Here is a 115343-nt window from a genome sequence, read left to right as displayed (position 1 = left end):
TCACGTTGGCGGCCATACCGGCCATGAACGAGGCGATCAGACCGGTGACCGCGACCCCGAGCACGCCGTTGGGCAGCAGGTCGCGCATGAGCAACGGGATGGCGTTGTTGTAGACCAGGTCGCCCTCGTCGGCGCCGAGCCCCTTGACCGTGACGATGGCGATCAGGCCGGGGATGACCGTGACCACCGGGATCAGCAGCTTCGGGAAGGCGCCGATGATCGGGGTGCGCCGGGCGGCGCTCATGTCCTTGGCCGAGAGCGCCCGCTGCACCTCGGCGAAGTTGGTCGTCCAGTAGCCGAACGAGAGCACGAAGCCCAGGCCGAAGACGATGCCGATCCAGTTCGCGCCCAGCGGGTTGTCCGAGCCGGCCGTGCCCTGCCAGGTGTGCAGGGCGGCGTCGCCGAGCTTGCTGTCCCGGACCGCGTCGAAGAGGCCGTTGATGCCGCCGACCTTGACCAGGCCGACGATGGTGATCGGGATGAGGCCGGCCAGGATGACGAAGAACTGCAGCACCTCGTTGTAGATCGCCGAGGAGAGCCCGCCGATGCCGATGTAGAGCAGCACGATCGCCGCGCCGATCACGATCGACAGCCAGAGCGGCCAGCCGAGCAGGGCGTCCAGGACCAGGGCGAGGGCGTAGAGGTTGACGCCGGCGATCAGCACCTGGGCGAGCGCGAAGCTCAGCGCGTTGAACAGGTGGGTCGGACGGTTGAAGCGCAGCCGGAGGAACTCGGGGACGCTGCGGACCTTGGACCCGTAGTAGAACGGCATCATCACGATGCCCAGGAAGACCATCGCCGGTACGGCGCCGATCCAGTAGTAGTGCAGGGTCATCAGGCCGTACTGGGCGCCGTTGGCGGCCATGCCGATGATCTCGAGGGCGCCGAGGTTGGCCGAGACGAACGCCAGGCCGGTGACCCAGGCGGGCATCGAGCGGCCGGACAGGAAGAAGTCGGCGCTGGTCTTGATCGCTCTTCGGGCGGCGAAACCCACGCCCAGGACGGTCGCGAAATAGATCGCGAGGATCAGGTAGTCGAATACGTCGAGATCGAGCCGTAGCCCTTCAGCCGCGAGCGTCTCCACGGGCACCTCCTGTGCAGTCCAGGCGGCGATACCCGTCATGAAGATCCTTCACACCTGGTTGTGTCATCCAGGTAAATTGCGCGATCTTCCTTCACCCGGGGGCCGTCATACGATCGAATGGCATGGATGTCCATAGTTGGAGGAAGGACCGCCATGCCCGTTGCCGTACCCCGAGCTCTGCTTGTCGCTCTTGTGGTGCTCGCCGGTCTGCTCAGCGTGCCCGCGCCCGCCTCGGCCGCCCCGCCCTTCATCCGCGGCGGCGAGACCGTGCCCGTCTACGACTACGCCGACGCCATCCGCGAGAGCGTGTGGGTCCAGACCCCCACCGACGCCGACCGGGACGGCGTGCCCGACCGGGTCGCGGTCGACCTGGTCCGCCCGCGCACGGCCGCCGGCGTCAAGGTGCCGATCATCATGGACGCCTCGCCCTACTACGCCTGCTGCGGCCGCGGCAACGAGGGCGAGCTCAAGCAGTACGACGCCCAGGGCGTGATCAGCAAGGCGCCGCTGTTCTACGACAACTACTTCGTGCCCCGCGGGTACGCCTTCGCCGCCGTCGACCTCAGCGGCACCAGCCGCTCGACGGGCTGCGAGGACGTCGGCGGCCCGGCCGAGGTGGCCGGGGCCCGCGCGGCGATCGACTGGCTCAACGGGCGGGCCCGGGGCTTCACCGCCGACGGCACCCCGGTCTCGGCCCGCTCCTGGAGCACCGGCAAGGTCGGCATGATCGGCAAGTCCTGGGACGGCTCGGTGGCCAACGGCGTCGCCGCCACCGGGGTCCGGGGCCTGGAGACCATCGTGCCGATCTCGGCCATCTCCAGCTGGTACGACTACATGCGCTACAACGGCTCCCTGCGCTCCTCGGGCTACCCGAACTACCTGCAGTCCGTGGTCAGCGACCGGCTCACCGAGTGCGCGGCGGTGACCTCCTCGCTGGCCACCGACAGCGCCGACGACACCGGTGACTACAACGCGTTCTGGCGCGCCCGCGACTACCGCCCCGCCGCCGGCCGGGTCCGGGCGAGTGTCTTCGTGGTGCACGGCCTCAACGACCTGAACGTCGCCACGCCGCAGTTCGCCGCCTGGTGGCAGGAGCTGGCCGAGCAGGGCGTACCGCGCAAGATCTGGCTGCACCGCACCGGGCACGTGGACCCGTTCGACGTCCGCCGCGCGGAGTGGGTCGACACGCTGCACCAGTGGTTCGACTACTGGCTGCAGGGCCTGCACAACGGCGTCATGGCCCAGCCGCGGGCGACGATCGAGACCGCACCCGGCGTCTTCACCGCGGCCCGGGACTGGCCGCTGCCCGGCACCCGCGAGGTCAGTGTGCCACTGGGGTCGGCGGTGGCCTCGTACACCGACGAGTCGCTGACCGAGGACGCGGCCGTGGCCTCGCCGTCGGAAGACGTCGCGGGGCGGCTCGCCGTGCTCTACGGGCCGCTGCGCGCGCCGCTGCGCATCTCCGGCTCCCCGTCCCTTCGGTTGCGGATCCGCGTCGACCGGCCGACGACCCAGCTCACCGCCAGGCTGGTCGACTACGGCAGCGCCACCCGGGTGGACTACGGCAGTGGTGAAGGTGTGCGGACCCTGGCCACGGAGTCGTGCTGGGGAGCGTCGACGGCGGCTGACGACGCCTGCTACCGCGACGTCGCCGAGCGGGTGGTGACCACCGACCACGAGGTGCTGACCCGCGGCTGGCTGGACGCGGCTCACCACGTGTCGCTGCGCTTCACCACCCCGCTGCGGGCGGACCGCTGGTACACCGTGACGGTTCCGCTCAGCGCCTACGACGTGACGGTCGCGGCCGGGCACACCCTGGGCCTGGTCCTGACCCAGAGCGACCCGGAATTCACCGAGGCACCGAACACCGGCGCCACCGTACGGGTCGACCTGGCCGCCAGCCGCCTGATCGTGCCGGTCACCGGCCGTGCCGCGCTCACCCCGGCCCCGGGCCACGCGACGGTCAGCACCGCGCCGGTCAACCCGGCGGAACGCCGCGCTCCGGCCGACCGCCGGCAGCTGCCGCAGTAGCCGCGTCCGGGCCTGGCGTCCCGGCCGGGGACGCCAGGCCCGATCGGCAGTAATAATTATTATTCTGGATCTCCGTAATGCGCGTGAAATATGGTCATCCTTCGATGCGAAGGAGATCTGATGCGCCTACGGCGACTGTCCTCCACTGTGCTCGGTGCGGCCCTGGCCGCCACCACATCGGCCGCTCCGGCGGCCGCCGCGGAGCCGCTGTCCTGGTCCGTGAGCGGCCCGGGGGCCGCGGTCAACGCGCGGCTCGCCCTCGACGAGGCCGGCCGGCTCAGCTTCGGGGTCGACCGGGCCGGCACGGCCGTGCTGTCCCCGGCACCGATCGGCCTCGTCACCACCGCCGCCGACCTCAGCGCGGGGCTGAGCTTCGTGAAGCGCGGCAACCGGACGGTCCGCGAGCGGTACACCAGGACCACCGGCAAACAGCTGGCCCGCGACGTCACGCTCACCGAGTCGACGTTCGCCTTCACCGGCGCCGGCGGGGCCCGGCTGGACGTCGTGGTGCGGGTCTCGGCCGAGGGCGCCGCCTACCGGTACGTGCTGCCGACCGGCGGCACGATCACCGGCGAGACGTCGTCGTTCTCGCTGCCGGCCGACGCACCCGCGTGGCTGCTGCCGTACTCCCCCAACTACGAGAACGAACGGGTGCAGACCACCGCGGGCGCCGCCGCCGCCGGTGACTACGGCTTCCCGTCGCTGTTCCGGGTCGGCGGCAACTACGCCCTCATCACCGAGTCCGACGTGGACGGTCGATACTCCGGGGCCCGGCTGGCCCACAGCGCCGGCTCGGGCGCGTACGCGATCAAGCTCGCCGACCCCCGGATCGAGGCGACCGCCCGGCTGGCCACCCCGTGGCGTACGGCGATCGTCGGCGACCTGGCCACCGTCACCGGCTCGATGCTGGTCGACGACCTGGCCCCGCCGGCGAAGCTCACCGACACCTCCTGGGTGCGGCCCGGCACCACCGCCTGGTCCTGGCTCTCCGAGCACAGCAGCCCGGGCGACCCGGCCCGGCAACGGCAGTACGTCGACTTCGCCGCCCGCAACGGCTGGCCCTACGTGCTCATCGACGAGGGCTGGAGCGCCGACTGGGTGCCCGGCGTGGTCCGCTACGCCCGGACCCGCGGCGTCGACGTGCTGCTCTGGTTCCACTGGACCGCGCTGGACACCGCGCAGGAGCGGGACACCATGCTGCCGCTGCTCAAGTCGTGGGGAGTGGCCGGGGTCAAGGTGGACTTCATGGACTCCGACAGCCAGGCCCGCTTCCGCTGGTACGACGACATCCTGGCCGCCACCGCCACCCACAGGCTGATGGTCAACTTCCACGGCGCCACCATCCCGCGCGGGGTGCAGCGCACCTGGCCGCACGTCATGACGCTGGAGGCGATCCGCGGCGCCGAGCAGTTCCGGACCCGGGCCGCCACCAATACGATGTTCCCGTTCACCCGCAACGTGGTCGGCGGCATGGACTACACGCCGGTGACCTGGGTGGTGGCCGACCGGGACACCACCGACGCGCACGAGGTGGCCCTCGCGGTGGTCTACGAGTCCGGCTGGCAGCACCCGGCCGACAAGCCCGAGACGTACGAGTCGCATCCCGAGGCGCTGCGGACACTGAGCCAGCTGCCGACCGTCTGGGACGAGACCAGGCTGCTCGCCGGGGCGCCCGGTCAGGAGGCTGTCATCGCCCGGCGGCACGACGACCGCTGGTACGTCGGCGGCATCTCCGCGGTGGCCGCCAAGACGTTCAGCACTCCGCTCGGATTCCTCGGCAGCGGGCGCTACCTGGCCGAGACACTGCGCGACGGTGACGGCGGGCTGGTGCGGGAGAGCCGGATCGTGCGCCGCGGTGACACGCTCACCGTGCCGGAGCGCACCAACGGCGGGTTCGTCACCGTGCTGTGCGCGTACGCCGGGTCGGCGACCTGCGACCGGCCCGTACGGCGGGTGCCCGCCACCACGCTGACCGTCGACCCGGCGAGCGCGGATGTCCGTCCGGAGGGGACGGTGTCGGTGTCGGCGACGTTCACGCTGCCCGCCGGCGGGCCGATCACGGGGGTGACGCTGGCACCCGTACCGCCGGCGGGCTGGACCGTCTCCGGCGCGGAAGTGCGCGACGCCACCATGCGCGGCGGCGACACCCTGCGCGGCACCTGGCGGCTCACCGCACCGGCCGGCCTCGCCACCGGCTTCACCGATCTGCCGGTCGCGGCCGACTTCACCTTCCCGGCCGATCCGGGCTCGCCCGACGCCCCGGGAAGCCGCCGGCCGGTGCACGTCGAGCAGGCGGTCCGGGTCCTGGTGCCGCCGGCCGACCCGGCCGGCACCCCGGCGGTCAGCGACCTGCCGTTCCTGAGCGAGAGCAACGGGTACGGGCCGGTCGAGCGCGACCGGTCCAACGGGGAGGCCGACCGTGGTGACGGCCGCCCGCTGACCATCCGCGGCACCGTGTACGCCAAGGGGCTCGGCATGCACGCTCCCGGCGAGATCACGGTCTGGCTGGGTGGCGCCTGCACCGGCTTCACCGCGGTGGCCGGCATCGACGACGAGGTGACCCAGTCCGGCTCGGTGGACTTCCAGGTGCTCGGCGACGCGCGGCCGCTGGCCGCGACCGGGATCCGGCGCAGCACCGACCCGGCTGCCGCGCTCAGCGTCGACGTCACCGGCGTGCGGATCCTGACCCTGCGGGCGACCGACGGCGGCGACGGCCGCAACTTCGACCACGCGGACTGGGCCGACGCCCGGCTCAGCTGCGCACCGAGCGCCGGTCGATAAGGGCGGCGAGGCCGTCGAGGATGCGGTCCAGGCCGAAGGTGAACGCCTGGTTCTGGCCGCCCTCGACGGCCGTCTCGCGCATGGCCGCGGTCAGCTGCGGGAAGCGCGCGCCGTGCCGGGTCACGACCTCGCTCATCGCCGCGTTCATCCCGTCCTCGTCGAGCCGGGCGGCGGCCTGCTGGGCCAGCATCCGGGCGTGCCCGGCCAGCACCGCGACGGCGTCCAGCCGTTCCGCCCCGGTGAGCCCGGACCCGCTGCCCAGGGCGGCCAGGGCGCACTCCATCCAGCCGAGCTCACGCGGGCCGAGCGGACGCCGCCCGACCGTGGCGTCGACCGACCACGGGTGCCGCAGGTAGGCGGCGAAGAGCCGCTCCGACCACTGGGTGAGCGCCGCGCGCCAGGAGCCGGCCGACAACTCCGGCGGCTCCCCGATCGCCCGCTCGATCATCAGGGCCACCAGCTCCGCCTTGCCCGGCAGGTAGCGGTAGAGCGACATCTTGGTCTTGCCCAGCTCGGCGGCGACGCGCTGCATGGAGACGGCGGCCAGGCCCTCGGCGTCGGCGACCGCGATGGCGACGTCCGTGATGCCCTCCAGGGTCAGCGCCGGCTTGGGCCCGCGCGTGGGCTGGGCCCGCCCGTCCCACAGGAATTCCACCGACATCGGACAACCCCCTTGCGCTCCGCCGACAACTGTATCTACCGTACACAGAAATAACTGATACCGACGGACACAGTTTGGAGCCACCATGACCCGCACGGTTCTGATCTCGGGCGCGAGCATCGCCGGGCCCGCCCTGGCCTACTGGCTGGGCCGCCACGGCTTCCGGCCGACAATCGTCGAGATCGCCCCGGCCCTGCGTACGGGCGGCAACGCCGTCGACTTCCGCGGCCCGGTCCACCTCGGCCTGCTGGAACGCATGGGTGTGCTGGACGCCCTGCGCGAGGTGCGGACCGGGGGCACCGCGATGCGCTTCGTGGACGCGGACGGGCGGCGCACCATGGAGATGCCGGCCGACTTCGCCGGCGGCGACGTCGAGATCCTGCGCGGTGACCTGTCCCGGATCCTCTGCGCGGCCGGCGAGCACACCGAGTACCTCTTCGGCGACAGCATCACGGCCCTGCACGAGACCCCGGACGGCGTCGAGGTCACCTTCTCATCCGGCCGGCAGCGCACGTTCGACCTGGTCGTCGGGGCCGACGGGGTGCACTCCAACGTCCGCCGGCTGACCTTCGGCCCGGAACGGCAGCACGTCACCCACCTCGGCTACTACGTGGCCGGCTGGCCGATGCCCAACCACCTCGGCCTGGGCCGCGACACCCTGAACTACAACACCCCGGGGCGGCTGGCCTCGATCGGCGGCGACCACCGGGACCCGGACCGGGCCGGCGCGTTCGTCGCGTTCGCGTCGCCCGAGCTGAGCTACGACCGGTACGACCTCGACGCGCAGAAACAGCTGGTGCGCGAGCGCTTCGCCGGCCTCGGCTGGGAGGTGCCACGCATGCTGGCCGCCCTGGACTCCGCCGACGACCTCTACTTCGACCAGATCTGCCGGGTGGACATCGAGCCCTGGTCACGGGGGCGGATCGCCCTGGTCGGCGACGCGGCGTGCGGGGCCACCATCGGCGGCATGGGCAACGGTACGGCGCTGGTGGCGGCGTACACGCTGGCCGGCGAACTGGCCGCGGCGGGCGGCGACCACACGGTGGCCTTCCCGCGTTACGAGGCCCGGATCAGCCGCTTCGCCAAGCGGGCGCAGAAGGGCGGTGCGGGCGCGGGCCGGTTCCTGGCCCCCAGGACGGCGCACGGCCTGGCCATCCGCAACTGGCTGCACAACCGGGCGTGGTTCATGACCCTCACGTACAAGATCGCCGGCGACCGCAGCAGCGGCATCGACCTGCCCGCCTACCCGGAGGCGGAGTCCCGGGCCGGCCGCACGGGCCGGCCCGGAGAACCGCTCAGCGGAGCTTCTCGACCGCCTCGACCGTGAGCTCGTCCAGACCGTCGACGACCAGGCTCGCCAGCGCCAGAGCATCGGCCGCGGGCGGATAGACCCCGTGCGGCACCGCGACGACCGCGAGCCCCGCCGCGGCCGCCGACCGCAGGCCGTTGCTGGAGTCCTCGACCGCCGCGCAGACCTCCGGCGTCAGGCCGAGGCGCTCGACCGCGGCCAGATAGACGTCCGGCGCCGGCTTGCCGCGCGGCACCTCCTCGGTGGACAGCGTCACCTGGAACGTGCCGGTCAGCCCGGCCGTCTCGAGGACCTGGTCGATGAGGATCCGGGCGGACGAGCTGGCCAGGGCGACGGGGAAGCTCGCCGCGAGCCGCCGGACGGCGTCGACCGAACCGGGGATCAGCGGCAGCGCCGACCTGTACCGCTCGGCCATCCGGGCGAGCACGTCCGCCGCGACCTGCTCCGGAGTGCGAGGCACGCCCACCTCGGCGCTCAGGTGCGTGGACCACTCGCCGGTGCTCATCCCCATCATCCGGGTCTGGGTGTCGGCGAGGAACTCCCGCCCGTGCTCGGCGACGTAACCGCGGCGTACCTCCTCCCAGACCTCCTCGGTGTCGATGATGACGCCGTCGAGGTCGAAGACCACCGCCCGCACTGTCACAGCGCCTCGATCGCGGGCATGACCTCGGTGCGCAGCGTCTCGATCTTGCGCAGATCGGAGACGCCGGCGATCATGCCGTGCCCGACCGAGAAACCGAGCCCGGCGTAGCGGGTCAGATCGGCGATGACCTCCCCGACACGTTCGCCCTTCTCGCCCGGGTCGAGGTTGAGCAACACCGTCTTCTCGATGGTGTCGTAGTCGCGGCCCTCGTTGGCGCAGTGCTGCCGCAGCACGTCGAGCTTGTGCTCGATCTCCGGGACGCCGAAGAGATTGCACGAGTCGGCGTACTTGGCGACGAAGCGCAGCGTCTTCTTCTCGCCGCTTCCACCGATCAGGATCGGCGGGTGCGGCTTCGACAGCGGGAGCGGGGAGTTGAGCAGGCGACCGAGCTGGTAGTGCTTGCCGTCGTACGGCGCCTCGTCACCGTGGAACATCCGCAGGCAGATCTGCAGGGCCTCCTCGAGGCGCTCGAAGCGTTCCGCGGTGGGCGGGAAGAACAGGCCCAGGCCGCGGGACTCCTCCTCGTTCCAGGCGGCGCCGATGCCGAGCATGGCCCGGCCCCCGGAGAGCACGTCGAGGGTGGTGACCGCCTTGGCCAGCAGGCCGGGATCGCGGTAGACGACGCCGGTCACCAGGGTGAGCAGCTTGGCGCGGCGGGTGTGCGCGGCCAGGAAGCCGAGCGCGGTGTACGCCTCCAGCATCTCGTGCTCGGGAGTGCCGAAGATCTGCCACAGGTGATCCATGACGCTGATCCGGTCGAAGCCGGCCTCGTCGGCCGCGGTGGCCACGTCGGCCAGCACCGGCCCCAGCCGCGGCGCGCCGTCGGGCCAGGTGAAATCGGCGATGTGCAGACCCAGTCTCACTGAGAAGTTTCCTCTCCACGCTCGGGGTGGCCGGCCGGCCCGGGAGACGGCGGCCCGCCCCGAACCCTATCCCCGCAGCCATCACCGTACGGATTCCCATCGTCCGGAATGCCGGTTATGAGCGGACCGAAATCCCCCCTTTGGTCACTCAGAGCAATGGGTGATCTGTCACGATTCTCCGATACTTAACCGGTAAAGGGGCACCCGAGCTGCACATTCATGACCGTCCGCCGCCGGCCCTCCCGTCACCCCCACGACCAGTTGACGCACGGTAATCGATTGGTAAGTTGTTGCCCGGTCCCCCGATGACCTCCGTACCGCACCCGCCGAGGAGCCACCGCCATGCCTCCCGCGCCGCGACAGCCGGCGAACCACGCCTCGTGGTCGTCGCCAACCGTGACCGTCGTGATCCCCGCCCTCAACGAAGAGCACAACCTGCCGCTGATCCTGGAGAACCTGCCGCCGGTGGACGAGGTCGTCGTCGTCGACGGCCGGTCCCGCGACGACACCGTGGCGGTCGCCCGCGAGGTACGCCCCGACGTGGTCGTGGTCCGCCAGACCCGCTCGGGCAAGGGCAACGCGCTGGTCTGCGGCTTCGCCGCGAGCACCGGCGACATCGTGGTCACGCTCAACGCGGACGGCTCGGCCGACCCGCAGGAGATCCCCCGCTTCGTGGACGCCCTGCTCTCGGGCGCCGAGGCGGCCCACGGCTCGCGGCTGCGCCCGGGCGGCGACCACCGTGACGCCGGCGCCGCCGAACGCTTCGGGCACGCGGTGCTGTGCCGGGTCGTCAACCTCTTCTTCGGCACCCGGTTCACCGACCTCAGTTGCGCCTACAACGCCTACTGGCGCGAGCTGCTGCCGTCCCTGGAGCTGCCGCCCCCCGACGCGCGCGGGCCCAAACGGGGCCGGCCGGCCTGGGGCGAGGGACCGGAGATCGACACCCTGACCACGCTGCGGATGGCGACCCAGGGCCTGCGGGTGGTGGAGGTCGCCACGGTCGGCTATCCGCGCATCCACGGCGACGACCGGCCCCGCCGGGTCCTGCCGGCGGCGCTGCGCGCCCTGCGGACCGCGTGGAGCGAATACGTCCGGCGGTGGCGGATCGGCCGCCGCCCGGCCCCGCAGCGCTACGAGGCTCCCCAGCAGGCACGCCGGGAGGCTCGCTACGAAGCACCTCGGGAGGCTGCGTTCGAGGTGCCGACGGCCCGGCCGGGCCCCTACGCGGATGAGCCGACCGGACGGCACGCAGCCCGGCACTCGGTGCCCCCGCCCGGCCGCGACCGCGACGTTCAGGAACGCGACATCCGGGACCTGCGCGACAGCCGGGAGGGCCGGGGACGCGACAGCCGGCGGCCGGTACGGCGGCGCGGCGGCGAGCCCGGCCGCCCGGACCTCACCGTGATCCAGGGTGAGGGCCGGGACGAGCGCTGGGACGGCCCGGCCCATCTGCGGGCGGTGCCGGGCGAGAACTACCGCGGCTACTGAGCGACGCGGTCGCGCAGCCGGGGCAGGATCTGCTCGCCGTACACCCGCAGGAAGCGGTCCTGGTCCGGGCCCGGCGCGTGGAAGACCAGGTGCTTGAAACCCATGTCCAGGTACTCGGTGACCTTGGCGGCGTGCTCGTCCGGATCCGAGGAGCAGATCCAGCGGCTCACCGTACGGTCCACCGACAGGGCGTCCGCGCGCCGCTGCATCTCGATCGGGTCCTCGACGCCGGTCTTCTCCTCCGGCGACAGCGCCAGCGCGCCCCAGTACTGGGTGTCGTTGCGCGCCCGCTCCAGGTCCGGGTCGAAGGAGACCTTGACCTCGATCATCAGGTCGACGTCGTCGAGTGACCTGTTCGCCTTCTCGGCGCCCTCGCGGACGGCCGGCAGCAGCGTGTCGGTGTAGAGCTCACTGCCCTTGCCGCTGGTGGTGATGAACCCGTCGGCGATGCGCCCGGCCAGCCGGGTCGCGGCCGGGCCGGAGGCGCCGATGTAGATCGGCACCGGCTGCTCCGGCTTGTCGTAGATGGTGGCCAGCTCGGTGCGGTAGAAGGTGCCCTCGAAGGTCACCCGGTCCTCGGTCCAGAGCTGCCGGATCAGGGTGACCGCCTCCTTGAGGCGGGCGAAGCGCTCCTTGCCGTCCGGCCACTGCAGGCCGAGCGGCACCTCGTTGAGCGACTCCCCCGAGCCCACACCGAGGATGACCCGGCCGGGCGCCAGGCAGCCGAGGGTGGCGAACGCCTGGGCGACCACCGCCGGGTGGTAGCGGAACGTCGGGGTGAGCACGCTGGTGCCGAGCAGGACCCGCTCGGTGCTGGTGGCCAGCGCGCCGAGCCAGGGCAGCGCGGCGGGGGCGTGCCCGCCGTCGTGCCGCCACGGCTGCAGGTGGTCGCTGACGAACACCGAGTCGAAACCCTGCTGCTCGGCCTGGATGCCGTAGCGGAGCAGCTCGCGCGGGGCGAACTGCTCCGCCGATGCCTTGTAGCCGAACCGAATCATGATCCGACCCTATCCCGCGGTGCTACCCGGCGGCCTTGTACGCCTTGCCCGCCTCGGTCGGGGTGGAGGCGTCCTTGTAGAGACCGAAGTCGACGCTGTCGCCCACCGCGGGCAGCCCGAACCACGCGTACCGCTCGACGAAGGAACGCTTCTCCATGCCGGTCGTGGTGCCCTTGATGAAGGCCGCCTCCTGGGCGCCCGTGGGGTACTTCGGGGAGCCGGTGAAGTTCATCAGGCCGTACTCGGTGACCCAGACCGGCAGGTCGTAGCGGGCGTGGACCGCGTCGACGTAACCGAGGAACTGCCCGACCGCGGCGTCGCTGAAGTCCGAGCCGTACCAGTGCACCGTGATGAAGTCTACGCGCAGATTTTTTTCCTTCGCGCCCTTCATGAACCGGTCCAGCCAGCCGCCGGCGGTGTCGCCGCCGTAGGCCACGGCCGGGCTGCCCAGCCGCAGGCCGGTCTCCTGGAGCTTCGGCCAGGCGGCGAGAGCGTCCTCGACGCTCATGTTCGCCTGCCCGCCCATGTCCGGCTCGTTGAAGCCGAGCAGCACGTCACCCTCGCGCTTCGCCTTGGCCAGGGTCCCGGCCGTCACGTTGGCCTTGCCCCAGATCATCGGCACGAACTCGACGTCGGCCGGCCCCGGCATGGAGTCGTTGTCGGGTGACCAGTTGTAGTACCAGCCCGCGCCGACATCGTCGAGCGCGCCCTTGATCCCGTCGAACTGCCAGGTGCCGACGCCCTTCTTGGCCGAGGTCGCGGTGGCCGGCACCGGCGCGACGGGCGCCTTGGTCTTCTTCTTCGTCGGCGACGGCCGGGCCGACGGCGACACCGAGGTGGCGCTGGGCGTGGGCGCGGCCGGCAGGGACAGCCGCGGCGTGGGCGCTGCGGTGGAGATCACAGCCGCGTTCGCGACCGGCTTGTCAGCGTTGGAGTACACCACCACAGCCGCACCGCCACCGGCCACCGTGCCGGTCGCCAGCATCGCGGTGAGCACCCGCCGGCCGACGCCGACGCTGCCCTTCACGGCGATCTTGGCGGCCAGCGCCTTGCCCGAGACCACGTGCGCGACGTGCGAACCGGCCTGCGCGCCACCGAAGGCGGACAGGGCGCCGCCGCTGAGCGTGTGCGGCAGCGGCACCAGGGCCATGCCGACCAGCAGCCGTTCCGCCGCCACCAGACCCGACCAGGCCGGTGAGCACTGCCGGCAGTCACGGGTGTGCCGGGCGATGCGCTTGCGCCACAGGGCTCCGGGCCGGCCGTCCCACTCGGCGGTGACCAGCGCCAGATCGGCGCACGGCGGATTGGCGGCCAGCGCGCGCACGACGACGCGGGCCGTCTCCAGCTGGCCCTTCATCCGCTGGATCCGTACCGCCGCGTGCTGGCGGGTCACCTCGGTCGCGGCGACGATCTCGTCCCGGGTCAGCTCGCCGGAGGCCTCCAGCCACCACAGCGAGAGCAGCTCCCGGTTGTCCTCGTCGAGCCAGCGGGTGGCCTCGGCGGTCTCCCGGCGCTGACCGGCCAGCTCCAGCCGGGTGATCGCCAGGTCGGTGAAATCGGCTCCCGGGTCGCGGACGTCGTCGGGCAGCAGGGTGTCCGGCGCCGACCGGCGCACCCGGTAGCGCTCCCGCACCTGACGCACCGTGATGGCCACCAGCCAGGACCGGAACGCCTCGGGTTCGCGCAGGTCACCGAGGTTGCGCAGGACGCGCAGCATGGTGTCCTGCACGACGTCGTCGACGTCCGCGTGCCCGTCCAGGGCCCGGCCGACGATCGTGTAGACCAGCGGCAGGTACCCGGCGACGAGGCGGTCGACCGCGGCCGGGTCGCCGGCGCGGGCGGCGACCACCGTCGCGGTGTCCGGTTGAAACGCCATCAGAGTCCTGACCTCTCCCGTGGAGCCTCGATCATTGCGCGCGGCGGCCGTTTCGCCGACCACGGGAAGGGAGACCGCCCGAACGGCCTGCGATAACAAGAACTTCGGACGGCCGGTTCCGGACCGGCGGGAAGCCGGATCGCCGGTACCGGGATTAGCCCGGCCGTCCGGCGGGAACATCACTGTCAGCGGACCGGGCAGGTGCCGGGTCGACAACGGGGGGAGGAGTCGCATGCGTATCTCGGTACGGCTCAACCTGCCGCGCGAGGTCGACAGCGTGCCCGCGGTGCGCCGGCTGCTGCGGTGTGCCCTGTCGGCGTTCCAGGTCGACCGCCAGGACGGCGACGACCTGGAGCTGGCCCTGACCGAGGCGTGCGCCAACGTGGTCAAGCACGCCACCGGCGCGGACGGCATCGAGGTCCGCCTGGACGTGGCCGAGGACCGCTGCGCGATCGACGTCGCCGACAACGGCGCCGGCTTCGACGCGAACGCGGTCGATGAACCCGGTCCGAACAGCGAGCGCGGCCGGGGACTGTTCCTCATCAAGGCCCTGAGCGACAACGTCCGGATGCAGTCGACCCCGCGCCGCGGCAGCCTCATCCACTTCGAGAAGTCCTTCGCGCTGGCCGGCGGTGCGGGCGCGCACTGAGCGACCCGCCGTTCCGCCGTACCTTCCCGCCGTACCCCTTGATCCGCCGTACCCCTTGATCCGCCGTACCCGCTGATGGGCCGGGCCCACTGCCCGCCGCCGGGCCGCTTCGCCGTGCCCCTATCATCCTTGCCGTACAGCAAATATTGCTGTCCGATGCGTTCCCGCGCCCCGAGGAGAAGAGGTCAACCCTTGTCCGACCGTCCGACGCTGGTCGGAGCGCTGCTGCGCGCGGCGCCGCCCGACCGGCTTCCCGAGGTCGTGGCGGACCACCTGCGCCGGCACTACGCGGCCGGCCGGGTCGAGGTGCTGCTCGGCGACCTGACCCTGACCGGCCTGTGGCCGCTGCTCGAGGTCGGCGGACCGCCCGGCAACGCCCTGGCCGTGCGCTGTTTCGGCAGCCAGCGGCCGCTGGTCGACATCGCCACGGACGGCAACCGCGCCTACCTGCCGCTGACCGTGTGGGGCGAACGCCTCGGCGTACTCGCCGTGCAGACCACCCTGCCCTCGGGCGCCGGGCTGACCAGCGACCTGTCGGCGGTCGCCGACGAGCTCGCCGTCGCCCTGCGGGCCGCCGACGCGGTCACCGACCGCTACCGCCGGGTGATCCGCCGGGAACGCCTCACCATGGCGGCCGAGCTGCAATGGGAACTGCTGCCGGGACGCTCGCTGGGCGACGAGCGCTTCCTGGTCGCCGGGCAGCTGGAACCCGCGTACGCGGTCTTCGGCGACCACTTCGACTGGACCCTGGCCGACGACCGGCTCACCATCACCGTGCTCAACGGCGCCGGCGACGGCCTCGACGCCGCGGTGCTCACCACCGTCGCGGTCAACGCCATGCGCAACGCCCGCCGCTCCGGCGCCGACATCGTCGAGCAGGCCGAACTGGCCGGCGACGCCATCCACGCCCGGTACGGCGGCGCCGCCCACGCCGCCACTCTGCTCCTGGAGATCGACCTGATCGGCGGCCACGTGGCCGCGGTCGACGCGGGCTCCCCCCGGGCCGTCGTCGCCCGCGAGCGGGACATCCAGCCGGTGATCCTGGAGCAGCAGCTGCCCCTGGGCATGTTCGGCGAGACCCGGTACGAGATCCAGCGGTTCCGGCTCGAACCGGCCGACCGGCTGCTCGTGGTCAGCGACGGGGTGCACGCCGCCACGCCGGGCGGGCGGGCCCCGTACGGGGAGAGCGCCCTGCTGACCGCGCTGCGCCGGACGCGCCTGCAGCCCGCCACCGAGGCAGTGGGTACGGTTATGCGGGGCCTGCGCGAATATCACGCGGGCGCCGATCCGGACGACGACGCGGTCACCGTCTGCCTCGACTGGCGGCGATGACCGACGTGGTCCAGGCTGGGAGAGGCCATGACCTGGTAGGCCCCGATGCCCCGACTTTGAGCAAACAGAGGACCGGCATGGATCGCGTCACGGACGTCGCAGCGGCGATGGAGTCGACGGTGGAGTCGCTGCTGGGTGTCCTGGAGAGCGCCCGGCTCGCGCAGTCGCCCGCCGTACCCCCGGCGCAGCTGCGCGTACTCACGATCATCTCGCGGGGGCCGCACACGAACATGAGCCGCCTCGCCGAGGCCCTCGACGTGGTGCCGTCCTCGGCCAGCCGGCTGTGCGACCGGCTGGAGGCCACCGGCCTGCTGCGCCGGGTGCCGGATCCCCGCGACCGCCGCGAGGTCCGGCTGCTGCTCACCCCGACAGCCCAGCGCCTGTTGGAGGACCTGCGCGAACGCCGCCGGTCCGCGCTGGCCGAGGTGCTCGAACGGATGAGCCCGACCAGCCGGCAGGAGCTGGTCCGGGCGATGGCGGCGTTCGACGCGGCCGCCGGCCCGGCCACGGCGACGGGCGACGAGGACGGCCTGCGCTCGGCGTGAGGTAGCGTCCTCGCGTGCGTATCGGCATCGTGATCCTTCCCGACGAACGCTGGTCCGTGGCCGGGCGGCGCTGGCGCCTGGCCGAGGAGTACGGCTTCGACCACGCCTGGACCTACGACCACCTGGGCTGGCGCGACCTCGTCGACGGCCCCTGGTTCGACGCCGTGCCGACCCTGACGGCGGCGGCGATGGTGACCCGCCGGATCCGCCTCGGCACCTTCGTGGCGTCGCCGAACTTCCGCCACCCGGTGCACTTCACCCGCGAGATCACCGCCCTGGACGACATCTCCCAGGGCCGGCTGCTGCTCGGCGTGGGCGCGGGCGGCACCGGCTTCGACTCGGCGGTGCTGGGCGCGGCCGAGCTGAGCCCGAAGGAACGGGTGGACCGCTTCGCCGAGTTCCTCGAGCTGCTCACCCGGCTGCTGGACAACGACAAGGCCGACTTCACGGGTACGTACTACCGCGCGGTGGACGCCCGCAGCACCCCCGGCCCCGTCCAGCAGCCGCGCCCGCCGCTCGTGGTGGCGGCGAACGGCCCCCGCGCCCTGCGCCTGGCCGCCCGGTACGGCGACGGCTGGGTGACGACCGGAGCGCAGGCGGTGGATGACGAGGCGGCGTGGTGGCGGTCGGTGGCCGAGGTCAGCGCCAAGTTCACCGACGCGGCAGGCGACCGGAAGCTGGACAGGTATCTCAACCTCGATTCGTCGCCGGTGCTGTCGCTGAGCAGCGTCGAAGCGTTCACGGACGCGGTGGGGCGGGCGGCGGAGCTGGGCTTCACCGATGTGCTCACGCACTGGCCCCGCAAGTCGAGCTGGTACGCCGGCGACGAACGCATCCTGGAAGCGGTGGCGCCGATGCTGCCGAAACTCCGTACCGCCTGAACCGGACCCACCGCAATCTTTCCGGCCCCGGCTGTCCCGGGGCGGCTATTCGCCTTACTGTCACCAGTCGCGTACGCAATGCCACCGTTAGGGATCACTCGCCGGGCGGCCATTGGGCAGTGATGCCTATGACTTTAAGGCCAGTACTCGTGGGTGGGCCCGCTCTTTGACCGCGCCCGCCTTTAGCGAGGCGGGACAGGCCCGCACCCTTGCCTTGCGGCAAACGTGCCGTCCGGACCAGACGATTCCCGATGCGCGCGTCGATAGCCGGCGGGCAGTTTCGACGATGTCGCGGCCGGGATCACGGCACCGCCGTTACCGGAGACGCGGCGGCCCGTTACCGGATGGTCGACCGGCCGGTCGGCATCGGTCGGCATCGCTGCGGCGGCGGCCGCGAGGCCCATTCCGCGCGCCGGCCGGCCGGGATCCACCGGAGTCGGGTCCGGCTCAGGTGAACGCCGTTTCCGCGCGGACGGGCCATTCCGGAGGTGGTAGCTGCCGGTGATCGCGACGACCGTGAGGCCATTGACCGGCGCCTTTGCTGGTGCGACCAGGCTATCCACCTGGCCGGGAGCAGAGCTTTTCACCGGGCCGCGGACTCAGGTTCCATCGGGTCATGGGCCGGGCTTTTCGCAGGGCCTCGTGCCGGGCTGCCGGAGCGGGCTCTCCACGAGGCCGCCGACCGGGCTTCCCGGCGGGCCGGAGTTCCGATCGGGCAGCCCATCGAGACTTCCGGCCAGTCCGCGGGCGGGTCCCCAGGCCATCGGGCTGCGGCTCCCCACCAGACCAGCCACAGGACCCTCCCACCAGGCCTCGGCCGGCCTCCTCACCAGACCACCGGAGTTCCGATCGGGCAGCCCGTCAAGACTTCCGGCCAGTCCGCGGCGGGTCCCCGAAGTCCGCCGGCTGCGGCTTCCCACCGGACCCGCCGCAAGACTCTCCACCAGGCCGCGGCCTGGCTCCCCACCAGACCACCGGAGTTCCGATCGGGCAGCCCGTCAACACTTCCGACCAGTCCGCGGGCGGCTCCCCGCAGGCCATCGGCTGCGGCTTCCCACCGGACCCGCCGCAAGACTCTCCACCAGGCCGCGGCCTGGCTCCCAACCAGGCCACCAGCCGGCCTCCCAACCAGGCCCCAGCCGGGCTCTTAACCAGGCCCCAGCCGGGCTCTCAACCAGGCCATCAGCCGGTCTCCCCGCCAGACCACCGACCGGCCTCTCAGCCGGGCCACCGGCCCGGCCACCGGGCCTTCGATCAGGCGGCGTCCTGGCTCTCGAGCAGACCACCGGCCGGACTTTCCCACCGGGCCGACGGCCAGGAACTGCCGTCAGGTCACTGAGCCTGGCCTTCCGCCGAACCGCAGCCCGGTGGCATCAGGCCGCCCAGCACAGTTCCTGACGGCCGCGTGCCTCGGCGCGATGCCGGTCGGCCGTCGCGCAACGCTGAATGCATCCGTGCGGCTGCCGGCGCTACCGGACGCGGCCGCTCATTGCCGTACCTGGACATGCGCCGGGGCCGGACGCAGACGCGTCCGGCCCCGGCAACCACAAGGGATCAGCGGCCGTGGGCCGCCCGATAGGCATTGCTGACACTCTGCGGGATGCGGCCCCGCTCGGAGATCTGGTGGCCGTTCTCGGCCGCCCACTCGCGAATCAGCCTGTTCTCGTCGCGGCTGCCCGCCGTGCGGCCCGTGCCACTCGACGGCCGTCCCGCGGCGCGGCCGGAACCGCCCCGGCCGATGCGCGTGCCCGCCTCGATGAACGGGTCCAGCGCCTTGCGCAACTTGCCGGCATTGGCCTCGGAAAGGTCGATGGTGTAGCTCGTGCCGTCGAGGCTGAACTCCACCGTCCGATCGGCCGGCTTTCCGTCCAGGTCGTCGATGAGGGTCGTGATTACCTGCCGCGCCATAACGACTCCTGACGTAATCCGAAGAACGCGCCCAGTCTCGCCTGTGACGCACTCCGCGCGCAACTGTTCGCCTGAATTTCACAGAATAACGGAGACCTCGGGCAATTATCGCCCCGGTCGCCTTCACTAATGCGACCGCGCTATTCCGTGGAATCGTGGCGGGCGGCGCGGTTAGCTGTGCCCGGGTGGAAAACCCGGGTGGCTGGGGCCGCACGGATGCCGTTAGGGTCGTCGCCATGGACGCCGACGACCGTGCCGCCTGGGAAGAGCAGCGCCGGCAGGCGGTCGCCGGGCACGGCGCCGCGCTGGAGGCCGGCCGGGCCGCCGAGGCGGAGCAGGCCGGCAAGCTGCTGGCCGACTTCGTGCGCCGGGCCACCGAACGCGGCGTGCCGCCCGTCGTGCTGCGGGCCCGCGCCTTCGACGGCCACGCGACCTACCGCACCCGCCTGCGCGGCTGGTACCTGAAGGCGAACCGCTCGGTGGCCGTCGGCGAGGACGGCCAGTACTACGTCCTGTCCGTCCCCTCCTCACTGCGCGCCCACTTCACCGGCGCCGACGTGTCCCCCAGCCCGGCCCGGCTGATCGTCGGCGCGGGCGGCGGCGACGGTGAGACCATGCCGCTGGAGCGTCTGCTCCAGCGCCGACTCGACGCGGGAGCCGTGTGGCCGTGAGGCTCATCCCCACCCCTGCCCCGGCCCGGCGACGGATCATGGCGGCTCTGACCGCGGCCCTCGCCACCGCGGCCCTGACCGGCCCGGCCCACGCGGCACAGCCCCCGACCCGAGCCGGCGCGGGCATCGCCCAAGCCGGCGCGTCCCAAACCGGCACCGCCCAAGCCAGCACCGCCCAAGCCAGCACCGTCCAAGCCGGCGCGGCAGGGGCAGGGGCAGGGCACGCGGCGGAGGCCCGGGCCGCCCAAACCGAAGCCCAAGCCCAGACCCAGACCCGGGCCCGGGCCCAGGCAGCGCCCGTGCCGTGCCCGCGTCCCAAGGTCAAGCCGCCCAAGGGCCGCCCGGCCCGCCCCATCCCGCCCAAGGACGACCCCGTCCTGCGCGCGGTCGGCGGCGACGCCCTGGCCACCGACGGCCTGATCATCCCGCGCGGCGCCCCGAGTCCGCCCGCCCTCACCGCGACCAGCTGGCTGGTCGCGGATCTGGATACCGGCGAGGTTCTCGGCGGCTGCGGCCCCCACGTGTACGGCACCCCCGCCAGCGTCCAGAAGTTGCTGCTCGTGGCCACCGTCATCGACAAGCTCGACCCCGAGCAGGTCGCCACCATCACCGACGGGGATCTGGCCATCGAGCCGTACAGCTCGGCTGTCGGGTTGCTCAAGGGCGGCAAGTATCCGGTCAGCACGTTGTGGCTCGGGCTGCTGCTCAACTCCGGCAATGACGCGGCGAACACGCTGGCCCGGCTCGGTGGTGGCCGGGGTGGCCTGCCCGCCACCGTCGCCGCCATGAACGCCGAGGCGAAGCGGCTCGGCGCCTATCAGACGCATGCCGTCACGCCGTCCGGGCTGGACGGGCCGGGGCAGTTCACCAGCGCGTACGACCTGGCGCTGATCGCCCGGCAGTGTTTCGCCAAGCCGGACTTCCGCAAGTACGCGCTGACCGAGCGGGCGCAGATCCCGGCGCAGAAGAAGCTGAAGAAGGGCGGCTTCCAGATCCAGAACGAGAACAAGCTGATCTACAACTATCCGGGGGCGCTCGGCGGCAAGACCGGCTTCACCAAGCTGGCCCGGCACAGCTATGTCGGCGGCGCCGAGCGGAACGGCCGTCGGCTGGTCGCCACCGTGCTGGGGGCCGAGGCGGCTCCGCTGCGCGGCTGGCAGCAGGGGGCCGCGCTGCTGGACTGGGGCTTTTCGCTGCCCAAGGACGCGTCGGTGGGCAAGCTGGTCGAGCCGGACAGCCCGGATGCCCACGGTACGGCCACCGACGCGAGCGCCGCCCCGGCCCCGGCGGCGAAGGACGAGCGGCCCGCCGCCACCGCGGTGCGCGCCTCCACGAACAGGGGCTTGTCGCTCGGGCTGGCCGCCGCGATCGCCGTCGTGCTGGCCGGCGCGCCGCTGCTCCTGCTGCTCACCCAGCGTCGCCGCCGGCGGCTGCGACGTCGCACCGCGGTGCCCCGCTAACCGGAGCCCGGGGCCCGGCCGCAACCGCGGGCGCCCCGCCAGCCCGAGCCGAGGGCACCGCCGGCCGCAACCGCGAGCGCCCCGCCAGCCGGGGCTCAAGGTGCCCCGCCGGCCGGGGCTCAAGGTGCCCCGCCGGCCGGGGCTCAGGTAGCCAGCAGGCCGAAGACCCAGATCACCGCGATGCCCAGCGCCGCGGCGAACTCCACCAGCAGCGACAGGCCGACCGCGCCCAGCGCCTGCCGGGTCGACGGCCACGCCTGGCCCGCGCCCAGCCGCAGGCGCTCGGCCACCCACAGACCGCCGACGAAGCCGAGCACCAGGCCCACCACCGGCACCACGAAGAAGCCGACGATCCCCAGCACGCCGGCGATCAGCAGCGACGACGTGGGTACGCCGGTGCTCTTGAGCCGCTTGCCGGGCCACAGGTATTTCACCACCGTGCCGCCCACCGCCACCACCGTGGCCAGGGCGAACACCACCCAGCGGCCGCCGTCCGCGTCGCCCAGGATCGCCCAGAGCAGCACCGCCGCCCAGCACAGCAGCAGGCCGGGCAGGACCGGGATCACCACGCCCAGCACGCCGGCCAGCATGGCCACGCCGGCGATCAGGTTGACGGTCGTGCCGGAGTCGGTGAGATCCATGCCGACCAGCGTGCCGTAGTCACGCCACAACCCTCAAGCCGTGCCGCCCGTGGCCGATGGACACTCAGCGCCGCCGAACCCCCGCGATGGTGCACCGAGAACCACGGAGGCCGGAATGACCCGCAGCGTGCTGGCGGTCGGTACGCACCCCGGCGACATCGAGTTCGGGTGTGCCGGAACCCTCGCCGCCCACCGCGCCGCCGGTGACTCGGTCACCATGCTCGTGCTCACCTGCGACGGGCCCGACACCGTACGCAGCCGGCAGGCCGAAGCCGCCGCCCGCGAGCTCGACTGTCTGCTGGTCTGGGGCCCGCAGGCCGCCGAGCGCCGTTCCGGGGACCGCCGGGGGCACACCCGCGGGAGCAACGACCGCCGGTCGCGCCACCAGCGGCCCGGCGAGACGTGGCCCGGGCTGATCTCGTCCGCCGCGATGACGGTGGCCGCCATCGAGAACGTGCTGACCGGTGTCGACGCCGACGTGGTCTACGTGCACGCCCCCGAGGACGCCAACGCCGAGCACCGCGCCGCCGCCGTGGCCACGCTGTCCGCCGCCCGGCACAGCAGCCGGATCCTGCACTACGCCGGCGAGTCGACCCTGCGGTTCGCCCCCGCGCTGTTCGTCGACATCTCGCCGTTCCTGGACCGCAAGCTCGCCGCGCTGGCCGAGGCCCCGGTGCCGGTGGATCCGGAGCTGCCGACCGGCACCGCCCGGCACTTCGGCGCGCAGGCCCGCGTCCGGTACGCCGAAGCGTTCGCCCCGGCCCGCTTCGTCTGGGATCTCGCGACCGTACGAGTGCCCGCCCGGGCCGCCTGAGAGCCGGATCCGAAGCAACCGGTCGGCAACTGAGCGCAACCAGAACATGTACCCGGCGTCACTCAAAGTTTCTCCTTGTCAGCCGGTGCCCACCGCCGCGGGCCACCGACAACACACGGGGGATTCACATGACCAGCACCATGACGACCGCTGCCGACCTCGCCGCCGACACCGCGACCGCCGTGCCGGCCCTGTCCGCCGCCGAGCAGGAGGAACTGATCCGCACCAACATGCCGCTGGTCGGCCACCTGGTGCGCGACATGCTCAGCCGGATCCCGAACCACATCCACCGTGACGATCTCACCAGTGCCGGCCTGCACGCCCTGGTGACCGCCGCCCGCGGCTGGGACCCGACCCGCGGCATCCCGTTCAACCGCTTCGCCACCACCCGCATCCGCGGCGCCATCCTCGACGAGCTGCGCTCGCTGGACTGGGCGACCCGCTCGGTGCGGACCAAGGCGCGGGCGACCGACACCACGCGGCAGAGCCTGACCACCACGCTGGGCCGGACGCCGACGACCGAGGAGCTGGCGCAGGCGCTCGGCACCACCACCACGGACCTGCACCAGACGGACAACGACGTGCAGCGCGCCACCGTGCTGTCGCTGCAGGGCTTCACCACCAGCAGCCCCGACGACCTGGTCACCGAGCGCACCCCGGGCCCGGAGGACATGCTGATCCGCCGCGAGCAGATCGGTTACCTGCACCACGCGATCGAGTCGCTGCCGGAGCGCCTGCAGACCGTCATCACCGAGTACTTCCTCAAGGAGCGGCCGATGGCCGACATCGCCGCCGACCTGGGAGTCACCGAGAGCCGGATCAGCCAGCTGCGCGCCGAGGCGCTGTCGCTGCTCAAGGACGGCCTCAACACCCACCTCGACCCGGAGCTGGCGCCGGCGGTGGAGAACCCGGACAGCATCATCGCCCGCCGCCGGGCCGGCTACTACGCCACCATCGCCGGCAACACCAGCCTGCACTCGCGTCTCGCGCTGACCAACGCCCACGGCTTCACGCCGCTGGCCCACGGCGCGGCCGCCTGATCCACGACGACGAGCGGGGCCGGTGCGTACGCGCACCGGCCCCGCCCCGCGTTCCCGCTCAGCTCAGCGCGTCGAGCACCTTGGGCAGCTCGGCCGTGTGCAGCACCCCGAGCCGCCGGGTCGCCCGCGTCACCGCGACGTAGAGGTCGCTGAGGCCGCGCGGGCTCTCCGCGATGATCTCGTCCGGCTGGACCACGATCACGCTGTCGAACTCGAGACCCTTGGCCTGCCGGACCGTCATCAGCACGATGTGGTTGAGCAGGTCGGGCTGCTCCCCCACGGCCGCCTCCGGGATGGCGGCGGTGAGCTCGCGACCCAGCGACTCCTCCAGCCCGGCCGGCACCAGGACACCCACGCGCCCCTCGGCGGCGGCGGCGGCTTCCCGGCGTACCGCTGTGATCAGCTCGGTCGCCAGCTCGGCGGGCCGCACCCGGGCCGCCCACGGCTCCTCGCCGGCGGTCCGCACCGAGCGCGGCGGCTGCAGCGACGGGTCGACCGCGGCGAGCACGTCCGCGGCGACCGTCATCACCTCGGCCGGGGTGCGGTAGTTGACGGTCAGCTCGGCCAGCCGCCAGCGCTGGGCCACGTACGGCTCGAAGACCTGCTCCCAGGTCGTCGTCCCGGCCAGCTCGCCGGTCTGCGCGACGTCGCCGACCACGGTCATCGACCGGCTCGGGCAGCGGCGCATGAGCAGCCGCCAGGCCATCGGCGACAACTCCTGCGCCTCGTCGACGATCACATGCCCGAACACCCAGGTGCGGTCCGCAGCCGCCCGCTCGGCGGCGGTACGCGTGTCGATCACCTCGTGCCGCTCGACGAAGGCGCTGGCGTCGACGACGTCGATGGCGGACAGGATCTCCTCCTCCTGGTCCTCGAAGTCCAGCGACCGCGAGCCCTCGACGATCTCCAGCACGCCCTCCGCGTACTCGATCGCCTGCTCGCGCTCGCGGGCCACCGCCCGGGCCCGCAGGGTGTCGTCCACCCCCAGCAGCTCGGCCAGCTCGTCCAGCAGCGGCACGTCGGCCGGCGCCCAGCCGGCCCGGCGCTCGCGCAGCAGCAGCGCCCGCTCCTCGTCGCTGAGCTCCGGCGTGGCCGAGGCGAGCCGGTCCGGATCGCTGAGCAGGTCGCGCAGCACCTGCCGCGGGGTCAGGATCGGCCACAGCTCGAAGAGCGCGGCCTGGACGTCCTCGTCCTCGCGCAGCTCGCGCCGGGTCTCGGCCAGGTCGGCCTCCTCCAGCAGGTTGTCGCCGCCGAGCGGGTCGGCGCCGATCCGCTCGGCGATCTGCAGCGACAGGGTGTGGATGACCGCGGTCACGAAGATCGACCGGGCGAGGTTGTGCGGACGCCCGGAACGCCGGGCCTCGGCCCGCGCGTCCTCGCAGACGGCCCGCTCGATGCGCAGCGGGAAGCCGTCGTGGTCGACCTCCACGTAGTCGTCCGGCACGGTCTGCCGGTCGGCCACCGCGGCGGCGAGCACGTCGAGCATGTCGACCCGGCCCTTGAGCGCGGCGGCGGCCGGCGCCTCGGTGGCCCGGGCGGTCACGCCGGGGAACATGTCGCCGAGGGTGGCGAGCAGCACGCCGGTCTCGGCCAGCGAGGGCAGCACCTGCGAGATGTAGCGCAGGAAGGTCGCGTTCGGACCGAGGATCAGCACGCCCTGCCTGGTCAGCTGGGCGCGGTGGGTGTAAAGCAGATACGCCGCGCGGTGCAGCGCCACAGCGGTCTTGCCGGTGCCGGGACCGCCCTGGACCACCAGGACACCGGGCAGCCCGGCCCGGATCACCTCGTCCTGTTCGGACTGGATGGTCTCGACGATGTCACGCATCCGGCCGGTGCGGTTGGCGGTCAGCGCGGACAGCAGCGCGGCCTCACCGGTCACGTCCTCGCGGCCGTCCGTGGCACCGGCCTCGATGTCGAGCACCTCGTCGTCGATCCCGGTCAGCTCGCGGCCCCGGGTGCGCAGATGCCGGCGGCGGGTCACCCCCTCGGGGGACACCGCGGTGGCGAGATAGAAGGGGCGCGCCGCGGGCGCCCGCCAGTCGATCAGCAACGGATCCTGATCACGGTCCTCGGCGAACAGTCCGATCCGGCCGATGTAGCGGGGGTTGTCGGCGGCGAAATCCAGCCGGCCGAAGCACAGGCCGTTCTCGACGGAATTCATCTGGGCGAGCTGCTCGGCCCAATGGCTGCGGGTCGCCTCGCGCTGGGAGCGGCCCTGCGGGGTGCCGCCGGCCTCGAGCAGAATCGCGCGCAGCCGCTCGTCGGCCTGCTCGCGCAGCAGGTCGAGGCGGTCGTAGAGCACGGCCAGGTAGGCCTTTTCGGACTCGATGTCGTCGTTCCGCAGTGTTTCCGTGCCGCCGGCGGAGCTTGACAAAGCTACTCCCTGTTGTGGTAGCATTCCGAGGTCAGCCACCTTTTCAGGTGGCTTTTTTCGTTTCCGTGGAAACGCTCAGAATAGCCGATGCACCGGCGTCCTGGGCAGAGCGTGACCGGGGTTACGGCCGCATCGGCAAGTGTAAGGAATCCGTCACCGCGGGGCCTTGCCCGTTACGCCGGACGGTCCATCGACATTAAGCGGTGCATGAACCACAGCCACCCGTTCCGACGCCTCGGCGCGCTGGCGCTCATCGCCGTCGCCGCCCTCTCCCTCACCACCGCCTGCACCGACGACAAGGAAGCCGCTCCGGCCGGTAACGCCGCCGCCGCGGCCGCCGGTGGACCCCAGCCCAAGACGATCGAGGGCGCCAAGGCCGCCGCGCAGACCGTCTTCGACCGTTTCAGCGGCGGTGACTTCGCCGGCGCCTGGGACATGTACACCGATGCCGGTAAGAAGGCCATCACCAAGGCCGACTACGTCAAGCTCAACACCGCGTGCTCGCGCAAGGGCCTGGCCATCACGCTCAGCAGCGCCCGGATGGAGGGCGCCGACCGGGCGGTCGTGATCGCCAAGCAGCTGGTCGCGGCCCAGTCCTACACGATGGTCTACGAGCAGGACTCGTGGAAGCTCGAGCCCGCCAAGGAGGGCCTGGCCCTCTACGCCAAGGGCGCCGACAAGGCCATCGCCGCCCAGAAGAAGGCCGGCACCTGCGCCAACGCGTGATCCTCGCTTGCGGCCGGCTCCGTGCGGAGCCGGCCTCAGGCCGCTACCGGCAGACCGTCGGGGCTGGTCAGCGCGAGCCGGTCGCGCAGCCCGCCGCGGGTCGCGATCTGGTCGTAGTACGCCGCCCGGCGCCGCGCCACGCAACCGTCCTTGACCGGGGTCTGAGCCGCCAGCGCCGGATCGAGGTGCGTGTTCAGACCGTCCTTGAGCAGAGCCAACGCCTCGGCCCGCAGTTGTGACACCCGCGACTCGGTGACGCCCAGCTCCTCGGCGATCCGCGCCATCGGGCGCTCCTCGAAGAAGTAGCCGGTGATCACCGCGCGCAGCCGCTCCGGCAGCACATCGATGGCGTGCCGCAGGTAACCCAGCCGCTCCCGCCGGATCAGCAGCTCCTCCGGGCCCGCGCTGGGCTCGGTCACCATGTCGTCGGCCCCCACGGTGGCGAAGCCCTGCAGGCTGAACACCACGGCGCGGGCCACGTCGTCGTCCGCGGACTCGATGTCCTCCACCGTGCAGCCCAGGTGCGCGGCGACCTCGGCCGCCGTCGGGGTCCGGCCCAGCTCGGCGGTCAGCTCCTGGCGGGCGGTGTCCGTACGCCGGGCCCGCTGCCGCACCGACCGGCTGGCCCAGTCCAGCCCGCGCAGCTCGTCCAGCAGGGCCCCGCGTACCCGGGCCGCCGCGAACCGGGCGAACGGCACACCACGCTCCTCGTCGAAGCCGCGGGCGGCGGCCACCAGGGCCGCGTACCCGGCGGAGAGCAGGTCGTCGCGGTTGACGTGGGCGGGCACCCGGGCCAGCATCTCGCGGACCAGATGACCGACGAGCGGCATATGCGCCCGTACGACGTCCTCGCGACGGCGGTCGAAGACAACAACACCGCTCATGGGGGGTCTCTCCTCGGATACCGGCCGGCGGGGGGAGTCCGGCACTGAGGAGAAACGGTGCGGGTCGCGGGGTGCAGGGAGGGTCACAGTCGGGTGCGGCGGGGTTGCGGTGCACCGGCGCGTACACTTGATCTCGCGGCCCGCCCAGTTCTGCCTCGGGCCGCCTTTGGATCGACCACCACGCGCCGCGACCCGTGAGGTCTGCGCCGGGCAGGACGACCCCTTCAGACTTACGGAGTTCACACCTACATGTCCTCGTTCACCGACCTCGGCGTGCCCACGAAGCTCGCCGCGGCGCTCGCCGACCTCGGCATCACCACCCCCTTCCCGATCCAGGCCGCCACCCTGCCCGACTCGCTCGCCGGCCGCGACGTGCTCGGCCGGGGCCGCACCGGCTCCGGCAAGACGTACGCGTTCGTCCTGCCCGTGCTCGCCCGGCTGGCCGAGAGCAAGTCCCCGCGGCGGCCGACCCGGCCCCGCGCGCTGATCCTGGCGCCGACCCGCGAGCTCGCCACCCAGATCGAGGCGACCATCGCCCCGCTGGCCGCGACCCTGGGCCTGCGCACCCTCACCGTCTTCGGCGGCGTCGGCGCGAACCCGCAGATCAAGGGCCTGAAGGCCGGCGTCGACATCCTGGTCGCCTGCCCGGGCCGGCTGGCCGACCACATCCAGCAGGGCTACGCCAGCCTGGACGCGGTCGAGATCACCGTGCTCGACGAGGCCGACCACATGGCCGACCTGGGCTTCCTGCCGGTGGTCCGGCGCCTGATGGACGGCACCCCGACCAACGGTCAGCGGATGCTGTTCTCGGCCACCCTCGACAACGGCGTCGACGTGCTGGTCAAGCGGTTCATGCACAAGCCGGTCACGCACCACGTCGACTCGGCGGCCGAGGCCCCGATCGAGATGACCCACCACGTGCTGCACGTCCGCCACGACGACCGGTTCCCGGTGCTGGTCGACCTGACCGCCGCCCCCGGCCGCACGGTGGTGTTCACCCGCACCAAGCGCCGCGCCAAGACGCTGACCCGCCAGCTCGTGCAGGCCGGCGTGCCCGCGGTGGAGCTGCACGGCAACCTGGCGCAGAACGCCCGCAACCGCAACATGGCGGCGTTCTCCGACGGCAGCGCGCAGACGCTGGTGGCCACGGACATCGCGGCCCGCGGCATCCACGTCGACGACGTCGCGATCGTGATCCACGCGGACCCGCCGGTCGAGCACAAGGCGTACCTGCACCGCTCCGGGCGGACGGCCCGGGCCGGCGCGCAGGGCACGGTCATCACGCTGATGACCGACGACCAGCAGAGTGAGGTCCGCGACCTCACCCGCAAGGCCGGCATCCGGCCGACCACCAGCAAGGCCCGTCCGGGCGACGCGCTGCTCGCGCAGCTCGCCCCGGGTGAGCGCACCTACAGCGCGCCGGTGTCCCCGGTGCCCGAGCCGGCCGAGGAGCAGGGCGGCGGCCAGGCCCGGCGCGGCCGGTCGGGCGGCGGCCGGGGTGCGGCCACGGGCGGCACCCGGGCAGCGGGCGGTCGCGGCACGGGCGGAGGCGGTCGCAGCGGTGGCGGCGCGCGTGGCGCGGGCGGCGACCAGCCGGCCGGCTCCGGCGCTCGCGGCCAGGGCGGCCATACCCAGGGGGCACGTTCCGCCGGTGGCCGTTCCCAGGCGCCCCGCACCCAGGGTGGCGCTCGCGGCGGACGGCGCGGCGGCACGGGCTCGACGGCCGTGCACACCAGCCAGTCGTCCAGCGGCGGCGCGGCGGCCTTCTCGGCTCGCAGCCGGGCCGCGCGCTGACCAGACACAGGCGAAGGGCGCTGAGGGTTCCTCAGCGCCCTTTCTGCTGTCACCGGCCGGCCAGGGCCGGATCGCGCCAGGCGGTCAGCACGCAGAACTCGTTGCCTTCCGGGTCGGCCAGCACCACGTACGGCTCGTCCCCCCGCTGCCCCACGTCCGCGTGCCGCGCGCCCAGGCCGATCAGGCGTTCCACCTCGGCCCGCGGGTCGGTGGCGGTCAGGTCCGGGTGGGCGCGGTTCTTCCCCGACTTCGGGCCGGCCGACGCCTGCAGCCACATGTGCTGGGCGCCGGGCGGAGCGTCGTCCGGTGGGAGCAGGTTGGCGTTGCCGTCGTCACCCTTCTCCACGCGGTAGCCCAGGGCCGCCGACCAGAAGGCCGTCATCACGTCGATGTCCTGCACATCCAGGGTCAACTGTGCGATTCGCAGCATGTCGTGCTGCATACCCGGTTCAGCCGGCTGAAACGCGGCATTCCACGGTCACCCGGACGTGCCGGCCGATCAGGGCCCGGCCCGCGCCGACTCCGGCGGCCACCCGGTCGACCGTCGTCGCGGCCCGTACGTGGTAGCCGTCGGTGACCGGCTGGACGTCCACGATGGACAACGTCAGCGGGGCCGAGCCGCCCCGGATGCTCAGCACGCCGGTGAGCTGCCAGCCGTCGGCTGTACGGTTCAGCCCGGTACTGCGGAAACCGATCGCCGGGTAGGTGTCGGCGGCCAGGAAGCGCTTGCCGCGTACGTCCTTGTCGCGGCGCGGGTCGTCGGTGGTGAAGCTGGCCGCGTCCAGGTCGGCCGAGACCGTGGACTGCTCGGGTCTGGCCCCCACCATCACGGTGCCGGACCGTACGGCGAAGGTCGCGTCCACGGGTTTGAGGCCGAAGGTGTGGGCCGCCGTCAGCTTGACGCTGGAGCGGGCGGAGTCGATCACGTACGTGCCGGGCCGGATGTCGCCTTCGAGGCGCTGGTGCTGTGTCATACCAGCAGCCTCGCCACGGCGGCGCCCGGAGACCTCAGTACTGCCGCTGAGATCCGGTACGTAGCCAGGACGCGACCTGCGTGCGGTTGCTGAGCCCCAGCTTGGCCAGCAGGTTGCGGACGTGCGTCTCCACGGTGCGCTCGGAGAGCACCAGCCGCTCGGCGATCGCACGGTTGGCCAGCCCGTCGGCCACCAGCGCGGCGATCTCGCTCTCCCGCGCCGTCAGTGCGCCCGCTCCCCCGCGTACCCCCGTGGTCTCCTCGACCAGGACCTGGGCGCCCGCCGCGACCCGGATCATGCCCAGCCGCCGGCCGGTCGCGGCCGCGGCGGTCGCGAGGTCGCGCGCGCGTCGGCGGTCCCCCGGCGCGGCCCGGGCGATCAGCGCCCGCGCCTGGGCCAGCTGGGCCTGCGCCAGGAACGGCGGCGAACCGGCTTCCATGGTGATCGCGGCGTCGAGGTGCCCGACCGCGGTGTCGTGCTCGCCGAGCCGGGAGGCGATCACGCCGAGCGCGCGGGCGGCGGCCCCGTGGCAGTTCGTGGTGCTGTTCAGATAGACACCGGCGTGGCGCGCGGTGCGGTCGTAGCAGGTCCGGGCCGTGTCGAGGTCGCCGAGCCCGGCCGCGAGCTCGCCGCCGAGGACCAGGACGTAGACGCGCAGGCCGCCCGCGGGCACGTCGTCCAGCTTCGGCCGCAGGTGCTGCCAGCACAGCCGGGCCATGTCGCCGGCCCCCGCGTCCAGGGCCGTGCGACCGAGCTGGGCGGCCGCGATCGGCAGGGACAGGGCCGTCGACATCCGCCCGGCCGCGGCGACGTATTCCGCGGCCTGCCCGGTCTGCAGGGACAGACCGGCCAGGAACGCGTAGTAGAGCCCGACCGCGGTCGGGTCCTGCATCCGGTGCGCGACCTCCCGGGCCTCGGCGGCGAGCTGCTCCGCCTCGGTGAGCCGGCCGGCCAGCAGGGCCCCCGTGGCCCGGGCCCGCAGCAGGTGCCAGCGGGCGAGCGGCCAGCCCAGCCGCTGCGCCAGCGTGTCCAGCCGCAGCGTCTCCGCGTCGGCGGCGGCTCTGTCGCCGGCCATCAGGTACGCGTCGATGCGCCAGGTGCGCCCCCACAGCTCGGCGTCGGGGCGGCCCAGGGCGCAGCTGCGCTCGGCCAGGGCGACCACCTCGTCCGGCTGCTCGAACGGGTCGGTCACCTGGTGCCGGGCGTGCACCGCCGCCGCCATGTCGTCGGGGCTGCCGGTCAGCTCGGCCAGCGCCATCGCCTCGGCGCTGATCTCCCGCGCCCGCCGCACGTCCCCGGAGTCCGCCAGCAGGTACGCGTACTGGGCGAGCACCCGCGGATGCCGGCCGGCGACGGCGAGCGCGCGTTCGCACAGCAGCAACAGGGCCGGTCCCAGCTCGCCGGCGACGCCGCGGACGACCAACGCCGCCTCGACGGCCAGGTCGGCCCGGTGGTCGCGTTCGGCGCTGTCCAGCACGGCCGCGCAGTCGCTGCGGGCCAGGTCGAGCCGGCCCTCCGCGTACGCGGCCGTCGCGCGGGCGAGCCGGTCGGCGGGGTCGTCGGCCAGCTCGACGGCGTGGCCCTGCCAGCGGATCGTCTCGGCGTAGTCGAGGGCCCGGGTGGCCGCTGTGGCAGCAGCGCGGCAGGCGTCGACCGCGCTCTGCCGGGAGCGGGCGTCCACGGCCGCGCGTACCCGGTGCCGGGCGATGTCGGCGGGCGCCGCACCGGCCGTGGCCAGCGCGTCGGCGAGCCGCTGATGCCAGGCGATCCGCTCCCCGCGGGACAGCTCGTCGTAGCGGGCCCGCCGGACCAGGTCGTGCGCGAAGGCCAGCAGCGCGGGCCGCCACGGGTCCTCGGTCAGCACCCCGGCGTCCAGGGCCTCGGCGAGCAGGCCGTCGACCGCGTCGGGGTCGCTCGCCGCCGTACGCAGCACCGCCACGTCGATCTCCGCACCCAGCGCGGCCGCCCCGCCCAGCAGCTCCCGGCAGTCCGCGCTGAGCTGGGCCGTACGCCGGCCGACCAGCCGCCGCAGCTCGGCGGGCACCTCCAACCGTCCGGCCGGGCGGCGCAGCCGGTCCTCCCGCGACAGTTGCCGGGTCAGCTCCCGGACATAGAGCGGGTTGCCGCCGCTGAGCCGGTGCACCACGGCCGGCCAGGAGCCGTGGACGCCGGGACCGGCCTCCTGGGTCAGATAAGCACCCACTGCCGGCGCCTCCCACGGCTCCAGGCGCAGCACCTCGACGGCGGGTAGATCGTCGAGCGGCACCGGCGGGCGGAGCGTGCCGATCACCAGCAGGCGCGAGCCGGGCAACTCCCGGCAGAGCATGCGCAGCAACGCGATCGACGCGGCGTCGGCCCAGTGCAGGTCCTCCAGCACGAGCACCAGATGACCGGCCTCCCGCAACGCGCGCACCGTACGCTGGGCCACCCGGAACCGCACGGCGGCCTGGGACTCGCCCTCGGCGGCGGTCGCGGTCAGCAGCTGCGGCGACAGCCCGGGCACGTCCTCCAGCAACCGCAGCCACGGCCAGTACGCGGGCGCGCCCTCGTCCGGCACCGCCCGCGCGACCCGGACCGTGGCACCGGCCGCCACCGCGCGGGCCACCGCCTCCTCGACCAGCGTGGACTTGCCGATGCCGGCCTCACCGACGATCAGGGCCGCGCCACCCTCGCCGGCTGCCGCGGCGGCGCGCAGCCGGTCCAGGGCGACGACCTCGGGCACCCGGCCGACCAGAACCACGGGCCCAGAGTAACTACGGTGTGACCGCGATCTCCGCGCCGAGCCGGTAGCCGTCGCACAGTTCCAGGTCGTCGCCGCTCCAGAAACGGCCCGGGTCGTACCAGCTCGGCTGCTTGCCGTGCGGCAGCAGGCCCATGTCCTCGTAGGTCACCGCGACCACCTCGGCGCAGTACGCCGTCTCGAGGTCGGCCTCCTCGGACCCGGGCTCCTGCCACGGCAGGCGGATGCGGGGCACCCGGCCACGGGCCCAGCGCCAGGCGAGCTGGGCGCTGGACGGGAACGGCGTGCCGTCGAGGCGGGCGACCGTCTTGAGAGCGCGGTCCTCCATCTCGGTGGTCACCGGCTGCTCCAGCTGCCGCAGCCAGCCGCGCTGGCCGTACCGCCGGGCCCAGACGGTGACCGCGTCGCGCAGGTCGTGCAACTGCACCCCGCGCTGGAAGGTGCCCGACCACATGTCCGGCAGCGACTTGCCCAGCTCGGCGTGCCACATCAGCGGTGGCATGTCCTCGATCACCAACGACATGCCGACATGGTTCACCGGGCTGTTGGTCATCGCCTGGATGGCCCGGTCCGGGCCGGAGCGGCCACGGAACAGCCAGATGTCACCCGTACGCGTCAGATCTATGGCCTCGTCGAGGCTGATGTCGGCGACCACGTGTCTATCCTCAGCAGATGCGTTGGTGGAAGGTAGCGGGACTGGCCGGGCTTGCGGGAATCACAGCCACGGGGGTGGTGCTGGCTCGCTCCGAGCGGCGGCGCCGGGCGTACACCCCGGACGAGATCCGGGAACGGCTGCACGCGCGGGTCGCCGAGGGCACGGCCGACAAGACGCCGGAGCCGGCCGACAGCGAGCGGGACTGACCTCAGACAACGTCGGTGTCCCGCAGCAGGGACCACAGGCCGGCGCCGTCCGGGGCCGCGAACCACGTCTTGCCGCCCGAGCCGACCGCCTCGGGTGTGCCCGACGGCCCGGGAACCGCGCCGGCCAGCACGGCCTGGGTCGGCGAGAGCCGGCGGATGGCCACGGCCGCGACGTTGTCCGGGTGCTCGCGCGCGAACTCGGAGTAGATCTCCTGGTCGTGCTGGCCGTCGTCGCCGATCAGCAGCCACTTGATGTCCGGGAACTCCGCCGACAGCCGGCGCAGGGTGTTGCGCTTGTGCTCCTGGCCGCTGCGGAACCACCGGTCCGGGGTCGGGCCCCAGTCGGTGAGCAGCAGCGGGCCGGCCGGGTACAGGTGGCGGGACAGGAAGCGGGCCAGCGTCGGCCCCACGTTCCAGGCGCCGGTCGACAGGTAGAACACCGGCGCGCCCGGGTGGGCCGTGACGAGCCGTTCGTAGAGCACCGCCATGCCCGGGACCGCGGCGCGGGCGTGCTCGTCGAGAACGAACGTGTTCCACGCCGCGAGCAACGGACGGGGCAGGGCGGTGACCATCACCGTGTCGTCGATGTCGGAGACGACCCCGAACTTGATGCTCGGGTCCACCACCCGGATCGGCGCCTCGACCGGATCGGCACCCTCGGTGCTCAGCCGGACGCTGCCCCAGCCGGGCACGAGGTCGCCCTTGACCCGGGTGTCGACGTAGCCACTGCGGTCGGTGCGGGTCTCGTGGACCTGGTCGCCGATCTGGATCCGCACCGGCGCGTTGTTGACCGGTGAGGTGGTGAAGCTGCGCCAGCCGCGCACCTTGTCGAGCGGCCGGGCCGAGCGGGTGCGCCGGGTCAGCACGACCCGGGCCATCACCCGGGCCCAGCCCGGCGCGCCGTAACCGGTGTACGCCGTGATCACCGGCGCCCAGCCGCGCTGCCGCAGCCGGCGTTCGACGATCTCGTGCACGGCGTCCTCGATGCGCGCGGCCCGGTGCAGCCGTACGGCAGGCGGGCGGCCCGCCGGGGTCAACGACACTTCGGCCTCCTGCCGTCCGTCATCAGCGACCCCGACGGTACCTGGCCTGCCTGAGTCCCGCCTCGTAAGTCCGGGCACGGGCAGTCCGACGGGTGACCACATTCCACTCTGGACGTTCGCTGGCGGCTCAGTGCACGGCCAGCCGGGCCTTGGCCGGGCGCGCCGGCGTCCACTGCTGCTCGTAGTGCACGTCACTGCCGGCCGGAACCCGGACTGTGCGGGCCTCGGCGCGCAGACCGCGCAGCGTGGCGGCGGCCCGTTCGGACTCCTGCCACGCCAGCCGCTCCTGCTCGGCCGCAGCCTGGTAGGCGGCGAACCGGTGCTCCCGCACGGCGGCCCGCAGCGCGGCCTCCTGGGCGACCGGGTGCCGCCGCGGGTTCCAGCTGCCGCGGTGCGCGAGCACCTCGTTGAGCTGCGCGATCGACAGCTCCCGGTGCCGGCAGGCCGCGGTGGCCATCCGGTGCAGGTTGCGCTCACGGTCGGCGAGCTCGGTGCGGGTGCGGCGCTGCTTGAAGATCGGGAAGGCGGCCGCGGCGGCGACCCGGCGCGCGTCCCGGTCGGCCGCGTCGAAGGCCGCCCAGGCCGCGTCGACCTGCCCCTGGGCGCGTTCCCATTCGGCCCGGCGGCGACGGGACACCTCGGCGGCGCGGTCGGCGGCCGCGGCGCGCTCGGCGGCGCGCGGATCAGGAGGCAGCGCGGCCGGGCGGGCCGGGCGGCGGGGCACAGCGAAGAGGGCCGTCGCGGCGGCGACGGCGATGAGCAGGACCATCCAGATGGTTGCGGCGGTTTCCACGATGAACATCCGCTTCTCTAGGGGTTCGTCACTGATTTCGGGCCGCTCACGGTCGCGGCGCTGCCGGCTTCCGCGTTTCCCGTACGCGCACAGGAGTCGCTCATGAAAGCCGAGGGGCCGGCGCCGTCAGGGAACGGGACGCCGGGCGGGGTGCGGGGTGGTGGACCCGGCTCAGGCGCGCGGGGGGCCGCGCTGGCCGTGGGGCCGCGGGGTGGCCCCGGCGGCGGCCGCGCGGGCCTCGACGCAGATCCCCCGGCCGTCGTGCCGCGGCTGGACCGGCAGCCCGGCCACGCCCTGCACCGCGCCCGCGTCGACCGGCCCGGAAGCCGGAGCGTCACTCGGCCCGGTCGCCGCGGCCTCGGCCGCCTCGGCCGTCCGGACGATCTCAGCGGCCAGGGCGGTCTCAGCGGCCAGGGCGACCTGGGCGGTCCCGGTCGCGTCGCTCGCCGCCTCCGGCGCGCTCAGGGCCAGACCGGCCCGGCTGCCGCCCAGGCGCGGCGCGGGGACCTCGACCAGCGGCACGGCCGGACCCGCCGGGGTGTCGACCGTAGTGATGATCGTGACCGGGGACTCGGCGGGCGCCTCGGCCGGGCTCAGCACCGACGGGAGCGCGAAAGCCAGGGCGATCAGCGCCAGGCCGGCCAGGAACTGCAGCAGGCGTCGACCGTCCCAGTAACGGGGCAGCAGGCGCGCGACAGTGGCCACCCTGACAACTTACCGTTCTCGGCCCCTGCGTGCACAGATAGTCGTGAGTGCGTCCTTCGTCCCACTCCGGCGAGTGAGGGACCATGGACGGGTGACACAGATCGAACAGCTCGCCGAGTGGGTCGGCGACGGCGGCGTGGTCGTGCTCAGCGGGGCCGGCCTGTCCACCGATTCCGGCATCCCGGACTACCGCGGACCCTCCGGCGCGGCCCGCCGCACCACCCCCATGACCTACCAGGCGTTCACCCGGGATCCGGTCGCCCGGCGGCGTTACTGGGCGCGCAGCCACCTGGGCTGGCGCACCATCGGCGACGCCCGGCCCAACATCGGGCACCGGGCCGTGGCCCGGCTGCAGGAGCTGGGCCGCCTCGACGGGATCATCACCCAGAACGTGGACGGGCTGCACCAGGCGGGCGGCGCGCACGGCGTGGTCGAGCTGCACGGCAACCTGTCCCGGATCACGTGCCTGGACTGCGGTGAGCTGTCCGACCGGCCGGCCCACTCGGACCGCCTCGACGCGGCCAATCCGGGCTTCGCGGCGGCCGTCAGCGCGGTCAACCCGGACGGCGACGTGGAGATCGACGACGCCGAGCTGGACGGCTTCACGGTGGTCGACTGCGGGTCCTGCGGCGGCATGCTCAAGCCCGACGTCGTGTACTTCGGCGAGACCGTGCCGGCCGAGCGGGTCAGCCGCAGCTTCGAGCTCGTCGCGGGCGCGCGGACCTTGCTGGTGCTCGGATCCTCGCTGACGGTGATGTCCGGGCGGCGGTTCGTGCTGCGCGCCGCCAAGGACGGCATCCGGGTCGCCATCGTCAACCAGGGCGTCACCCGCGGCGAGCCGTACGCGAACCTGATCGTGGACGCCGCCCTCGGTGCCGTGCTGCCCGACGTGGTCCGCCGGGTGGAGGGTGTCGCCGTACCCGGATGATCTGGGTACGCGGGCTCATCCCGTGACCCGGGGCACCGCCCTAGGTTTCGTGCCATGCCCGCAATCAAGCTCCGCGCCCTGTCCGGCCTGCTCGCGCTGGCCGCCGCGACCGTGTTCACCTGGTGGGCCTGGCTGGGCCGGGACACCACCAGAACGCTCGACCCCGAGACCGGGACCTCCTCGGGCCCGTACACCACCGCCCAGGTCGCCGGCGCCGTGCTGACGCTCGCCGCCCTGCTGATCGCCGCCGTGCTGCTGCGGGTGCCGGCGCTTCCGGCGGCCGCCGTGATGACCGTCGCGTTCACCGCGGCGTGGACCGCGCAGGCCGCCGGCGAGGACGAGACGGGGCTCTATCTGGTGGGAACTTTCCTCGTGCTGGCCGGCATGACCGCCGGCACCACGGTGGTCGCTCTGATCACCGCGCGCCTGCGCCGGCCGGCGACCTGATCTCATCCGGCCACCCTGTCCGTTTCGCCCCGTACCGAGAACCTTGCGAAGCACGTAAACGAGTAAGGCGCAACCTAGTTACCGTCTCGAAACCTAAATAAAGCTACCGACGCGTTGACGTGACCCGGCTCACCGGAGTTAACTTCCCGGAACCGCTCCCGAAACCGGTTCCGAAACTGCGGTGCAACCGCCTGGACACAAGTCGGAGGACACGTGCCAATCACCATCGCCGATGTGGCGGCCCGGGCCAAGGTCAGCAAGACCACGGTCTCCCGGGTGCTCAACGGCAAGGGTGAGCTGGACGAGTCGACCGCCGCCCGGGTCCGCAAGGTCATCGAGGAGCTGGGCTACGTGCCCAGCTCACGGGCCGTGGGCCTGGCCCGCGGCCGGACCCGGGTGGTCGGCATGCTGGTCCCCTCGCTGACCTGGCCGTGGATCGGCGAGGTGCTGCAGGGCGCCGTGGACGTGCTCGAGACCGAGCGTTACGGCCTGCTGCTGTTCACCTGCAACCGCGGCGAGGAGTCGATGCGTCAGTTCGGCGCCCAGGTCTCCGCCAAGAGCTTCGACGGGCTGCTGGTCATCGAGCCCGAAGGCACCCTCGACTACATCGCCATGCTGCACGCCCGCGGCCTGCCGGTGGTGCTGATCGACGACCGGGACGTGCAGCCCGGCCAGATCCCCAGCGTGGGCACCACCAACCACACCGGCGCCGGCGCCGCCGCCCGGCACCTGCTGGAGATCGGCCGGCGCAAGCCGCTGGTCGTCGCCGGTCCCGCGCGCTTCGGCTGCACGGTGCAGCGGCTCGACGGCTTCGCGAGCGTCTTCGCCGAGGCCGGCCACCCGGTCAGCCCGGACCGCGTGCTCCAGGGCGACTTCACGATCGCGCGCGGCTTCGAGCTCGTACAGGCGGCGCTGGAGTCCGGTGTGGAGTTCGACGCGATCTTCGCCCACAACGACCTCTCCGCCACCGGCGCGATGCAGGCCGTGCTCGACAGCGGCCGGCGCATCCCGCAGGACGTCGCGGTGGTCGGCTTCGACGACATCCCGATGGCGGCCCACACCCAGCCGCCGCTGACCACCGTGCACCAACCGCTGCGCGAGATGGGCGAGGCGGCGGCGCGCACGCTGCTCGCCCACTTCGAGGGCTCACCCCTGCCCAACCGCCCGACCGTCATCCCCGCCACGTTCACCGTCCGGGGCTCCACCGGCGTGAGCCCGGAGCCCGACTCCGCATAAGCCGCACTCCCCCGTCACACCCCCATAGATCCGCAAAACGGCCGGCGTTCCGACGTCCGGCGCACTCGCCCTGCCTCGGGGCACCCCCTCTCACCCGATTCGCACCACCTGAGGAGAAATCAGAGATGCAGCGCAGGAAATTGTTCGCGGTCGCCCTGGCGGGCGTGCTGGCCTCGGGCGGTCTCGCCGCCTGTGGCGATTCCCCCAACGAGGGCAACAAGAAGGCCGGCAGCGGGGCCACGTTCCTGACCGTCGGCATGCCCAACGGCCCGCAGACCGAGAACCACAACCCGTTCCTCACCACGTCGGCGGGCGCCTCGCTCGGCTATCGCTGGATGATCTACGAGCCGCTGCTGATGTGGAACCCGGTGAAGCCGGCCGAGCCGTCCCGCCCGTGGCTGGCCACCGGCGCCGAGTGGACGCCGGACTTCAAGAAGGCGACCATCACGGTCCGCGACAACGCGAAGTGGTCCGACGGCAAGCCGGTCACCGGTGACGACGTCGCCTACACGTTCAACCTGATCAAGAAGAACGAGGCGCTGAACCTGGCCGCCACCCCGTACGGCGACATCAGCGCCAGCGGGAACACCGTGACGGTGACGTTCACCAGCTCGATGTTCGTCTACAAGGACAAGTGGCTGGGCCAGACCCCGATCGTGCCCAAGCACATCTGGGAAGGCATCAAGGACCCCACCACCGACCCGAACAAGACGCCGGTCGGCTCGGGCCCGTACACGCTGAAGTCCTTCACCCCGCAGACCACCACGCTGACCGTGCGCGCCGACGGTTACTGGCAGGACCTGCCGCAGGTCAAGGAGCTGCGCTACACGTCGTACACCGACAACAACGCGCAGACGACCGCGCTGTCCGACGGCTCGAACGAGTGGAGCTTCGTCTTCATCCCGAACTACAAGACGGTCTTCATCGACAAGGACCCGGCGCACTACAAGGTGTGGGCCCCGCCGGTGCTCGGCATCCACGGCCTCTACATCAACACCACCAAGGCGCCGTTCGACAACGTGGCCCTGCGCAAGGCGATGAGCATGGTCGTCAACCGCGAGGACATCTTCAACCAGGCCGAGGCCGGCTACTTCCACCCGCTGGTCACCAGCGTGACCGGTCTGCCGTCGCCGGCCGGTGACGCCTACGTCGCGCCGGAGTACAAGGGCAAGACCCAGGCCGTCGACGTCGAGGGCGCCAAGAAGGTCCTCACCGAGGCCGGCTTCAAGCTCGAGGGCACCACGCTGAAGGACCCGAGCGGCAAGCCGGTGAAGATCACCCTGACCGACCCGAGCGGCTGGTCCGACTACCAGACCTCGCTCGAGATCGTGAAGGACAACTTCGCGCAGATCGGCATCGCGGCCACGGTCGACAAGGCCAACCAGGACGCCTGGTTCCGCAACGTGGAAGAGGGCAAGTTCGACGCCACCTTCCGCTGGACCAACGGTGGCGCGACGCCGTACGACATCTACCAGACCATCATGGACGGCAAGCTGCTGAAGAAGATCGGCACTGCCTCCCCGGGTGGCAACTTCGGCCGCTTCAACAGCCCCGAGGCGACCGCGGCGCTGGCCGCGTACGCCAACGCCGCCGACGACGCCGCCCGCACCACCGCGCTCAACACGATCCAGAAGATCTTCGTGGAGCAGGTGCCGATGATCCCCGTCGGCGCGGACAACATCGGCATGGCCTACAGCACCAAGAACTGGGTCGGCTGGCCCGACGACACCAACCCCTACAGCGCCGGCCAGCCCACGCAGGCCAACGCCCTGGACGTCGTCCTGCACCTCAAGCCCGCCAACTCCTGATCCGCAACGCCGTGCCCCGGACGGGCTCGACCCGTCCGGGGCACGGCACCGCGGCAGTTCACCCCTGCGAAGGAACTCGGCATGACGTTGAGCCCTGAGGCCGAGGCGCCGGCCAACGAGGTGGTGCTTGAGGCGATCGGCCTGACCAAGCACTTCCCCGTCCGCCGGAAGCTGCGCGACCTTTTCAACCGCACGCACGACGCCGTCCACGCGGTTGATGACGTACATCTCACGCTGCGACGCGGCCGCGTGACCGCCCTGGTCGGCGAGTCCGGCTCCGGCAAGTCCACCGTGGCCCGCCTGCTCGCGCAGCTCTACCCCCGGACCGCCGGGGACATCCAGCTGCACGGCGAGAGCACGAAGGTGAAGGGCGGACGGCAGTTCCGCCAGTACGCCGCCCGGGTCCAGATGATCTTCCAGGACCCGTTCGCGTCGCTGAACCCGGTGCACACCATCCGGTACCACCTCACCCGGTCGCTGAAGATCCACCACAACGCCGGCAACTCCGCCGAGGAGCTCGAGGCGGCGCTGAACAACCTGCTCACCCGGGTCAGCCTGACGCCGCCGGAGCGCTACCTGGACAAGTTCCCGCACGAGCTGTCGGGTGGCCAGCGCCAGCGCGTGGCCATCGCCCGGGCGCTGGGCGCGGACCCGGAGGCGCTGCTGGCCGACGAACCCGTGTCCATGCTGGACGTCTCGATCCGGCTCGGCGTGCTCAACCTCCTGCGCGACCTCAAGGAACGGCTCAACCTGGCCATCCTCTACATCACCCACGACATCGCCTCGGCGCGCTACTTCGCCGACGACACGATGGTGATGTACGCCGGCCGGATGGTCGAGGGCGGCGACAGCGAGTCGGTGACCCAGTCGCCGGCGCACCCGTACACCCGGCTGTTGATCGACTCCGCACCCGACCCGGACCGGATCGCCAACATGCTCGGTGACGCCGCGGACCGCGGCAACGGCGAGCCGCCCAGCCTGATCAAGCCGCCCAGCGGCTGCCGCTTCCACCCGCGCTGCCCGATGGCGATGCCGCGCTGCCTCACCGACCTGCCGGTCCGCCTGGAGATCGGCGACAAGCCCGGTCACTGGGCCGCCTGCTGGCTCTACGACGAGGCCACCGTCGCCGCCCAGCCGCCCGGCTCGGCCGCGACCGGCCACTCCCCCGAGGCCGTGACGGTCGCGGCGGACGCGCACCCGGAGGAGGTCCGATGAAGTTCCTGATCCAGCGGATCCTGTTCTACCTCTTCACGGCCTGGGCCGCGATCACCATCAACTTCTTCATCCCCCGGCTCATCCCCGGCGACCCGGTCAAGTCACTGCTGGCCCGGTTCCAGGGGCAGATGAGCAGCGACGCGATCGACTCGCTCTACGTGCTGTTCGGCCTGGACAAGAACGCCAGCATCTGGAGCCAGTACGTCGACTACTGGAAGCAGCTCTTCCAGGGCGACCTGGGCCTGTCGTTCACCGCGTTCCCGTCGCCGGTGTCCGAGGTCATCAGCGACGCGCTGCCGTGGACCGTGGCGCTGGTCGGCATCACGACCATCATCAGCTTCTTCATCGGCACCAGCCTCGGCGTGCTGGCCGGCTGGCGGCGCGGCTCGTGGATCGACGGGCTGCTGCCGGCCACCACGTTCCTGTCCTCGGTGCCGTACTTTTGGCTGGGCCTGCTGGCCATCTACCTGCTCGCCGGACCGGACAGCTTCTTCCCGTCCTCGGGTGGCTACGGCACCGACGTGGTGCCGTACCCGGACTGGCCGTTCATCTCCAGCGCCCTGCAGCACAGCCTGCTGCCGGCCCTGACCATCCTCATCTCCTCGGTGAGCGGCTGGATCCTGAGCATGCGCAACATGATGGTCACCGTCGCGGCGGAGGACTACATCACGGTCGCGCACGCCAAGGGCCTGTCGGACCGGCGGGTGGCGCTGAGCTACGCGGCCCGCAACGCGTTGCTGCCCAACATCTCCGGCTTCGCGCTGTCGCTGGGCTTCATCGTCGGCGGCACCCTGCTGGTGGAGATCGTCTTCTCCTATCCGGGGCTGGGCTTCCTGCTGTTCCGGGCGGTCGGGGCCAAGGACTACCCGCTGATGCAGGGCATCTTCCTGGTCATCACCATCTCGGTACTGGTGGCCAACCTGATCGCGGACATCGCCTACCTGATGCTCGACCCGCGTACCCGCAAGGAGGGCTGACAGGTGACCATCCCCACCTCCAGCATCGACCAGGTCATCCCCGGCCAGGGCGCGATGGCGCAGCCCGAGGCGGCCAAGCCGGGCAAGGCCAAGCGCCGCAAGTTCCGGTTCATCTCCAACAAGAAGGCCATGACCGGGATCATCGTCCTGGGCATCTACCTGCTGTTCGCGATCATCGGGCCGTGGGTCGCGCCGTACGACCCGGACGCCCGCGGCAAGCAGTTCGTCGCGCCGCCGTCGGCCGACCACTGGTTCGGCACCACCCACCTGGGCCAGGACGTGTTCAGCCAGATCCTGGTCGGCACCCGGGCCGTCATGCTGGTCGGCCTGGCCGCCGGCGTCATCGCCACCATCCTGGCGGTGCTGATCGGTGTCACGGCCGGCTACCTCGGCGGCGGCTGGGACGACAGCCTGTCGGCGCTGTCCAACGTGTTCCTGGTGATCCCGGCCCTGCCGCTGATCATCATCGTCACCGCGGCGGTGCCCAGCGGCGGTGACACCCTGGTCGCCCTGATCATCGGTCTCACCTCGTGGGCCTGGGGGGCACGGATCCTGAGAGCCCAGACGCTGTCGCTGCGCAGGCGCGACTACGTCGAGGCGTCCCGGGCCACCGGCGAGTCCACCTGGCGCATCATCATCTTCGAGATCCTGCCCAACCTGACCGCGATCATCGCGTCCGGCTTCGTCGGCACGGTCATCTTCGCGGTCACCTCGGAGATCACCCTGGCCTTCATCGGCATCGGCTCGGCCACCTCGTGGAACTGGGGCACGATCCTGTTCTGGGCGCAGAGCCAGCAGGCCCTGGCCCAGGGCGCGTGGTGGTGGTTCGTCCCGGCCGGTCTGGCGATCGCGTTCCTGGGCACCGCCCTCTCGCTGATCAACTTCGGCATCGACGAGTTCGTCAGCCCGCGGCTGCGCAGCGCCGGCAAGACGAAGATCAAGACCACGTCGGGGCGCACCGTACGGATGCGGGTCGGCTTCACGCCGGTGCTGGACAACTCGGCCGCGCCGCACACCCACGCCAGCCCGATCCCGGTCATCGGCGGCAAGCCGACCCCGGTCACCCGCAGCAAGGAGGCGACTCGATGAACGAGCCCGTTCTCGAGATCAAGAACCTCAACGTGGACTACGGCCTGGGCGACCAGGCGGTGCACGCCGTCCGCGACGTCAACCTCACCCTGCACCGCGGCGAGGTCCTCGGGCTGGCCGGCGAGTCCGGCAGCGGCAAGTCCACCCTGGCCTACGGGCTGACCCGGCTGCTCGCCCCGCCCGGCGTGGTCAGCGGCGGCGAGGTCATCTACCACCCCGAGCAGGGCGAGCCGTACGACGTCCTGGGCCTGACCGACAAGCAGCTGCAGGCGTTCCGCTGGGCCGAGACGGCGATCGTGTTCCAGGGCGCGATGAACTCGCTCAACCCGGTGCACAAGATCTCCACCCAGCTGACCGACGTGCTGGCCGCGCACGAGCCGCAGATGTCGGCGCACAGCCGCAACGCCCGCGCCCGGGAGATGCTCAAGCTCGTCGGCATCTCGGCAGACCGGATGGACGCCTATCCGCACCAGCTCTCCGGCGGCATGCGGCAGCGCGTGATGATCGGCATGGCGCTGATCCTGCAGCCGCAGGTGGTCATCATGGACGAGCCGACCACGGCGCTCGACGTGGTCATGCAACGGCAGATCCTGGGTCAGCTCATCGAACTGCGCGAGCGGCTCGGCTTCTCGGTCATCTTCATCACCCACGACCTGTCGCTGCTGGTGGAGTTCTCGAACCGGATCGCCATCATGTACGGCGGCCGGATCGTCGAGGAGGCGCAGGCGACCTCGCTGTACCGGGACTCGCTGCACCCGTACAGCAAGGGTCTGTTGTCCTCGTTCCCGGCGCTGCGCGGCCCGCGCCGCGAGCTGGCCGGGATCCCCGGCTCACCGCCCGATCTCAAGGGCATGCCGACCGGTTGCTCCTTCCACCCGCGCTGCCCGAAGGCCTTCGACCCCTGCGCGGACAACATCCCGGTGCTCGGCAACCCGGACACCCCCGACGGGGCCGGCCGCACCGTCGCCTGCTGGCTGCACCCGGTCAAGCAGCCGGTCGGGTAGCACCTGCACCGCCGACGGCCCCGGCCCCACCAGCCGGGGCCGTCACCATATCCATCCCCCTTCAGGAGAACCATGAACCCCACAGTCACGCCCGCTCCCGGGCTGCTCCTGCCCACCGCCGACCTGCCGCCGTCGTTCAGGTGGGGCGTCGCCACGTCCTCGTACCAGATCGAGGGCGCCGTCGCCGAGGACGGCCGAACACCGTCCATCTGGGACACGTTCTGCCGCGTGCCCGGCGCCGTGGTGGGCGGCGACAACGGCGACGTCGCGTGCGACCACTACCACCGGATGCCGCAGGACGTGGCGCTGATCAAGAGCCTGGGCGTGGACACGTACCGGTTCTCGGTGGCGTGGCCGCGGGTGCAGCCCGGCGGCCGGGGCCCGGCGAACCAGGCCGGCCTGGCGTTCTACGACCGGCTGACCGACCAGCTGCTGGCCGACGGCATCGACCCGTGGGTCACCCTCTACCACTGGGACCTGCCGCAGGAGCTCGAGGACGCGGGCGGCTGGCCCAACCGGGACACCGCGTACCGCTTCGCCGACTACGCGATGCTGGTCTTCGACAAGCTCAGCGACCGGGTGGACAACTGGACCACGCTGAACGAGCCGTGGTGCTCGGCCTGGCTGGGCTACTACGTGGGCGTGCACGCACCGGGCCGCAAGAACTTCGGCGACGCCATCTCGGCGGTGCACCACCTGCTGCTCGGCCACGGCCTCGCGACCCAGCGGATGCGGGCCGCGGCGACGCGCGAGATGAAGTTCGGCATCACCCTCAACATGGGTACGGCGGACCCGGCCACCGACACGCAGGCGGACCGTGACGCGGCGCGCCGGGCGGACGGCATGGGCCTGCGCATCTACCTGGACCCGCTGCGCAAGGGCGAATACCCGGCGGACATGGTCGAGGACCTGGCGGCGCGCGGCACGGCGTTCCCGGTCCAGGACGGCGACCTGGCGGTCATCTCGACGCCGTTCGAGGTGCTCGGGGTCAACTTCTACTTCGGGCAGGACTTCAGCGGCACCGACGAGCAGGGCAACACCCACGACGCCGACGGGCACCCGGTGGTGCGGGCGGTCCTGCCGGGCGGTCCGCGTACGGCGATGAACTGGCCGATCACCGCGGACCGGTTCACCCAGCTGCTGGTCCGGCTGCACCGTGACTACCCCGGCCTGCCGATGGTGATCACGGAGAACGGCGCGGCCTTCGACGACAGCGCCGACGCCGACGGCAACGTGGCCGACGAGGACCGGACCGCGTACCTGGCCGAGCACATCGCGGCGGTGGCGGCGGCCCGGGAGCAGGGCGCGGACGTGCAGGGCTACTTCGCGTGGTCGCTGATGGACAACTTCGAGTGGGCCGAGGGGTACGCGAAGCGGTTCGGCATCGTGCACGTGGACTACGACACGCAGGTGCGTACGCCGAAGCAGTCGGCCCTCTGGTACCGCGACACGATCAGCCGGGTCCGCGGCAGCTGAGACGGTTCATGGCGCGGCCGCTCCGGACGGCCGCGCCATCGTCATTGCTGAGCCGGCCCGCACCGCCAGGGCGAACGGCTGCTCGTCGTCGTCGCCGGGCATCCGCAGGAAGGTCGCGACGGCGGTCCCGCGGTCCGGCGCTGCTCCGGGCGGTTGGGCGACGGCGTCGAGGCAGGCGCGGAAGGTGGCCCGTGCCGCGTAGGTCTCCGCGCCGGCGAAACCCCATCGTGGGCTTCTGCCGCGGCGCCCCCGCGCTGTCAGCCCTGCCCTTTTCGTGCTCAGCTGCGGCCGCGGCTCAGGGAGCGGCGGTGGGCGGCGCGGGACGGCGGAGTCGTCGGGCCCGGGGTCGCCGGGAGGCCGCCGTCGGCGAGCAGGCGGGCGATCGGCAGGGTGGCCGCGCCCATCGCGACCGCGTCCGGGCCCAGCTGGCACAGGTCGATCCGGGTTCGCGAGTACGGATGCCGCAGGGCGTTTCGGGAGGCTGCGTCACGAATGTCGGGAAGAAAGCGCTCTCCGAGAGCCAAGCCGGCCGGTCCGCCGAGCACGATGCGCTCCGGCGAGAACAAGTTGACCAGCCCCGCGATGCCGGCGCCCAGGTAGCCCACGGTCTGCGTGATGACCGCCTGGGCCGGCTCGTCCAGCGCACCGTCGGCCGCGAGCATCCGGGTGAGCAACTTCGGGTCCGGCTGCTGACCGGTCGCCGCGGCGAGGCGGGCGATCACCGTCTCCGACCCGATGTACGCCTCCAGACAACCCCGCGCCCCGCACCGGCAGACGTCGCCGTCGTACACCAGAGTGGTGTGGCCCCACTCCCCGGCGTTGCTGAACGCGCCGCGATAGCCGCGCCCGTCCATCACGACCGCCGCGCCGACGCCGGTGCCGACCATGACTATCACCGCGTGCCGCGCGCCCCGGCCGGCGCCGAACCACATCTCGGCCTGGCCCAGGGTCTTCGCCCCGTTCTCCACGAACACCGGCACGTCGGTGCCGGCCCGCAACATCTCGCCCAGCGGTACGGCGTCCCAGCCCGTGGTCTGCGAGTGCACGACCGCCGAACCGGTCGAGTGGTCCACGACGCCCGGGACGCCGACGCCGAAGCCGAGCACCTCGGAACGCTCGACGCCGGCCTCGGCGATGACCGCCGCCAGCCCCTCCAGCAGCTTGGCCGCGGTCACCTGGGGGTCGGGACCGTCGTCGCCGAGCGAGAACTGGGCCACGCCGAGGCGGGACATCGCCAGGTCGTACAGCTCCACCAGCAGGCGGGTCTCGCCCACGTCGGCGCCGGCGACGTAGCCGTACCCGGGAGCCACCCGCAGCAGCGCGCGGGGCCGCCCGCCGTCCGAACCGACCAGGCCGGCCTCTTCGACCAGGCCCTCGTCGATCATCTCGCCGATCAGGTTGCTCACGCTGGCCTGGCTCAGCGCGGTCGTGTCACCGAGCTCCTGGCGGCTCTGCCGGCCGCCGTGGAACAGGTCCGTGAGCAGGCTGGCCCGGTTCGCGCGGCGGACGTCCCGCACCGTCGTACGCCTGGTCTCCAACCCCTACCGCCTTCGCATTCAGCCCCGTCGACCTGCCATCTAACGCTATGCCACTGACATCATGTGGCACGGGCGACCCGGAAACCACCTCGTGACCTGGCCGGGGCTGGGATACGGTCGGCGCCGTGAACGAATATCAGGTCCTGAACCGCGCCAACTGGGACGAACGCGCGGCAGCCCACGCGGCGTCCAAGGACTACGACGTGGCCGCCTTCGCCGACGATCCGGCGCACCTGAGCAGCGTGGTCCGCTTCGACCTGCCCCGGCTGGGCGACATCCGCGGCCTGCGCGGCGTGCACCTGCAATGCCACATCGGTACGGACACCGTGTCGCTCGCCCGCCTCGGCGCCACGATGACCGGCGTGGACTTCTCCCCGGCGTCACTGGCCGAGGCCCGGCGCATCGCGGAGCAGGCCGGCACCCCGGTGGAGTACGTGGAATCGGACGTCTACAGCGCGCCGGAGAAGCTGGAACGCGGCAGCTTCGACCTGGTGTACACGGGCATCGGCGCACTGTGCTGGCTGCCCGACATCCGCCGCTGGGCCCAGGTCGTGGCCGAGCTGCTGCGCCCGGGCGGCCGGCTGTTCATCCGTGAGGGCCACCCGGTGCTGTGGGCGCTGGCCGACCCCCGGCCGGACGGCCTGCTCACGCTGGAGCACCCGTACTTCGAGCAGCCAGAGCCGACGGTCTGGAACGAGGGCGGCACGTACGTCGAGACGGACGCCGAGTTCGTGCACAACACCACCCACGAGTGGAACCACGGCCTCGGCGAGACCGCCTCCGCGCTGATCGAGGCGGGGCTGGCGGTGACCGGGCTGACCGAGCACCTCTCCGTGCCGTGGGAGGCGATGCCCGGTCAGATGCGGCAGCTGGAGAACGGAGAATGGCAGCTCACCGACCGTCCCCAGCGGCTGCCGCACAGCTACACGTTGCAGGCGGTCCGGGCCTCCGTTTAAAGATCGACGCATTCGGGGTATCTCGCGGCCAGTCCCCACGACCTAGGAGCCCCCGATGCGCGCAGGATCAATCGGCGGAGTCATTCTCGTCATCTGGCTCGTCCTCGGCGCCGTCGCCGCGTTCGAGCGTGGTTACTTCAAGGACACCGGCGACGCCAGCTGTGCCGAGGCCGGCACGGTCGTCGTCACGGTGGTCGCCGGTCCGCTCAACTGGCTGGGTGTGAACCCGAAGATCACCTGCGACATCCCGGAGCCCTCGAAGTAGACCGCCCTTACCACTGCGGACGCCGCCGTCACCCTGCCCGGGGTGCCGGCGGCGTCCTGCTGTCCGTCGCGGTCAGCGCACCCAGGGCGGCCTGATCGACGAGCCGTCGGCCAGCGTCGCCTCGAGCCCCACCGTGGTCGTCACCCACGCGGTCGCCGGGGCACCCGAGGTGTTGTCCAGCGCGAAGCTCGCCCCGGCCGGCACGAAAACCACATCGCCGGAGCGCACCTCGGTGCCGGCGCCGTCGACGGTCGCCGTCAGCTCACCGCTCAGGACGAGAACGACCTCCTCGCGACTCACCCGGTGCGGCACGCCGGTCGTGCCCGCCCCGATCTCCAGCCGCCAGGCGCAGAGCTCGGTGCTGCCCGACGCCGGCGCGACGAAGGAATTGAAGGTGGCGCCGTGCAACCGATGTGCGACGGCGTCCTGCTCACGAATGACGGCCATGGTGAAGCCTCCCCAAGTAGTCAAGCTGCTTGACTAAATAGTCAAGCAGCTTGACCGATCTGTCAAACTCGTTCCGTGGACCGTGATCTCCTCGACCTGCCGGTGCTGCTGCTCAACGCGGCCGCCGCCCTGGTGGACGCCATCGACGCGGGCGTGCGCGCCCGCGGCTTCACCGACCTGCGCCCGGCGCACGGCTTCGCCTTCGCCCGCCTGTCCCACGACGGCGCGACGGTCGGCCAGCTCGCCGAGCACCTGAGCATGACCAAACAGGCGGCCAGCCAGCTGGTCGAAGAGCTCGTGACCAAGGGGTACGTGGAACGCCGCCCGCACCCGGCCGACGCCCGCGCCCGGCTGATCGTGCTGAGCCCGAAAGGCTGGGCGTGCACCCGGGCCGCCGACGAGGCCGCCATCGAGGTGCTGCGCCCGTGGGCGGACGCGCTCGGCCCGCACCGCCTGACCGCCCTGCGCGCCGACCTGTCCCGCATCGCCACCCCGGGCCGCCTGCGACCCATCTGGTGACCGCGCACCGATTACTTCGGGCGGCTGTCGCGGTCGGCCTCGGTCTGGACCGCCGCGCCGCGACGCCCGGACCAACGCCCAGACGCCCAGGCCGAGGGCAACCGGCCCGAGCGGCCAGATCACGATGGGGGTGCCCGGCGCGTCGAGGGCCGACCTGAACCCTTCGTGGCTTTGCTGAAGTTCGCTACCGTGAACGACGGATGACGCCTATCCGCTGGGCGGTGAGCGATGCGGCAGGAACTCCGGACACGAGCATCGAAGATGGCCGGTGGAGCCTTCACCGGGGCTGTCATGCTGACGATCGTGGCCTTCTCGGCTGCGGTGGCCGTCTTCATCTGGCAGGCGCTGAAACCGTACCGGTTACTGGTGGTGGACCTGTGGGAGCTCATCCCGCCCGGCGCTCGCGGCGAGGTCGGGCTGGGGCTCGCCATCATGGGCGGGATCCTGCTGATCCTCTTCGTCGTCCTGGCCGTCGTCAGCAAGGACACGCCCGCCGAGCCCGGCGGCGGCAGCAGCAGCCGCCGGAGCACGTCCGTCGGTGTCGACTTCGACGGGGCGGACATCGACGTCTCCGGCATGTAGCAAATATCGCTGGACTTCGATTTATTCGGCTGCGCCCTGGCGTGTCCGGACAGGACCGTTCTACCGTCGCCACATGGTGTCGCGTCGATCTGTCCTGCGGGCTCTGCCGCTCGCCACGGCCGCGTTGGTCGCCCCGAAACTTCCCGGCCGGTCGGCTGCGACGCCCGATCCGGCGCGCGTACCGCCCGATCCGGCTGCCGCTGACGGCGCCGCGATCGCCGTACGGGGCTTCACCGCCGACCTCTACCGTTCGCTGAGCTCGGCCGCGGGCGACAGCAACGTGGTGTGCTCGCCGTATTCGGTCGCGTTCGCCCTGGCCATGACCAGAGCGGGCGCCGGCTCCACCACCGCGGACGAGATGGACGCCGTGCTGCACGCGCCGCAGCCGCGTCCCGGCGCGCTGGACAGCGGTCTCAACACCGTCGATCAACTGCTGACGGGGCGGTACCAGGACGGGGACGGCATCAAACAGCCCAAGCTGGCCACGGCGAACGCCCTGTGGACGCGGCTCGGTCTCGACCTGAAGCCGGCTTTCCGGGACACGCTGACCGGCTACTACGGCGCGGCGGCCCACCCGGTCGACTTCCGGGGCGCGACGGACATGTCGCGTCAGGAGATCAACACCTGGGTGTCGGACCGGACCGACGCGAAGATCCCGGAGCTGTTGCCGTCCGGCTCGGTGAGCCCCGACACCACCCTGATCCTGACGAACACGACGTACCTGCGCGCGGCCTGGACGTACCCGTTCAGCGTCCCGGCGACCGTGGCGGCGCCGTTCACCCGTGATGACGGCCGGGTCGTCGAGGTGCCGATGATGCGCGGGCCGTTCGACACGATGGGATACCTCGAAGGGGACGGCTGGCGGGCGGTCGACGTGCCGTACGCCGGTGGCGGGCTGGCCATGGCCGTCGTCGTGCCGACCCGGGACGATCTCGCCGCGGTCGAAGCGCACCTGAGCGAGGAGTGGCTCGGGGCGCTGCTGCACGGGTTCCGGTTCGAGACGGTCCAGCTGCGGCTGCCGAAGTGGACGTTCCGGCTGCCGGCGCAGCTCGGCGGCGTACTGAGCGAGCTGGGTATGCCGACCGCGTTCTCGTCGCGGGCGGACTTCACCGGTATCAGCACCGAGCCGTCCCTGCGGATCGACGACGTGGCCCACGAGACCTTCATCGCCGTGGACGAGAAGGGCACCGAGGCGGCAGCGGCGTCGGCGGTCATCGTCCGGCCGCCGTCGATACCCCAGGGGCCGAGCTTCTTCGTCGACCGCCCGTTCCTCTACGTCATCCACGACCGGTCCAGCGGCGTGCCGCTGTTCATCGGCCGGGTCCACGACCCGCTGGTCACCGCCCCGGCCTGAGCGTCGGCCGGTTCGCGTATGGTCGGGCGGTGAATCCGGCTGACCTGCAGGGCCTGCGCGCGGGTGACCTCGAGACCCGCGAGGCACATGTGCACCGTCTGCTCGACCGGGCCAGGACGCAGGGTGACGAATCAGCCATCGCGGCGCTGCACGCGCTCGTCCGCGACTACCGGGATTTCCACCGGTCGTTGTATTCGCGGGCGATGAACCAGGCGGCCGTCTTCGCGGACAGCGCCCTGGCGGAGCCGTTGCTGGCCGCGCTCGCCGACACCCGCTACAACTGCCAGGCGTGGGCCGCCATGGGCTGCGCGGCGATGGACATCCGGGCCGCCGTACCGCAGCTGGTCACGCTCCTCGACCACTCGCAGTGGATCGTCCGGGGCGAAACGGTGACCGCACTCGGCCGGCTGGGCGACGCGTCGGTCGTACCGTCGCTGCGGCCGCTGCTCGGCGATGAGGCCGACTGGCTCCGCCAGCGAACCGCCGACGCCCTGGCCCGCATCGGCGGCGACGCGGCGCTGGAGGCCCTCTGGCAGGAGTTCGAGCACCGCCGCTTCCCCCGGATCGGCTACGTGGCCAGCACGCTGGCGTTGTTCGCGCCCGAGGTGGTGCCCCGGCTGCTGGCCGCGACCGAAAGTCCGGACCCGAATCAACGCTACTGGGCTGCCGTCGCGCTGGGCTCAACCGGCGACGACCGGGCGGCCCCTACCCTGGAACGACTGATGGCCACCGACCGCGGTGCAACCGTCTTCGACGGCGAAGTACGCGCTGCCGCCAAGAAGGCCCTGCGCACCCTGCGTCGCATCCAGACAGCCATCGCAGAACGAGAAAGCGCTGAAGCTTGAGCCGGCAACCGACGCTGTTTCTTACCGTGGGACTCCCTTGCGCGGGGAAAACGACTGCCGCCCGCCGCATCGAAAGCGAACAGCAAGCCCTGCGACTCACCAAGGACGAGTGGATCAAGGCCCTGTACGGGGAGGAGAATCCACCGGCGGCCGGCGACGTGATCGAGGGCCGGCTGATCCAGATCGGGCTGCGCGCCCTGGAACTGGGCAACAACGTCGTGATCGACTACGGCCTGTGGAGCCGGGACGAGCGCTCCGCGCTGCGCCAGGCAGCGGCGGACCGGGGCGCCACCGTGCAGATGTTGTACTTCGAAGTCTCGCCGGCCGAGCAGCGGCGACGGGCTGATCAGCGCCAGGCTGAAGCAGCCCACACGACCTGGCCCATGTCCGACGAGGAACTCACCGAGTGGGCCGCCAAGATCGAGATCCCCACCCGAGGCGAACTCGACGGCACCGAGCCCATCGGCCACCCCCCACCCGGCTTCCCGACCTGGGACGCCTGGCGCGCGCACCGCTGGCCCCCCGCAGTGCATTGATCCACCAACGCCGCGTTCCTGGGGCAGCACTGCGCTGATCGCACTGAACGCGCTGGATCCGAGCGCCGCCGCGTTGCCGGGCGGTTGGCGCGATCAGGTCAGCTCGCGGTAGGCCCGCAGCACGGCCTCGGTGCGTTCGGCGAGCTCAGAGCCGGCATCCGCCGAGATGTCCGGCCCCGCCGAGGTCAGCCGGGCCAGCGCCTCGTCGGCCTCCCGGGCCAGCGCTTCGATCTCCTGATCGCGGATCAGTTCCGCACCGGCCACCACAACCGCACGCAACGCCGCCAGCCGCTGGGCCACCTCGTCATCCAGCTCTGCCAACGTCGAGGTCGCCTTCGCCATCCGCGGCGCCAGCTCGAACGCACCGTCATGCCGGGCCAGCTCGGCGTGCAGCTCCCGGATCTCCTGCCGCCGCTCCAGCGCTCCGGCGAGATCGAACAACGCCTGCGCGAGCTGCCGCTCCGCCATGGGCACGTCGATGAGCGCCCCGAGCGCGGGCCACGTCTCCGACGTCCGCTGACACAGATCGATGGCGTCCGAGAACACTTGCCGTTCGCGGTCGTCGACGAGCACGTGATGCTGCGCGCGGTCACTCTCGAACCGGGGCGCCGAAATCACGCCGGGCCGGCGCCGCAAGCGGTACAGCACCGCCCCGCCACCGGCCGCGATCCCCGCCAGGACGAGAAGGCCGCCGACCAGGGCACCACCCAGCAGCATCAATCCGCCGACGATGCCGAAGAAGAGCGCGAACCCATACAGGAGGCCCTCGAAAGGCCCTCGATCGGCGGGTTCATCCGCGGGGGTGATCTCGACGACGCCGCCCCAGCCGAACGAAAGCCCTCGCCCACCGGCCACCTCGAGAGCAAGCCTGGACACGATGACCAGCTCATCGTCATGGGCCACATACAGGGACGGCATCGCCCTCGCTCCGCTCTCCAGTCAGCGGCCCACATCATCCCATGCCGGAGAACACCGGCCGAAGGCTGTCGTGCGCACACCGCTCACGGCTGGACCATCCGCGCCGGCCCGCACGGCGATATCCCCACCAGAACCGCAGCGCGACATTGGCGGCTCCAGGAGCACAACCTCCCCCTGAACCATCGCGCCGACCGGGTGGCCGACCACGAGCCACCGTTCCGGGGTGGCTTCCTCCGGTAGGTCGGCGGCCGGGAACGGCTCGTGGACGCGGTCACCGGCGCCGGAACGCCGACGCTGCGTCAGGTGCCGGTCGGTGGTGCGCTCATCGCCGCCGCCAGAAACGTGATCGCCCAGTCCCGGGCCGCCTCGCCCGACCCGGAGGTCGACGGGCGCTGGTTGTAGAGATTGACGCGGTCCACGGCGGTCACCGCGAGGATCCCGCGCAACCGGAACCACAGCTCCTCCGCGGGCAGGTCAGGCAGCGCGTGCCGGAAAGCGGCCACGAAACGGTCGCGAACCGTGTCCTCGGCCGGGCCGGTCCAGGCCCGGGTCTCCTCGGCCGGGTCGCTGAGGATGGTCACGATCAGCCGGGACGTCCGGGCGCCACTCTCGGCGCCGGCCGGCATCTCGTCGAACAGCGGCCCCACGAAGGCCGCGACCAGGTCGGCGACCGCCGGATCAGCCGTCCGGGCGAGCAACCGGTCGAGTCCGGCGGCCTGCGCCGCGTTGATCGGCTCGATCACCCGGCGGGCCACCGCGGCCAACAGCTCAGCCTTCGAGCCGAAGTGGTAGGCGACGGCGGCCAGATTCGCCCCGGCGCGGTCGGTGATCGCGCGGACCGAGGTCCCGCGGTAGCCGCGCTCGGCGAACAGGTGCTCGGCCGCATCGAGGAGCTGGGTGCGGGTGTCGATCGTAGCCACGTGTGCCACCATACAAACGTTTGATTAAAACGAGCGTTTGAAAGAGGCCGAGATGAAGATCCTCGTGTACGGCGCCGGTGTCCTCGGCACTCTGTATGCCGCCCGCCTGCACGAGGCCGGGCACGACGTTGCCCTGCTCGCCCGCGGCCGGCGCCTGGCCGCCCTGCGCGAGCACGGCGTGCTGATCGCCGAGGGCGACAACCCAGCGGTACGGCGGGTGCCGGTGCCGATCGTCGACAAGCCGTCCAACGGGTACGACCTGATCACCGTCTTCGTCCGCACCCACCAGGTCGACGCGGTGCTGGAGTCGCTGGCCGCCGTCGACGGCGACGTGCTGTTCCTGCTCAACTGGGCGGCCGGAGCAGAACCGCTGGCCGCGATACTGGGCCCCGAGCGCGTACTGCTCGGCTTCCCCAATGCCGGCGGAACAATGGACGGCGACGTGGTCCGCTACCGCGCGACCAGCCTGCTGAACCGACTGGTCCCGATGACGATCGGCGGCACCCACCCGCGCTCGGAACGCATCATGCAGGCGTTCCGCACGGCCGGGATCCGAGCCAGGGCCGAGCCGCACATGGACGCCTGGCTCACCACGCACGCCGCATTCGAAATACCCCTCAGCCGAGCCGCGCACGCAGCCGGCGGCCCAACCGCACTGGCCGCCGACCCGGAAGCGGTCCGCATCATGCTCCACCAGATCCGAGAGAACCTGTCCACCCTGCCAACTCCGCCGGTCCCACGCGCCTTCACCGCACTGAAAGCACTGCCGGAAGCCCTCCTCGTGCCCCTGCTACGAAGCTTCCTACGCAGCCGAACGGCTGTCCAAAGCGGCCTGAGCGACACCACCGCAACCGCAACCGCCGAACACAACCGCCTGACCAACCAACTACAAAGCCGCGCCAAGCGATAACCCGAACACCGAAGGAAAGCCAAACCCCGCACCCGCCTCAACTCGCCCATCGAACATGCAGCTGAAGCACGCCCGGAAACACGGACCAAACGCGACTGGCCATGGATCGCGAGACAAGCCGAAGCGAGCCAAGCCGCGCCAGAGGGCGCGTCGCAGAAGAGGCGGCATAGCTGACGAAACAAGGCAACACGAGACGCCTCAAGCATCAAGGCGCACCTGAAAAAGTCAGCGCCACAAGACAAAGCCGGAACGACCGCGGAACGAGACAAGACAAGGCGAATCACGCATCCAGGCACCCCAAGGCAAGGCCAGGACCGACCGCGAGACGAGGCAAGGCAGGACGGATTACGCGTCGAGGTAAGGCGAAGCGGGTTACGCGTCGAGGCGCGCCTAGAAGTCAGCAGCCCCTCGAGGCGAAGCCGGGATGGACTGCGGATCAACGCGCGCCCGAAGATGCGTTGCGCATCAAAGTGCGGTCGGGGTAGACCCCCACCCTCCCGCACCGCAACCGGCGAGGTGCGTACGCAAGACCCACCACTCAGGCCGGCCTGCCCGACAAAATCCCCGCCAAGAACCACAGCGCGGCAGCCAGACCCCTCACCGCAAGGGGATCACCCAGAAAGCGCGGCAACCAGCGACGAGCAACCAAATCCCGGCCGGACCAGGAAACCATGCAAGGTTGGGGGCCGGGGTGACCAAGAACGGCATAAATGCTCCTCAAGCCGATCTTGGTCACCCCGGCCCCCAACCGTCCAACCGCAAGAAAAAATCAACCCCGCTCGATCAAATGCCCAACAATCTGAGGCCCCATGAGCACAGCCTCCCCAGACCCATCCCGCCGACCATCAACCGAAGGAAGCTCAACAGGATCCCCGGTAGCACTGGCCCCAACCGGCCGAGGCCCGACCCAGGCAACCACCAGAGCGGTCTCCCCCTTGAGGAACCGCTGAACCCGAACCCCACCGGTAGCCCGCCCCTTGGCCGGATACAACCCGAACGGCGTGACCTTCACCTGAGTGCCGGTCGAGGTGACCACCATCGGCTCACCATGCTGCGGATCCGTCGTGTTCACCACGTTGAACGACACAGCCTCGGCCCCGGACGACAGGTTCATCCCGGCCATGCCACCGCCCTTGAGCCCCTGCGGCCGCACCAGTTTGGCCGGGAAGCGGAGCAGCGACGCGTCCGAGGACACGAAGGCCAGCGACTCCGCGCCGTCGGTCAGCCACGTCGCCCCCAGCAGCTCGTCGCCGTCCTTGAGGGTGATGACTTCGAACTCGTCCGAGCGGACCGGCCATTCCGGCGCGCAGACCTTGACCACGCCCTGCCGGGTGCCCATGGCCAGGCCGGGTGAGCCGGACGCGCCGAGCGGGGCCAGGCCGACGACCTTCTCCCCCGGCTCCAGCGGGATCAGCTCCGAGGCCGACATGCCGCCACGCACCGAAACCGTGCCGGACTGCTCGGGCAACACCGGCAGGGGCAGCACGTCCACCTTGAACGCCCGCCCGGTGCTCGTCACGAGCAGCACGCGGCCCCGGGCGGTGGAGTGGACAACCGAGCGGACCGCGTCGTGCTTGACCCGTCCGCTGCGGCGCCGGCCCTCGGTCGCCTCTTCGCTTTCCGCCGCCGTGCGGGCGATGAGGCCGGTCGCGGAGAGGATCACCTGGCAGGGGTCGTCGGCCACCTCGAGCGGACCGGCCGGCGCGGACGCCGCCAGCACCTCCTTGAGGTCGCCGTCGATCAGCGTGGTGCGCCGGGCGACGCCGAACTCCGAGGCCACCTCGGCCAGCTCGTCCGAGACGACCTGCTTGAGGACGTCGTCGTTGTCCAGGATCCGGCTGAGCTCCGCGATCTCGCCGCGCAGTCGTTCCTGCTCGGTCTCCAGCTCGATGCGGTCGAAGCGGGTGAGCCGGCGCAGCGGGGTGTCCAGGATGTACGTGGCCTGGATGTCGCTGAGCCCGAACTCGCTCATCAGGCCCGCCTTGGCCGCCGCGGCGTCGTCGCTGCCGCGGATGATGGCGACCACCCGGTCGATGTCGATCAGGGCGATGAGCAGGCCGTCGACCAGGTGCAGGCGGTCCTGGCGCTTGGTCCGGCGGTGCGTGGTCCGCCGGGTGACCACCTCGTAGCGGTGGGCCAGGAACACCTCGAGCAGCGCCTTGAGGCCCAGCGTCCGCGGCTGGCCGTCGACCAGCACCAGGTTGTTGATGCCGAAGGACGACTCCAGCGGGGTCAGCCGGTAGAGGTCGGCCAGCAGGGCCTGCGGGTTGACGCCGACCTTGCACTCGATGACCAGCCGGATGCCGTGCTCGCGGTCGGTGAGGTCCTTGACGTCGGCGATGCCCTGGAGCCGGGCCGGCTGGCGCTGACCCTTGCGCGGGCCCGAGGTGATGAGCTTGCCCTTCACCTCGTCGGTGATCGCCTCGATGATCTTCTCGGTGCCGACGCCGTACGGGAGCTGGACGACGGTGATCGCCTGGCGGCCGCGACCGCCCTCCAGCGGGCCGGTCTGCGCGCGGGCCCGCATGCGCACCACGCCACGGCCGGTCTCGTACGCCCGGCGGACCTCGTCGAGGCCGAGCAGCTGCCCGCCGGTGGGCAGGTCGGGGCCGGGCACGAAGCGCATGAGCGTGTCGAGGTCGGCCTCGGGGTCGGTGATCAGGTGGCGGGCCGCCGTGACGACCTCACCCAGGTTGTGCGGGATCATGTTGGTCGCCATGCCGACGGCGATCCCGGACGTGCCGTTGACCAGCAGGTTGGGGAAGGCCGCGGGCAGCACCTTGGGCTCGAGCTCGGAGCCGTCGTAGTTGGGCTTGAAATCGACCGTGCCCTCGCCGAGCTCGCCGACCAGCAGCATCGCCTCGCGGGACATCCGGGCCTCGGTGTATCGCGAGGCGGCCGGGCCGTCGTCGGGCGAGCCGAAGTTGCCGTGCCCGTCGATCAGCGGCGCGTTGAGCGAGAAGTCCTGGGCCAGGCGCACCATCGCGTCGTAGATCGCCAGGTCACCGTGGGGGTGGTAGCGACCCATCACGTCACCGACCACGCGGGCGGACTTGACGTAGGCCCGGTCGGGGCGGTGGCCCTGCTCCTGCATCGACCACAGGATGCGGCGGTGCACCGGCTTGAGGCCGTCACGGGCGTCCGGCAGGGCGCGCGAGTGGATGACCGAGTAGGCGTACTCCAGGTAGGAGTCCTCGACCTCGGTGGTGAGCGGGTTGTCGATGACCCGGGCGCCGGCCTGGTCGAAGGCCGACAGGTCCACCCGGGACTGCTCGTTTCTGCGGCGTGCCATGTTGGAAAACAGCCTCTCAGGCGTCGATCGTTTCCTGGTCGATGCGGCCGGCGGCCTCGATCAGCCAGTTCTTGCGCGGCTCGACCCGCTCACCCATCAGCAGCTCGAGGGTGGCCTCGGCCCGCTCGGCGTCGGTCAGCGTGATCCGCCGGACGGTGCGGGTGGCCGGGTTCATCGTGGTGTCCCACAGCTCGTCGGCGTCCATCTCGCCGAGGCCCTTGAACCGGCTCACCGGCGCGACCGACTTGCCGGCGCGCTCCAGCCGGGTCAGCGCGGCCTCCATCTCCTGCTGGGTGTACGTGAAGATGGTCTCGGCGTTGCGGCCCTTGGTGGTGATCTTGTGCAGCGGCGGCATCGCGGCGAACAGCCGGCCCTCCTCGATCACCGGGCGCATGTACTTGGCGAAGAGGGTGATCAGCAGGGTGCGGATGTGTGAGCCGTCGACGTCCGCGTCCGCCATGATCATGACGCGGCCGTAGCGCATCGTGCTCATGTCGAAGGTGCGGCCGGAGCCGGCCCCCAGCACCTGCACGATGGCCGAGCACTCCACGTTGTCCAGGACCTGTTGCAGGCTGGCCTTCTGCACGTTGAGGATCTTGCCGCGGATCGGCAGCAGGGCCTGGTATTCGGAGCTGCGGGCCATCCGGGCGGTGCCGAGCGCGCTGTCACCCTCGACGATGTAGAGCTCGCTGCGGCCGATGCCGGTGGAGCGGCAGTCGACCAGCTTGGGCGGCATGGACGCGCCCTCGAGCGCGGTCTTGCGGCGAGCCGCGTCCTTCTGCTGCTTCTGGGTCAGGCGGACCCGGGCGGCGTCGACGACCTTCTGCAGGACCGTGCGGGCCTCGCTCTTGGTGCGCCGGTCGTCGATCCAGGCCTTGAGGTGCTGCTCGACCAGGGTCTGCAGCACCCGGGTGATGCCGGCGGTGGAGAGCTCGTCCTTGGTCTGCGAGGTGAACTGCGGCTCGGGCACCCGCACGTGGATCACCGCGGTCATGCCCTCCAGCAGGTCGTCCAGGACCGGCACGTCCTCCTTGGGCTTGAGCAGGCCGCGGGCGTTGCGGATGGCGTCGCTCAGGGCCCGGGTCAGGGCCCGCTCGAAGCCCTTGCGGTGGGTGCCGCCGTGCACGTTGCGGATGGTGTTGGTGAAGCACTCCACCGTGCGGTCGTAGCCGGTGCCCCAGCGGAACGCGACCTCGACCTGGGCCTTGCGCTCGACGTTGGACTGCATGACGCCGTTGGCGTCGGCCGCGTTCTCCTTGTAGGTGCCCTCGCCGGCGACCATCAGGATCCCCGAGACGGGCTTGTCACCGGCCGGGGTGAGGAACTCCACCATGTCGGTCAGTCCGTGCGGATAGTGGAACTTCTCCTCGGCCGGCTCCTCGCCCGTGTGGTCGCGCAGCACGTACGCCACGCCGGGGACCAGGAACGCGGTGTTGCGCAGCTTGGCCCGCACCACGTCGACGTCGAGCCGGGCGCCGGTCTCGAAATACCGCGCGTCGTACCAGTAGCGGATCGAGGTGCCGGTGCGCTCGCCACGCTTCATCTTGCGCACCACGCGCAGGCCGCTCTGCGACTGGAAGGGTGCGTCCGGGCCGGGGCCGGCGAACACACCGGGCACGCCGCGCTGGAAGGACAGCTCGTGCACCTTGCCGTCGCGCCGGACCGTCACGTCGAAGCGCAGGGACAGCGCGTTGACCGCGGAGGCGCCGACACCGTGCAGGCCGCCGGAGGTCTTGTAGCCCGAGCCGCCGAACTTGCCACCGGCATGCAGCCGGGTGAGCACCAGCTCGACGCCGTTGAGGCCGGACTTGGCGTTGATGTCGGTCGGGATGCCGCGGCCGTCGTCGTCGACCTGCACCGAGCCGTCGGCGTGCAGGGTCACCTCGACGTGCTCGGCGTGGCCGCCGACGCCCTCGTCGGTGGCGTTGTCGAGGATCTCGTTGGCGAGGTGGTTGACGCCCCGGCTGTCGGTGGAACCGATGTACATACCCGGCCGCTTGCGGACCGCATCGAGTCCTTCGAGGTGCGTGAGGTCATCAGCCCCGTAGAGGATCTCTGGTTGCGCAGTCACGAGGTATTACTCCCGGCAGTGGCAGCTGTCAACGACGCGGCGAGCCTACCGGGCACCTCTGACGAGTTTCGTGAGGCCGACCGTGAGCTGGTCTCCTTAACACACGACTAAAGGGGCAAATACTCCGGGTCGTGAGCCACAACACGATTCCGGCCGGCCTGTTTGGCCGCGTAGAGGCCGGCGTCGGCCCGCCCGAGCAGGGTGTCCGGGGTCGGGTCGCTGGGGCGCAGCCGGGCCAGGCCGACGCTGATGGTCACCGGGATCGGCCCGGAGCGGGTGTCGACCGGCGTGCCGGCCACCGCGGCCCGCAGCTCCTCGGCCAGCTCGGCCCCGGCCGAGTCGACGCCGGGCAGCAGCACCGCGAACTCCTCACCGCCGTACCGGGCGACCAGGCCGTCGGCCGGCAGGCCGCCGAGCAGGCGCTGGACCACACCCTTGATCACGTCGTCGCCGACCTGGTGGCCGTGCGCGTCGTTGATCCGCTTGAAGTGGTCGATGTCGACCATGAGCGCGGTGACCGGCCCGTCCGCCGCCCGCGCGGCGGCCAGCGAGCGCTCGGCGAGCTCGAAGAACCGCCGCCGGTTGGCGACGCCGGTCAGGCTGTCGGTGGTGGCCAGCTCGTTCACCCGGCTGAACAGCCGGGCGTTGTCGAAGGCGACCATGCCCTGACCCACCAGCGCCGCGGCCAGCCCCAGGTCGGCCGCCGCGTACGCGCCCGGCCGGTCGGACGCCAGCACCAGCACGCCCAGGGCCCCGTTGCGGTCGTCGAGGGTGACGGTGAGCCAGCTCTGCCCGGTCGAGTCCTCGAAGGCGCCGGCCCAGGGCGGCGTACCGTTGATCATGTCGGCCTGCCGGTTGTCCAGCAGCCCCCGCAGGTCGGGGTGCTCGGCCAGGGCGAGCTGCACCGGGGCCGGCCCGCCGAGCACGGTGATCTCCTCCGAGTCGGAGGTGCCGAGCAGCAGCCAGCCGCGGTTCGCGCCGGGCGTCTGCCGGGCGGTCAGCAGCAGCCGGCGCAGCACCAGCTGCGGGTCCAGCGTGCCGGTGAGCCGGGCCATCGCGCGGCGCAGGGTCTCGGCGAGGTCGCGCTGACGGTTGGCGGCGGCCACCGCCACCTCCAGCTGGGCGGCCCGGGCCGTCTCCAGGCCGACCGCGATGTGGTGGGTGATGGCGGTCAGCACGTCGGCGTCGTCCACGGTGAAGACGCCCTTGGCGACCCGGCTGTCCAGGTAGACCACGCCGAGCAGGCGGTCGTCGAGCTCCAGCGGGGCGACCAGGATGCTGCGCAGGCCGTACTGGACCACGCTCTGCGCGCCCAGTGCCTCGCCCTGCTCGGTGCCGGTGACCACGAGGGGCTCGCGGCTGTGCCGGACCTTGTCGACGACGGTGGCGCTGTAGCCGGTCAGCTCGGCGACGTCGCGGCCGCTCGAGTCGCGGCCCACGAACGGGGCCAGCACCTGGGTCTCGGGGTCCATCAGGAACAGGATGGCGCGTTCGGCGCCGAGCAGGCGGGTGGTCTCGTCCAGGGCGACGCGGGTCAGCCGGTCCGGGTCGATGACCCGGCTGGCGGCCAGACTGAGCTGCTCCAGGGCAGCCCAGCGCTGGCCGGCCCGGCCGCGGGCGGCCACCACCGGTACGCGGTTGCGGCGCCCGGCGTCGAGGCGGAACTCGGCGGCCACCCGGCGGGCCCGGTGCGGCCAGCCACGGTCCTCGGCGATCCCGGCGGCCATCCGTGCCTGCCGGTCGGCCTCCCCGGTGCTACCGATGGCGGCGAGCGCGCGGGCGCGTACCAGGGCGGCCTCGAAAGCCGGCAGCGGCGCGTCGACCTGGCGCAGCAGGGGCTCGGCCTTGGCCAGCAGGTCCAGCGCGGCCACGCTGCGCGCCGGGTCCAGGGCGAGCAGCGCCGCACGGGCGATCCGGTGGTGCGCGGCCACGACGGGCCGGCGGGTGACCCGGCCGAGAGCGGAGACAGCCGCCGCGGCGACGGCGACCGCGGTGTCACGGTCGGCCGGCGCGGCCCGGCGGGCCTGCTCCAGCCGGCCGTACGCCAGGTAGACGTAGTAGCAGTGCTGGGCGGGCAGCACGTCGAGCGGTCGCAGCCGGAGGCTCTCGAAGTCCGCGACGGCGTCGTCGAAGGCGCCCTCGAGGTCGTCGCGTTCGATGGCGGACAGCATCCGGGCGATGATCGTGTCGACGACCTCGTGGATCTCCTTGGGCCCGTCCCCGGCCCGGGCGAGCGTGCTGATCGCCTCGCCGGCCCGGCCGCGCATGGCCAGCAGCCCGGCGTCGACGGCCAGCACGGCACTGCGGTCGGCGTTGCCGCCGCCCTCGAGCCAGCGTTGCCGGCCCGGGCGGGCCGCCTCGGCCTCGGTGATCTCGCCGCACAGCAGCCAGTCCCAGCCGAGGACGGCGTAACAGTCGAGGATCAGCCCGACGTCGAGGAAGCGGTCGCGTTCGGCCAGCACCTGGCGCACCCGCTCGCCGGAGTCGGCGCCGCTGCCGTGCACCGCGATGGCGGTCATCCAGTCGATACGGGCGAGCAGGGTGGGGTCGCCGAACTCGTGGGCCTGCCGGACGGCGGCCGCGGTGATCCGGTCGGAGGTCCGCTGCAGTCCCAGCATCCGCAGGGCGAGGGTGAGGCCGACGAGGTCGCGGGCCCGTTCCGGGGTCCGGCCGAGCCGGCTCGTCGGGTGGATGAACCGCAGCCCGTAGAGCAGTGACCGCAGCGGGCGCAGGGTGCGCACGCTGCCGGAGCCGCCGTAGTGGTACAGCGTCGTCTGCAGCCGCAGCCGCTCGCGGTAGGCGCCCTTGGCGGTGCCGTAGCCGAGCCGGGTGACGCCGATCAGGCAGCCCACGAAGAACAGCCACATGCCGGTGAGCGCGGCCAGGACCGGGTTGCGCGGCAGCGGGCGGCCCAGCTCGGCCAGGCCCTGCTCGACCGCGCGGACCTGCGCCGCACCACCCCAGTTGCTCTCGTGCACGCGGGCCAGGTGCAGGTGCAGGTGGGCCCGCGCGATCCGGTCGGTGGTCCCCTCCAGGGCGGTGGTCAGGGCGGCGATCGCCTCGTCGAAGCGGCCGTTCTGGTGGTACGCGACACCGAGCAGCTGGTGGAACTCACTGTCCACGGTCAGCCCGCCGGTCTCGGCAGCCTCCGCGGCGTACTCCAGGAAGGTCAGCGCCGTGTCGGGGGCGTGCTCGGCCAGCGCCCGGGCTCCGGCGGCCTGTCCCGCGCGCAGCATCCGGGCCGGCTCGTAGGAGGGGTCGCCGAGCGCGCAGTGCCGGGCGAGGACGTACACGTCGGCGCCTTCGTGGTCGAGCACGTCGGCGATGCGCTGGTGCAGCCGGCGTACCTCGTCGTCGGGCAGGCCGTCGATCAGCGCGAGGCGGATGCTGTCGTGCACGAACCGCACGGTGCCCTCGCGGTGCTCGACGAGGCCGCGGCGGGCGGCGTCGGAGAGGACGTCGAGGACCCGGCGGCGGCCGACACCGGCCACCTCGGCGACCAGGCCGGGGGCGAAGGTGGCGCCGATGACGCCGGCGAGCTGCAACAGCCGGCGGTTCTCCGGGGCCAGCGTGCCCATCCGGCGCAGCAGCAGCTGGGCGGAGTCGGCCGGCAGGGCCAGCTCCTGCACGCCGGCGGTGTCCACCCGCCAGACGCCCCAGTCGGGGGTCAGCAGGCCGGCGTCGATGACCGCCCGGGCATAACCGATCGTCGCGAACGGGTTCCCGCCGGTCAGCACGGCGATCGCGGTGGCCCCGCGCTCGTCGATCCGGACCCCGCCGGACAGGGAGCTGATCAGGTCACCGACCGCCGCGGCGCTCAGCGGCGCCAGCGTGATGTCGGTGTCGGGGCCGGGCTGGAGGCGGTTCAGGACCATGGCGGCCGCGGGCGCGCCCTCGTCGTCGTTGCGGGCGGTGGCCACCACGAGCAGCGGCACCCCGGTGAGCCCGGCGGCGAGCTGCTCGAGCACCCGGACGGTGCCGTCGTCGAACCACTGCACGTCGTCGAGGTGCAGCAGCACCGGGCCGGTCGTCCGGGCCAGGCCGGTGAGCAGGTCGGCGACGGCGGCCGAGTGCCGCTCCAGGCCGATCTCGGCGGCCACGCCGGGCACGCCGAGCGCGTCGGCCAGCGCCGGCGACAGGCTGGTCACCAGGCCGGCCCCCTGCCCGGCGGCGGAGCGCAACAGCTTGCCGGCGGCGGCAGCGCCACCGGGGCGGCGCAGCAGAGCCCGGACGTACGCGTCCACAGCCGCCCGCAGCGGCGCCATCGGCCGGCGGTCGCTGGGTGAGGCCGTACTCCGCAGCACGGTGCCGCCGGCCGCCACGACCAGCTCGCCCAGCTCGGCGGCCAGCCGGGTCTTGCCGCTGCCGGTGCTCCCGTGCAGCACAGCGATGCCACCACGGCCGGCCGCGGCCGCACTCCAGCGCTCCCGCAGAGTGCTGAACTCGGAGTCGCGTCCGGTCAGCGGAGCGGTGGCCAGGGGAACCGGGCCGTCCTGCTCCCCGAGCGGGAACACCGCGGCCGGGTCGTCATCGAGCCGCCGCAGGTCGGCCAGCAGGCCCGCGGCGCTCTGGTAACGGTCGTCAGGGTCCTTGGCCAGCAGCCGGACGATGATCGCGGCGAAGGCGGCGCCCAGGCCGGGGGCCAGGGCCCGGGGATCCGGTACGGGCGCGGTGGCGTGCAGGTGCAGCAGCTCGCCGACGTCCCCCGCGGCGAACGGCGGCGCCCCGGTGACGCACTCGAAGAGCACCGCACCCAGGGCGTACAGGTCGGAGCGGCCGTCGACGGGCCGGTTGAGCATGCCGCTCTGCTCGGGCGGGCTGTAGAGCAGCGTGCCCGCGACCGGCTCCTCGGTGATCCCGGCGCCGGCCGAGACCCGGGTGGCCAGCCCGAAGTCGACCAGTCCGGCGCCGCCGTCCGGGCCGACGACGATGTTGTCCGGCTTGACGTCACGGTGCACCAGGTCGTGGGCGTGGGCCGCCGCCAGGGCGCCGGCGATGTCGGTGGCGATCCGGACGGCCACGGCCTCGCGGACCGGGCCCCGGGCCAGGCGGGCGGTCAGCGGTTCGCCCGGGAGCAGATCCATGATCACGTACGGCCGGCCGCCGGCCGTACCGGTCTTGTGCACGCGGGGCAGCCCCGGGCTGTCGACGGCGGCCAGCAGCGCGCACTGGCGGCGGAACTCGCGTACGCCCTCGTTGCTCGCGGCGATGGTGTCGCGCAGGAGCCTGAGGGCGTACTCCCGGCCCCGCAGGCGTACCCGGTGCACGACCGCCTGGGTGCCGCGGCCCAGCTCGCCCAGCACTTCGAGCCCGGCGGCGTCGCCGGGCTCGAGCTGCAGCAGGGCCGGCTCAGCCGGCGGAGAAGGCGTGGCACCCACGTTGCCTTTATCGGCCCAGGTCGTCCCCGCTGAAGGATTGGGTCCCGGCGGATCTGCCGGCCGGGCCGGTCAGCCGCACGTCTGCAGGACCGGTCCAGCCGCCACCACCTGCGGGTACAGCGCCCGCGACAGCTCCACCGGGGCCGACTTGCCGGCCACCGAGACCGGCGGCATCTCCTGGTAGACCACCGCGTGGTCGGTCACCGCCCGGGTGGCCGCGCAGACCACCACCGTGTCGTGCGGCGCGTACGCCTGCAGCCGCGCCGCCGTGCTCACCACGCTGCCGCTGACCATCCCGTACCCGCCGTCGCGGGTCTGGTCCAGGTCGACGATGGCGTCGCCGGTGGCCAGCCCGACCCGGGTCCGGACCGGGAACCGGCCGGCCAGGAGACGCCCCCGCAGCGCCTCCTGGATCGCCAGGCCGGCCCGGACCGCTCCCACTGCCGCGCGGCTCGTGCCCGCCGGCGTGCCGGGCGACGGCCCGTCCGCCCCGAAGATCGCCATGACCGCGTCCCCGATGAACTTCTCGACCACCCCGCCCGCCGCCCGGACCTCGGCCGACACGGTGGAGAAGTAGTCCATCTGCAGGTCCCGGACGTCCGCGCAGTCCAGCTCGTCGACGATGGCGGTGAAACCCACGATGTCGACGAACAGCACGGTCACTGTCTGTCGCCGGCACCGGATGCCGGCAGTCATTCTGTTCATGCCCCACGCCCCTTCGCCGCATTGGCGAGGCAAACGGTGCCAGCCGGCGGGGGTACAGCGGATCCGCAGAATGACGTATCTGTGACAGCGGGCCCAGCGTCGAATTTGTGACGCAGAACAGTCCGAACCGACGAGAACGTGCTACCCGGATCGGCACTAGGCTGCCACGCATGGCCAGCGAGGGGGACGACGCGCCTATTGTCGGACGTACCGGCACTTTGACCGCGGTTCGCACGGACCTGCTGGACGCCGGTCCCAGCGGCACCGCGGCGGTGTTCGTCACCGGCGAGAGCGGCGTGGGCAAGAGCCGCCTGCTGCGCGAGGCGGCGGACGCGCTGCGTGACGCGGGTGTCGCCGTGCTGTCCGGCACCTGCCTGGACATCGGCGACGCCTCTCCCCTGCACCCGGTCCTGCAGGCGCTGCGCCGCGCCGGGGTGCACGCCGACACCGCCCCGGTGGACGCCGTCGCCAATCAGGACGGCGCGGGCGTGCTCCTCGAACGGGTCTCCCAGCAGCTGCGTTCGCTGGCCCAGGGCCGGCGGCTGCTGCTCGTGCTCGACGACCTCCAGTGGGCCGACCGCAGCACCCGGCAGCTGCTGCTCTACCTGCTGGCGGGCCTCGGTGAGATCAATCTGTCGGTGCTGGCGGCGGTCCGGGCCGAGTCACTGCACGGCTCCCATCCGCTACGGCGGGTGCTGGCCGAGCTGCGCCGGTTGCGGTCCGTACGCGTGCTCGACCTGGCCCCGCTCGACCAGGAGTCGACCGGTGAGCTGGTCGCCGCGATCGCCGGCACCGACGTGGCCCCGGAGGACGCCGACCGGGTCTACAAGCGCAGCGGCGGCAACCCGTTCGTGGTCGAGGAGCTCTCCCGGGACCTGCGGGACGGCCGGGTCGAGCTGTCCGACACACTGCGCGAGATCTTCCTGTCCCGGGTCGACGAGCTGCCCCCGCACGCCCACGACGTGGTGCACGCCGTCGCCGCCGGGGTCGAGCCGGTCGAGCACGCCCTGCTGGCCCGGGTCCTGCCGCTGCCGGAGACGGAGCTGATCGAGGCGATCCGGGCCGCGGTCGCGCACCGCTTCGTGACCAGCGCGGCCGACGGCTACCGGCTGCGGCACCAGGTGGTCGCCGAGGTCCTCGAGCACGAGGTGCTGCCGGCCGAGCACGCCGCCCGGCACCGCCGCTACGCCGAGGCGCTGGAGGCTGTCCCCGGCGCCGTCGACCACGCCCGGCTGGCGCATCACTGGCGGCAGGCGGGCGAGCCCGCCCGGGCGATGCCCTCGGTCGTCGCCGCGGCCCGGGCCGCCGAGCAGCTCTACGGCTTCGCCGAGGCCCACCGCTACTGGAGCATGGCGCTGGAACTGGGCTGCGACGAGGCGCCCGAGCGCACCGAGCTGCTCGCGCACGCCGCCGAGTCGGCGCATCGCTGCGGCGAGCACCAGCGGGCCCTGACCCGGCTCGAGGAGCTGGCCGCCCGCCCGGACGGCCCGGGGGCCTGCGAGATCCACCTGCGCCGGGCCCGCTACCTGGCCGCGGCGGGCCGCTCGGCCACGGCCGAGATCGAATACGAACGGGCGCTGGCGTTCGCCGAGTGCACGCCGTCGGAGAAGGCCAGCGCGGCCGCGCACCTGGCCGAGCTGCTGGTCCACCTGGGCCGCTACGCCGACGCCGGGGTCCGCGCGCGCGACGCGCTGGAGCTGGCCGAGAAGGCCGACGGCTCGACCGCCGACCTGGTCCGGGCCAGCGCGGCGCTGGGCTTCAGCCTGGCCTTCCGGGAGGATCCCGACGCGGGGCTGGCGGTGATCCGCCAGGCGGTGGAGATCGCCGAGCGCTCGGGGCACCCGGACGACATCGGCTGCGCCTATCTGCACCTGGCCGAGCTGCTCACCGGGCCGCTGAACAGCGTCGAGGAGGGCGTGCTGGTGGCCCGCCGCGGCGCGGAGAAGCTGGCCGCGATCGGGCTCGGCCGCACCTACCAGACCCGGCTGCTGGCCATCGCGGCCAACGGGCTCTTCCGGATCGGCGACTGGGCCGAGATGGAGAAGGTGCTCGACACCGCGATGCGGCACCGCCCGTCCGGCGCCGACGCGGTCGAGCTGCTGCTGTCGCGCTGCCGGCTGTGGGTCGGCGTCGGCGACATCGAGCAGGCCGACCGCGACCTGGAGGCGGTGGCGACCATCCTGGCCGGTGGCGGGGCCAGGCACGTGCTGCCGATGCTCACCCTGCGGGCCGGGCTGGCTATGTGGCAGGGCCGGCACGCGGAGGCACGGACCGCCGTGCAGCGCGGCCTGACCGAGACCCGCTCCGACGATCTGGTGCTGCTGGGCGTGCTGGCCTGGCACGGGCTGCGCGCCGAGGCGGAGGCCCAGGCCGGCGGCAAGGTGCCGGTGGACCCGGGAGCGGTGCGCCGGCTGCAGACCGTGGTCGAGCGGATGGCCAAGGGCGCGGGCAACGCCGCCCCGCCGGTGCGGGCCGTGGTCGACGGTTACCTGGACCTGTGCGCGGCCGAGCAGAGCCGGATCGACGAGCGCAACGACCCGGAGCTGTGGGCCCGGGCCGCGACGGCGTGGGACAGGCGCAAGCAGCCGTACCCGGCGGCCTACTCGCGGCTGCGGCAGGCCGAGGCCACTTTCGCGCGCCGGCCGGGCCGGTCCAACCGGGGGCGGGCGGCGGCCACGATGGCGCTGCGCGAGGCGTACGCGACCGCCCGGGCCATGGGCGCCAACCCGTTCGCGGCCGAGATCACCGCGGTGGCGACCCGGGCCCGGGTGGCGCTGACCGGTGACGAGGAGACGGTCCCGGTCCCGCCGCCGGGCCGCGACCCCGGCGACGAGCTGGACGTGCTGACCGAGCGCGAGCGGGAGGTCCTGGCGGCGGTCGCCGAGGGGCTGACCAACCGGGAGATCGGTCAGGCCCTGTTCATCAGTGAGCGGACGGTCGGCGTGCACGTCGGGCACATCTTCGACAAGCTCCAGGTGCGGACCCGGGTGCAGGCCAGCCGGGTGTTCCTCCGGGCGGCGTGACCTTTTCGTTATCTACGTACGCGGAATACGTCGTTCTACCGATCCCCGCGCCCGCCCCCGGTGAAAGGCTGACTCTCGTTCGGGGGAGCACCGCCCGGCCGGCCGGTCCGACCAGGCCGCCGGGCGGTGCTGGAGGGCCTCCGCGAGGGAGTTCCGTGTGTGGAGGACCGCGATGATCACCGATTCCGTCTGGGGGCCTGTCCGCCAGGACATGGCCGACGTGCTGGCCGGGCACCCCGATGACGTACCCGCGGTGGTCGACCAGCTCACGAAGCTCCAGGACGTGCTGGAGCGGGTGCCGCCGCTGCTGGACAGCAACCCGCTCGCCGACTTCAACAAGCTCTACCTGACCATCACGACCAGCGTGCTCGAGCGCCTGTACGCGGGCCGGTTCGCCGACCCGGCGTTCCTGTCCCGCCTGGACGTGGAGTTCGCCGCCCGCTACTTCGACGCCCTGCGCCAGTGGTCGGACGCCAGCGCCGGCTGCCCGCGGGCCTGGTCGGTGCTGTTCCACCGGATCCCCGGCCCGGACGCGCGCCCGCTGCCGTCGGCGGCCGCCGGGGTCAACGCGCACATCAACTTCGACCTGCCGTTCGCCCTGGTCACCACCTTCGACCACCTGGGCTCCGACCCGGTCGACGACAGCGATCAGCACCACGACTACCTGCAGATCAACGACATCTTCGCCGAGTCCATCCCCGGGCTGCGCCGCGGCTTCCTGGAGAAGTGGCAGCTGATCATCGACATGATGAACGGCGACCTGGACGACTGGTGGCAGGGCGAGCTGATCGAGTACACCCGCAACGTGGCCTGGCGCAACTCGCAGAAGCTCTGGTGCGTACGCCATGACCTGCAGGCCCTCGGCCGGGAGCGGACGCGCCTGGACGGCACCGCCGAGGCTTTCGGGAAGCTGCTGATGTCGCCGATGGGCGCCATCCTGCAGTGACCCGCTCAGATCTTTACTCCGGGGGGCGGGGTGCAGGGCCCGTGCTCGTCCAAGAGCGCGGGCCCTGAACCTCCTCGCTACTTGATCACGACTAGGCGGGCGACGTTCTTGCCGCCGTCCTTGGCGCCCGCCAGGCCGATCTCCGCGCCGCTCTTGATCGCGCCGGCCTCGACCTTCTTCTTGTCCTGCACGACCCGCAGCTTGTCGCCGTAGGTCCAGGTCTGCGCGAAGCCGTCGGTGGACTTGACGCTCACCGACGTGGCGCCCACCGCGGTGACCGTGCCGCGCTGCACGACGACGGTCTTGACGCCGTCCTTGCCCTGCACCGTCATCTCGCCGTGCAGGGTGTTCTTCCGGAGGAACTTGCGGGCCCTGGGGTGCTTGCCCGCCTTGCCCGGCTTGGCCGCGGCCGAGGCCGACGGCGCCGGCTCCGCCTCCAGGCCGACGGCGGCGAGCGCGAAGGTCTCGTCCGCGACGTCCGCGACGTCCGCCGCGGGCGCCGCCGGGGCACCGGCCGGGGCCGCGCCACCGCCGCAGCCGCTCAGCCCGAGCAGACCGGCGAGGCTCACAGTGGTCAGGGTCAGCGCGATACGGGTTCGTGTCATGCCGCCCAGACTGCGCCGGCCGTGCACGGGCCGGATCAGCGTCATGTTCGGGTTGGGTAAGGGCCGGTCGGGGCGGGCAGGGCGATGGTGAACATCGCGCCGCCCTCGGGGGCGTGCCCGGCCGCGATGGTGCCGCCGAGCCGCCCGACCAGGCGGGCGGCCAGCGCCAGGCCCAGACCGCTACCGGTACGCCGGATGCCCCGGTACCGCCGCTGCAGGGCGCCACGCTGGAACGCCACCGCCAGGTCCTCGTCGGAGAAGCCCGGACCCCCGTCCCGGATCTCGAGCACACCGCCGTGCGGACCGGGCCGTACCGCCAGGATCAGCGGGGCGCCGGGCGGCACCACCCGCAGCGCGTTCTCGCAGAGCCCGTCGATGACCTGGCGGATGCGGCCGGGGTCGGTGGCCACCACGACCGGCTCCGCGGGCAGCTCGGTGCGCAGCTCGGGGCCGTCCGGGCCGCAGCGCCGGGCCCACGCCTCGGCGGCCGAGCCGGCCAGGTCGACCAGGTCCACCGGCACGATGTCCACGGGCAGATCCGCGGCCTCCAGGCGGGCGAGCACCAGCAGGTCCGAGATGAGCCGGTCGAGCCGGTCGGCCTCGGCGACCATGGTCTGCCCGGCCCGCGCCGCGTCGTCGGCGGCGACCACGCCGTCGGCCAGGGCCTCGGCGTAGCCACGGATCGTGGACAGCGGGGTACGGAGCTCGTGCGACACCGACAGCAGGAACTCGCGTTCCCGGCCCTCGCTGATCTGCAACGCCGCGCCGAGCTGGTTGAGCGCGGACGCGAGCTCGGCCACTTCGGCGGGAGGTCGCACGGCGAGGCGTACCGAGCGGTCACCGGACGAGAGCCGGCCCGCCGCCACTGCCGCCTGCCGCAGCGGCCGGGCGATGAAACGGGCCAGCAGCGCTCCGGCGAGGACACCACCGAGCAGGCCGGCCAGCAGCGCGAGCCACACTCCGCCGAGGACCCGGGCCGCCGTACCGGAAGCGGTGTCGCGGGTGAGCACCACACCGCTGGTGTTGCCCCGCAAGGGCCGGCCGACGATCAGCACCGTGCGCCCGCCGACCGTGCCGCGAGTGTTGACCGTCGCGCCGCCGGCGACCTGGGTGACCACCCGGTCCGGCAGCCCGGCCCGGTCGACGGTGCCCCGCCGGATCAGGTAGACGTCGACGCCGTCGGCCCGCAGCCGGGACACGATCCGCTCCCGGGCCACCTGGCGTTCGGTGGTGAGCAGCTCCACCGCGAGCGCGGACTTCTCCACCAGCTCGTCGCGGGCGGCGTTGTTGGCCGAACGCACCGCGATCGGCAGGGCCACGAGCGCGGTGATGATGACGGCGACGACGGCGGTGGCCGCGGTGACCAGGACGGTCCGGCCGGACAGGGTGCTACGCATCGGCGGTGTAGCCGACCCCGCGGACCGTGCGGATCAGGGTCGCGGCGGCGCCCAGCTTGGCGCGCACCTGGGCCACGTGCACATCGACCGTACGGGTGCCCGCCGGCGACGCGTACCCCCAGACGCTGGCCAGCAACTCCTCCCGGGTGAAGACCCGCCCCGGGCGCCCGAGCAGGTGGGCGAGCAGGTCGAACTCGGTGGGGGTGAGCGTCAGCGGCACACCGTCCACGGTGACCACATGCCGGCCGGAGTCCAGCTGCAACGGCCCGAGCGTGCGCACGTGGCCGCCGTCGGGTGGCCCGGCGGCCCGGCGCAGCAGGGCCCGCACCCGGGCGACCAGCTCCCGCGGACTGAACGGCTTGGTGAGGTAGTCGTCGCCGCCCAGCTCGAGGCCGAGGATCCGGTCGACCTCGTCGTCACGGGCGGTGAGGAAGACGACGGGGGTCCAGTCACCGGCCTCCCGCAGCCGGCGGCAGATCTCGGTGCCTTCCATCCCGGGCAGCGCGATGTCCAGCACGCAGGCGACCGGCCGCAACCGCCGGGCCGCGGCCAGCCCGGCCGGGCCGTCGTGCTCGACGTGCACCCCGAAGCCGTCCCGGCTCAGGTAGAGCCGGACCAGGTCCGCGATCGGCCGTTCGTCCTCGACCAGCAGGATCAGGCCCTTGGCGGAAGGTTCACTCACCGCACCATCATGCCCGGCTCAGGCCCGGCTCAATGTTCGGATGAGGTACGGGTCGACAGCGCCGCCGCCCGCAGGGTCAGGTACCGCTGCTCGGGCAGGCTGGCCGTCATGGCCGCCGCCCGCAGGTACCCGGTGTGCGCCGCGGCGTGGTCACCGGCCAGCTCCAGCAGATGCGCGCGGACGGACTCGAGCCGGTGGTTGCCCGCCATCCGCTCGTCACCGTCGAGCTCGGCCAGCACGGCGAGCCCGGCCAGCGGCCCGCGCGCCCGGGCCACGGCCACCGCCCGGTTCAGCGTGACCACCGGGCCCGGCGAGACGCGTTCCAGCACCTCGTAGAGGGCGAGGATCTGCGGCCAGTCGGTCTCCGCGGCGGTGCGGGCCTCGTCGTGCACCGCGGCGATCGCGGCCTGCAACTGGTACGGCCCCAGCGGTCCCCGGCCCAGCGTCCCGGAGACCAGCGCGACCCCCTCGGCGATGAACGCGGCGTTCCACAGTCCGCGATCCTGCTCGTCCAGAGGCACCAGCGCGCCGTGCTCGTCGGTCCGCGCCGGGCGCCGCGCGTCGGTGAGCAGCAGGAGCGCGAGCAGCCCGGCCGTCTCACCGTCGCCGGGCAACAGCCGGTGCAGCATCCGGGTCAGCCGGATCGCCTCGGCGGTCAGGTCGGCCCGTTGCAGGTCCGGCCCGGCACTCGTGGTGTAGCCCTCGTTGAAGACCAGGTAGAGGACCTGCCGGACGACCTGGAGCCGGTCGGCCCGCTCAGCCTCGGGCGGTGCCTCGAAGCCCAGCCCGCTCGTGCGGATCCGCTGCTTGGCCCGGCTGATCCGCTGGGCCATCGTGGCCTCGGGCACCAGGAACGCCCGGGCGATCTCCGCGGTGCTCAGGCCACCGACCGCGCGCAGCGTCAGGGCGAGCTGCGAGGGCGGCGACAACGACGGATGGCAGCAGAGGAAGAGCAGGGTGAGGGTGTCGTCCTCGTCGGCGGCGGCGGCCGGGTCGGCCGGTTCGAGCAACGCGACGTGCTCCTCGCGGGCGCGGCGGGCGCTCTCGCTGCGCCATTCGTCGACCAGCCGACGGCCGGCCACGGTGATCAGCCAGGACCGCGGGCTGTCGGGAACCCCCTCGACCGGCCATTTGAGGGCGGCGGAGAGCAGAGCCTCCTGGACCGCGTCCTCGGCGGCGTCGAACTGCCCGTACCGGCGGACGAGGACCCCGAGGGCCTGCGGCGCGAGCTCGCGCAGCAGGCCCTCGACACCGGGCTGATCCGTGGTCACTGCTCGGGCGGCCCGTCGGGAACCTCGCGCAGCTCGACCCGCTCGGCCCAGACGACGATCTGGCCGGCCCGCTCGATCGCCCGCTGCTCGTCCTCGACCTCGAGCACCCAGTAGCCGGCCAGCGACTCCTTGGCCTCGGCGAACGGCCCGTCGGTCACCACCACCTGGCCGTCGACCAGCGAGACGGTCTTGGCCGAGGTGGGATCGGCCAGCCCGCGGGCCTCGACGAACTCACCGGCCTGGGCCAGCTCGGCGTTGAACGACATCATGAACTGGATCATCTCGGAGACCCACTCCTGACTCCGGCTCTGCATCATGGTGGCGCCGTCACCGAACATCATCAGCATGTACTTCATGGCTCAGTCTCCCAGCCCTCGGGTGCCCCGGCCGGGGCACTTCCACCGGTGAGTCGGAGACCCGGACGGCTTCTCGACACGCGCCCGCGGAATTTTTCCGCACCGCTCCGACAGCCGGTCTTGGAGAGCGCTTTCCCAAATCCACCGGCGGCCGACCGTAATCGCCGGTTTTGCGGCCCCCGGGACACCGGATGCTTGACACAACGGAAAAGCGGGCGCAACACTGCGGCTCTATGGAGAGCGCTCTCCATTGATCACTCCCCCGTGACTCCGTCCCCGAACGTCAGGAGTTCCCGTGCATCCGGCATCCCCCCAGGCGCTGTCCCCGCACGCGCCCCGACCTCGACGCTGGCGCCGGTTGATCCCCGTCACCGTGCTCGCCGTCGTCGCCGCCTATGTGGGCGTCGTGCAGTTCACCGCACACGCCGCCGATTCCCTGCTCTCGCAGGGCAGACCCGCGACCGCGTCGTCGCAGGAGGGTGCGGACGTCGCCGCGGCCCTCGCGGTGGACGGCAACGCCGGTACCCGCTGGTCGAGCCAGTTCAGCGATCCCCAGTGGCTGCGGGTGGACCTCGGCACCACCGCCACGATCAGCCAGGTCGTCCTGCAGTGGGAGGGGGCGTACGCGAAGGCGTACAAGATCCAGACCAGTGCCGACGGCACCACCTGGACCGACATCCACAGCACCACCACCGGCGCCGGCGGCACCGAGACGCTCACCGTCAGCGGCACCGGCCGCTACGTCCGCATGTACGGCACCACCCGCGCCAGCGGCTACGGCTACTCCCTCTACGAGTTCAAGGTCTACGGCTCCACCGGCGCCCCGACGGCCTGTGGCACCACGAACGCCGCCCAGGGCAAGCCGGCCACCGCCTCTTCGCAGGAGGGCGCGGACGTCGCGGCGGGCAAGGCCGTCGACGGGGACGCGGGCTCCCGCTGGTCGAGCGAGTTCGCCGATCCACAGTGGCTGCGCGTGGATCTGGGCAGTTCCCAGGCCATCTGCCAAGTGGTCCTGCAGTGGGAGGGCGCGTACGCGAAGGCGTACAAGATCCAGACCAGTGCCGACGGCACCACCTGGACCGACATCCACAGCACCACCACCGGCGCCGGCGGCACCGAGACGCTCACCGTGAACGGCACCGGGCGCTACGTGCGCATGTACGGCACCACCCGCGCCAGCGGCTACGGCTACTCCCTCTACGAGTTCAAGGTCTTCACCGGTGGCAGCACGACGCCGCCCACCGACCCGACCACGCCCCCGCCGGTGCCCGGTGACTTCACCACCGTCTGGACCGACGACTTCAGCGGCGCCGCCAACACCTCGCCGAACGCGGCGAACTGGCTGCTGCGCACCGGCACCCAGTATCCGGGCGGCGCCGCGAACTGGGGCACCGGCGAGGTCGAGACCGCGTCGAACTCCACCGCCAACGTCTACCTCGACGGCGCCGGCAAGCTGAACATCAAGGCGATCCGCGACGGCGCCGGCAAGTGGACCTCGGGACGCATCGAGACCCAGCGCACCGATTTCGAGCCGCTGGCCGGACAGCAGACCAAGTTCACCGCCGTGCTGAAGCAGCCCGACGTGGCCAACGGCGCCGGCTACTGGCCCGGCTTCCGGGCCACCGGCGCGGCCTACCGGGGCAACTACACCAACTGGCCCGGCGTCGGCGAGACCGACATCATGACCGACGTCAACGGGCGCAGCCAGCTCTCCCAGACCCTGCACTGCGGCACCGCCCCCGACGGGCCGTGCGCGGAGTACAACGGCCGGCAGAGCGGACTGGCGAGCTGCACCGGCTGCCAGACCGGCTTCCACGAGTACACCCAGGTCATCGACCGTACGAAGACCGACGAGGAGATCCGCTTCTACCTCGACGGCCGGCAGACCTGGGTGGTCCGCGAGTCGCAGGTCGGCGTGACCGCGTGGCGTGCGGCCGTGCACCACGGCTTCTTCCTGCGCTTCGACCTGGCCGTCGGCGGCTCGCTGCCGAACGCGATCGCGGGCTTCACCACACCCACCCCGGAGACCACCTCGGGCGGCGTGCTCAGCGTCGACTCGGTGACCGTGGCCCGGGCCGCCGGCACCACGCCGGCGGCGATGACCGACCCGGCCACCCCGGCCGGCCCGTCGACGGTCCGGGTCACCGGCGGCCAGGGCAACTGGCAGCTGAACGTCAACGGTTCACCGTACGAGCTGAAGGGTCTCACCTACGGCCCGCCGCAGGCCGCCGCCGACGGCTACATGCGGGACCTGAAGAACATGGGGGTCAACACGATCCGGCTCTGGGGCGTGGACGACATCAACACGCCCGCGCTGCTGGACCGGGCCGCGCAGCAGAACATCAAGGTCGTCGTCGGGCACTGGCTCAACCAGGGAGCCGACTACGTCAACGACACCGCCTACAAGACCGCCACCAAGAACGAGATCGTGGCCCGGGTCAACGCGCTGAAGAACAAGCAGGGCGTGCTCATGTGGGACGTCGGCAACGAGGTGATCCTGACCATGCAGGACCACGGGCTGTCGGCCGCCGAGGTGGAGGCCCGGCGGATCGCGTACGCCAGGTACGTCAACGAAGTGGCCCAGGCCATCCACGCCGCCGACCCGAACCACCCGGTCACCTCGACGGACGCGTACACCGGCGCGTGGCCGTACTACAAGCAGTACGCGCCGGACCTGGACCTGCTGGCCGTCAACTCGTACGGCGCGATCGGCAACGTCAAGCAGGACTGGATCAACGGCGGCTACACCAAGCCGTACATCGTCACCGAGGGCGGACCGGCCGGCGAGTGGGAGGTGCCCAACGACGTCAACGGGGTGCCGACCGAGCCGACCGATCTGCAGAAGCGGGCCGGTTACACGGCCAGCTGGAACGCCATCAAGGCCCACCCCGGGGTGGCGCTGGGCGCGACCGAGTTCCACTACGGGCTGGAGAACGACTTCGGCGGGGTCTGGCTCAACACCTTCACCGGCGGCTGGCGGCGGCTCGGCTACCACGCGCTGAAGCAGGCGTACACCGGCCAGGCCTCGGCCAACACCCCGCCCGAGATCAACTCCATGTCGGTGAGCAACCAGACCGCCGTGCCGGCCGGGGGTACGTTCACCGTCACCGCCGGGGCGAGCGACCCCAACGGTGATCTGATCCGCTACAACCTGATGTACAGCAACAAGCACATCACCGGCGGCACCGGCCTGACCAACGTGGTCTTCACCGACAACGGCAACGGCACGTTCACGGCCCGCGCGCCGGAACAGCTCGGCGTCTGGAAGGTCTACGTGTACGCGTTCGACGGCCACGGCAACGTGGGCATCGAGCAGCGCTCGTTCAAGGTGGTCCCCCCGACGATCCCCGGCACGAACCTGGCCCGGGGCCGGACGGTGACCGCGTCGACGTACCAGCCGACCGGCACGAACGGGCCGCAGCTGCCGGCGTACGCGGTCGACGGTGACTACGGCACCCGCTGGGCCAGTGAGTGGGTCGACACCGCGTGGGTGCAGGTCGACCTGGGCTCGGTGCAGTCGTTCAACCGGGTGCTGCTGGCCTGGGAGGCGGCGTACGCCAAGGGTTACACGGTGCAGGTGTCGGACAACGGCAGCACCTGGCAGACGATCCACACGACGACCAGCGGCAACGGCGGCTTCGACGACCTGGCGATCAGCGGCACGGGCCGCTACGTCCGGGTCTCCGGCACCGCCCGCGCCACCGACTACGGCTACTCGCTCTGGGAGGTCGGCGTCTACCGCAGCTGAACCACGGTGGCGCCCTCGCCCCGGCGGGGGCGCCACTTTCTGTAGGGTCGATAGATGTCGCAGGTGACCCGCTGGTGCGCCCGGATCACCGGTTCGCGCCTGTTCGAAGTGCTGATCATCGTCATCATCGGCGCCAACGCGATCGTGCTCGGCCTGGAGACGTACCCGGATCTGGGCCACGCCCGGCCGCTGCTGCACGCGCTCGAATGGACCTTCCGGCTGCTCTTCCTGGCCGAGATCGCGGTCCGGATCCTGGCCTACGGCCGGCGGCCGCAGGACTTCTTCCGCAACGGCTGGAACGTCTTCGACTTCGTCGTGACGCTGGCCGTCTTCGTCCCCGTCCTGCACGGCGACACGACCGTGCTGCGGATCATCCGGATCGCCCGGGTGCTGCGGCTGGTGCGCTTCTCCCCCGGCCTGCGGACCATCGTCTCGGCGCTGCTGCGCAGCCTGCCGGGCGTCGGCGGTTTCCTCGCCCTGGCGCTGGTCACCCTCTACGTGTACGGCATGGCGGGCTGGCTGATCTTCAAAGATCACTACCCCGAGGAGTACGGCACCATCGGCCGCGCCGTGCTGACCCTCTTCGTGCTGCTCTCCCAGGAGAACCTGCCGCAGCTGATCGAGCAGGGCCTGGCCGTCTCGGGCTGGACCCTCGTCTACTACGTCAGCTACATCTTGATCACGGTGAATCTGCTGGTCAACATCCTGATCGCGGTCATCGTGAACTCGATGGAGGAGGTCCGCCGGCTGGAGCTGACCGAGGGCCTGGCGCCGGACTTCGACGCCGACGGCGACGGCGAGCCGGACGAGCTGGACCGGCTCGCGATCAGCCAGCGCCTGGACGATCTCCGGGCGGTGATCGCCGAGCTCGAACGGGATCTGCGGGTCGGCGAGCGAACCGCCGATTCTGTCGGTGGCCGGGTCTATCGTCGGCAATGAGCTGAGGAGGAGTCATGGACAAAGTCGTCCACTTCGAGGTCCCGTTCGACGATTCGGACCGGGCGCACACCTTCTATCGCGAGGCCTTCGGCTGGCAGCTGGCGAGCATGCCGGGCATGGGCTACACGATGGTCACCACCACCGCGACCGACGGGTCCGGCCGGCCGGGTGAGCCCGGCGGCATCAACGGCGGCATGCTCGCCAAGCAGGGCCCGATCACCAGCCCGGTGATCACCATCGGCGTCGACGACCTGGACGACGCGCTGGCCCGGATCGAGAAGCTGGGCGGCAAGGTGGCGATCGGCCGGCAGCCGGTCGGGGACATGGGCTTCTCGGCCTACGTCCACGACACCGAGGGCAACCTGATCGGCCTCTGGCAGAACGCCTGAGACCGCTCAGCCCGCGAGGCCGGCCACCCAGGCCAGCACCCGGTCCACGTCGGAGCGGGTCCAGCCGACCGCCGAGTCGACCGGCACCAGCAGCGTCGGGACCGACCGCCCGGCGGCCCAGCGGCGGCCCGCCTCGGTGTGGTTGTCGTCGATCCAGGCGGCCGGCCGGTCACCCGCCACCTCCGCCACCGCCGGCACCTTGGCCTCCGGCGGGAACGGCAGCGGCGGGAAGGGGACCACCGGCAGCGCGGCGACGCCCAGCTTCGCGCCGAAGAGGGTGTTGGCGTCCTCGCCCCAGGCACTCGCCCAGCGCAGGTCACCGGCGGCGGCCAGCTCGGTGATCCACGCGGCGTGGTCCGGGCAGTAACGCTCCGGGCCCTCACCGGGATAGAACTCGTGCTCGAGGTATCCGTCGGGGCAGGAGGACGCGGCGAAGGGGTTCAGCACCCCGTCGAGATCCAGCAGCAGAACGGGTCGGCTCACCGTGCCATCAAACCCCGGCGGGCTTACCGTCTCTGCATGCGGGTCATGACCTGGAACGTGTGGTGGCGTTTCGGCGGCAACTGGCGCGAGCGGGCCGCCGGCATCAGAACCACCCTGGAGACGTACCAGCCGGATGTGGTGGGCCTGGTGGAGACCTGGGCCGCCGACGGCACGACCCAGGCCGACGTGCTGGCGAAGCAGCTCGGCATGCACGCGGCGTTCGCACCCACCTCGCTGCCACCCGGGCCGGAGCCGGTCGAGGAGCCCGGCCAGCTCGGCGCGGTGGTCGGGCTGGGTCTGCTGAGCCGCTGGCCGATCCGGCGCACCGAGGTCCGCGAGCTGCCGCATCCCCAGCGCCCCGGCCCGCCGCCGACGGCGCTGATCGGCACCCTGGACCACCCCCGGGGCAACCTGTACGTCATCGTCACGTGCCGTGAATGGGAGCCGCACTACGCCGAGGACCGGGCCGTGCAGACCGTGGCGCTCGCCGAGCTGGTGACGGACCCGGCGTTCGACGGGCCCCTGCCGGTGCTGCTGATCGGCGACCTGAACGCGCCACCGGACGAGCCCGAACTGGCTCCGCTGCGCGCCGTGACCGTGGACACGTGGGAGGCCGGTGGCGGTGATCCGGGGGCGACCACTCTGGACTCACTGCTGCCGTACGCGCCGCTGGAGGCGACCACGCTGATCGACCGCCGGATCGACCACGTGCTGGTGCGCCCGGGACGCCCGGACACCGCAGTGACGGTCCGGGGCGCTTTCATCGCCGGCGACCGGCCGATCAACGGGCTCTACCCGTCGGACCACTACGCCATCGGTGCCGATCTGGACCCGTGAGCCGAAGTGTCGTACCCCTTCTCTACCTTCTCCGCATGGTCTCCGCGACGTACTCCTACCTCGGCTCCTCGGATCTGGTCCCGGCCGGCGGGCTCACGTTGCAGACCTGCGGTGGACCGGCGGCGCACCCGAGGTTCTTCACCGGCTTCCTGACCGAGCCGGGTGCCACGGCCACTGGGCTGCTGGCCGTCGCGGAGGTCGCCCGCAGCCGCTATTTCCGGCCGTTCGACCCGGCCAGCCTGGACCCGGTCGTCACCGCCGGGACGGACAGGTTGCGCTTCGAGTCGTTCTCCGGCTGCTGCGGCGTCTACGCGCGCCTGGACGTGCTGCCGCCCGGCATCGACGGCGAGATCACCGCGCACGGCACCACCAACATCGACGTCAACCCGCCGCTGCAACGCGCACTGACCCGGGTCGGCCGCGTCGACCCGCTGCACCTCGCGGTCGGGCCCGACGACTTGACGGTGTCCACGTTCGACGGCCCTCTCGTCGAGCGCAAGGTGCCGCTGCCGTCCCGCTGGCTGCGCGGCTTCGCCGAGGCGCAGGTGCTGACGTCGCGCTTCGAACCGCGCGCCGAGATCGGCGTGGCCGAGGCCCGCGCCCTGCTCCACCGCCTGACGGCGGGCGACCGCTCGGTGCTGTGGGCGCTCCCCGCCGGCCGTTCGCTGCGCCTCACGTCCCGGCCGGTGCCGGGCGCGATCTGCCTGCCCGGCGCGGGCCGGCTGGTCGCCCTCAGACCTTTCCTGCGGTATGCGACCGGTCTGCGCGTCCACGGCCCGGCGGTGGCGACCGGCAGTGGCCCGGTGGCCAGCACCTGGGAGCTGAGCATGCCCGCGCTGCGGCTGTCCCTGACGTTGTCACCGGAGCCGCACCGGGGTTTCTCCGGCGAGGGCGCGGTCCTGGAGTCGCTGGCGAGCGACGCGGCGGCCGACGATGCCGAGCTCATCAGCGCGCTGCTCTCCTGGGATCCGACGATCGACGTCGACGCGCTGGCGACAGCGGCCGGCCTCGGGACCCAGCGGGTGCGCGACGCGTTGACGCAGCTCGGCACGGCGGGCCGCGTCGGCTATGACGTGGCCGAGGCGGGCTACTTCCATCGCACCCTGCCGTACGCGGCCGACGTGGTGGAGCGGATGAACCCCCGGCTGGCCGGCGCCCGGGCCCTGATCGCCGCGGGGGCGGTGGAGGTGACCGGAGACGTCGCAGTCGTGCGGAGCGGTGACGACACCTACCACGTGCGCCTCGCCGACGACGTGCACTCGTGCACCTGCCCCTGGTGGGCGAAACACCGAGGGGAACGAGGGCCGTGCAAACATGCGCTGGCCGTACGCATCGTCCACGCGGGAGGTCCGGCGTGAGCCTGGAATGGGAGACGCTCGACCGCCTCACCGGCGAGGGCGAGATCGACCGGCTCGCCGGGCTGTTGCTCGACGCGGAGGAAACGCAGCGGCGGGCGTTCGCCAAAGAGTTCGAGGCCCGGATCAAGGCGATGACCGCCGACGACTGGCACCGCCCCCGCCACGATCCGGCCCGGGGCTACGCCCTGATCGCGATCGCGTGCTTCGCGTCCGCCGCCAAGACGGCGGCCCTGCTCATCCGGCCGGTCATCCGGGAAGGCTGGGGCCGGCTCCCCGCCGACCGGTTCATCGCGATCGCCCGGGCCCGGCAGCTGCCGTGGCTGGGCGACCTCGGCACCCGGCTGGCGGCCCGGGTGCGCCCCGACGACTCATGGACCGGTCAATGGCAGTTCCCCGCCGCCCTGTTGCGCGCGGCGGACGCGGACCCACCGACCAGCGAGGCAATGGTGCGCGGCTGGCTCGCCGAGCTGCTGCGGTTCCGGGATGAGCGCCGGCCGAACCGGCTGGTCGACCGCCTCCGCGACAGCCCGTACCTCGACCTGTTCCTGCCCGCGCTCTTCACCATCGACGGCCTCGGCAACGCGTTGAACGAAGGGCACTTCGCCGAGGCGGACGGCAGCTGGCAGAGCACCCCGCTGTTCCCGCGCGCCACGGCCCAGCTCGTCGCCGAGGGCCGGCTCGACCGTCGGCAGATTCTCGACGCCACCGTGGATCGGCTGGTCCGCGGCGACCGGCCGGCTGCCCTGCGCCCGTTCACCCTGCTGCTCGAAGCCCTGGCCTCGACGAACGACGAGGTGGCCGGTCACGCCCCCGACTACGCCCGGCTGCTGCCCGACGCACCGTCACCGATCGCCACCATGGCCCAGCGCGCCCTGCGCGGCCTCGACGAAGAGGGCCGCCTCGAGCTGGAGACAGTCCTGGAAGCGAGCCGGTCGGTGCTGGTGCGCAAGGAAAGGTCTCTGGTCAAGGCTCAGCTCGTGTGGCTGGAGAGGGTCGCTCGGCGGGAGCCGGACCGCGTCGGTGAAGTGATGGAGGTGGCGGCCGTCGCCTTCGAGCACCCGGCGCTCGATGTTCAGGAACGGGCGCTGACCCTGGTCGGCCGGCATGTCACGGGGCTGCCTCCGCTCGTGGTGACCGCTCTTGCCGAGGCCGCAGCCGGCCTTCCGGGCGCTGCCACTGTCTTCGGCCCGGCCGCCGGCACCTCGGACCAGTCCGGGCTCATGAGCGCAGGCGCCATCAGTTCGGGCGCTCCCGGATCAGTCGGCTCTCCTGGGGACCCTCCATTGGCCGCACAGGTGCCGCCGGCCGTCATGCCGCCGCCGATCGCGAGCGCGGCGGAGCTGGCCGAGGAGGTGGTCGCCCTCATCAGCGAGGAGTCCGGCGTCCGGTGGGAGCGCGTGCTCGCGGGCATCGTCACCCTGCACGCCGCCGGGCAGACGTCCGACCTCGCCGACGTCTTCGAGCCGGTGTTCGACCGCCACCCGGATGCCTTCGGCGATCAGCGCTGGAACCACCGGCCACGCCTGGTCTTCCTCGGCGAGGCGCTCTGGAGCGTCATCGACCCGAAGCGACACGGCCGCGCCTGGGAACGCATGGTCGCGGCAGTGCGCGCCACCCGCGAGGAAGACCCGTCCCACGGCAATCCCCTGATCGCCACCCCGAACGGCGTGCCGGCGCTGCGCATCGCGGAGCTGGCGGTGGAGGTGACGCGCGCGCCGGTGGCGGAGTTGTTCGCCACCCCGACGCACGTCAACGGCAGCCTCGACGCCGAGGCTCTGCTGGACCGGCTCGTCCGGGCCGAGTCACAGGGCCGGCAGCCATGGCCCACCGACTTCGAACAAGCCCTGTTACGAGTTCCCCGCCAGGTTGACGCCTCGGTCCGGCAACGGGCCCGGGCTCTGACCTCGCCGGCCGGACACCAGTTCGCCGGGTGGCTGGCCGGCGGCGGCCTGCCCGACCCGGTGAGCACCCGCTTCGAGCAAAGGTCCGTCGCTTCGGCCCCCGATGTCCTGCTCCAGGAGATCGCCGGTCGCCGCGTCATGGCGAATCTCCGCCCGGCCCGCACCGCCGGACCGCTCGAAAATCACCTGACCCGGCTGGAACGCCGCCCCAAGCCGAACTACTTCGGCGCGGAACTGACCGGTGACGTCACCACCCTGGCCATGGTGCTCCCCCACCACCGGGAGATCATCGCGGCCTGGGCGCTGCCGGCCCTGGCCCGCCTGGCCGACCAGGACGGACGCGGCGGCGCGACGTTGCTCCCCACGCTGGCGGAGTGCACCGGCCTGCTCGGCCCGGCCCTGTCGCTGGCCCTGACCTACGTGTTCGGCGCCCGCCATGAGCAGGACCGGGTGGCGGGCGTGGACGCGTTCCTCGCGCTGACGGCGATCGGCGCACCGATCGCCTCGGCGATGGGAACGGACGTGGGCGATCTCTGCGCGGACGGCACGGTGAAGCTCAACCGGGTGGTGCTCGCCCTCGCCGACGCCCACCGCGCCGGAGCCTCGGCGGCGGTATGGGAGGTCCTGGTGACGGCCATCCCGCCGTTGCTGGTCCACGGGCCGCGCGGCCTGCCCGATCTGCTGGAGCTGGCCACGCAGGTGGCCTCGGCCATCGGCGTCAGGATGGAGGTCGCCGAGCTGGCGGGAGCAGCGGCGAAACCGGGAAGCTCGCGCCTGGCCAGGGAGGCGAGGCGCCTGCAGGCAACGCTCACGTCATGAACCGAGGCGAGCCGCCGCGACGACCTCGACCCGCCGCCCGTCCGGATCAGCTGACCGAGTGGAGGCCCCTGCGCGCCACAGCCTCGGTGGCGATGTGGCGCGCAGGGGAATTCTGTGGACCGGCCGCTTCGGGAGAGCGTTTTCCGGACTGAGTTGATTGTTGCCGCGGTGTTGCGGCCCGTCAATATCTTTTGGTTCCGGAACCGTGCCACAGCGGAATTCGAGATGGCGATATTGACAGGTCCTGCACCGCCGCAGAGACTGAGATGCTTCCTTTGTGAATGGAGTTCTTTGTGAGCGTCGCGCTGCGGGCAGTAGCGGGCAGCTGTCTACTGACCCTGCTGCTCGGTGCCGGCGCCTGTGACTCCGGGACGTCCACCACCGCCGCACCGCCGGTCGCCAGTTCGTCGGCCGCCGGTTTCTTCGGCGGCACCGACCTGGCCTGGGTCGAGATCACCATCGCCATGGACGAGCAGCTCCTGCCCCTGCTCGACCTGGCCCCCACGCACGCCTCGGATCCCGGCCTCCGATCCCTCGCAGCCGAGATCAGGACCACCCATGAGCAGGAGCTCGGCACCCTGCGCGGCCTGCACGACGAGGCGAAGCTGCCGTCCGAGAATCCGCACAAGGGCATGCCGATGCCGGGCATGGTGACCCCGGAGCAGGTCACCGAGGCCGCGGCCGCCCGGGGCGCCACCTTCGACAAGCTGCTCGCCCAGCACCTCGAGGCACATCTCGAGCAGGGCGTCAGACTCGCCGAGAGCGAGGGCAAAGCCGGCCTCGAGCCGCGGACCAAGGACCTCGCCGCTCAGGTGCTGGCCGGACGCCGGCAATTTCTCGCGCAGCTGCCGGCGACAAAATCCAGCGGGAAATAACTGTTATTTCGACACCACAAAATGGTCCGGGCGCCCGAACCGCGGCGCCCGGACCATTTCGTGTGACTGTTACGGCAGGACGTAGTTCTCGTTCAGGGCCGCACCCCGGTCCGGCTTGTACTGATCGAAGCCACGCGGGTCGCACTGCAGCCCGCCGTTGATGCAGTGGGTCACCAGGGCGTTCAGGGTCCGCGCGTCCCAGGCGTTGTAGAAGTCGTAGTGGAACGAGTACGCCCGCCCACTCGACAGCCGCACGTTCGCCATGGTGCCGCTCACCGGGAACGCCATCTTGAACTCGACCATCGGGACCGCCACCGGGTGGCTGGCCGGGCACACGCCGACCGTCGGGTACGCCATGTGGCTCTTGTGGTCCGGCGTGTCCAGGTGGATGCCGTCCCAGCAGCTCGGCGCCTGGTACCGGATGTTCAGCTGGGTACCGGCCGGGCAGTTCGCCGGGAAGTCCCAGTTGCGCACGCTGTCGCCGCACTCCCAGCCCTCGACCGCACCCGGCGCGTTCTTGAACTCGTCGAGGGTCGCCGACGGGCTGCCGACCACGTACCGCAGGCCCGGCGGGGACGGGCGCACGCTGCGGTAGTCGATCACGCCGCTCTTGTAGTAGATGACCTGGCGGCCCACCGGCTGCACGGCCGTGTCGCCGTTGAGCAGCGTCGGCATCCAGTAGCCGGTCTTGTCACCGGGCGTGATGCAGGAGGTGCCGCCGGCGTTGAGGCTGGCCAGCGTGGTCGCCGCGTTCGTCGTGGTGTTGCCCATGAACGTGTGCGAGTGCGAGGCGCCCGGCATGTTGGGGAAGACGATCGGGTCGTCCGGCAGGTTGGAGCGGCTCACCGAGCAGTTCGCCTGGAACTCGTGGTGGGTCGTGGGCGGGTTGGTCGCCGGTGGCGTGGCCGTCGACGGGGTCACCCCGGTCACGGGCGGGTTCGCCAGGACGTAGCCGCCGCCGGCCGGGGGTGTGCTGCTGCTCGTGCCGTACACCTTGAACTCGTACAGGGAGTAGCCGTAGCCGGTGCCGCGCTGGGTGCCGTACATGCGCACGTACCGGCCGGTGCCGTTGACCGTCAGGGTCTGGCTGCCGCCGGCAGCCGTCGTGGTGCTGTAGATGGTGGTCCAGGCGTTGCCGTCCGGCGAGGTCTGGATCTGGTACGCCTTCGCGTACGCCGCCTCCCACTGCAGCTGGACCTGGGTGATCGTGGCCGTGCTGCCCAGGTCGACCCGCAACCACTGGGGATCCGCCCACTGGCTGCCCCACCGGGTGTCCGTACGACCGTCGACCGCGGCCGCCGCCGGTGACTCACCGTTCTCCAGCGACGACGCGAGCGCCGGTCTTCCCTGCGACAGCAGGGTGTCGGCGGCCTGCGCCGACTGCACTCCGGCCACCAGCAGCGATCCCGCCACGGCGGCGACACCCAGCGGCGCGACGAGCCGCCTGAGCCGGCTTCTAGCTGTTCTCATGAGTTCTCCCACGGGGGTGAGGACGGATGGCACCACGGCCGGACGTACGGGGGATCGGCCGTCATAACTTGGAGAGCGCTTTCCGAAGTGTTACGCCGAGGTTGCTCGTACGTCAATATGCCCCGGTGGTTCCGGAACCCGAGGGCCTGGGAACGGGTCCGGAAGGCCAGGTCGGAGAGCGCTCTCCATCATGTGCTATAAAAACTGTTATGCAGACCCGGAGCCTCACCCCATGACCGCCGGCACCCGGCGGTTGCCGGTCGGCGAACGGTTGCCGACGCTGGAGGACGTGGCCCGGGTCGCCGGCGTCTCCCGGGCGACCGTCTCCCGGGTGATCAACGGCATCCGCAACGTGGACCCGCAGCTGCATGAGATGGTGTGGAACGCGGTCGGCCAGACCGGCTACGTGCCCAATCGGCTGGCCCGTTCGCTGGTGACCCGGCGCACCGGCACGGTGGCCCTGGTCGTGTCCGACTCGGAGTCGCACGACGACGACCCGTTCATGGGCCGGTTCTTCGCCGACCCGTACTTCGGCCGGGTCGTCGGCGGCCTGATGAGCGTGCTGCGCGCGGCCGGCATCCAGCTGGCGCTGCAGATCGTCGGCACCGAGGAACAGCGCACCCGGCTGGTCGGCGACCTGCGCCACGGCCAGGCCGACGGCGTGATCGTGCTGTCGCTGCCGGGCCACGACCCGCTGCCCCGCATGCTCACCGACGCCGGCGTGCCCGCGGTGATGATCGGCCGCCCGGCGGACCCGGTGCCGATCAACTACGTGGACCTGGCCAACGACACCGGCGCGTCGCTGGCCGCCGACCACCTCGTCGGCCGCGGCTGCCAGCTGGTGGCGATGATCTCCGGCCCGGCGGACGTGCCGGCCAGCAACGACCGGATCACCGGCTTCCGCCGCTCGATGGCCCGGCACGGGCACGCCTGGGTGCCGCTGGCCTCGGGAAACTTCACCCAGGAGAGCGGCGAGCAGGCGATGCGCGCCCTGCTGGCCGAGCACTCGCAGGTGGACGGCGTCTTCGTGGCCAACGACCTGATGGCGCTCGGCGCCCTGCTGGCCCTGCGCGACGCGGGCCGCCGCGTCCCGGAGGACGTGGCAATGGTCGGCTTCGACGACAGCAGCGCGGCGGTGGCGGCGAACCCGGCCCTGACGACGGTGCGGCATCCGCTGGAGGACATGGCCGCGGAGAGCGCACGCCTGCTGATGGCCCGGATCGAGGACCCGACCATGCGCATCTCATCGGTGATCTACGAGCCGACGCTGGTGCTGCGCCAGTCGGCCTGAAGCGGTGCGTCCCGCCGCCACGGGGGCGCGGCGGGACGCACCCACCGCCGGCTACGGGCTGGCCGCCAGGAAGAGGAACGCCGCGAGCAGTCCCAAGTGGATGCCGCCCTGCAGCACGTTGGCCCGGCCCGGGACCACGGTCAGCGTGCCGACCACCACCGTCAGGGCCAGCAGCACCATCTGGGTGCCGCCCAGGCCGAGCAGCAGCGGACCCTCCAGCCAGATCATCGCGATGGCGATCGCCGGGATGGTCAGGCCGATGCTCGCCATCGCCGAACCCAGGGCCAGATTGAGGCTCGTCTGCATGCGGTCACGGGCTGCCGCCCGTACCGCTGCGATGGTCTCCGGCAGCAGCACCAGCAACGCGATCACCACGCCGACCACCGCCTGCGGCATGCCGGCCGCCGCCACCGCCGATTCGATCGACGGGGAGACGCCCTTGGCCAGGCCGACGACCGCGATCAGCGCGACCAGCAGCAGGCCCACGCTGGTCAGCGCCGCCCGGCGGGTCGGCGGTTCGAGGTGGTCCTCCCCCGTGATGATCTCGCCGGCCGTCGTGATCGGCAGGAAGTAGTCGCGGTGCCGGTGGGTCTGCACCAGCACGAACAGCAGGTAGAGCCCGAGCGAGGCCACCGCGGCGAAGCCGAGCTGGGCCGGGGAGAACTGCGGGCCCGGGCGGCTGGTCGTGAAGCTGGGCAGCACCAGGCTCAGGGTGGCGATCATCGCCACCGCGGCCAGGGCGCCGCCGGTGCCCTCGGAGTGGAAGACGGCCACCCGCCGGCGGATCGCGCCGACCAGCAGGGACAGGCCGAGGATGCCGTTGACGGTGATCATCACGGCCGCGAAGACCGTGTCGCGGGCCAGCGCCTGCGCCTTGTCGCCGCCGCTGATCATCAGCGTCACGATGAGGGCGACCTCGATGATGGTCACGGCCACGGCCAGCACCAGCGACCCGAACGGCTCGCCGACCTTGTGGGCGACCACCTCCGCGTGGTGCACCGCGGCCAGCACGGCCCCGGCCAGCAGCAGACCGCTGATGATCACGGCCGGCGGCGGCAGGTCGCGGCCCCACGTCAGGATGAGGGCGGCGACGGCGAGGATCGGGACCCAGGCCGTCCAGCGGGCGAGGTAACTCGTGATCTTCGCGTTCATCTGTCAACCCTGCCAGAAAACCGGCTCCCGCGCCCTGCGACCAGCGTCTCCCCGGAAATTGCCGCGTTGACGTTGCCGCACCCCGCTGCCGGGGCACGATAACCCCATGGCCTACGTCAACCCGTCCGGTGAGTTCTCCCGCGACCAGCGTTACATCGCCACCCGGATCACGGCCGACGGCCGTGACGGCTATCCCGTCGAGCCCGGCCGCTACCGGCTGGTGGTCAGCCGCGCCTGCCCGTGGGCCAACCGGGCGATCATCGTACGGCGGCTGCTCGGGCTCGAGGACGTGCTGAGCATGGGCATCGCCGGCCCGACGCACGACGAGCGCAGCTGGACCTTCGACCTCGACCCCGGCGGCCGGGACCCGGTGCTCGGCATCGAACGGCTGCAAGAAGCCTTCTTCGCCCGGTTCCCCGACTACGACAAGGGCATCACCGTGCCGGCGATCGTGGACGTGCCGACCGGGCAGGTGGTCACCAACGACTTCGCCCAGATCACCGTCGACCTGAGCCTGGAGTGGAAGAAGTACCACCGCGAGGGCGCCCCGGAGCTGTATCCGGAGCACCTGCGCGAAGAGATCGACAAGGTGAACAAGTTCGTCTTCGCCGACGTCAACAACGGCGTCTACCGCGCGGGCTTCGCGGGCACCCAGGAGGCCTACGAGAAGGCGTACCACCGGCTCTTCGACCGTCTCGACAAGCTCTCCGAGCTGCTGTCCGGCCGGCGCTACCTGGCCGGCGACACGATCACCGAGGCCGACGTGCGGCTGTTCACCACGCTGGTGCGCTTCGACCCGGTCTACCACGGCCACTTCAAGTGCAACCGGCAGAAGCTCGCCGAGATGCCGGTGCTGTGGGCGTACGCGCGAGATCTCTTCCAGACGCCCGGCTTCGGGGACACGATCGACTTCGTGCACATCAAGCAGCACTACTACGAGGTGCACCGCGACATCAACCCGACCGGGATCGTGCCCGCGGGCCCCGAGCTGGGCAACTGGCTCACCGAGCACGGGCGTGAGGCGCTCGGCGGCCGGCCGTTCGGTGACGGCACCCCGCCCCCGCCGCCCAAGGACGCGGAGGTCGTTCCCACCGGGCACGGAGCCGCCGCATAGGATCTCCTCCGGTGTCCATTCTGGAGGTCCCGTGAGCGACCAGATCGACAGCACGACCGCGCAGCCCGCCCGCCGGTACAACTACTGGCTCGGCGGCAAGGACAACTTCGCGGTCGACCGGGCGTCCGGCGACGAGATCCTCAAGACCTTCCCGACGGCCCGGCTGGCCGCGCTGGAGAACCGCCGCTTCCTGCAGCGGGCCACCCGCTACCTGGCCGCGGAGGCGGGCATCCGGCAGTTCCTGGACATCGGCACGGGCCTGCCCACGGCGGACAACACCCACGAGGTGGCGCAGCGCATCGCGCCGGAGAGCCGGGTCGTCTACGTCGACAACGACCCGATGGTGATGGTGCACGCCCGGGCGCTGCTGACCAGCACGCCCGAGGGCCGCACCACGTACATCGAGGCCGACCTGCGGTCGCCCGAGCAGATCCTGACCGATCCCGACCTGCGGGCGACCCTCGACCTGGGCGAGCCGGTCGCGCTGATGCTGGTCGCGGTGCTGCACTTCGTCCAGGGGTACGGCGCCGGCCGGCCGATCGTCCGTACGTTGATGGACGCGCTGCCCAGCGGCAGTTTCCTCGTGGTGACCAACGCGACGAAGGACCCGCTGCCCGCGAAGATGGCGGCGGACTACGACGCGGCGCTGGCGGCCGGGGTCACCAACATCTGGCCCCGGGACCGCGCCGAGTTCACCGACCTGTTCACCGGGCTGGAGCTGGTCGACCCGGGCGTCACCCCGGTCAGCGAGTGGCGCGCGGAGTCCGGGCCGGAGCCCCGCCCGAACCCGGCCCACATCGCCATGTACGGCGCGGTCGCCCGCAAGCCTTAGGGGGTGCCTCGTGGGTCATGGCCCGCCGCGGCCGTCATGATCCACCAGCCGTTCCCCGGCCTTCGTGCGGCTCCAGGGCCGCTCTGAGCAGGTCGGCCAGCCGGCGCTGGTCGGCCGGTGGCAGGTGGCTCAGCAGGCTCTGCTGCCGGGCCAGACCGGCAGCCACGGCCCGGTCGACGACGTCGATGCCCTTCGGGGTCAGCCGGACCAGCACGCCGCGGCGATCCGAGGGGGACGGGCGGCGTCCGGCCAGGCCGGCCTTCTCCAGCCGGTCCAGCCGCGCGGTGGTGCCGCCGGTGCTGAGCATCATCGAGGCGGCCAGGGCCCCCGGCGACAGCTCGTACGGCTCCCCCGACCGGCGCAGCGTGGCCAGCACGTCGAACTCCGCGCGGCCGATACCGAAGTCCGCGTACGCCCGTTCGCCCTCGTCGCCGGCGATGCGGGCGAGCCGGTAGATCCGGCCGAACACCGCCATCGCCGTGGTGTCCAGGTCAGGGCGCTCGCGGTGCCATTGCTCGGTGATCCGGTCGACGCCGTCGGGGTGAGCCACCACCCCATTCTCTCGATGTCGAGCTTCTTGACAAGAAGGCGGTTCCGAGCAAGTCTCTTGATGTCGAGATACTTTACGTCGAGGGAGTTCGGATGCGCCCGCCGGTTCTGCTGGTCACAGCCCTGACCCCGGTCGTCTGGGGCACCACGTACGCCGTCACCACGGAGTTCCTGCCACCCGGACGGCCCCTGCTCGCCGCCGCACTGCGCGCCCTGCCCGCCGGGCTGCTACTGGTCGCCCTGACCCGCCGGCTGCCCCGCGGCGACTGGTGGTGGCGCTCGGCGGTGCTCGGGACGCTCAACATCGGCGTGTTCTTCGCCCTGCTGTTCGTCAGCGCGTACCGGCTGCCCGGCGGGATGGCGGCAGTGCTCGGCGCGGCACAACCACTGCTGGTCGCCGGGCTGACCGTGCTGCTGCTGGCCGAGCTGGTCGCGCTGAGGACGGTGCTGGCCGCGGTCGTCGGCGCGGGCGGGGTCGCGCTCGCCGTGCTGACCGCCGAGGCCCGGCTCGACCCGATCGGGCTGCTGGCCGGGCTGGCCGGGACGGCGTCGATGGCGCTCGGCCTGGTGCTGACCAAGCGCTGGGGACGCCCGGACGCCTCGCTGCTCACGACCACGGGCTGGCAGCTCACCGCGGGCGGGCTGCTCCTCACCCCACTGGCGCTCGGCGTCGAGGGGCTGCCGGCCACGCTCACCGGCGCCAACATCGCCGGGTACGCGTACCTGTCGCTGGTCGGCACCGCGCTGGCGTACACGATCTGGTTCCGCGGCCTGGACCGCCTGCCCGCGGCCCGGGTCTCGCTGCTCGCGCTGCTCTCGCCGGTGGTGGCGACCGCCGTCGGGTGGGCCGCCCTGGGTCAGGCGCTCACCTCGGTGCAGGTGCTGGGCATGCTGCTCGCCTTCGGCGCGGTGCTGGCCGGGACGTCAGCGCAGGTCCGCGTTCTCCACGATGCGGGTGGCGAAACCCGTGCGCGCGGCCCGGAGCATGGCCCGGCCGAGCCGGTCGGTGCTGGTCACGTACTTCGGCGCGATCTTGAACAGCACCGGGATCAGCGGCGCGGTGAGCGCGTAGGTCACCCGGTAGATGCCGGTCTTCGAGGTGGCGCCGTGGGTCGGCTGGATGAAGCCGGGACGGAAGCCGTACCCGTTCGGAAAGGTCTTGATGACCTCGATCTCCGTCCGCGCCTTGACCCGCGCCCACATCTGCCGGCCATCGGGCTTGGTCCCCGCGCCTGACACGTAGATGAAGGTCATCCCGGGGTTCAGCCGGGCGAGCATGTGCGCGGCCGCGACCGGATAGTCGTACGAGACCTTCGTGTACGCCGCCTCGTCGAGCCCGACCGAGGAGACGCCGAGGCAGTAGAAGCAGGCGTCGTAGCCGCGCAGCTCGTCCTCGATCGGCGTCAGGTCGGCGAAGTCGGCCAGGGTGACCTCGCGCAGCTTCGGGTGCCGCACCCCGGTGGGCCGGCGCCCGACGGACAGCACCTGCTCGACGTCGGCGGCCAGCAGGCTCTCGCGCAGCGCGCCCTGACCGACCATGCCGGTCGCGCCGAAGATGATGACCTTCATGTGGTGTCCTTCGCGGTGAGGATCCGGACGCTCTCGACAACCGTCCGGCGGCGTACGGCGAGGCCATCGGGCCCCGCGGTGTGGGTCAGGGCCAGATTCGGCGAGCCGAGCAAGGACAGGCCGGTGACCAGGGCCAGGAGTTCCCCGGGCGGGAAGCGGTCGCTGATCCGGCCGGCCCGCTGCGCGGCCGCGACGGCGGCGACCTTCTGCTCGTTCGCCGCGACGACGGCTGCCGGCATGGTCGCGCTGCCGCGCTCCAGGGAGTGCCACAGGGCCAGGCGCAACGCGTACGGCTGCTGCTGGATCCGGTCGAAGAGCCGGGCCGCGTAGCCGGGCAGATCGTCCGCATCGATCGGGACGTCCTCGACGGTGTCCACCACCAGGGCGTGGAACACGGCCTCGAACAGGTCCTCCTTGTTGCCGAAGTAGGAGTAGATCAGCGCCTTGTTGGCCATGGCGGCGGCCGCGATCCGGTCGACCCGGGCGCCGGCGATGCCCCGCTCGGCGAACTCGGTCGCCGCGGCCTCCAGCAGCCGCCTCCTGGTGTCGTCAGCATCGCGCACCATGCCGCCAGCCTAACTGACTAACTAGTTAGTTGGCCGCATTCTGTCGTACCGGGCTTCTAGAGTGCGTCAGTGCCCGTTGAACGCTGGACTGCCGCCCAAGTCACCGCGCTCGCCCCCGACGCGAGCTCGCTGAAGGGTGCGCGCGGCGTGAGCAGCGCCACCAAGTGGCAGCAGACCGGGCTGCTCGGCGAGACGCTGTGGGGGCTCTGCCGAGGCAGCGGCCGGCAGCCCTACCAGGTGTGCGTCGACCTGGCGGGCCCGGCCTACAAGTGCTCCTGCCCGAGCCGGAAGTTCCCGTGCAAGCACGCGCTGGGGCTGCTGCTGCTCTGGGCCGAGGGCGGCGGGATCGAGCCGGCCACCCCGGCGCCGGCCTTCGTGACGGAGTGGCTCGCGGGCCGGGCGGCGCGGGCCGCACCCCGGCAGCCCGGGCCGGTGGACCCGGAAGGTGCCCGTAAGCGCGGGCAGCAACGCGCCGAGCGGGTCGCGGCGGGGATGGCCGAGCTGCGGCGCTGGCTGGACGACCAGGTGCAACAGGGCCTGGCCGGGGCCCAACAGGCGGGGCGCCAGCCGTACGAGACGATGGCTGCCCGCCTCGTGGACGCGCAGGCCCCCACGGTGGCCTCGGCGGTCCGGCGCCTCGGTGGCGCGGCGGGCATCGGCCCGCAGTGGGCCGACCGCCTGCTCGGCGGCCTCGCGATGATCCGCCTGCTGGTGGCCGGTCACGAACGCCTCGACACCCTGCCGCCCGCGCTGGCCGCCACGGTCCGGTCCCGGATCGGCTTCCCGGTGAGCCAGGAGGACGTGCTGGCGACGACGCCGGTCCGTGATCGCTGGCAGATCCTGGGCCAGGTCGACAGCGACGAGGGCGCGATCACCACTCGGCGCACCTGGCTGCTGGGGGCCGCGACCGGACGGTTCGCGCTGGTCCTGTCGTTCGCCGCGCCGGGCCAGTCCCTGTCCGCCGACCTCCTGCCGGGCAGCGTCATCGACGCGGCGCTCTGCTTCTATCCCGGGGCCGCGCCGCTGCGCGCACTCGTGCGCGAGCAGTTCGGCCCGCCGCGGCCACTGACCGCGCCGGCCGGCGCGGTGGGGCTGCGGGCCGCCCTGGCCGGCTGGGCCACCACGGTCGCGGCCGAGCCGTGGCGTTCCGACGCGCCGATGCTGATCGGCGGCGTCGCGCCCAGCGCCGACGGGTTCCTCACCGACGCCGCGGGCGAGTCGTTGCCACTGGCGCCCGGTCATCAAGAGCCCTGGTGGCTGCTGGCCGCGGCCGGCGGCGCACCGGCCACCGTCGCGGGTGAATGGTCACCCGCGGGGCTGCGACCGCTCGCCGCCTGGATCCACGGCCGGCACGTGTCGGCCACCGCACCGGCCCCCGGCCCGGCGACGGTACGCCGGCCCGAGCTGCCGGCCGACCTGCTGGCGGCGGCGCTGGTGGGGACGGCTCGGCGGCCGTGGGCTTCGCCGTCTGTCCACATCGGTGACCGCGCGCTGCACACCGGGGAGTCCTCGCTGCTGGAGGCGGCGGCGACCGCGCTGACGTACCGCCGGGCCGGTGTCACCCCGGAGTCCGGCCACGCGCCGGTCGAGCCCGCGCCCGCGGAGGTCGATGCACCGCTCCCGGAGGCCGCCGCGGCCCGGCTGATCCGGTTGCTCACCGACGGTGCGGCGCCCGGCGGCGCGCAGCAGGTGCAGGAGCTGCTGGCCCAGTGGCTCGCGGCGGCCGCCGCGCACGGCGGGCACGTGCCGCCCGAGACGCTGCCGGCGCTGCTGGACGCGGGCCGCCGCAACACGGCGATCCGCCCCGCGCTCGGCCAGGTGGCGGGCAACCGTGGTGCCTGGCTGGCCGGGATGCGGCCCGACTGGCGGTGGCTGCGCGACGAGGCTCCCGCGGCCGGGGTGCCCAGCGATCCGGAGGTGTGGGAGACCGGCACGGCGGGCGAACGGCTGGCGTACCTGTCGCGGCTGCGCGCTACCGATCCGGCCGCGGCGCTGGCTCTGTTGCGGAGCACCTGGCCGACGGAGGCGCCCGACGACCGAGCCCGTTTCGTGGCCGCTCTTGACACCGGCTTGTCCCTCGCCGACGACGCTTTCCTGGAGCAGGCGCTCGACGACCGCCGCAAGGAGGTCCGCGAGACTGCTCTCGACCTGCTGCAACGACTTCCCGGATCAGCGCTGGCCCGACGGATGTCGGTGCGGGCGCACGAGGCGGTGCGCTGGCAAGGCCGGCTCGTCGTCACCCCGCCCGCGGAGCTGACGCCGGAGCTGCGGCGCGACGGCGTGTCGGCCCAGCCGGCGCGCGGCACGGGAGTGCAGGCCTGGCTGCTGGAGGAGGTCATCGCCGGCACGCCGCTGAGCACCTGGACCGCCGCCTTCGACCGCAGCCCCGCCGCGGTCGTGGCACTGGCCCGCGGCCACGACTGGGAGAACCCGCTGCTGCACGGCTGGGCCAAGGCCGCCATCGTCCAGGCCGAGTCCGAGTGGGCCACGGCGCTCGTGTTCAACGACACCGGGGACGGCGCGGCCAAGCTGCGCGAGGCGGTGCGCTGGGATCTGCACCTGCTGCTGCCACCCGCGGACCTGGCCCGGATCGCCGCCGACTTCCTGCGCCGCGAGGACCACCTCGCCCACCGGCTGCTCGCGGTGCACCCGGGCGAATGGCCGGAGGAGCTGGCGGTCGCCGTGGTGGAGACGATCGCCCACCGCGCCCGGACGGACAAGCACAGCTGGCAGCTGGCGGAGCTGTGCCGGGCGGCCGCGCTGGCCATGCCGCCCCGGTATGCGGTGCCGGTGGCCCGGCTGGCCGAGGAGCTCGATCAGCAGCAGGGCGACGTGTCCCGGGTCCGGCCGGTGGCCGACCTGGCCCGGACCCTCGACTTCCGCTACGAGATGCTGCAGGAGCTGCGCTGACCGGCCCATCCTGTCCGGCCCATCTTGTCGGGGGGTCTGAGTAACGTTCCCGGCATCACCCATCGCCCGCAGGGACACACAGGGAGCCCGAGTGACCGCACTGCGACCGCACGCCGAGGACCAGTATGCCGAGGAGCTGGCCCTGCTCGCCACGACGGACGAGCGCCCGCGCCCGCCCGGCTGGCGACTGTCGCCGCAGGCGGTGGTGACCTACCTGCTCGGCGACGGCGCCAAGATCACCCCGAAGTACGTGGGGCCGCGCCGGCTGATCGAGGTCGCGGTGTCCACCCTGGTCACCGACCGCGCGCTGCTCCTGCTCGGCGTGCCCGGCACGGCCAAGACCTGGGTGTCCGAGCATCTGGCGGCCGCGATCTCGGGCGACTCGACCCTGCTGGTGCAGGGCACTGCCGGGACCGCCGAGGAGGCGATCCGGTACGGCTGGAACTACGCCCGCCTGATCGCCGAGGGCCCGTCCGAGGCGGCCCTGGTCCCCAGCCCGGTGATGCGGGCCATGCAGACCGGCACCATCGCCCGGCTGGAGGAGCTGACCCGCGTCCCGTCCGACGTGCAGGACGCCCTGATCACCGTGCTGTCGGAGAAGACCCTGCCGGTCCCGGAGCTCAACACGGAGGTCCAGGCGCAGCGCGGCTTCAACCTGATCGCCACGGCCAACGACCGCGACCGCGGCGTCAACGAGCTGTCCAGCGCGCTGCGCCGGAGGTTCAACACGGTGGTCCTGCCGGTGCCGGTGTCGGCCGACGAAGAGGTGGAGATCGTCGCCCGCCGGGTCGGCCAGCTCGGCAGATCCCTGGACCTGCCCGAGGTCCCCACCGCCCTGGAGGAGATCCGCCGGGTCGTGACGATCTTCCGCGAGCTGCGCACCGGCCTCACCGAGGACGGCCGCACCAAACTGAAATCCCCCACCGGCACCCTGTCCCCGGCCGAAGCCATCTCGGTGATCACCAGCGGCATGGCCCTGGCCGCCCACTTCGGCGACGGCCACCTGCACCCCAGCGACGTGGCCGCCGGCATCGTGGGCGCCGTCATCAAGGACCCGGTCTCCGACAGCGTCGTCTGGCGCGAATACCTGGAAACCGTCGTCCGCGAACGCACCGACTGGCGAGACTTCTACCGAGCCGCCCGCGATGCCTGAACGGCTCTACGGCATCCGCCACCACGGCCCCGGCTCGGCTCGGGCAGTGGTGCAGGAGCTCGACCGCCAAAGCCCGGACATCATCCTGATCGAAGGCCCCCCGGAAGCGGACGACCTGGTCCGCTGGGTGGCCGACACCGGCCTGGAGCCCCCGGTGGCGCTGCTGGGCTACGCGGCGGACAACCCGGGACGGGCGGCGTTCTGGCCGTTCGCGGTGTTCTCCCCGGAATGGCAGGCGATGCGGTGGGCGGCGGAGCGGGGGGTGCCGGTCCGGTTCTTCGATCTGCCTTATGCCTATCGGTTGACCGACAAGCGGACTCCGGACGCGCCACCTTCGGCTGGGCCGCCGCCCTCGGACCCGGCACCGCCGGGTGCCGGGCCGCTACCCGACCCGGCACCCGCGAGCGGCGGTCTGCTTCCCGAGCCCGACCCCGACCCCGCGCCCCCGGGCGGCGCTCCGCTTCCCGACCCCGCGCCCGCCGGCAGCGGTTCGCTTTCCGACCCGGCACCCGCCGGCAGTGGTTCGCTCTCCGACCCGGCACCCGCCGGCAGCGGTTCGCTCTCCGACCCCGCGCCCGCCGGCAGCGGTTCGCTCTCCGACCCCGCGCCCGCCGGCAGCGGTTCGCTCTCCGACCCGGCACCCGCCGGCAGCGGTTCGCTCTCCGACCCGGCACCCGCCGGCAGCGGTTCGCTCTCCGACCCGGCACCCGCCGGCAGCGGTTCGCTTTCCGACCCGGCACCCGCCGGCGCTGGGCCGTTCCCTGGCCAGACGCCGGCCGGCGCCGGCCGACTTCCCGGCCCGGCGATGCCAGGCGCTGCCCTCCGGCCGGATCCGGCGGCGCTGCCGAGCACTGGCGCAGCACCAGCGGCGCCTTCGGACCTGGACCCCTCCGGCCCGGAATCTGCGAGCGAGCCGGGCGCTTCCCGGCGTCCCGCGAGCCTGACGTCTGCTGTGGACAGTGAGCGGGAGATGTCCGGCCAGCCCGCCGAGGATGAGCCCGTAGTGCGGTTGCGGCCCGTTGATCCCATCGGGGAGTTGGCCGCCGCCGCCGGCTACGACGATCCCGAGCGGTGGTGGGAGGACGTCGTCGAGCATCGGGGGATGCCCGCGTTCGATGCCATTGCCGAGGCCATGACGGCCATCCGGGAGAACGCCCCCGAGGATCCCGAGGATCTGCTGCGCGAGGCGTACATGCGCACGGTGCTGCGGGAGGTGCGGCGCACCCACGAGAACATCGCCGTGGTCTGCGGGGCCTGGCATGTGCCCGCGCTCGCCCGGAAGGTCACCGCGCGGGAGGATGCCGCGCTGCTCAAGGGGCGGAAGAAGGCCAAGGTCGTCTTCACCTGGGTGCCGTGGACGTACGGGCGGCTCGCTTCCTGGTCCGGTTACGGCGCCGGGGTGCGGTCGCCGGGCTGGTACCACCACCTGTTCACCACCGGTGACGACGTTGTGCCACGCTGGCTTGTTGATGCCGCTCAGGTGCTTCGGGCCGAGGGTGTGCCCACCTCCTCCGCGCACGTCATCGAGGCCACCCGGCTGGCCGAGGCGCTGGCCGGTGTTCGTGGGCGGCCGTTGGCCGGGCTGGCCGAGGTGACCGAAGCGGCCGAGGCGGTCATGTGCGACGGCGAGCCGTTGCGGGTCGAGCTGATCGATCGGCGGCTGGTCGTCGGTGAGCGGCTCGGCGCGGTTCCCGATGCCATGCCCGCCGTACCCCTGGCCCGGGATCTTGCCGCCCAGCAGCGGTCCGTGCGGCTCAAGGCCGAGGCGCTCGACCGTGTCCTCGACCTTGACCTGCGCCGGGACATCGATCTGGCCCGCAGCCGGCTGTTGCACCGGCTGCGCGCGATCGGGGTGCCGTGGGGCGAGGCCGACACGACGCAGCGTGGCACCGGCACATTCCGGGAGCAGTGGCGGCTGCGCTGGCTGCCCGACTTCGCCGTCCAGCTGGTCGAGGGCAGCATGTACGGCACCACCGTCGTCGCCGCGGCCACCACCAAGGTGACCGACGCGGCCCGTGCGGCGGCGTCGCTCGGTGACGTGACCGCGCTCGTCGAGGTGTGCCTGCTCGCCGACCTTGCCGGCGCGTACCCGCCGGTGCTGGCCGCGCTCGACACCCGGGCCGCGCTCGACGCCGACATCAACCACCTGATGGCCGCCATTCCCGCTCTGGCCCGCACCCTGCGGTACGGCGACGTCCGGCGCACCGATGTCGCCGGGCTGGCCACCGTCACCGCCAGCCTGCTGACCCGGGTCTGCGCCGGGTTGCCTTCCGCCGTCGGCTCGTTGTCCGACGAGGCCGTGCAGGAGTTGCGGGCGCACATCGACGGCGTGCACTCCGCGGTGAGCCTGCTCGACGACGACGAGCTGCGTGAGCGCTGGCTGACCACATTGGAATCCGCCTCGCGACGCGCGGATCTGCACGGGCTGCTCGCCGGGCGGTTCACCCGGCTGCTGCTCGACGCCGGCCGGCTCGGGACCGCCGAGGTGCAGCGGCGGCTGCGGTTGCCGTTGACCGTCGGCACCCCACCCGCGCACGGCGCCGCCTGGGTCGAGGGCTTCCTCGCCGGCGGTGGCCTGCTGCTCGTGCACGACGACGCGCTGCTCGAACTGCTCGACGGGTGGCTCGCCGACATCGCACCGGACGCGTTCGATGACGTTCTGCCGTTGCTGCGCCGTACCTTTGGGGCTTTCGCCGCGGGTGAGCGCCGCGCGATCGGTGAGCGCGTCGCGGACCCGGGCGGGGCGGGCGGCGCCGCCGGCGAGCCGCTGGTGCTGGACCACGACCGGGCGGCCCTGGTGCTGCCGACCTTGAGCGCGCTGCTGGGCCGGGAGGTCTCATGACGGACAGCGAAGATCCCGCCCGGCGCGAGCGGCTGCGGCGCTGGCGGCTCGTGCTCGGCGGACCGGCCGAGGAGTCGCTCGGCGCGGCGCAGGGCCGTGACGGTGCGATGGACGCGGCCCTGTCAGCCCTGTACGACGGCGGCGGTGACGGTGAGGGCAGCCGGACGGCGCGCTCCGCTGGGCTGGGCAGTTCGGCGCCGAAGGTGGCCCGCTGGCTCGGCGACATCCGCGAGTACTTCCCCAGCACCGTCGTGCAGGTGATGCAGGCCGACGCGATCGAGCGGCTCGATCTGACCCGCCTGCTGCTGGAGCCGGAGATGCTGGCCGCGGTCGAGCCGGACGTGCACCTGGTCGGCACGCTGCTCTCGCTCAACAGGGTGATGCCGGAACGCACCAAGGACGCGGCCCGGCAGGTGGTGCGCAAGGTGGTCACCGAGCTGGAGAAGCGGGTCGCCCAGCAGACCCGGGCGGCGGTCAGCGGCGCGCTGAACCGGGCCGCGCGGATCAACCGGCCGCGGCACGCCGACATCGACTGGGACCGGACGATCCGGGCGAACCTCAAGCACTACCAGCCGGGGCCGGGCACGATCATCCCGGAACGGCTGATCGGGTACGGCCGCCGCGCCACCGCGATCCAACGGGACGTGGTGCTCTGCGTCGACCAGTCCGGCTCGATGGCCGCCTCGGTGGTGTTCTCCGGGGTGTTCGCGGCGGTGCTGGCCTCGATGCGGTCGTTGCGCACGTCGCTGGTGGTCTTCGACACGGCGGTGGTCGACCTGACCGAGGAGCTGAGTGATCCGGTCGAGGTGCTGTTCGGCACGCAGCTCGGCGGCGGCACCGACATCAACCGGGCCATCGGCTACAGCCAGCAGCTCATCACCCGGCCGCGGGACAGCATCTTCGTGCTGATCAGCGACCTGTACGAGGGCGGGGTCCGGGAGCAGATGCTGCGCCGGGTGGCGGAGATGAAAACCGCGGGGGTGCAGGTGGTCGTGCTGCTGGCACTGTCGGACGAGGGAACACCGGCCTACGACCACGAGAACGCGGCGGCGTTGGCGGCGCTGGGCGTGCCCGCGTTCGCTTGCACCCCGGACGCCTTTCCGGACCTGATGGCGGCGGCGATCGAACGGCGGGACCTGATGGCGTTCGCCCAACGCTTCGCCGACCGCTGAGCGGACAGCGGGCAGGCATCAGGCGCTGATCGTCATCCGGGTCACGTGCTCACCCGCGACCTGGAAAGTGAAGTGGCTCGGCCCGTTGAAGCCGCCGCCACCCACCATCGCCGTCACCACGTACGCGCCGTCCTTCACCGCCACCTCCGTGACGTCGAAGGTCGCGTGCACGCCGATGTTCTCGCCGTCGCTCCACCGCCGGATCGCCTCGTGGCCGTGGAATTCACGGCCCCAGTCGTCGACCACGCCGTCGGCGGCGAACGCCGCGAGGAACGCTTCGGTGTCGCCCGCGTTGGTCGCGTCGAAGACGGCCTGGACGGGCGCGGGCAGCAACACACTCATGTCAGCGACGATAACGGCGGCAGGACTATCGCGGTCAGCACGAGACCGTCCTCGACCAGATACCGGCCGGTCAGCACCGGGAACGGCCCCGGGACGAGCACCCGCGCGGTGAACGTCGCCGCTTCCGGCTCGAAGCTCACCGCGGCCTCCTCGAAGCCCAGCCACTCCCCCGTACGCGGCGACCACACCTTGTACACCGACTCCTTCGCGCTGAACAGCAGCCGCTCCCAGTACACCTCCGGCCGCGCCGACGCCAGCCCGGCCAGGTGCGTCCGCTCGTCCGGCGACGTCACCAGCTCCAGCACCCCGTCCGGCAGCGGCCCGTGCTCCTCCGCGTCGATGCCGATACCGCCGGCCTCCGACGTACGCGCCACCGCGGCCGCCCGGTAGCCGGCGCAGTGCGTCATGCTGCCCACGATGCCGTCCGGCCAGACCGGCGCTCCGCGGACGCCGGGCAGGATCGGGGCCGGCGGCACTCCGAGCTCGGCCAGCGCCAGCCGGGCGCAGTTGCGTACCGTCGTGAACTCCTGCTTCCGCTTCTCCACGGCGTTCGCCACCAGCGCGGCCTCGGCCGGGAACAGGGACGCGGGCGGGTCCGAGCGGGTGTGAGCCGTCCGCACGGCCGGCGGCAGAATGCGGTCAAGCACCGGCGAAGAACCCCAGGATCGCGTCGTTGACCGCCGCCGGCTGCTCCAGGTAGCCGTAGTGGCCCGCGTCGGCGATGCGCGCGTACCGGGCCTGCGGAATCGCGTCGGCCAGCTCGCGGCCCCGGGCCGCGGGCGCGATCAGGTCATCGGCGAACGACAGCACCAGGGTCGGCACCCGGATCCCCTGGTACGCCGGTCGCCGGTCGGTCTCCACGGTCACGCCGAGGTGGGCGCGCAGGCCCGGGTCGGCCCAGTCGGTCGGGGACACCTCCATGATGTCCAGCCAGTCCTGTGCGCTCTCCGGGTCTTCGAGGGTGCGCGGCGAGAGGTTCTGCAGCGCCCGGTTCACCGCGTCGTACTCGGGCGGCAGGGTGACCCCCGAAGCGGTCATCGCCAGGTCAGCGGCCGTCATGGCCCGCGACACCACGTCCGGCCGGGCCCGGCTCGCCATCAGCACCGCCTGGGTGACCAGTTCCGGCCGCACCAGCAGCAGTTCCTGCACCACGTAGGCACCCATCGAGGTGCCGATCAGCCGGCACGGGCCGCCGGCGACGCGTTCGATCACCGCGATCGCGTCGGCCACCAGCTGCTCGACCGTCAGACCGGGCGTCGCCGGACCGCTGCGGCCGACCCCGCGGTTGTCCAGGGTGATCGTCCGGTAGCCGGCCGCGGTCAGGGCCGGCACCTGGTGCAGCGCCCAGGTACGCCCGCGGGCCGCCGAGCCGGGGATGAGCAGGACCGGCGCACCCCGGCCCGACTCCTCGTAGTGGAGGGTGAGGTCACCGACACCGATCGCGGGCATGTGCGGAAGGCTAGCCGAGCCGGCGGGGCGGATACTGACGCGATGACCTCCGCGATCCGCCGGCTGGCGGCCGGGCTGCCCCGCGACCCGGGCGTCTACCGGTTCCGCGACGCCCGCGGGCGCGTGCTCTACGTCGGCCGGGCCACCGAGCTGCGGGCCCGCGTCGGGTCCTACGGCGGCGACCTGCGCGACCGCCGGCACCTGCGCCGGATGGTCCCGGCGGTGACCCGGATCGAGGCGGTGGCCTGCGAGTCGGTCCACGAGGCGGCCTGGCTCGAACGCAACCTGCTGGAGGAGTCGCTGCCCCGGTGGAACAGGACGGCCGGCGGCGAGGAAGTCCCGGCGTACCTGCGGCTTGATGCCCGGCCCGCGACGGCCGGTCTGCGCCTCACCCACGAGGCCGGGCCGCCGGTCGCGGGGGTGCGGATCTTCGGGCCGTATCTCGGCGGCACGCGCGCCCGGCTCGCGGTCAGCGCGCTGCACCGGGTGCATCCGCTCGCGGCCGCGAGCTCGGGCCTGACCGGCGCCGAGCGGGAGCTGGCCGCCCGGCGCGGCGTCAGCGCCGCCGACCGCGAGGACCTGGCCGAGGCCGTCGCGGCGGTCCTGCGGCGTGATCCGGTCGCGGTCGCGGTCGCCCGGCAGACCTTGGCAGCGGTACGCGACAGAGCCGCCACCACGCTCGCATTCGAACTCGCCGGCCGCGTTCAGGAGGAGATCCGCGCGCTGGAGTGGGTGACATCCGCGCAGCAGGTCACGACGCTGGCGCCGGTCGACGTCACGGTGCAGGGCTGGGCCGACGGCTGGCTGGTGTCGTTCGCCGTACGGGCCGGCCGGGTCCGCTCGTGGAGTCAGCGCCGCAGCGCCCGGCCCCCGCCCGAGCCCCCGCCGGCCTGGGCGGGTTTCGCCCGGCGCAACGCCGAACTGGCCGCGACGCTGGCAAGGTTGACCGGATGACGATCGCCTACGGCTGGCGGGCCGGCTTCGACAACGCCGCCCTCGACGCCCTGCACGCGGCTGGTTTCGGGTACTCCGCCCAGGGAATCGATTGGCACGCCCGGCTCGCCCGGCACAGCCTCGGGTGGGTCTGCGCCCACCGGGATGACGTGCTGGTCGGCTTCGTCAATGTGACCTGGGACGGTGGCGTGCACGCGTTTCTGGTGGACACCGTGGTGGCGCAGGACGCCCGCGGGCACGGCATCGGCACCGCTCTGGTGGCCGCCGCGGTGTCCGGGGCCCGGGCGGCGGGGTGCCAGTGGCTGCACGTGGACTACGAACCGCATCTCACCCGCTTCTACGAGGAGTCCTGCGGCTTCCGGCCGACCGCCGCGGGTCTCGTCGCCCTGTGATCAGTCTGGAGAAATCATGCCGTTGACCGGTGAGTACGCCCCGAGCCCGTCGGACTGGGCCCGCGAGCAGGCCGAGAAGTTCGAGGCCAGCGGGGGCACCGAGGCCGCCGACCTGCAGGGCCGCCCGATCATCCTGCTGACCTCGGTCGGCGCCAAGACCGGCCGGATCCGCAAGACGCCGCTGATGCGCGTCGAGCACGACGGCGAGTATGCGGTGGTCGCGTCCCGCGGCGGTGCCCCCACCCACCCCGTCTGGTACTGGAACCTGGTCAAGAACCCGCACGTCGAGCTCCAGGACGGCAACGTCAAGCGCGACTACCGGGCCCGCGAGGTGTCCGGCGAGGAGCGGGCCGCGTGGTGGGAGCGGGCGGTCGAGGCGTGGCCGCCGTACGCGGAGTACCAGACCAAGACCGACCGGATCATCCCCGTCTTCGTCCTCACCCCGATCTCCGACTGAGAGGCTCTTCATGCCACTGTCCGGTGAGTACGGCCCGAGCACTTCCGCGTGGGCCCGTAAGCAGGCCGAGACGTACGAGGCGACCAACGGCGAACGCGCGGGCGACATCAGCGGAAAGCCGGTGATCGTGCTGACCTCGGTCGGCGCCCGGACCGGCCTGTTGCGCAAGACGGCGCTGATGCGCGTCGAGCACGACGGCGAGTACGCCGTCGTCGGCTCGCTGGGCGGTGGCCCGAAGAACCCGGTCTGGGTCTACAACCTGCGCCAGGAGCCCCGCGTCGAGCTGCAGGACGGCGACGCCCGGCACGACTACGTCGCGCGGGAGGTCAGCGGCGACGAGCGCGCGGTGTGGTGGGAGCGGGCGGTCGAGGCGTTCCCCACGTATGCGACCTACGAGAAGAAGACCGCCCGGCTCATCCCGGTCTTCGTGCTGGCCCGCGCCTGACCGGCGGGCCCGTCAGCGGGTCAGGCGGGCGGCCCGTGCGGCGCGGGCCGCCGGCACCACCAGCGGCGTCCGCGTCTGCGGGTCCGGGATGACCTCGCACCGCAGCCCGTAGACGTCCTCGACCAGCTCCGCGGTGACGATCTCCCCCGGTACGCCCTCCGCGACGATCCGCCCGGCCTTCATCACGATCAGGTGGGTCGCGTAGCGGCAGGCGTGGTTGAGGTCGTGCAGCACCGCGACCAGGGTCCGGCCCTGCTCGTTCAGGTCGGCGCAGAGGTCCAGCAGGTCGATCTGGTAGGCGATGTCGAGGTACGTCGTCGGCTCGTCCAGCAGCAGGATGCCGGTCTGCTGGGCGAGCGCCATGGCCATCCACACCCGCTGCCGCTGACCACCGGACAGCTCGTCGACGGCGCGGTCCGCCAGCGCCGTCACGCCGGTGGCCTCCATGGCCGCGGCGACCTGGTTCTCGTCCTCCGGTGTCCACTGGCGCAGCAGCTTCTGGTGCGGATACCGGCCGCGGGCCACCAGGTCGGCGACCGAGATGCCCTCCGGGGCGATGGCCGTCTGCGGCAGCAGGCCGAGGCGCCGGGCGACCTCCTTGGCCCGGTACGAGCCGATCGCCGCGCCGTCCAGCACCACCGAGCCCTGCTTCGGGGTGAGCAGGGCGGACAGGGCGCGCAGCAGCGTCGACTTGCCGCAGGCATTCGGTCCGATGATCACCGTGAAGGAGCCGTCGGGGATCGTCACGTCCAGGCCGGCGGCGATCACCCGGTCGCCGTAGGCCAGCGTCAGGCCGGTCCCGGACAGCCGCGAGGTCATCAGTTTCCCTTTCGCCATTGCCCGGCCAGCAGCCAGGTTAGATAGACCCCGCCGACCGCGCCGGTCACCACCCCGACGGGCAGCTGGGCGGGGGCCAGCAGCCGCTGTGCGACGAAGTCGCTGAGCACCATCAGCAGGGCGCCGGTGATCGCCGCCGGGAGCAGTTGCAGCGCCGGCGAGCCGGTGAGCCGCCGGGTGATCTGCGGTGCGGCCAGCGCCACGAACGCCACCGGGCCGGTCGTGGCGGTCGCCACCGCGCAGACCGCGACGGCCAGCAGGACCAGCACCAGGCGGGAGCGGTTCACCCGTACGCCGAGCGACTGCGCCGAGTCGTCGCCCATCTCCAGCAGCTGGAGTCGCCGGCCGAACAGCAGCAGCAGCGGGGTGAGCACCAGCAGGGCCAGGCCCAGCAGGCGCACGTACTCCCAGGTCCGGCCGTTCAGGGTGCCGACCAGCCAGACCGAGGCGGCCTGGGCGGCGTCGACCCGGGCCCGGCTGATCAGGTAGCTGTTGACCGCGACGAGCATCGCGCTGATGCCGATCCCGACGAGCACGATGCGCCGGACCGCGCCGCCACCGGCCGCCGCCAGCCCGTACACGATCAGGGCCGTGAGCAGGCCACCCACGACGGCCGCGACCGCGGCCCCGCCCGGCCCGGCGCCGAACACGAGGATCGCGACGACCGCGCCGGTGGCCGAGCCGGTGGTGAAGCCGACGATGTCGGGGCTGCCCAGCGGGTTGCGTGACAGGCTCTGGAAGACCGCGCCGGACATCGCCAGCGCCGCCCCGGCCAGCAGGCCCAGGCTGACCCGGGGCAGGCGCAGGTCGAGCAGGATGAAACGGTCGGCGCGCCGCCCGCCGCCGTCGAGGATCTCGAGGATGTCGGCGACCGGCAGCCGCACGCCGACGGCGACGACGGTCCACACCACGACGGCGGCCACGGCCAGCAGCAGGACCCCGCTGACTCCCAGTGTGCGCAGGTCGAGACGGAGGGCGAGGCCCGGCGCCCGAACGGTGATCCGGCGTCTCACAGCGGCACGATCCGGCGGCGCAGGATGACGGCGAGGAACACCGGGGCGCCGATGAAGGCGGTGATCAGGCCCGCCTGCACCTCGCCGGGGCGGGCGACCACCCGGCCGGCGACGTCAGCGAGCAGCAGCAGCGTCGGCGCGAGCACCAGCGAGTACGGCAGCAGCCAGCGCTGGTCCGGCCCGACCAGGGTGCGCGCGATGTGCGGCACGGCGAGCCCGACGAACGCGATCGGCCCGACCGCCGCCGTGGCGGCGCCGCAGAGCAGGGTGACCGCGACCGCGGTGAGCACCCGGGTGCGGTTGAGGTTGGCGCCGAGCGCGCGGGCGGTGTCCTCGCCGAGCGCGATCACGTTGAGCGAGGGTCCGAGGGCGAGCGCCAGCACCACGCCGACCAGGATGAACGGCGCCACCGCCCAGAACACGCCGAGGTCGCGGCCGGCGAGCGCGCCGACCGTCCACAGCCGGTAGCGGTCGAAGGTGGTGACGTCGAGCAGTGCGACCGCGTTGGTGACCGCGAGCAGGGCGGCGCCGACCGCGGCACCGGCGAGCGCGAGACGTTCCGGCGACGCGCCCGAGCGGCCGCGGGTGCCGAGCAGGTAGACCACGGCGAACGCGCCGGCCGCCCCGGCGAAGGCGAACCAGATGTAGCCGGTCAGCGAGCCGATGCCGAGCACCCGGATGGCCAGCACGACGGCGGTGGCCGCGCCCGCGTTGATGCCGAGGATGCCCGGGTCGGCCAGCGGGTTGCGGGTCAGCGCCTGCATCAGCGCGCCGGCCAGGCCCAGGGCGGTCCCGGCGGCCAGCCCGATGACGGTCCGGGGCACCCGCAGGTCCAGCACGATCCGGACGTCCTCGGAGGTCACCCCGTGGGTGAAGAAGGCGTCCCAGATCGTGCCCAGCGGGATCGGCTTGGTGCCGACCACGATGCTGAGCACGGCCACCGCCGCGAGCGCCCCGGTCGCCGCGACCAGCCCGAGGCCACGGGTGGTCAGCCCACCCCGGGCCCGGACCCGGGCCTCGAGCGGGGTGTAACCGGCGCGCTCGGCGGCGGTGCTGGTCACGCCAGGGCGGCCTTGACGAGCGGCACGAACTTGTCGATGACGTACGGGGTGCTCAGCACGGAGTTGGTGGAGAAGCCGTTGACCAGGTCGGCGTCGTCGACGATGAGCAGCCGGCCGGCCTTGGCGGACGGGATGCTGTTGAGCACGGTGTCCTTCTTGAGCTCGGCGCCGGCGCCCAGGGCGAAGATGACGGTCAGGTCGGCGTCGAGCAGGCCGACCTTCTCCTTGGAGACCTCGGCGTAGAAGTTGGCCGGCTTGAGATCCTCGATCTTCTGCGAGTTCTGGAAGCCGAGCGCCTCCATGAACTGCACCCGGCCGTCGCCGCGGGTGTACGCGCCGTACTGCCCGCTGAACGCGGCCGCGACGACCACGCTCTTGCCGGCGAATCCCGGGTTGGCCGCCTTGGCGTCGGCGAGCGCCTTGTCGTTCGCCGCGACCAGGGCCTCGCCCTCGGCCTTGCGGCCCAGCGCCTCGGCGATCAGCAGCGTCTGGTCCTTGAGGGTGGTGCCGTACGGCGCCGTGCCGGCCGGGCCGGACAGCGTCGGGGCGAGCTTGGTCAGCTGGTCCCACTCGGCCTTGGTGTTGGCGCTCTTGGTGAAGGTGATCAGATCGGGGCGCAGCGTGGCGACGCTCTCGAAGTTGATCTCGGGGCCTTTCAGCACGGTGGGCTTGGCCCCGTTGAGCTTGGCCTGGGCCCACGGTCCGACGCCGGTCGGCCAGGCCTGGAACCAGTCGAGGATGCCGACCGGGACGACACCGAGGGCGAGCAGCGCGTCGGCGTCTCCCCAGCCGAGCGACACGACCGTCTTCGGCGCCTCCTCGACGGTGGTGCTGCCGAACTGGTGGGTCACCGTGACCGGGAACGAGCCACCGGTCGCGGCGGACGGGCCACCCGCGCTCGGGCTGTCGCCGCTGTCGCTGTCGCCACAGGCCGCGAGCAGGCCGGCGGCCGCCACGCCCGCTGCACCGAAGAGCAGGTTCCGGCGCGAGATGAGCGGATGGGTCGCCATGTCGAACTCCGTTTCAGGTTAGGTAACCCTCACCTTACCGACGCTCACTGATCTTGGGAAACCGGAGTGAGCAGCCGCATAGCGGCCCCGTTCGGACCAACCTGCCGGAAAACCGGGTGCTCATCCCCCACTTCGGGTCGATCATGGGGTAATGCGTACCCCCCATCAGTCCGTCGACCGGCCCGGCAGCCGCCTGGTGGAATCGGCGGCCACGCCGACCGCCCCCGCCACCCTGCCGCTGTCCGGTGCCGTCGATGACGGTGACCGGCTGGTGGACGTGGTCGACCTGCTCGCGCTGGACGCTTTCGTGACCGGCCGGGAGCCGTTCGGCCGCACCCGATACCTGGAAAACGTACGCGCCGAGGCGCTGCTGACCACGGAGGACGCGCGCATCGTGCGCGACGCCGTGGAGGAGGACGGGCACGGCCGGCTGTCGGTCGGCGAGGGCTGGACGCTGCACGTCACCCGCTGGAAGCAGAGCCGCCGGGCCCGGGTCACGGTCACCGCGATCAGCTCCGAGCTGGCCGAGTCGGTGCTGGCCGTCGCCGTCGAGGACGCCGTCGAGGAGCCGGAGCCCGCCGACGACAGCGTGCCGATCGGCTTCTGGCACTACGGCGCGCACGGCCCGCGCCGGGTGCAGCGCGAGATCGACGCGGCGCCGTGGGACAAGATCCGGGCCAACTACGCCGGCCCGGTGGCGAGCACCCTGGAACGGCTGATGGCCATCGACGGCACGGCGGTCAACGGCCGGCTGCTCCTGCTGCACGGCGAGCCGGGCACCGGCAAGACCACCGCGCTGCGGGCGCTGGCCCAGCAGTGGCGCTCGTGGTGCCAGGTCGACTGCGTGCTCGACCCGGAACGCCTCTTCGGCGACCCGGCCTACCTGATGAGCGTCGCCCTGGGCAGCGGCGACGACGACGAACCGCGCTGGCGCCTGCTCATGCTCGAGGACTGCGACGAGCTGATCAGCGGTGACGCCAAAGCCAGTGCCGGCCAGTCGCTGTCCCGGCTGCTCAACCTGACCGACGGGCTGCTCGGGCAGGGCCGCAACGCGCTGATCGGGATCACCACCAACGAGGACCTGGCCACCCTGCACCCCGCGGTGGTCCGGCCGGGGCGGTGCCTGGCCAGCATCGAGGTCGGGCGGCTGCCGTACGGGGAAGCAGTGGCGTGGCTGGGCACCCCGGCCGGCGTCGGCCCGCACGGCGCGACCCTGGCCGAGCTGTACGCGCTGCGCACCGGCGCCCAGCCGGTGACCGTCCCGGTGACGCCCCCGGCCACCGGCATGTACCTGTGAGTCAGCCGCTGCACTGCGGCGCCGCGTAGCGGCCGTCGGCGGTGGTGGAGCTGAGCAGCTTGCCGTCGAGGGTGATCGTGCAGGTGACGGGCCCGGCGTCGCCGCCACCCTTGCGCTGGCTGATCAGCACCAGCGGCTTCTTCTGCCCGGTCACCTCGAAGGTCACGCGCCAGGGCAGGGCGATGCCGCTCAGCCGGATGATGTCGCCGTCCTGGTCCGTGTAGTCCACGCTGCCGATGTTGCGCGATCCGCTCGCCGTGACCTCGTAGACGACAACCTGGCCGCCGGAGCTGGACGGGCCGCCGCTGACCGCGACAATCGGCTTCTCGCCCGCCGGCGCAGAGCCCGCCGGCGCAGTGGTGGCGGCACGGCGGGTCGGTGCCGCGGCGACCGCCTTGGCGCCGGCATCGACCGAAGGGGACGGCCCCTGCGCGTCGTTGTCGTCGCCGGACCCGCCGCCGAACTGGTCGATGGCCAGCATCCCGGCGATGAACAGGGCGCAGGCCGCGAGCACGGCCACGATCCACCGGGTCGCCCGGCGGCCGCGCCGCTGCTCGGGCCGGGGCGTGGCCACCCAGTCGGGCGGCACGGCGTCGTCGAAGCGGGCCGTGTCGGCCAGCGGCACCGGGCGCGCCGCGCCGGGCTCGGCCGCGGCACCGCCGATGGCCGAGGTCGGCGCCTCGGTCAGCCAGGGATCCGCCGGCGGGGTGTGGCGTACGGAATCACTGTCGTCACTGCTCACAGCTCGAAGCTACGGCGGGTCCGCAACACCGTCACCAACCGCAACGGCGAGATCGGCCGGCGTCCGGAGGAACCGTTCACTGTCGACACCGTGCGGGTGCCGGCCGGCGAAGATGTCGGTGCAGATCCAGTAGTGGCTGACCGCCGCCACCAGCACCACCCAGCCGGTCAGCGCCTCGTGCCCGCCGGAGACGACCAGGCTGACGGGCGTGCCGACCCAGGAGCCGTCGCGCTTGCGGGTCGCCAGCAGCACCGTCCACTGCCGGCCGAGGGAGTCGAGGGTGCTACCCCAGGATCCGGTCCAACAGGCCGGCCACCCGGGGATCGGACAGTGCCGAGGGCTGATGGACCACGTGATAGGTCACCGGCGGCAGACCCTCGACCGGTACGGCGACCAGCCCGGCCGGAGCCGGCACGCACCCGTTGACGATGGCCAGCCCCACGCCCAGCGCGACGAAGTGGGTGATCAACGGCCAGCCCTCAGCCTCCACCGCGACCGTCCACTCCACCCCGGCACCGCGCAGCGCCTGCTCCAGCAGCACCCGGTGCGGCCGGTGCTGCGGCGGCACGACCAGGCTCGCACCGGCCACGTCCGGCAGGGTCACCGAGCGGCGCCGGGCCAGCCGATGGCCTTCCGGCACGAGCAGCACCTGGGGGAAGGTCGCCAGCCGCACCGCGATCAGGTCCTCGGGCAGCACGTCGAGCACGCTCACGCCGAGCTGCGCCTGCCCGGTGCGGACCGCGGCGAGCATCTGCCGGTGGTCGCAGGTGAGCAGGCGCAGCCGCGTCGGCTCCTCAGCCAGCACCGCCCGGATCGTGTCACCGAGCAGATAGAGGTAGGCGCCCTGTCCCGCTGCCAGCACGACCGGCCGGCCCGGCACGACACCGGCGAACTCGGCCAGGAAGTCCGCGAGCCGTTCGTCGTGGGCCCGGGCGAACCGGGCGACCGCCGCGCCGTCCGCGGTGAGCACGAGCCGCCGGCCGCTGCGGTGGTAGAGCGGGCGGCCCAGGGTCTGGGCCAGCTTGCGGACCTTCACGTGCAGGGCGGGCTGGGAGATGCGCAGCTCCGCGGCCGCGCGGGTGAAGTTGAGGTGCTCGGCGAAAACGGCGA

General features: G+C 72.4%; 99 protein-coding genes and 1 pseudogene (2 of these 100 cut by a window edge). 54 read left to right on the top strand and 46 right to left on the bottom strand.

The genetic code is table 11. The annotated features are described in order from the left end of the window. Positions 1-1123, bottom strand: partial view of a sodium:solute symporter family protein gene (locus tag AB0C12_RS30220; RefSeq protein ID WP_360553234.1) — the 5' portion only. Its footprint begins 587 nt before the window's first position; the window shows 1123 of its 1710 coding nt (coding positions 1-1123); it begins with the start codon at positions 1121-1123; its stop codon lies beyond the left edge, outside the window. Between the two features lie 114 nt (positions 1124-1237). Between AB0C12_RS30220 and AB0C12_RS30215 the strand changes: the two genes are divergently transcribed. Together AB0C12_RS30215 and AB0C12_RS30210 are read left to right on the top strand one after the other, a co-directional pair. After that, positions 1238-3115, top strand: coding sequence for a Xaa-Pro dipeptidyl-peptidase (locus AB0C12_RS30215; protein ID WP_360553233.1), 1878 nt, complete (start codon positions 1238-1240; stop codon positions 3113-3115). A 120-nt stretch (positions 3116-3235) separates the two neighbouring features. Beyond that, a complete protein-coding gene (locus tag AB0C12_RS30210; protein ID WP_360553232.1) occupies positions 3236-5896 on the top strand; it encodes a glycoside hydrolase family 97 catalytic domain-containing protein in 2661 nt (886 codons plus the stop codon). Here the strand turns inward: AB0C12_RS30210 and AB0C12_RS30205 are convergent. Then, complete coding sequence (locus AB0C12_RS30205) at positions 5868-6557, bottom strand: TetR/AcrR family transcriptional regulator (RefSeq protein WP_360553231.1); 690 nt, start codon at positions 6555-6557, stop codon at positions 5868-5870. The two genes, AB0C12_RS30210 and AB0C12_RS30205, sit on opposite strands and share 29 nt — an antisense overlap. A gap of 85 nt (positions 6558-6642) precedes the next feature. Here AB0C12_RS30205 and AB0C12_RS30200 point away from each other — a divergent pair, with 85 nt between their 5' ends. Continuing rightward, positions 6643-7884: an FAD-dependent monooxygenase gene (locus tag AB0C12_RS30200; RefSeq protein WP_360553230.1), complete on the top strand. Its 1242-nt coding sequence runs from the start codon at positions 6643-6645 to the stop codon at positions 7882-7884. Here AB0C12_RS30200 and AB0C12_RS30195 read toward each other — a convergent pair. Both AB0C12_RS30195 and AB0C12_RS30190 read right to left on the bottom strand, forming a co-directional pair. After that, positions 7853-8509 (bottom strand): HAD family phosphatase, encoded by a 657-nt coding sequence (locus tag AB0C12_RS30195; protein WP_360553229.1) that lies wholly within the window; start codon positions 8507-8509, stop codon positions 7853-7855. The genes AB0C12_RS30200 and AB0C12_RS30195 overlap by 32 nt on opposite strands. After that, positions 8506-9372 (bottom strand): LLM class F420-dependent oxidoreductase, encoded by an 867-nt coding sequence (locus AB0C12_RS30190; RefSeq protein ID WP_360553228.1) that lies wholly within the window; start codon positions 9370-9372, stop codon positions 8506-8508. Before AB0C12_RS30190 ends, AB0C12_RS30195 begins: the two co-directional genes overlap by 4 nt. A 396-nt stretch (positions 9373-9768) precedes the next feature. Here AB0C12_RS30190 and AB0C12_RS30185 point away from each other — a divergent pair, with 396 nt between their 5' ends. Further along, on the top strand, positions 9769-10860 hold the full coding sequence (locus AB0C12_RS30185) for a glycosyltransferase family 2 protein (protein ID WP_360553227.1): 1092 nt from the start codon (positions 9769-9771) through the stop codon (positions 10858-10860). Here the strand turns inward: AB0C12_RS30185 and fgd are convergent. Beyond that, on the bottom strand, positions 10854-11858 hold the full coding sequence (gene fgd / locus AB0C12_RS30180; RefSeq protein ID WP_360553226.1) for a glucose-6-phosphate dehydrogenase (coenzyme-F420): 1005 nt from the start codon (positions 11856-11858) through the stop codon (positions 10854-10856). The two genes, AB0C12_RS30185 and fgd, sit on opposite strands and share 7 nt — an antisense overlap. A gap of 22 nt (positions 11859-11880) precedes the next feature. Continuing rightward, positions 11881-13734 (bottom strand): sigma-70 family RNA polymerase sigma factor, encoded by a 1854-nt coding sequence (locus AB0C12_RS30175; protein ID WP_360553225.1) that lies wholly within the window; start codon positions 13732-13734, stop codon positions 11881-11883. Positions 13735-13966: 232 nt separating this feature from the next. Between AB0C12_RS30175 and AB0C12_RS30170 the strand changes: the two genes are divergently transcribed. From AB0C12_RS30170 to AB0C12_RS30155, 4 genes are all read left to right on the top strand, one after another. Continuing rightward, the gene (locus AB0C12_RS30170) at positions 13967-14383 is read left to right on the top strand and encodes an ATP-binding protein (protein WP_360553224.1); all 417 of its coding nucleotides are present in this window, start codon (positions 13967-13969) and stop codon (positions 14381-14383) included. Positions 14384-14575: 192 nt separating this feature from the next. Beyond that, the gene (locus AB0C12_RS30165) at positions 14576-15715 is read left to right on the top strand and encodes a PP2C family protein-serine/threonine phosphatase (RefSeq protein ID WP_360553223.1); all 1140 of its coding nucleotides are present in this window, start codon (positions 14576-14578) and stop codon (positions 15713-15715) included. Between the two features lie 77 nt (positions 15716-15792). After that, the gene (locus tag AB0C12_RS30160; protein ID WP_360553222.1) at positions 15793-16260 is read left to right on the top strand and encodes a MarR family transcriptional regulator; all 468 of its coding nucleotides are present in this window, start codon (positions 15793-15795) and stop codon (positions 16258-16260) included. 14 nt (positions 16261-16274) lie between these two features. Beyond that, positions 16275-17141 carry an LLM class flavin-dependent oxidoreductase gene (locus AB0C12_RS30155; RefSeq protein WP_360553221.1) on the top strand — a complete coding sequence of 289 codons (867 nt, stop codon included), beginning with the start codon at positions 16275-16277 and terminating at the stop codon, positions 17139-17141. 1554 nt (positions 17142-18695) lie between these two features. Here the strand turns inward: AB0C12_RS30155 and AB0C12_RS30150 are convergent. Next, positions 18696-19049, bottom strand: a complete 354-nt coding sequence (locus tag AB0C12_RS30150) for an Lsr2 family protein (RefSeq protein ID WP_360553220.1) — start codon at positions 19047-19049, stop codon at positions 18696-18698. A gap of 236 nt (positions 19050-19285) precedes the next feature. On the opposite strand from AB0C12_RS30150, the gene AB0C12_RS30145 reads away from it, so the two are divergent. Beyond that, the gene (locus AB0C12_RS30145; RefSeq protein ID WP_360553219.1) at positions 19286-19720 is read left to right on the top strand and encodes a hypothetical protein; all 435 of its coding nucleotides are present in this window, start codon (positions 19286-19288) and stop codon (positions 19718-19720) included. A 353-nt stretch (positions 19721-20073) separates the two neighbouring features. Continuing rightward, a complete protein-coding gene (locus tag AB0C12_RS30140) occupies positions 20074-21180 on the top strand; it encodes a D-alanyl-D-alanine carboxypeptidase (RefSeq protein ID WP_360553359.1) in 1107 nt (368 codons plus the stop codon). A gap of 143 nt (positions 21181-21323) precedes the next feature. Here AB0C12_RS30140 and AB0C12_RS30135 read toward each other — a convergent pair whose 3' ends face one another. Beyond that, positions 21324-21821, bottom strand: a complete 498-nt coding sequence (locus AB0C12_RS30135) for a DUF456 domain-containing protein (RefSeq protein WP_360553218.1) — start codon at positions 21819-21821, stop codon at positions 21324-21326. A 115-nt stretch (positions 21822-21936) separates the two neighbouring features. On the opposite strand from AB0C12_RS30135, the gene AB0C12_RS30130 reads away from it, so the two are divergent. Both AB0C12_RS30130 and AB0C12_RS30125 read left to right on the top strand, forming a co-directional pair. After that, positions 21937-22635 carry a PIG-L family deacetylase gene (locus tag AB0C12_RS30130; protein ID WP_360553217.1) on the top strand — a complete coding sequence of 233 codons (699 nt, stop codon included), beginning with the start codon at positions 21937-21939 and terminating at the stop codon, positions 22633-22635. A 128-nt stretch (positions 22636-22763) separates the two neighbouring features. Next, positions 22764-23675, top strand: a complete 912-nt coding sequence (locus tag AB0C12_RS30125) for a sigma-70 family RNA polymerase sigma factor (RefSeq protein ID WP_360553216.1) — start codon at positions 22764-22766, stop codon at positions 23673-23675. Positions 23676-23733: 58 nt separating this feature from the next. Here the strand turns inward: AB0C12_RS30125 and AB0C12_RS30120 are convergent, their stop codons facing one another. After that, positions 23734-26073 (bottom strand): ATP-binding domain-containing protein, encoded by a 2340-nt coding sequence (locus AB0C12_RS30120; RefSeq protein WP_360553215.1) that lies wholly within the window; start codon positions 26071-26073, stop codon positions 23734-23736. A gap of 183 nt (positions 26074-26256) precedes the next feature. Here AB0C12_RS30120 and AB0C12_RS30115 point away from each other — a divergent pair, with 183 nt between their 5' ends. Further along, on the top strand, positions 26257-26775 hold the full coding sequence (locus AB0C12_RS30115; RefSeq protein WP_360553214.1) for a hypothetical protein: 519 nt from the start codon (positions 26257-26259) through the stop codon (positions 26773-26775). Positions 26776-26810: 35 nt separating this feature from the next. Here AB0C12_RS30115 and AB0C12_RS30110 read toward each other — a convergent pair whose 3' ends face one another. Further along, positions 26811-27659, bottom strand: coding sequence for a sigma-70 family RNA polymerase sigma factor (locus AB0C12_RS30110; protein WP_360553213.1), 849 nt, complete (start codon positions 27657-27659; stop codon positions 26811-26813). Between the two features lie 249 nt (positions 27660-27908). On the opposite strand from AB0C12_RS30110, the gene AB0C12_RS30105 reads away from it, so the two are divergent. Beyond that, complete coding sequence (locus tag AB0C12_RS30105; protein ID WP_360553212.1) at positions 27909-29453, top strand: DEAD/DEAH box helicase; 1545 nt, start codon at positions 27909-27911, stop codon at positions 29451-29453. A gap of 49 nt (positions 29454-29502) precedes the next feature. On the opposite strand, the gene AB0C12_RS30100 is transcribed toward AB0C12_RS30105, so the two are convergent. The 4 genes from AB0C12_RS30100 to AB0C12_RS30085 are packed head-to-tail and all read right to left on the bottom strand — an operon-like array spanning position 29503 to position 33822. Then, on the bottom strand, positions 29503-29883 hold the full coding sequence (locus AB0C12_RS30100; RefSeq protein ID WP_360553211.1) for a VOC family protein: 381 nt from the start codon (positions 29881-29883) through the stop codon (positions 29503-29505). 19 nt (positions 29884-29902) lie between these two features. After that, on the bottom strand, positions 29903-30427 hold the full coding sequence (locus tag AB0C12_RS30095; protein ID WP_360553210.1) for a YceI family protein: 525 nt from the start codon (positions 30425-30427) through the stop codon (positions 29903-29905). A gap of 34 nt (positions 30428-30461) precedes the next feature. Then, a complete protein-coding gene (locus AB0C12_RS30090) occupies positions 30462-33167 on the bottom strand; it encodes an AAA family ATPase (protein WP_360553209.1) in 2706 nt (901 codons plus the stop codon). 13 nt (positions 33168-33180) lie between these two features. Then, positions 33181-33822, bottom strand: coding sequence for a hypothetical protein (locus AB0C12_RS30085; RefSeq protein WP_360553208.1), 642 nt, complete (start codon positions 33820-33822; stop codon positions 33181-33183). Positions 33823-33839: 17 nt separating this feature from the next. Here AB0C12_RS30085 and AB0C12_RS30080 point away from each other — a divergent pair, with 17 nt between their 5' ends. Beyond that, positions 33840-34028 carry a hypothetical protein gene (locus AB0C12_RS30080; RefSeq protein ID WP_360553207.1) on the top strand — a complete coding sequence of 63 codons (189 nt, stop codon included), beginning with the start codon at positions 33840-33842 and terminating at the stop codon, positions 34026-34028. Positions 34029-34030: 2 nt separating this feature from the next. Here the strand turns inward: AB0C12_RS30080 and AB0C12_RS30075 are convergent, their stop codons facing one another. The 3 genes from AB0C12_RS30075 to AB0C12_RS30065 all read right to left on the bottom strand — a co-directional run bounded on the left by AB0C12_RS30075 (position 34031) and on the right by AB0C12_RS30065 (position 36569). After that, the gene (locus AB0C12_RS30075) at positions 34031-35071 is read right to left on the bottom strand and encodes a phosphatase domain-containing protein (protein WP_360553206.1); all 1041 of its coding nucleotides are present in this window, start codon (positions 35069-35071) and stop codon (positions 34031-34033) included. Positions 35072-35198: 127 nt separating this feature from the next. Next, the gene (locus AB0C12_RS30070) at positions 35199-35864 is read right to left on the bottom strand and encodes a hypothetical protein (protein WP_360553205.1); all 666 of its coding nucleotides are present in this window, start codon (positions 35862-35864) and stop codon (positions 35199-35201) included. A gap of 171 nt (positions 35865-36035) precedes the next feature. After that, positions 36036-36569 carry a hypothetical protein gene (locus AB0C12_RS30065; protein WP_360553204.1) on the bottom strand — a complete coding sequence of 178 codons (534 nt, stop codon included), beginning with the start codon at positions 36567-36569 and terminating at the stop codon, positions 36036-36038. 91 nt (positions 36570-36660) lie between these two features. On the opposite strand from AB0C12_RS30065, the gene AB0C12_RS30060 reads away from it, so the two are divergent. The 9 genes from AB0C12_RS30060 to AB0C12_RS30020 all read left to right on the top strand — a co-directional run bounded on the left by AB0C12_RS30060 (position 36661) and on the right by AB0C12_RS30020 (position 46749). Then, entirely contained in the window at positions 36661-37497 is an 837-nt protein-coding gene (locus AB0C12_RS30060) for an NAD-dependent protein deacetylase (protein WP_360553203.1), read from the top strand. Positions 37498-37551: 54 nt separating this feature from the next. Next, complete coding sequence (locus AB0C12_RS30055) at positions 37552-37944, top strand: hypothetical protein (RefSeq protein ID WP_360553202.1); 393 nt, start codon at positions 37552-37554, stop codon at positions 37942-37944. A gap of 213 nt (positions 37945-38157) precedes the next feature. Further along, a complete protein-coding gene (locus tag AB0C12_RS30050) occupies positions 38158-39180 on the top strand; it encodes a LacI family DNA-binding transcriptional regulator (RefSeq protein WP_212990095.1) in 1023 nt (340 codons plus the stop codon). Positions 39181-39305: 125 nt separating this feature from the next. Next, positions 39306-40988, top strand: coding sequence for an ABC transporter substrate-binding protein (locus AB0C12_RS30045; protein WP_360553201.1), 1683 nt, complete (start codon positions 39306-39308; stop codon positions 40986-40988). An 81-nt stretch (positions 40989-41069) separates the two neighbouring features. Continuing rightward, positions 41070-42203, top strand: a complete 1134-nt coding sequence (locus AB0C12_RS30040; RefSeq protein WP_360553200.1) for an ABC transporter ATP-binding protein — start codon at positions 41070-41072, stop codon at positions 42201-42203. Beyond that, on the top strand, positions 42200-43180 hold the full coding sequence (locus AB0C12_RS30035) for an ABC transporter permease (RefSeq protein WP_360553199.1): 981 nt from the start codon (positions 42200-42202) through the stop codon (positions 43178-43180). Before AB0C12_RS30040 ends, AB0C12_RS30035 begins: the two co-directional genes overlap by 4 nt. 3 nt (positions 43181-43183) lie before the next feature. Continuing rightward, entirely contained in the window at positions 43184-44269 is a 1086-nt protein-coding gene (locus AB0C12_RS30030; protein ID WP_360553198.1) for an ABC transporter permease, read from the top strand. Next, positions 44266-45273, top strand: coding sequence for an ABC transporter ATP-binding protein (locus AB0C12_RS30025; protein ID WP_360553197.1), 1008 nt, complete (start codon positions 44266-44268; stop codon positions 45271-45273). Before AB0C12_RS30030 ends, AB0C12_RS30025 begins: the two co-directional genes overlap by 4 nt. Positions 45274-45345: 72 nt before the next feature. Continuing rightward, positions 45346-46749 (top strand): GH1 family beta-glucosidase, encoded by a 1404-nt coding sequence (locus tag AB0C12_RS30020; RefSeq protein ID WP_360553196.1) that lies wholly within the window; start codon positions 45346-45348, stop codon positions 46747-46749. A gap of 278 nt (positions 46750-47027) precedes the next feature. On the opposite strand, the gene AB0C12_RS30015 is transcribed toward AB0C12_RS30020, so the two are convergent. Continuing rightward, positions 47028-48287, bottom strand: a complete 1260-nt coding sequence (locus AB0C12_RS30015; RefSeq protein ID WP_360553195.1) for an ROK family transcriptional regulator — start codon at positions 48285-48287, stop codon at positions 47028-47030. A gap of 125 nt (positions 48288-48412) precedes the next feature. Here AB0C12_RS30015 and AB0C12_RS30010 point away from each other — a divergent pair, with 125 nt between their 5' ends. Continuing rightward, a complete protein-coding gene (locus tag AB0C12_RS30010; RefSeq protein WP_360553194.1) occupies positions 48413-49243 on the top strand; it encodes a class I SAM-dependent methyltransferase in 831 nt (276 codons plus the stop codon). A 55-nt stretch (positions 49244-49298) separates the two neighbouring features. Beyond that, positions 49299-49508 carry a hypothetical protein gene (locus AB0C12_RS30005; RefSeq protein WP_360553193.1) on the top strand — a complete coding sequence of 70 codons (210 nt, stop codon included), beginning with the start codon at positions 49299-49301 and terminating at the stop codon, positions 49506-49508. A 72-nt stretch (positions 49509-49580) separates the two neighbouring features. On the opposite strand, the gene AB0C12_RS30000 is transcribed toward AB0C12_RS30005, so the two are convergent. Next, entirely contained in the window at positions 49581-49955 is a 375-nt protein-coding gene (locus AB0C12_RS30000; protein ID WP_360553192.1) for a cupin domain-containing protein, read from the bottom strand. Positions 49956-50030: 75 nt separating this feature from the next. On the opposite strand from AB0C12_RS30000, the gene AB0C12_RS29995 reads away from it, so the two are divergent. The 5 genes from AB0C12_RS29995 to AB0C12_RS29975 all read left to right on the top strand — a co-directional run bounded on the left by AB0C12_RS29995 (position 50031) and on the right by AB0C12_RS29975 (position 53791). Next, a complete protein-coding gene (locus AB0C12_RS29995; RefSeq protein ID WP_360553191.1) occupies positions 50031-50474 on the top strand; it encodes a MarR family winged helix-turn-helix transcriptional regulator in 444 nt (147 codons plus the stop codon). Positions 50475-50735: 261 nt separating this feature from the next. Then, on the top strand, positions 50736-51056 hold the full coding sequence (locus AB0C12_RS29990) for a hypothetical protein (RefSeq protein WP_360553190.1): 321 nt from the start codon (positions 50736-50738) through the stop codon (positions 51054-51056). 73 nt (positions 51057-51129) lie between these two features. Further along, complete coding sequence (locus tag AB0C12_RS29985) at positions 51130-52410, top strand: serpin family protein (protein WP_360553189.1); 1281 nt, start codon at positions 51130-51132, stop codon at positions 52408-52410. A gap of 29 nt (positions 52411-52439) precedes the next feature. Continuing rightward, positions 52440-53255 carry a HEAT repeat domain-containing protein gene (locus AB0C12_RS29980; protein WP_360553188.1) on the top strand — a complete coding sequence of 272 codons (816 nt, stop codon included), beginning with the start codon at positions 52440-52442 and terminating at the stop codon, positions 53253-53255. Beyond that, positions 53252-53791 (top strand): ATP-binding protein, encoded by a 540-nt coding sequence (locus AB0C12_RS29975; protein ID WP_360553187.1) that lies wholly within the window; start codon positions 53252-53254, stop codon positions 53789-53791. The genes AB0C12_RS29980 and AB0C12_RS29975 overlap by 4 nt, the downstream gene beginning before the upstream one ends. Before the next feature lie 93 nt (positions 53792-53884). On the opposite strand, the gene AB0C12_RS29970 is transcribed toward AB0C12_RS29975, so the two are convergent. Together AB0C12_RS29970 and AB0C12_RS29965 are read right to left on the bottom strand one after the other, a co-directional pair. Continuing rightward, positions 53885-54709 carry a hypothetical protein gene (locus AB0C12_RS29970; RefSeq protein ID WP_360553186.1) on the bottom strand — a complete coding sequence of 275 codons (825 nt, stop codon included), beginning with the start codon at positions 54707-54709 and terminating at the stop codon, positions 53885-53887. Between the two features lie 299 nt (positions 54710-55008). Continuing rightward, complete coding sequence (locus AB0C12_RS29965; RefSeq protein ID WP_360553185.1) at positions 55009-55629, bottom strand: TetR/AcrR family transcriptional regulator; 621 nt, start codon at positions 55627-55629, stop codon at positions 55009-55011. Between the two features lie 52 nt (positions 55630-55681). On the opposite strand from AB0C12_RS29965, the gene AB0C12_RS29960 reads away from it, so the two are divergent. Then, positions 55682-56539, top strand: a complete 858-nt coding sequence (locus AB0C12_RS29960; RefSeq protein ID WP_360553184.1) for a 2-dehydropantoate 2-reductase N-terminal domain-containing protein — start codon at positions 55682-55684, stop codon at positions 56537-56539. A 769-nt stretch (positions 56540-57308) separates the two neighbouring features. Here AB0C12_RS29960 and AB0C12_RS29955 read toward each other — a convergent pair. The 4 genes from AB0C12_RS29955 to AB0C12_RS29940 all read right to left on the bottom strand — a co-directional run bounded on the left by AB0C12_RS29955 (position 57309) and on the right by AB0C12_RS29940 (position 67985). Then, entirely contained in the window at positions 57309-59831 is a 2523-nt protein-coding gene (locus AB0C12_RS29955) for a DNA topoisomerase IV subunit A (protein ID WP_360553183.1), read from the bottom strand. 16 nt (positions 59832-59847) lie between these two features. Further along, a complete protein-coding gene (locus AB0C12_RS29950) occupies positions 59848-61902 on the bottom strand; it encodes a DNA topoisomerase IV subunit B (RefSeq protein ID WP_360553182.1) in 2055 nt (684 codons plus the stop codon). A 107-nt stretch (positions 61903-62009) separates the two neighbouring features. Beyond that, positions 62010-67280 (bottom strand): diguanylate cyclase, encoded by a 5271-nt coding sequence (locus tag AB0C12_RS29945; RefSeq protein WP_360553181.1) that lies wholly within the window; start codon positions 67278-67280, stop codon positions 62010-62012. Positions 67281-67349: 69 nt separating this feature from the next. Beyond that, complete coding sequence (locus AB0C12_RS29940) at positions 67350-67985, bottom strand: adenylate/guanylate cyclase domain-containing protein (RefSeq protein ID WP_360553180.1); 636 nt, start codon at positions 67983-67985, stop codon at positions 67350-67352. Positions 67986-68155: 170 nt separating this feature from the next. On the opposite strand from AB0C12_RS29940, the gene AB0C12_RS29935 reads away from it, so the two are divergent. Beyond that, on the top strand, positions 68156-71008 hold the full coding sequence (locus AB0C12_RS29935; RefSeq protein WP_360553179.1) for an AAA family ATPase: 2853 nt from the start codon (positions 68156-68158) through the stop codon (positions 71006-71008). Positions 71009-71183: 175 nt separating this feature from the next. Continuing rightward, complete coding sequence (locus AB0C12_RS29930) at positions 71184-71954, top strand: DUF5995 family protein (protein ID WP_360553358.1); 771 nt, start codon at positions 71184-71186, stop codon at positions 71952-71954. A 77-nt stretch (positions 71955-72031) separates the two neighbouring features. Here AB0C12_RS29930 and AB0C12_RS29925 read toward each other — a convergent pair whose 3' ends face one another. The 5 genes from AB0C12_RS29925 to AB0C12_RS29905 are packed head-to-tail and all read right to left on the bottom strand — an operon-like array spanning position 72032 to position 76265. Continuing rightward, complete coding sequence (locus tag AB0C12_RS29925; protein WP_360553178.1) at positions 72032-72559, bottom strand: hypothetical protein; 528 nt, start codon at positions 72557-72559, stop codon at positions 72032-72034. A 41-nt stretch (positions 72560-72600) separates the two neighbouring features. Beyond that, entirely contained in the window at positions 72601-73956 is a 1356-nt protein-coding gene (locus tag AB0C12_RS29920; protein ID WP_360553177.1) for a HAMP domain-containing sensor histidine kinase, read from the bottom strand. Then, complete coding sequence (locus AB0C12_RS29915) at positions 73949-74638, bottom strand: response regulator transcription factor (RefSeq protein WP_360553176.1); 690 nt, start codon at positions 74636-74638, stop codon at positions 73949-73951. The genes AB0C12_RS29920 and AB0C12_RS29915 overlap by 8 nt, the downstream gene beginning before the upstream one ends. A 29-nt stretch (positions 74639-74667) precedes the next feature. Beyond that, positions 74668-75909 (bottom strand): sigma-70 family RNA polymerase sigma factor, encoded by a 1242-nt coding sequence (locus AB0C12_RS29910; RefSeq protein WP_360553175.1) that lies wholly within the window; start codon positions 75907-75909, stop codon positions 74668-74670. Continuing rightward, positions 75906-76265, bottom strand: a complete 360-nt coding sequence (locus AB0C12_RS29905) for a YciI family protein (RefSeq protein ID WP_360553174.1) — start codon at positions 76263-76265, stop codon at positions 75906-75908. The genes AB0C12_RS29910 and AB0C12_RS29905 overlap by 4 nt, the downstream gene beginning before the upstream one ends. 361 nt (positions 76266-76626) lie before the next feature. On the opposite strand from AB0C12_RS29905, the gene AB0C12_RS29900 reads away from it, so the two are divergent. The 3 genes from AB0C12_RS29900 to AB0C12_RS29890 are packed head-to-tail and all read left to right on the top strand — an operon-like array spanning position 76627 to position 81341. Next, a complete protein-coding gene (locus tag AB0C12_RS29900) occupies positions 76627-80013 on the top strand; it encodes a discoidin domain-containing protein (RefSeq protein WP_360553357.1) in 3387 nt (1128 codons plus the stop codon). A 54-nt stretch (positions 80014-80067) separates the two neighbouring features. After that, the gene (locus AB0C12_RS29895) at positions 80068-80952 is read left to right on the top strand and encodes an ion transporter (protein WP_360553173.1); all 885 of its coding nucleotides are present in this window, start codon (positions 80068-80070) and stop codon (positions 80950-80952) included. 14 nt (positions 80953-80966) lie between these two features. Next, positions 80967-81341, top strand: a complete 375-nt coding sequence (locus AB0C12_RS29890) for a VOC family protein (RefSeq protein ID WP_360553172.1) — start codon at positions 80967-80969, stop codon at positions 81339-81341. A 6-nt stretch (positions 81342-81347) separates the two neighbouring features. On the opposite strand, the gene AB0C12_RS29885 is transcribed toward AB0C12_RS29890, so the two are convergent. After that, the gene (locus AB0C12_RS29885) at positions 81348-81824 is read right to left on the bottom strand and encodes a hypothetical protein (RefSeq protein ID WP_360553171.1); all 477 of its coding nucleotides are present in this window, start codon (positions 81822-81824) and stop codon (positions 81348-81350) included. 36 nt (positions 81825-81860) lie between these two features. Here AB0C12_RS29885 and AB0C12_RS29880 point away from each other — a divergent pair, with 36 nt between their 5' ends. The 4 genes from AB0C12_RS29880 to AB0C12_RS29865 all read left to right on the top strand — a co-directional run bounded on the left by AB0C12_RS29880 (position 81861) and on the right by AB0C12_RS29865 (position 87614). After that, positions 81861-82661, top strand: coding sequence for an endonuclease/exonuclease/phosphatase family protein (locus AB0C12_RS29880; protein WP_360553170.1), 801 nt, complete (start codon positions 81861-81863; stop codon positions 82659-82661). A 35-nt stretch (positions 82662-82696) separates the two neighbouring features. Beyond that, positions 82697-84019 (top strand): SWIM zinc finger family protein, encoded by a 1323-nt coding sequence (locus AB0C12_RS29875; protein ID WP_360553169.1) that lies wholly within the window; start codon positions 82697-82699, stop codon positions 84017-84019. Beyond that, positions 84016-86739, top strand: a complete 2724-nt coding sequence (locus tag AB0C12_RS29870) for a DUF6493 family protein (RefSeq protein WP_360553168.1) — start codon at positions 84016-84018, stop codon at positions 86737-86739. Before AB0C12_RS29875 ends, AB0C12_RS29870 begins: the two co-directional genes overlap by 4 nt. Before the next feature lie 281 nt (positions 86740-87020). Then, complete coding sequence (locus AB0C12_RS29865; protein WP_360553167.1) at positions 87021-87614, top strand: DUF305 domain-containing protein; 594 nt, start codon at positions 87021-87023, stop codon at positions 87612-87614. 69 nt (positions 87615-87683) lie between these two features. Here AB0C12_RS29865 and AB0C12_RS29860 read toward each other — a convergent pair whose 3' ends face one another. Then, entirely contained in the window at positions 87684-89084 is a 1401-nt protein-coding gene (locus AB0C12_RS29860; protein ID WP_360553166.1) for a DUF1996 domain-containing protein, read from the bottom strand. Between the two features lie 232 nt (positions 89085-89316). On the opposite strand from AB0C12_RS29860, the gene AB0C12_RS29855 reads away from it, so the two are divergent. Further along, positions 89317-90375 carry a LacI family DNA-binding transcriptional regulator gene (locus AB0C12_RS29855; RefSeq protein ID WP_360553165.1) on the top strand — a complete coding sequence of 353 codons (1059 nt, stop codon included), beginning with the start codon at positions 89317-89319 and terminating at the stop codon, positions 90373-90375. A 51-nt stretch (positions 90376-90426) separates the two neighbouring features. Here the strand turns inward: AB0C12_RS29855 and AB0C12_RS29850 are convergent, their stop codons facing one another. After that, a complete protein-coding gene (locus AB0C12_RS29850; RefSeq protein WP_360553164.1) occupies positions 90427-91527 on the bottom strand; it encodes an ionic transporter y4hA in 1101 nt (366 codons plus the stop codon). Positions 91528-91633: 106 nt separating this feature from the next. On the opposite strand from AB0C12_RS29850, the gene AB0C12_RS29845 reads away from it, so the two are divergent. Together AB0C12_RS29845 and AB0C12_RS29840 are read left to right on the top strand one after the other, a co-directional pair. Beyond that, positions 91634-92641 (top strand): glutathione S-transferase C-terminal domain-containing protein, encoded by a 1008-nt coding sequence (locus AB0C12_RS29845; protein ID WP_360553163.1) that lies wholly within the window; start codon positions 91634-91636, stop codon positions 92639-92641. A gap of 31 nt (positions 92642-92672) precedes the next feature. After that, on the top strand, positions 92673-93473 hold the full coding sequence (locus tag AB0C12_RS29840; protein ID WP_360553162.1) for an SAM-dependent methyltransferase: 801 nt from the start codon (positions 92673-92675) through the stop codon (positions 93471-93473). Between the two features lie 34 nt (positions 93474-93507). On the opposite strand, the gene AB0C12_RS29835 is transcribed toward AB0C12_RS29840, so the two are convergent. Next, positions 93508-94023, bottom strand: coding sequence for a MarR family transcriptional regulator (locus tag AB0C12_RS29835; RefSeq protein WP_360553161.1), 516 nt, complete (start codon positions 94021-94023; stop codon positions 93508-93510). Positions 94024-94115: 92 nt separating this feature from the next. On the opposite strand from AB0C12_RS29835, the pseudogene AB0C12_RS29830 reads away from it, so the two are divergent. Beyond that, positions 94116-94925: pseudogene (locus AB0C12_RS29830) on the top strand (EamA family transporter); the annotation flags it as partial. A gap of 21 nt (positions 94926-94946) precedes the next feature. On the opposite strand, the gene AB0C12_RS29825 reads toward AB0C12_RS29830, so the two are convergent. Both AB0C12_RS29825 and AB0C12_RS29820 read right to left on the bottom strand, forming a co-directional pair. Beyond that, positions 94947-95591 carry an NAD-dependent epimerase/dehydratase family protein gene (locus tag AB0C12_RS29825; RefSeq protein WP_360553160.1) on the bottom strand — a complete coding sequence of 215 codons (645 nt, stop codon included), beginning with the start codon at positions 95589-95591 and terminating at the stop codon, positions 94947-94949. Then, positions 95588-96157, bottom strand: coding sequence for a TetR family transcriptional regulator (locus tag AB0C12_RS29820; protein WP_360553159.1), 570 nt, complete (start codon positions 96155-96157; stop codon positions 95588-95590). The genes AB0C12_RS29825 and AB0C12_RS29820 overlap by 4 nt, the downstream gene beginning before the upstream one ends. A 69-nt stretch (positions 96158-96226) precedes the next feature. Between AB0C12_RS29820 and AB0C12_RS29815 the strand changes: the two genes are divergently transcribed. The 4 genes from AB0C12_RS29815 (at position 96227) to AB0C12_RS29800 (ending at position 104234) form a co-directional block, all read left to right on the top strand. Then, positions 96227-99067, top strand: coding sequence for an SWIM zinc finger family protein (locus AB0C12_RS29815; protein ID WP_360553158.1), 2841 nt, complete (start codon positions 96227-96229; stop codon positions 99065-99067). Between the two features lie 91 nt (positions 99068-99158). Further along, complete coding sequence (locus AB0C12_RS29810; protein ID WP_360553157.1) at positions 99159-100220, top strand: AAA family ATPase; 1062 nt, start codon at positions 99159-99161, stop codon at positions 100218-100220. Continuing rightward, a complete protein-coding gene (locus AB0C12_RS29805) occupies positions 100213-103062 on the top strand; it encodes a DUF5682 family protein (protein ID WP_360553156.1) in 2850 nt (949 codons plus the stop codon). Before AB0C12_RS29810 ends, AB0C12_RS29805 begins: the two co-directional genes overlap by 8 nt. Further along, entirely contained in the window at positions 103059-104234 is a 1176-nt protein-coding gene (locus AB0C12_RS29800; protein WP_360553155.1) for a VWA domain-containing protein, read from the top strand. Before AB0C12_RS29805 ends, AB0C12_RS29800 begins: the two co-directional genes overlap by 4 nt. Positions 104235-104252: 18 nt before the next feature. On the opposite strand, the gene AB0C12_RS29795 is transcribed toward AB0C12_RS29800, so the two are convergent. Genes AB0C12_RS29795 through AB0C12_RS29785 form a run of 3 tightly spaced genes read right to left on the bottom strand, consistent with a single transcriptional unit; the run spans position 104253 to position 106025 of the window. Next, positions 104253-104576 (bottom strand): nuclear transport factor 2 family protein, encoded by a 324-nt coding sequence (locus tag AB0C12_RS29795; protein ID WP_360553154.1) that lies wholly within the window; start codon positions 104574-104576, stop codon positions 104253-104255. Next, entirely contained in the window at positions 104573-105223 is a 651-nt protein-coding gene (locus AB0C12_RS29790) for a 4'-phosphopantetheinyl transferase superfamily protein (RefSeq protein WP_360553153.1), read from the bottom strand. Before AB0C12_RS29790 ends, AB0C12_RS29795 begins: the two co-directional genes overlap by 4 nt. After that, positions 105216-106025, bottom strand: a complete 810-nt coding sequence (locus AB0C12_RS29785; protein ID WP_360553152.1) for an alpha/beta hydrolase — start codon at positions 106023-106025, stop codon at positions 105216-105218. The genes AB0C12_RS29790 and AB0C12_RS29785 overlap by 8 nt, the downstream gene beginning before the upstream one ends. 42 nt (positions 106026-106067) lie before the next feature. Here AB0C12_RS29785 and AB0C12_RS29780 point away from each other — a divergent pair, with 42 nt between their 5' ends. From AB0C12_RS29780 to AB0C12_RS29765, 4 genes are read left to right on the top strand one after another with little or no spacing between them, the layout of a single operon-like run. Next, positions 106068-106979 carry a GIY-YIG nuclease family protein gene (locus tag AB0C12_RS29780; protein WP_360553151.1) on the top strand — a complete coding sequence of 304 codons (912 nt, stop codon included), beginning with the start codon at positions 106068-106070 and terminating at the stop codon, positions 106977-106979. Next, positions 106976-107371, top strand: coding sequence for a GNAT family N-acetyltransferase (locus AB0C12_RS29775; RefSeq protein WP_360553150.1), 396 nt, complete (start codon positions 106976-106978; stop codon positions 107369-107371). The genes AB0C12_RS29780 and AB0C12_RS29775 overlap by 4 nt, the downstream gene beginning before the upstream one ends. A gap of 16 nt (positions 107372-107387) precedes the next feature. Then, complete coding sequence (locus tag AB0C12_RS29770; protein ID WP_360553149.1) at positions 107388-107828, top strand: nitroreductase family deazaflavin-dependent oxidoreductase; 441 nt, start codon at positions 107388-107390, stop codon at positions 107826-107828. A gap of 10 nt (positions 107829-107838) precedes the next feature. Continuing rightward, positions 107839-108273 carry a nitroreductase family deazaflavin-dependent oxidoreductase gene (locus AB0C12_RS29765; protein ID WP_360553148.1) on the top strand — a complete coding sequence of 145 codons (435 nt, stop codon included), beginning with the start codon at positions 107839-107841 and terminating at the stop codon, positions 108271-108273. A 12-nt stretch (positions 108274-108285) separates the two neighbouring features. On the opposite strand, the gene AB0C12_RS29760 is transcribed toward AB0C12_RS29765, so the two are convergent. The 4 genes from AB0C12_RS29760 to AB0C12_RS29745 are packed head-to-tail and all read right to left on the bottom strand — an operon-like array spanning position 108286 to position 112194. Then, positions 108286-109092, bottom strand: coding sequence for an ABC transporter ATP-binding protein (locus AB0C12_RS29760; RefSeq protein WP_360553147.1), 807 nt, complete (start codon positions 109090-109092; stop codon positions 108286-108288). Then, the gene (locus AB0C12_RS29755) at positions 109092-110123 is read right to left on the bottom strand and encodes an iron chelate uptake ABC transporter family permease subunit (protein ID WP_360553146.1); all 1032 of its coding nucleotides are present in this window, start codon (positions 110121-110123) and stop codon (positions 109092-109094) included. Before AB0C12_RS29755 ends, AB0C12_RS29760 begins: the two co-directional genes overlap by 1 nt. Beyond that, entirely contained in the window at positions 110120-111184 is a 1065-nt protein-coding gene (locus AB0C12_RS29750) for an iron chelate uptake ABC transporter family permease subunit (RefSeq protein ID WP_360553145.1), read from the bottom strand. Before AB0C12_RS29750 ends, AB0C12_RS29755 begins: the two co-directional genes overlap by 4 nt. After that, positions 111181-112194, bottom strand: coding sequence for an ABC transporter substrate-binding protein (locus AB0C12_RS29745; protein ID WP_360553144.1), 1014 nt, complete (start codon positions 112192-112194; stop codon positions 111181-111183). Before AB0C12_RS29745 ends, AB0C12_RS29750 begins: the two co-directional genes overlap by 4 nt. Before the next feature lie 151 nt (positions 112195-112345). Between AB0C12_RS29745 and AB0C12_RS29740 the strand changes: the two genes are divergently transcribed. Then, positions 112346-113491 (top strand): DUF5925 domain-containing protein, encoded by a 1146-nt coding sequence (locus tag AB0C12_RS29740; RefSeq protein WP_360553143.1) that lies wholly within the window; start codon positions 112346-112348, stop codon positions 113489-113491. A 1-nt stretch (position 113492) separates the two neighbouring features. Here AB0C12_RS29740 and AB0C12_RS29735 read toward each other — a convergent pair whose 3' ends face one another. The 3 genes in view from AB0C12_RS29735 to AB0C12_RS29725 are tightly spaced (at most 31 nt apart) and all read right to left on the bottom strand, a layout consistent with a single transcriptional unit that may run on beyond the window. Further along, a complete protein-coding gene (locus AB0C12_RS29735) occupies positions 113493-114233 on the bottom strand; it encodes an MmpS family transport accessory protein (RefSeq protein ID WP_360553142.1) in 741 nt (246 codons plus the stop codon). 9 nt (positions 114234-114242) lie between these two features. Further along, a complete protein-coding gene (locus AB0C12_RS29730; RefSeq protein ID WP_360553141.1) occupies positions 114243-114485 on the bottom strand; it encodes a hypothetical protein in 243 nt (80 codons plus the stop codon). A 31-nt stretch (positions 114486-114516) separates the two neighbouring features. Next, positions 114517-115343: the 3' portion of a LysR family transcriptional regulator gene (locus tag AB0C12_RS29725; RefSeq protein WP_360553140.1), read on the bottom strand. 40 nt of this gene lie beyond the right edge of the window; 827 of the gene's 867 nt are visible here — the last part of the coding sequence; the start codon falls outside the window, past its right edge — the gene reads right to left on this strand; its stop codon occupies positions 114517-114519.

Source organism: Actinoplanes sp. NPDC048967 (assembly GCF_040649415.1).
GTDB lineage: Bacteria > Actinomycetota > Actinomycetes > Mycobacteriales > Micromonosporaceae > Actinoplanes.
The sequence above is the reverse complement of the archived record's forward strand: the minus strand, read 5'-3'. Positions and strand labels throughout refer to the sequence as shown.

Coding starts and splice junctions, on each gene's coding strand:
- AB0C12_RS30100 (WP_360553211.1), bottom strand. CDS start 29,883: ATGCTGCGAATCGCACAGTTGACCCTGGATGTGCAGGACATCGACGTG.
- AB0C12_RS30000 (WP_360553192.1), bottom strand. CDS start 49,955: ATGGCCGTCATTCGTGAGCAGGACGCCGTCGCACATCGGTTGCACGGC.
- AB0C12_RS29880 (WP_360553170.1), top strand. CDS start 81,861: ATGCGGGTCATGACCTGGAACGTGTGGTGGCGTTTCGGCGGCAACTGG.
- AB0C12_RS30055 (WP_360553202.1), top strand. CDS start 37,552: ATGCCCGCAATCAAGCTCCGCGCCCTGTCCGGCCTGCTCGCGCTGGCC.
- AB0C12_RS30095 (WP_360553210.1), bottom strand. CDS start 30,427: ATGACACAGCACCAGCGCCTCGAAGGCGACATCCGGCCCGGCACGTAC.
- AB0C12_RS30145 (WP_360553219.1), top strand. CDS start 19,286: ATGGACGCCGACGACCGTGCCGCCTGGGAAGAGCAGCGCCGGCAGGCG.
- AB0C12_RS30115 (WP_360553214.1), top strand. CDS start 26,257: ATGAACCACAGCCACCCGTTCCGACGCCTCGGCGCGCTGGCGCTCATC.
- AB0C12_RS29940 (WP_360553180.1), bottom strand. CDS start 67,985: ATGAACAGAATGACTGCCGGCATCCGGTGCCGGCGACAGACAGTGACC.
- AB0C12_RS29990 (WP_360553190.1), top strand. CDS start 50,736: ATGGCCGGTGGAGCCTTCACCGGGGCTGTCATGCTGACGATCGTGGCC.
- AB0C12_RS30040 (WP_360553200.1), top strand. CDS start 41,070: ATGACGTTGAGCCCTGAGGCCGAGGCGCCGGCCAACGAGGTGGTGCTT.
- AB0C12_RS30160 (WP_360553222.1), top strand. CDS start 15,793: ATGGATCGCGTCACGGACGTCGCAGCGGCGATGGAGTCGACGGTGGAG.
- AB0C12_RS30105 (WP_360553212.1), top strand. CDS start 27,909: ATGTCCTCGTTCACCGACCTCGGCGTGCCCACGAAGCTCGCCGCGGCG.
- AB0C12_RS29935 (WP_360553179.1), top strand. CDS start 68,156: ATGGCCAGCGAGGGGGACGACGCGCCTATTGTCGGACGTACCGGCACT.
- AB0C12_RS30130 (WP_360553217.1), top strand. CDS start 21,937: ATGACCCGCAGCGTGCTGGCGGTCGGTACGCACCCCGGCGACATCGAG.
- AB0C12_RS29925 (WP_360553178.1), bottom strand. CDS start 72,559: ATGACACGAACCCGTATCGCGCTGACCCTGACCACTGTGAGCCTCGCC.
- AB0C12_RS30110 (WP_360553213.1), bottom strand. CDS start 27,659: ATGAGCGGTGTTGTTGTCTTCGACCGCCGTCGCGAGGACGTCGTACGG.
- AB0C12_RS30215 (WP_360553233.1), top strand. CDS start 1,238: ATGCCCGTTGCCGTACCCCGAGCTCTGCTTGTCGCTCTTGTGGTGCTC.
- AB0C12_RS29820 (WP_360553159.1), bottom strand. CDS start 96,157: ATGGTGCGCGATGCTGACGACACCAGGAGGCGGCTGCTGGAGGCCGCG.
- AB0C12_RS29920 (WP_360553177.1), bottom strand. CDS start 73,956: ATGCGTAGCACCCTGTCCGGCCGGACCGTCCTGGTCACCGCGGCCACC.
- AB0C12_RS30045 (WP_360553201.1), top strand. CDS start 39,306: ATGCAGCGCAGGAAATTGTTCGCGGTCGCCCTGGCGGGCGTGCTGGCC.
- AB0C12_RS30025 (WP_360553197.1), top strand. CDS start 44,266: ATGAACGAGCCCGTTCTCGAGATCAAGAACCTCAACGTGGACTACGGC.
- AB0C12_RS30120 (WP_360553215.1), bottom strand. CDS start 26,073: ATGCTACCACAACAGGGAGTAGCTTTGTCAAGCTCCGCCGGCGGCACG.
- AB0C12_RS29855 (WP_360553165.1), top strand. CDS start 89,317: ATGACCGCCGGCACCCGGCGGTTGCCGGTCGGCGAACGGTTGCCGACG.
- AB0C12_RS30005 (WP_360553193.1), top strand. CDS start 49,299: ATGCGCGCAGGATCAATCGGCGGAGTCATTCTCGTCATCTGGCTCGTC.
- AB0C12_RS29850 (WP_360553164.1), bottom strand. CDS start 91,527: ATGAACGCGAAGATCACGAGTTACCTCGCCCGCTGGACGGCCTGGGTC.
- AB0C12_RS30175 (WP_360553225.1), bottom strand. CDS start 13,734: ATGGCGTTTCAACCGGACACCGCGACGGTGGTCGCCGCCCGCGCCGGC.
- AB0C12_RS29860 (WP_360553166.1), bottom strand. CDS start 89,084: ATGAGAACAGCTAGAAGCCGGCTCAGGCGGCTCGTCGCGCCGCTGGGT.
- AB0C12_RS29960 (WP_360553184.1), top strand. CDS start 55,682: ATGAAGATCCTCGTGTACGGCGCCGGTGTCCTCGGCACTCTGTATGCC.
- AB0C12_RS29785 (WP_360553152.1), bottom strand. CDS start 106,025: ATGCCCGCGATCGGTGTCGGTGACCTCACCCTCCACTACGAGGAGTCG.
- AB0C12_RS29905 (WP_360553174.1), bottom strand. CDS start 76,265: ATGAAGTACATGCTGATGATGTTCGGTGACGGCGCCACCATGATGCAG.
- AB0C12_RS29765 (WP_360553148.1), top strand. CDS start 107,839: ATGCCACTGTCCGGTGAGTACGGCCCGAGCACTTCCGCGTGGGCCCGT.
- AB0C12_RS29770 (WP_360553149.1), top strand. CDS start 107,388: ATGCCGTTGACCGGTGAGTACGCCCCGAGCCCGTCGGACTGGGCCCGC.
- fgd (WP_360553226.1), bottom strand. CDS start 11,858: ATGATTCGGTTCGGCTACAAGGCATCGGCGGAGCAGTTCGCCCCGCGC.
- AB0C12_RS29740 (WP_360553143.1), top strand. CDS start 112,346: ATGCGTACCCCCCATCAGTCCGTCGACCGGCCCGGCAGCCGCCTGGTG.
- AB0C12_RS29895 (WP_360553173.1), top strand. CDS start 80,068: ATGTCGCAGGTGACCCGCTGGTGCGCCCGGATCACCGGTTCGCGCCTG.
- AB0C12_RS29825 (WP_360553160.1), bottom strand. CDS start 95,591: ATGAAGGTCATCATCTTCGGCGCGACCGGCATGGTCGGTCAGGGCGCG.
- AB0C12_RS30020 (WP_360553196.1), top strand. CDS start 45,346: ATGAACCCCACAGTCACGCCCGCTCCCGGGCTGCTCCTGCCCACCGCC.
- AB0C12_RS29795 (WP_360553154.1), bottom strand. CDS start 104,576: ATGAGTGTGTTGCTGCCCGCGCCCGTCCAGGCCGTCTTCGACGCGACC.
- AB0C12_RS29890 (WP_360553172.1), top strand. CDS start 80,967: ATGGACAAAGTCGTCCACTTCGAGGTCCCGTTCGACGATTCGGACCGG.
- AB0C12_RS29780 (WP_360553151.1), top strand. CDS start 106,068: ATGACCTCCGCGATCCGCCGGCTGGCGGCCGGGCTGCCCCGCGACCCG.
- AB0C12_RS29845 (WP_360553163.1), top strand. CDS start 91,634: ATGGCCTACGTCAACCCGTCCGGTGAGTTCTCCCGCGACCAGCGTTAC.
- AB0C12_RS30125 (WP_360553216.1), top strand. CDS start 22,764: ATGACCAGCACCATGACGACCGCTGCCGACCTCGCCGCCGACACCGCG.
- AB0C12_RS29970 (WP_360553186.1), bottom strand. CDS start 54,709: ATGCCGTCCCTGTATGTGGCCCATGACGATGAGCTGGTCATCGTGTCC.
- AB0C12_RS29775 (WP_360553150.1), top strand. CDS start 106,976: ATGACGATCGCCTACGGCTGGCGGGCCGGCTTCGACAACGCCGCCCTC.
- AB0C12_RS30150 (WP_360553220.1), bottom strand. CDS start 19,049: ATGGCGCGGCAGGTAATCACGACCCTCATCGACGACCTGGACGGAAAG.
- AB0C12_RS30200 (WP_360553230.1), top strand. CDS start 6,643: ATGACCCGCACGGTTCTGATCTCGGGCGCGAGCATCGCCGGGCCCGCC.
- AB0C12_RS29745 (WP_360553144.1), bottom strand. CDS start 112,194: ATGGCGACCCATCCGCTCATCTCGCGCCGGAACCTGCTCTTCGGTGCA.
- AB0C12_RS29875 (WP_360553169.1), top strand. CDS start 82,697: ATGGTCTCCGCGACGTACTCCTACCTCGGCTCCTCGGATCTGGTCCCG.
- AB0C12_RS29865 (WP_360553167.1), top strand. CDS start 87,021: ATGGAGTTCTTTGTGAGCGTCGCGCTGCGGGCAGTAGCGGGCAGCTGT.
- AB0C12_RS30210 (WP_360553232.1), top strand. CDS start 3,236: ATGCGCCTACGGCGACTGTCCTCCACTGTGCTCGGTGCGGCCCTGGCC.
- AB0C12_RS29760 (WP_360553147.1), bottom strand. CDS start 109,092: ATGACCTCGCGGCTGTCCGGGACCGGCCTGACGCTGGCCTACGGCGAC.
- AB0C12_RS30080 (WP_360553207.1), top strand. CDS start 33,840: ATGCGTTGGTGGAAGGTAGCGGGACTGGCCGGGCTTGCGGGAATCACA.
- AB0C12_RS29805 (WP_360553156.1), top strand. CDS start 100,213: ATGCCTGAACGGCTCTACGGCATCCGCCACCACGGCCCCGGCTCGGCT.
- AB0C12_RS30205 (WP_360553231.1), bottom strand. CDS start 6,557: ATGTCGGTGGAATTCCTGTGGGACGGGCGGGCCCAGCCCACGCGCGGG.
- AB0C12_RS30035 (WP_360553199.1), top strand. CDS start 42,200: ATGAAGTTCCTGATCCAGCGGATCCTGTTCTACCTCTTCACGGCCTGG.
- AB0C12_RS29955 (WP_360553183.1), bottom strand. CDS start 59,831: ATGGCACGCCGCAGAAACGAGCAGTCCCGGGTGGACCTGTCGGCCTTC.
- AB0C12_RS29800 (WP_360553155.1), top strand. CDS start 103,059: ATGACGGACAGCGAAGATCCCGCCCGGCGCGAGCGGCTGCGGCGCTGG.
- AB0C12_RS30135 (WP_360553218.1), bottom strand. CDS start 21,821: ATGGATCTCACCGACTCCGGCACGACCGTCAACCTGATCGCCGGCGTG.
- AB0C12_RS30170 (WP_360553224.1), top strand. CDS start 13,967: ATGCGTATCTCGGTACGGCTCAACCTGCCGCGCGAGGTCGACAGCGTG.
- AB0C12_RS29985 (WP_360553189.1), top strand. CDS start 51,130: ATGGTGTCGCGTCGATCTGTCCTGCGGGCTCTGCCGCTCGCCACGGCC.